General features: G+C 56.2%; 107 protein-coding genes and 1 pseudogene (1 of these 108 cut by a window edge). 57 read left to right on the top strand and 51 right to left on the bottom strand.

Features of this window, described 5'->3' with window-relative positions; translation table 11 throughout:
• Positions 1-568: the 5' end (the start) of a maltose/glucose-specific PTS transporter subunit IIBC gene (malX, locus tag RTN40_RS10260; RefSeq protein WP_312228366.1), read on the bottom strand. Its footprint begins 1025 nt before the window's first position; only the first 568 of its 1593 coding nucleotides appear in the window; its start codon is at positions 566-568; its stop codon lies beyond the left edge, outside the window.
• Between the two features lie 176 nt (positions 569-744).
• On the opposite strand from malX, the gene RTN40_RS10255 reads away from it, so the two are divergent.
• Complete coding sequence (locus RTN40_RS10255) at positions 745-1773, top strand: Mal regulon transcriptional regulator MalI (RefSeq protein WP_312228365.1); 1029 nt, start codon at positions 745-747, stop codon at positions 1771-1773.
• Between the two features lie 24 nt (positions 1774-1797).
• Here the strand turns inward: RTN40_RS10255 and RTN40_RS10250 are convergent, their stop codons facing one another.
• On the bottom strand, positions 1798-3381 hold the full coding sequence (locus RTN40_RS10250) for a YdgA family protein (protein ID WP_312228364.1): 1584 nt from the start codon (positions 3379-3381) through the stop codon (positions 1798-1800).
• 97 nt (positions 3382-3478) lie between these two features.
• Entirely contained in the window at positions 3479-4657 is a 1179-nt protein-coding gene (gene manA, locus RTN40_RS10245; RefSeq protein ID WP_312228363.1) for a mannose-6-phosphate isomerase, read from the bottom strand.
• Between the two features lie 198 nt (positions 4658-4855).
• On the opposite strand from manA, the gene fumA reads away from it, so the two are divergent.
• Positions 4856-6502, top strand: a complete 1647-nt coding sequence (fumA, locus tag RTN40_RS10240; protein WP_312228362.1) for a class I fumarate hydratase FumA — start codon at positions 4856-4858, stop codon at positions 6500-6502.
• Positions 6503-6625: 123 nt separating this feature from the next.
• A complete protein-coding gene (gene fumC, locus RTN40_RS10235) occupies positions 6626-8029 on the top strand; it encodes a class II fumarate hydratase (RefSeq protein ID WP_312228361.1) in 1404 nt (467 codons plus the stop codon).
• Between the two features lie 7 nt (positions 8030-8036).
• On the opposite strand, the gene tus is transcribed toward fumC, so the two are convergent.
• The 3 genes from tus to rstA form a co-directional block, all read right to left on the bottom strand.
• Positions 8037-8966, bottom strand: coding sequence for a DNA replication terminus site-binding protein (gene tus, locus RTN40_RS10230; protein ID WP_312228360.1), 930 nt, complete (start codon positions 8964-8966; stop codon positions 8037-8039).
• Positions 8967-9087: 121 nt separating this feature from the next.
• Positions 9088-10365: a two-component system sensor histidine kinase RstB gene (rstB, locus tag RTN40_RS10225; RefSeq protein ID WP_312228359.1), complete on the bottom strand. Its 1278-nt coding sequence runs from the start codon at positions 10363-10365 to the stop codon at positions 9088-9090.
• The gene (gene rstA, locus RTN40_RS10220; protein ID WP_312228358.1) at positions 10362-11081 is read right to left on the bottom strand and encodes a two-component system response regulator RstA; all 720 of its coding nucleotides are present in this window, start codon (positions 11079-11081) and stop codon (positions 10362-10364) included. The genes rstB and rstA overlap by 4 nt, the downstream gene beginning before the upstream one ends.
• Before the next feature lie 126 nt (positions 11082-11207).
• Between rstA and RTN40_RS10215 the strand changes: the two genes are divergently transcribed.
• On the top strand, positions 11208-11543 hold the full coding sequence (locus tag RTN40_RS10215; RefSeq protein WP_312228357.1) for a GlpM family protein: 336 nt from the start codon (positions 11208-11210) through the stop codon (positions 11541-11543).
• Here RTN40_RS10215 and folM read toward each other — a convergent pair.
• From folM to ydgH, 3 genes are all read right to left on the bottom strand, one after another.
• Positions 11540-12262: a dihydromonapterin reductase gene (folM, locus tag RTN40_RS10210; protein WP_312228356.1), complete on the bottom strand. Its 723-nt coding sequence runs from the start codon at positions 12260-12262 to the stop codon at positions 11540-11542. The two genes, RTN40_RS10215 and folM, sit on opposite strands and share 4 nt — an antisense overlap.
• Before the next feature lie 33 nt (positions 12263-12295).
• Complete coding sequence (locus tag RTN40_RS10205; protein WP_312228355.1) at positions 12296-13681, bottom strand: amino acid permease; 1386 nt, start codon at positions 13679-13681, stop codon at positions 12296-12298.
• Positions 13682-13857: 176 nt separating this feature from the next.
• Complete coding sequence (gene ydgH / locus RTN40_RS10200; protein WP_312228354.1) at positions 13858-14802, bottom strand: DUF1471 family protein YdgH; 945 nt, start codon at positions 14800-14802, stop codon at positions 13858-13860.
• Between the two features lie 491 nt (positions 14803-15293).
• Between ydgH and pntA the strand changes: the two genes are divergently transcribed.
• A complete protein-coding gene (gene pntA / locus RTN40_RS10195) occupies positions 15294-16823 on the top strand; it encodes a Re/Si-specific NAD(P)(+) transhydrogenase subunit alpha (protein ID WP_312228353.1) in 1530 nt (509 codons plus the stop codon).
• A 10-nt stretch (positions 16824-16833) separates the two neighbouring features.
• The gene (pntB, locus tag RTN40_RS10190) at positions 16834-18222 is read left to right on the top strand and encodes a Re/Si-specific NAD(P)(+) transhydrogenase subunit beta (RefSeq protein ID WP_312228352.1); all 1389 of its coding nucleotides are present in this window, start codon (positions 16834-16836) and stop codon (positions 18220-18222) included.
• A 56-nt stretch (positions 18223-18278) separates the two neighbouring features.
• On the opposite strand, the gene uspE is transcribed toward pntB, so the two are convergent.
• From uspE to ogt, 3 genes are all read right to left on the bottom strand, one after another.
• Positions 18279-19229, bottom strand: a complete 951-nt coding sequence (uspE, locus tag RTN40_RS10185; RefSeq protein ID WP_312228351.1) for a universal stress protein UspE — start codon at positions 19227-19229, stop codon at positions 18279-18281.
• 143 nt (positions 19230-19372) lie between these two features.
• Positions 19373-20125, bottom strand: a complete 753-nt coding sequence (gene fnr, locus RTN40_RS10180; RefSeq protein WP_131406021.1) for a fumarate/nitrate reduction transcriptional regulator Fnr — start codon at positions 20123-20125, stop codon at positions 19373-19375.
• Between the two features lie 194 nt (positions 20126-20319).
• The gene (gene ogt / locus RTN40_RS10175; protein ID WP_312228350.1) at positions 20320-20835 is read right to left on the bottom strand and encodes a methylated-DNA--[protein]-cysteine S-methyltransferase; all 516 of its coding nucleotides are present in this window, start codon (positions 20833-20835) and stop codon (positions 20320-20322) included.
• Between the two features lie 410 nt (positions 20836-21245).
• Here ogt and smrA point away from each other — a divergent pair, with 410 nt between their 5' ends.
• Positions 21246-21809, top strand: coding sequence for a DNA endonuclease SmrA (gene smrA / locus RTN40_RS10170; protein WP_312228349.1), 564 nt, complete (start codon positions 21246-21248; stop codon positions 21807-21809).
• Between the two features lie 193 nt (positions 21810-22002).
• Here smrA and RTN40_RS10165 read toward each other — a convergent pair whose 3' ends face one another.
• The 3 genes from RTN40_RS10165 to RTN40_RS10155 all read right to left on the bottom strand — a co-directional run bounded on the left by RTN40_RS10165 (position 22003) and on the right by RTN40_RS10155 (position 25383).
• Positions 22003-22515 (bottom strand): DUF892 family protein, encoded by a 513-nt coding sequence (locus tag RTN40_RS10165; RefSeq protein WP_312228348.1) that lies wholly within the window; start codon positions 22513-22515, stop codon positions 22003-22005.
• 99 nt (positions 22516-22614) lie between these two features.
• Positions 22615-24450, bottom strand: coding sequence for a glycoside hydrolase family 15 protein (locus RTN40_RS10160; RefSeq protein WP_312228347.1), 1836 nt, complete (start codon positions 24448-24450; stop codon positions 22615-22617).
• Positions 24451-24498: 48 nt separating this feature from the next.
• Positions 24499-25383, bottom strand: coding sequence for an SDR family oxidoreductase (locus RTN40_RS10155; protein ID WP_312228346.1), 885 nt, complete (start codon positions 25381-25383; stop codon positions 24499-24501).
• 428 nt (positions 25384-25811) lie between these two features.
• Here RTN40_RS10155 and RTN40_RS10150 point away from each other — a divergent pair, with 428 nt between their 5' ends.
• The 4 genes from RTN40_RS10150 to RTN40_RS10135 all read left to right on the top strand — a co-directional run bounded on the left by RTN40_RS10150 (position 25812) and on the right by RTN40_RS10135 (position 29162).
• The gene (locus RTN40_RS10150; RefSeq protein ID WP_312228345.1) at positions 25812-26051 is read left to right on the top strand and encodes a hypothetical protein; all 240 of its coding nucleotides are present in this window, start codon (positions 25812-25814) and stop codon (positions 26049-26051) included.
• A 156-nt stretch (positions 26052-26207) separates the two neighbouring features.
• Positions 26208-26639 carry a hypothetical protein gene (locus RTN40_RS10145; RefSeq protein ID WP_312228344.1) on the top strand — a complete coding sequence of 144 codons (432 nt, stop codon included), beginning with the start codon at positions 26208-26210 and terminating at the stop codon, positions 26637-26639.
• 64 nt (positions 26640-26703) lie between these two features.
• Positions 26704-26841, top strand: a complete 138-nt coding sequence (locus RTN40_RS10140; RefSeq protein ID WP_312228343.1) for a hypothetical protein — start codon at positions 26704-26706, stop codon at positions 26839-26841.
• Positions 26842-26999: 158 nt separating this feature from the next.
• Positions 27000-29162, top strand: coding sequence for a bifunctional diguanylate cyclase/phosphodiesterase (locus tag RTN40_RS10135; RefSeq protein ID WP_312228342.1), 2163 nt, complete (start codon positions 27000-27002; stop codon positions 29160-29162).
• Here the strand turns inward: RTN40_RS10135 and RTN40_RS10130 are convergent, their stop codons facing one another.
• From RTN40_RS10130 to RTN40_RS10120, 3 genes are all read right to left on the bottom strand, one after another.
• Positions 29163-29978 carry a serine protease gene (locus RTN40_RS10130; RefSeq protein WP_312228341.1) on the bottom strand — a complete coding sequence of 272 codons (816 nt, stop codon included), beginning with the start codon at positions 29976-29978 and terminating at the stop codon, positions 29163-29165.
• Positions 29979-30209: 231 nt separating this feature from the next.
• Positions 30210-30464, bottom strand: a complete 255-nt coding sequence (gene asr / locus RTN40_RS10125) for an acid resistance repetitive basic protein Asr (RefSeq protein WP_312228340.1) — start codon at positions 30462-30464, stop codon at positions 30210-30212.
• 156 nt (positions 30465-30620) lie between these two features.
• Positions 30621-32105 carry a carboxypeptidase M32 gene (locus tag RTN40_RS10120; protein ID WP_312228339.1) on the bottom strand — a complete coding sequence of 495 codons (1485 nt, stop codon included), beginning with the start codon at positions 32103-32105 and terminating at the stop codon, positions 30621-30623.
• Between the two features lie 181 nt (positions 32106-32286).
• On the opposite strand from RTN40_RS10120, the gene RTN40_RS20995 reads away from it, so the two are divergent.
• Positions 32287-32379 carry a KPN_01571 family protein gene (locus RTN40_RS20995; RefSeq protein WP_409418522.1) on the top strand — a complete coding sequence of 31 codons (93 nt, stop codon included), beginning with the start codon at positions 32287-32289 and terminating at the stop codon, positions 32377-32379.
• 1 nt (position 32380) lies between these two features.
• Here RTN40_RS20995 and RTN40_RS10115 read toward each other — a convergent pair whose 3' ends face one another.
• A complete protein-coding gene (locus RTN40_RS10115; RefSeq protein ID WP_312228338.1) occupies positions 32381-33634 on the bottom strand; it encodes an MFS transporter in 1254 nt (417 codons plus the stop codon).
• 109 nt (positions 33635-33743) lie between these two features.
• Between RTN40_RS10115 and RTN40_RS10110 the strand changes: the two genes are divergently transcribed.
• From RTN40_RS10110 to bioD, 3 genes are all read left to right on the top strand, one after another.
• A complete protein-coding gene (locus RTN40_RS10110; RefSeq protein WP_312228337.1) occupies positions 33744-34664 on the top strand; it encodes a LysR family transcriptional regulator in 921 nt (306 codons plus the stop codon).
• Positions 34665-34771: 107 nt separating this feature from the next.
• Positions 34772-35992 carry a sugar metabolism global transcriptional regulator Mlc gene (gene mlc, locus RTN40_RS10105; RefSeq protein WP_312228336.1) on the top strand — a complete coding sequence of 407 codons (1221 nt, stop codon included), beginning with the start codon at positions 34772-34774 and terminating at the stop codon, positions 35990-35992.
• Between the two features lie 125 nt (positions 35993-36117).
• Complete coding sequence (gene bioD / locus RTN40_RS10100) at positions 36118-36813, top strand: dethiobiotin synthase (protein ID WP_312213547.1); 696 nt, start codon at positions 36118-36120, stop codon at positions 36811-36813.
• A 4-nt stretch (positions 36814-36817) separates the two neighbouring features.
• Here the strand turns inward: bioD and RTN40_RS10095 are convergent, their stop codons facing one another.
• From RTN40_RS10095 to atzF, 9 genes are read right to left on the bottom strand one after another with little or no spacing between them, the layout of a single operon-like run.
• Entirely contained in the window at positions 36818-37117 is a 300-nt protein-coding gene (locus tag RTN40_RS10095; protein ID WP_312228335.1) for a DUF1161 domain-containing protein, read from the bottom strand.
• Positions 37118-37164: 47 nt separating this feature from the next.
• On the bottom strand, positions 37165-37863 hold the full coding sequence (gene urtE, locus RTN40_RS10090) for an urea ABC transporter ATP-binding subunit UrtE (protein WP_312228608.1): 699 nt from the start codon (positions 37861-37863) through the stop codon (positions 37165-37167).
• Between the two features lies 1 nt (position 37864).
• Positions 37865-38656: an urea ABC transporter ATP-binding protein UrtD gene (gene urtD, locus RTN40_RS10085; protein ID WP_312228334.1), complete on the bottom strand. Its 792-nt coding sequence runs from the start codon at positions 38654-38656 to the stop codon at positions 37865-37867.
• Positions 38649-39725 (bottom strand): urea ABC transporter permease subunit UrtC, encoded by a 1077-nt coding sequence (urtC, locus tag RTN40_RS10080; RefSeq protein WP_312228333.1) that lies wholly within the window; start codon positions 39723-39725, stop codon positions 38649-38651. The genes urtD and urtC overlap by 8 nt, the downstream gene beginning before the upstream one ends.
• Positions 39725-41299, bottom strand: coding sequence for an urea ABC transporter permease subunit UrtB (gene urtB / locus RTN40_RS10075; protein WP_312228332.1), 1575 nt, complete (start codon positions 41297-41299; stop codon positions 39725-39727). The genes urtC and urtB overlap by 1 nt, the downstream gene beginning before the upstream one ends.
• A gap of 59 nt (positions 41300-41358) precedes the next feature.
• Entirely contained in the window at positions 41359-42630 is a 1272-nt protein-coding gene (gene urtA / locus RTN40_RS10070) for an urea ABC transporter substrate-binding protein (protein WP_312228607.1), read from the bottom strand.
• Positions 42631-42664: 34 nt separating this feature from the next.
• The gene (locus tag RTN40_RS10065) at positions 42665-43351 is read right to left on the bottom strand and encodes a GntR family transcriptional regulator (protein WP_312228331.1); all 687 of its coding nucleotides are present in this window, start codon (positions 43349-43351) and stop codon (positions 42665-42667) included.
• A 2-nt stretch (positions 43352-43353) separates the two neighbouring features.
• A complete protein-coding gene (gene uca / locus RTN40_RS10060; protein ID WP_312228330.1) occupies positions 43354-46974 on the bottom strand; it encodes an urea carboxylase in 3621 nt (1206 codons plus the stop codon).
• Entirely contained in the window at positions 46967-48769 is a 1803-nt protein-coding gene (gene atzF, locus RTN40_RS10055) for an allophanate hydrolase (protein ID WP_312228329.1), read from the bottom strand. The genes uca and atzF overlap by 8 nt, the downstream gene beginning before the upstream one ends.
• A gap of 258 nt (positions 48770-49027) precedes the next feature.
• On the opposite strand from atzF, the gene RTN40_RS10050 reads away from it, so the two are divergent.
• Positions 49028-49738 (top strand): YnfC family lipoprotein, encoded by a 711-nt coding sequence (locus tag RTN40_RS10050; RefSeq protein ID WP_312228328.1) that lies wholly within the window; start codon positions 49028-49030, stop codon positions 49736-49738.
• 2 nt (positions 49739-49740) lie between these two features.
• On the opposite strand, the gene RTN40_RS10045 is transcribed toward RTN40_RS10050, so the two are convergent.
• Positions 49741-50082: a DUF1283 family protein gene (locus RTN40_RS10045; protein ID WP_312228327.1), complete on the bottom strand. Its 342-nt coding sequence runs from the start codon at positions 50080-50082 to the stop codon at positions 49741-49743.
• Positions 50083-50172: 90 nt separating this feature from the next.
• On the opposite strand from RTN40_RS10045, the gene RTN40_RS10040 reads away from it, so the two are divergent.
• The 5 genes from RTN40_RS10040 to RTN40_RS10020 all read left to right on the top strand — a co-directional run bounded on the left by RTN40_RS10040 (position 50173) and on the right by RTN40_RS10020 (position 55940).
• Positions 50173-50514 carry a YnfA family protein gene (locus tag RTN40_RS10040; RefSeq protein ID WP_312228326.1) on the top strand — a complete coding sequence of 114 codons (342 nt, stop codon included), beginning with the start codon at positions 50173-50175 and terminating at the stop codon, positions 50512-50514.
• A 108-nt stretch (positions 50515-50622) separates the two neighbouring features.
• Positions 50623-51837, top strand: coding sequence for a starvation-sensing protein RspA (rspA, locus tag RTN40_RS10035; protein WP_312228325.1), 1215 nt, complete (start codon positions 50623-50625; stop codon positions 51835-51837).
• A 13-nt stretch (positions 51838-51850) separates the two neighbouring features.
• Positions 51851-52870, top strand: coding sequence for a Zn-dependent oxidoreductase (locus RTN40_RS10030; protein WP_312228324.1), 1020 nt, complete (start codon positions 51851-51853; stop codon positions 52868-52870).
• 48 nt (positions 52871-52918) lie between these two features.
• Entirely contained in the window at positions 52919-54316 is a 1398-nt protein-coding gene (locus RTN40_RS10025) for an MFS transporter (protein WP_312228323.1), read from the top strand.
• Between the two features lie 163 nt (positions 54317-54479).
• A complete protein-coding gene (locus tag RTN40_RS10020) occupies positions 54480-55940 on the top strand; it encodes a mannitol dehydrogenase family protein (protein ID WP_312228322.1) in 1461 nt (486 codons plus the stop codon).
• Positions 55941-56047: 107 nt separating this feature from the next.
• On the opposite strand, the gene RTN40_RS10015 is transcribed toward RTN40_RS10020, so the two are convergent.
• Both RTN40_RS10015 and ydfG read right to left on the bottom strand, forming a co-directional pair.
• Entirely contained in the window at positions 56048-56734 is a 687-nt protein-coding gene (locus RTN40_RS10015) for a GntR family transcriptional regulator (RefSeq protein ID WP_312228321.1), read from the bottom strand.
• Between the two features lie 90 nt (positions 56735-56824).
• Positions 56825-57571, bottom strand: a complete 747-nt coding sequence (gene ydfG / locus RTN40_RS10010; protein ID WP_312228606.1) for a bifunctional NADP-dependent 3-hydroxy acid dehydrogenase/3-hydroxypropionate dehydrogenase YdfG — start codon at positions 57569-57571, stop codon at positions 56825-56827.
• Positions 57572-57657: 86 nt separating this feature from the next.
• On the opposite strand from ydfG, the gene dcp reads away from it, so the two are divergent.
• From dcp to RTN40_RS09995, 3 genes are all read left to right on the top strand, one after another.
• Positions 57658-59703, top strand: coding sequence for a peptidyl-dipeptidase Dcp (gene dcp, locus RTN40_RS10005; RefSeq protein WP_312228320.1), 2046 nt, complete (start codon positions 57658-57660; stop codon positions 59701-59703).
• Between the two features lie 240 nt (positions 59704-59943).
• Positions 59944-60417 (top strand): hypothetical protein, encoded by a 474-nt coding sequence (locus RTN40_RS10000; RefSeq protein ID WP_312210081.1) that lies wholly within the window; start codon positions 59944-59946, stop codon positions 60415-60417.
• A 180-nt stretch (positions 60418-60597) separates the two neighbouring features.
• Positions 60598-61041 (top strand): acetyltransferase, encoded by a 444-nt coding sequence (locus RTN40_RS09995; RefSeq protein WP_312228319.1) that lies wholly within the window; start codon positions 60598-60600, stop codon positions 61039-61041.
• Between the two features lie 89 nt (positions 61042-61130).
• On the opposite strand, the gene RTN40_RS09990 is transcribed toward RTN40_RS09995, so the two are convergent.
• Positions 61131-61493, bottom strand: a complete 363-nt coding sequence (locus RTN40_RS09990) for a hypothetical protein (RefSeq protein WP_312228318.1) — start codon at positions 61491-61493, stop codon at positions 61131-61133.
• Between the two features lie 280 nt (positions 61494-61773).
• Between RTN40_RS09990 and RTN40_RS09985 the strand changes: the two genes are divergently transcribed.
• A complete protein-coding gene (locus RTN40_RS09985; RefSeq protein WP_312210075.1) occupies positions 61774-61950 on the top strand; it encodes a hypothetical protein in 177 nt (58 codons plus the stop codon).
• A 121-nt stretch (positions 61951-62071) separates the two neighbouring features.
• Complete coding sequence (locus RTN40_RS09980) at positions 62072-62479, top strand: hypothetical protein (protein WP_312228317.1); 408 nt, start codon at positions 62072-62074, stop codon at positions 62477-62479.
• Positions 62480-62626: 147 nt separating this feature from the next.
• Here the strand turns inward: RTN40_RS09980 and ftrA are convergent, their stop codons facing one another.
• Positions 62627-63613 carry a transcriptional regulator FtrA gene (gene ftrA, locus RTN40_RS09975; RefSeq protein WP_312228316.1) on the bottom strand — a complete coding sequence of 329 codons (987 nt, stop codon included), beginning with the start codon at positions 63611-63613 and terminating at the stop codon, positions 62627-62629.
• A gap of 67 nt (positions 63614-63680) precedes the next feature.
• Here ftrA and RTN40_RS09970 point away from each other — a divergent pair, with 67 nt between their 5' ends.
• Together RTN40_RS09970 and RTN40_RS09965 are read left to right on the top strand one after the other, a co-directional pair.
• Positions 63681-64079, top strand: coding sequence for a rhodanese-like domain-containing protein (locus RTN40_RS09970; protein WP_312228315.1), 399 nt, complete (start codon positions 63681-63683; stop codon positions 64077-64079).
• A gap of 162 nt (positions 64080-64241) precedes the next feature.
• Positions 64242-65345, top strand: coding sequence for a cobalamin-independent methionine synthase II family protein (locus tag RTN40_RS09965; protein WP_312228314.1), 1104 nt, complete (start codon positions 64242-64244; stop codon positions 65343-65345).
• Between the two features lie 33 nt (positions 65346-65378).
• Here RTN40_RS09965 and ydeE read toward each other — a convergent pair whose 3' ends face one another.
• Complete coding sequence (gene ydeE / locus RTN40_RS09960) at positions 65379-66575, bottom strand: efflux MFS transporter YdeE (RefSeq protein WP_312228313.1); 1197 nt, start codon at positions 66573-66575, stop codon at positions 65379-65381.
• A 189-nt stretch (positions 66576-66764) separates the two neighbouring features.
• Here ydeE and eamA point away from each other — a divergent pair, with 189 nt between their 5' ends.
• Positions 66765-67661, top strand: a complete 897-nt coding sequence (eamA, locus tag RTN40_RS09955) for an O-acetylserine/cysteine exporter (protein WP_312228312.1) — start codon at positions 66765-66767, stop codon at positions 67659-67661.
• A 44-nt stretch (positions 67662-67705) separates the two neighbouring features.
• On the opposite strand, the gene marB is transcribed toward eamA, so the two are convergent.
• Genes marB through marR form a run of 3 tightly spaced genes read right to left on the bottom strand, consistent with a single transcriptional unit; the run spans position 67706 to position 68775 of the window.
• The gene (gene marB / locus RTN40_RS09950; RefSeq protein ID WP_312228311.1) at positions 67706-67909 is read right to left on the bottom strand and encodes a multiple antibiotic resistance protein MarB; all 204 of its coding nucleotides are present in this window, start codon (positions 67907-67909) and stop codon (positions 67706-67708) included.
• Between the two features lie 30 nt (positions 67910-67939).
• Positions 67940-68323 (bottom strand): MDR efflux pump AcrAB transcriptional activator MarA, encoded by a 384-nt coding sequence (gene marA / locus RTN40_RS09945; RefSeq protein WP_312228605.1) that lies wholly within the window; start codon positions 68321-68323, stop codon positions 67940-67942.
• Between the two features lie 17 nt (positions 68324-68340).
• Positions 68341-68775: a multiple antibiotic resistance transcriptional regulator MarR gene (gene marR, locus RTN40_RS09940; protein WP_103820981.1), complete on the bottom strand. Its 435-nt coding sequence runs from the start codon at positions 68773-68775 to the stop codon at positions 68341-68343.
• 242 nt (positions 68776-69017) lie between these two features.
• On the opposite strand from marR, the gene RTN40_RS09935 reads away from it, so the two are divergent.
• Positions 69018-69686, top strand: coding sequence for a MarC family NAAT transporter (locus RTN40_RS09935; protein ID WP_312228310.1), 669 nt, complete (start codon positions 69018-69020; stop codon positions 69684-69686).
• Positions 69687-69688: 2 nt separating this feature from the next.
• Here the strand turns inward: RTN40_RS09935 and RTN40_RS09930 are convergent, their stop codons facing one another.
• Positions 69689-70879: a sugar transporter gene (locus RTN40_RS09930; RefSeq protein WP_312228309.1), complete on the bottom strand. Its 1191-nt coding sequence runs from the start codon at positions 70877-70879 to the stop codon at positions 69689-69691.
• A gap of 139 nt (positions 70880-71018) precedes the next feature.
• On the opposite strand from RTN40_RS09930, the gene RTN40_RS09925 reads away from it, so the two are divergent.
• Entirely contained in the window at positions 71019-71732 is a 714-nt protein-coding gene (locus RTN40_RS09925; protein WP_312228308.1) for a GntR family transcriptional regulator, read from the top strand.
• Here RTN40_RS09925 and RTN40_RS09920 read toward each other — a convergent pair.
• A complete protein-coding gene (locus RTN40_RS09920; RefSeq protein WP_312228307.1) occupies positions 71729-72928 on the bottom strand; it encodes an enolase C-terminal domain-like protein in 1200 nt (399 codons plus the stop codon). The two genes, RTN40_RS09925 and RTN40_RS09920, sit on opposite strands and share 4 nt — an antisense overlap.
• Positions 72929-73197: 269 nt before the next feature.
• Between RTN40_RS09920 and RTN40_RS09915 the strand changes: the two genes are divergently transcribed.
• The gene (locus tag RTN40_RS09915) at positions 73198-74565 is read left to right on the top strand and encodes a PTS transporter subunit EIIC (protein ID WP_312228306.1); all 1368 of its coding nucleotides are present in this window, start codon (positions 73198-73200) and stop codon (positions 74563-74565) included.
• Between the two features lie 10 nt (positions 74566-74575).
• On the opposite strand, the gene RTN40_RS09910 is transcribed toward RTN40_RS09915, so the two are convergent.
• Both RTN40_RS09910 and ptrR read right to left on the bottom strand, forming a co-directional pair.
• Positions 74576-75520: an L-lactate dehydrogenase gene (locus tag RTN40_RS09910; RefSeq protein WP_312228305.1), complete on the bottom strand. Its 945-nt coding sequence runs from the start codon at positions 75518-75520 to the stop codon at positions 74576-74578.
• An 89-nt stretch (positions 75521-75609) separates the two neighbouring features.
• A complete protein-coding gene (gene ptrR / locus RTN40_RS09905) occupies positions 75610-76479 on the bottom strand; it encodes a putrescine utilization regulator PtrR (RefSeq protein ID WP_312228304.1) in 870 nt (289 codons plus the stop codon).
• 104 nt (positions 76480-76583) lie between these two features.
• Here ptrR and sad point away from each other — a divergent pair, with 104 nt between their 5' ends.
• From sad to RTN40_RS09865, 8 genes are all read left to right on the top strand, one after another.
• Complete coding sequence (sad, locus tag RTN40_RS09900; protein WP_312228303.1) at positions 76584-77972, top strand: succinate-semialdehyde dehydrogenase; 1389 nt, start codon at positions 76584-76586, stop codon at positions 77970-77972.
• 128 nt (positions 77973-78100) lie between these two features.
• Complete coding sequence (locus tag RTN40_RS09895; protein WP_312228302.1) at positions 78101-79690, top strand: methyl-accepting chemotaxis protein; 1590 nt, start codon at positions 78101-78103, stop codon at positions 79688-79690.
• A 63-nt stretch (positions 79691-79753) separates the two neighbouring features.
• Complete coding sequence (gene glsB / locus RTN40_RS09890; protein ID WP_312228301.1) at positions 79754-80680, top strand: glutaminase B; 927 nt, start codon at positions 79754-79756, stop codon at positions 80678-80680.
• Between the two features lie 43 nt (positions 80681-80723).
• Positions 80724-82184: a diguanylate cyclase gene (locus tag RTN40_RS09885; protein ID WP_312228300.1), complete on the top strand. Its 1461-nt coding sequence runs from the start codon at positions 80724-80726 to the stop codon at positions 82182-82184.
• Positions 82185-82368: 184 nt separating this feature from the next.
• Positions 82369-83361, top strand: coding sequence for a diguanylate cyclase (locus RTN40_RS09880; protein WP_312228604.1), 993 nt, complete (start codon positions 82369-82371; stop codon positions 83359-83361).
• 54 nt (positions 83362-83415) lie between these two features.
• Positions 83416-84387: a sensor domain-containing diguanylate cyclase gene (locus RTN40_RS09875; protein WP_312228299.1), complete on the top strand. Its 972-nt coding sequence runs from the start codon at positions 83416-83418 to the stop codon at positions 84385-84387.
• A 179-nt stretch (positions 84388-84566) separates the two neighbouring features.
• On the top strand, positions 84567-86018 hold the full coding sequence (locus RTN40_RS09870; protein ID WP_312228298.1) for a tagaturonate reductase: 1452 nt from the start codon (positions 84567-84569) through the stop codon (positions 86016-86018).
• 225 nt (positions 86019-86243) lie between these two features.
• Positions 86244-87158: a bestrophin family protein gene (locus RTN40_RS09865; protein ID WP_312228297.1), complete on the top strand. Its 915-nt coding sequence runs from the start codon at positions 86244-86246 to the stop codon at positions 87156-87158.
• Positions 87159-87390: 232 nt separating this feature from the next.
• Here the strand turns inward: RTN40_RS09865 and RTN40_RS09860 are convergent, their stop codons facing one another.
• Positions 87391-88959: a methyl-accepting chemotaxis protein gene (locus RTN40_RS09860; RefSeq protein ID WP_312228296.1), complete on the bottom strand. Its 1569-nt coding sequence runs from the start codon at positions 88957-88959 to the stop codon at positions 87391-87393.
• Positions 88960-89213: 254 nt separating this feature from the next.
• On the opposite strand from RTN40_RS09860, the gene RTN40_RS09855 reads away from it, so the two are divergent.
• Entirely contained in the window at positions 89214-90767 is a 1554-nt protein-coding gene (locus RTN40_RS09855; protein ID WP_312228295.1) for a diguanylate cyclase, read from the top strand.
• 16 nt (positions 90768-90783) lie between these two features.
• Here the strand turns inward: RTN40_RS09855 and RTN40_RS09850 are convergent, their stop codons facing one another.
• Entirely contained in the window at positions 90784-91302 is a 519-nt protein-coding gene (locus tag RTN40_RS09850; protein WP_312228294.1) for a phosphoribosyltransferase family protein, read from the bottom strand.
• An 82-nt stretch (positions 91303-91384) separates the two neighbouring features.
• On the opposite strand from RTN40_RS09850, the gene RTN40_RS09845 reads away from it, so the two are divergent.
• Positions 91385-91795: an ASCH domain-containing protein gene (locus RTN40_RS09845; protein ID WP_312228293.1), complete on the top strand. Its 411-nt coding sequence runs from the start codon at positions 91385-91387 to the stop codon at positions 91793-91795.
• A gap of 46 nt (positions 91796-91841) precedes the next feature.
• On the opposite strand, the gene RTN40_RS09840 is transcribed toward RTN40_RS09845, so the two are convergent.
• The 3 genes from RTN40_RS09840 to RTN40_RS09830 form a co-directional block, all read right to left on the bottom strand.
• Positions 91842-92639, bottom strand: coding sequence for an SDR family NAD(P)-dependent oxidoreductase (locus RTN40_RS09840; RefSeq protein ID WP_312228292.1), 798 nt, complete (start codon positions 92637-92639; stop codon positions 91842-91844).
• A 99-nt stretch (positions 92640-92738) separates the two neighbouring features.
• Positions 92739-93686, bottom strand: coding sequence for a LysR family transcriptional regulator (locus tag RTN40_RS09835; RefSeq protein ID WP_312228291.1), 948 nt, complete (start codon positions 93684-93686; stop codon positions 92739-92741).
• 1 nt (position 93687) lies between these two features.
• A complete protein-coding gene (locus RTN40_RS09830; RefSeq protein ID WP_312228290.1) occupies positions 93688-94218 on the bottom strand; it encodes a TetR/AcrR family transcriptional regulator in 531 nt (176 codons plus the stop codon).
• 114 nt (positions 94219-94332) lie between these two features.
• Between RTN40_RS09830 and RTN40_RS09825 the strand changes: the two genes are divergently transcribed.
• The gene (locus tag RTN40_RS09825) at positions 94333-94764 is read left to right on the top strand and encodes a PACE efflux transporter (protein ID WP_312228289.1); all 432 of its coding nucleotides are present in this window, start codon (positions 94333-94335) and stop codon (positions 94762-94764) included.
• On the opposite strand, the gene RTN40_RS09820 is transcribed toward RTN40_RS09825, so the two are convergent.
• The gene (locus RTN40_RS09820; RefSeq protein WP_312228288.1) at positions 94761-95384 is read right to left on the bottom strand and encodes a GNAT family N-acetyltransferase; all 624 of its coding nucleotides are present in this window, start codon (positions 95382-95384) and stop codon (positions 94761-94763) included. The two genes, RTN40_RS09825 and RTN40_RS09820, sit on opposite strands and share 4 nt — an antisense overlap.
• A 144-nt stretch (positions 95385-95528) precedes the next feature.
• On the opposite strand from RTN40_RS09820, the gene RTN40_RS09815 reads away from it, so the two are divergent.
• Positions 95529-95984 carry a GNAT family N-acetyltransferase gene (locus tag RTN40_RS09815; RefSeq protein ID WP_312228287.1) on the top strand — a complete coding sequence of 152 codons (456 nt, stop codon included), beginning with the start codon at positions 95529-95531 and terminating at the stop codon, positions 95982-95984.
• Here the strand turns inward: RTN40_RS09815 and RTN40_RS09810 are convergent.
• Positions 95979-96563: an NUDIX domain-containing protein gene (locus RTN40_RS09810; RefSeq protein WP_312228603.1), complete on the bottom strand. Its 585-nt coding sequence runs from the start codon at positions 96561-96563 to the stop codon at positions 95979-95981. The genes RTN40_RS09815 and RTN40_RS09810 overlap by 6 nt on opposite strands.
• A gap of 84 nt (positions 96564-96647) precedes the next feature.
• Between RTN40_RS09810 and RTN40_RS09805 the strand changes: the two genes are divergently transcribed.
• Entirely contained in the window at positions 96648-97403 is a 756-nt protein-coding gene (locus RTN40_RS09805; protein ID WP_312228286.1) for a DeoR/GlpR family DNA-binding transcription regulator, read from the top strand.
• Positions 97404-97481: 78 nt separating this feature from the next.
• On the top strand, positions 97482-97781 hold the full coding sequence (locus RTN40_RS09800) for a hypothetical protein (RefSeq protein ID WP_312228285.1): 300 nt from the start codon (positions 97482-97484) through the stop codon (positions 97779-97781).
• 37 nt (positions 97782-97818) lie between these two features.
• Here RTN40_RS09800 and RTN40_RS09795 read toward each other — a convergent pair whose 3' ends face one another.
• Positions 97819-98703: an AraC family transcriptional regulator gene (locus tag RTN40_RS09795; protein WP_312228284.1), complete on the bottom strand. Its 885-nt coding sequence runs from the start codon at positions 98701-98703 to the stop codon at positions 97819-97821.
• A 153-nt stretch (positions 98704-98856) separates the two neighbouring features.
• Here RTN40_RS09795 and RTN40_RS09790 point away from each other — a divergent pair, with 153 nt between their 5' ends.
• Positions 98857-99924, top strand: coding sequence for an aldo/keto reductase (locus RTN40_RS09790; RefSeq protein WP_312228283.1), 1068 nt, complete (start codon positions 98857-98859; stop codon positions 99922-99924).
• Here RTN40_RS09790 and RTN40_RS09785 read toward each other — a convergent pair.
• Both RTN40_RS09785 and RTN40_RS09780 read right to left on the bottom strand, forming a co-directional pair.
• Positions 99921-100442, bottom strand: coding sequence for a GNAT family N-acetyltransferase (locus tag RTN40_RS09785; RefSeq protein ID WP_312228602.1), 522 nt, complete (start codon positions 100440-100442; stop codon positions 99921-99923). The two genes, RTN40_RS09790 and RTN40_RS09785, sit on opposite strands and share 4 nt — an antisense overlap.
• On the bottom strand, positions 100439-101002 hold the full coding sequence (locus RTN40_RS09780; protein ID WP_312228282.1) for an XRE family transcriptional regulator: 564 nt from the start codon (positions 101000-101002) through the stop codon (positions 100439-100441). The genes RTN40_RS09785 and RTN40_RS09780 overlap by 4 nt, the downstream gene beginning before the upstream one ends.
• 147 nt (positions 101003-101149) lie before the next feature.
• On the opposite strand from RTN40_RS09780, the gene RTN40_RS09775 reads away from it, so the two are divergent.
• The 10 genes and pseudogenes from RTN40_RS09775 to RTN40_RS09730 all read left to right on the top strand — a co-directional run.
• A complete protein-coding gene (locus tag RTN40_RS09775; protein WP_312228281.1) occupies positions 101150-101800 on the top strand; it encodes a YrbL family protein in 651 nt (216 codons plus the stop codon).
• Between the two features lie 378 nt (positions 101801-102178).
• A complete protein-coding gene (gene tssB, locus RTN40_RS09770; RefSeq protein ID WP_312228280.1) occupies positions 102179-102676 on the top strand; it encodes a type VI secretion system contractile sheath small subunit in 498 nt (165 codons plus the stop codon).
• Between the two features lie 36 nt (positions 102677-102712).
• Positions 102713-104263 (top strand): type VI secretion system contractile sheath large subunit, encoded by a 1551-nt coding sequence (tssC, locus tag RTN40_RS09765; protein WP_312228279.1) that lies wholly within the window; start codon positions 102713-102715, stop codon positions 104261-104263.
• A gap of 16 nt (positions 104264-104279) precedes the next feature.
• The gene (gene tssK / locus RTN40_RS09760) at positions 104280-105629 is read left to right on the top strand and encodes a type VI secretion system baseplate subunit TssK (RefSeq protein WP_312228278.1); all 1350 of its coding nucleotides are present in this window, start codon (positions 104280-104282) and stop codon (positions 105627-105629) included.
• A complete protein-coding gene (tssL, locus tag RTN40_RS09755; protein WP_312228277.1) occupies positions 105626-106363 on the top strand; it encodes a type VI secretion system protein TssL, short form in 738 nt (245 codons plus the stop codon). The genes tssK and tssL overlap by 4 nt, the downstream gene beginning before the upstream one ends.
• Positions 106363-108030, top strand: coding sequence for an OmpA family protein (locus tag RTN40_RS09750; RefSeq protein WP_312228276.1), 1668 nt, complete (start codon positions 106363-106365; stop codon positions 108028-108030). The genes tssL and RTN40_RS09750 overlap by 1 nt, the downstream gene beginning before the upstream one ends.
• A gap of 14 nt (positions 108031-108044) precedes the next feature.
• A complete protein-coding gene (locus tag RTN40_RS09745) occupies positions 108045-108536 on the top strand; it encodes an Hcp family type VI secretion system effector (RefSeq protein WP_312228275.1) in 492 nt (163 codons plus the stop codon).
• A gap of 176 nt (positions 108537-108712) precedes the next feature.
• Entirely contained in the window at positions 108713-111373 is a 2661-nt protein-coding gene (gene tssH / locus RTN40_RS09740) for a type VI secretion system ATPase TssH (protein WP_312228274.1), read from the top strand.
• Between the two features lie 5 nt (positions 111374-111378).
• On the top strand, positions 111379-113736 hold the full coding sequence (locus RTN40_RS09735; protein WP_312228273.1) for a type VI secretion system tip protein VgrG: 2358 nt from the start codon (positions 111379-111381) through the stop codon (positions 113734-113736).
• 11 nt (positions 113737-113747) lie between these two features.
• Positions 113748-114637, top strand: a pseudogene (locus RTN40_RS09730) (hypothetical protein); the annotation flags it as partial.

Below are 114637 nucleotides of genomic sequence, written 5' to 3'. Positions count from 1 at the left end.
CCACGGTGGTGACAATGGGAACGAAGCGGGTACCGCCAAAAAAGGCGAGTGCGTCCGGCAGTCTGATGGTATGAAAACGTTCATGCAGCAGCCAAACGATAACCCCGGCGATGACCGCCCCGAGGATGCCGGTATCGATAGACTGAATACCCAGCACGCTTTGAATGTTATACGCCTTTAGCAGAGCGGCATCGGTGCTCGGCAGGATGCCTTTGGCCGTCAGCCAGAAATTAACCGCCAGGTTCATTACCGCGTAGCCAACGAAGCCGGCAAAGGCGGCAATGCCTTTATTCTCGCGCGCCAGCCCCAGCGGAATGGCAATGCAGAACATTACAGGTAAGAAACTAAAGGCAAAGGAGCCGATTTTGCTCATCCAGATAAAGATAGCCTGCAGCACCGGATTGCCCAGCACTGGGATCAGCGTCATGACATCGCGACTGCTTAACGAACTGCCGATGCCGAGCATAATCCCGCAAAAAGAGAGCAGCGCGACGGGCAGCATAAAGGTTTTGCCCAGCTGCTGAAAAAATTCCCACAGCGTGATTTTCTGTACGGTTTTCGTCGTCATAAACGACTCCTTGTCGAAAAAGAGGTGCAGATGAGATTGTTGTGGGGATGAAAGATAAAACGTTTTACCTAATTTTTATGCGCTATAAATCACACAACTGAGCAATAAAAAAGCGTATAAAATAGTCCTATAGATAAAACGTTTTATCTACGCCAGTACCGGGGACTACTGTTTTTATGACCACTCTAAAAAAAATAACCATTAACGATGTCGCGGTGGCGGCGGGGGTTTCGGTTAGCACCGTTTCGCTGGTGCTTAGCGGGAAGGGACGTATCTCTACGGCGACTGGCGAGCGCGTCAACCAGGCAATCGAGCGGCTCGGCTTTGTTCGTAACCGCCAGGCGTCTGCTCTGCGCGGTGGGCAGAGCGGCGTAATTGGCCTGATTGTGCGTAACCTCTCTTCTCCATTTTATGCTGAACTCACGGCCGGACTGACGGAAGCGCTTGAAGCCCAGGGGCGGATGGTATTTCTTCTGCACGGTGGCGACGGCGGGGAGCAACTTCTTCAGCGTTTTAACACCCTGCTGGCACAAGGGGTAGATGGCGTCGTGATAGCCGGAGGCGCAGGGGTAAGCGGTGAACTTCAGGCTTATGCCGCAGAGCAGAGCACGCCATTGGTGTTTGCCTCCCGCGCCAGCTACCTTGACGATGCCGACTGTGTCAGGCCGGACAATATGCAGGCGGCCCAGATGCTCACCGAGTATCTGATTCAGCGTGGCCATCAGCGTATTGCCTGGCTGGGGGGCAACAGCGCCTCGCTAACGCGGGCGGAGAGAGTAGGCGGCTATTGTGCCACCCTGTTGAAATATGGTTTACCCTTTCACAGCGAATGGGTCGTTGAATGCGATACCAGTCAGAAGCAGAGCGCGGAAGCGGTTGCCGCGCTGCTACGGCGTAATCCCACCATCAGCGCGGTAGTGTGTTACAACGATGTTATTGCCCGTGGGGCCTGGTTTGGTTTGATGCGGGCGGGACGACAGAGCGGTGAGGCAGGGATGGATAGCTACTTTGAGCAGCAGGTGACCCTTGCCGCCTTTGCAGATGTCACTGAGAGCGCGCTAGATGAACTGCCGATTATCTGGGTAACGACGCCCGCAAGGGAGATAGGCTATACCCTGGCGGAAAGGATCATGCAGCGTATTGCGAAGGAAGATAGCCCGGCCCGCAGCCAAACGTTGCATGCCCGGTTAATCGTCAAAAAATAGCCCCTCCGGAGAGGGGCTGGCAGATTACTGCTGAGGCACTGCTGCTGGAGGCGTCGCTTCCGGCACGGCCTGCGGGGCTGGCACTGGAGCCGGTGCTGGCGCTGGTACTGGTTCGGCTTGTGGAACCCCCAGCTCAGGCATACCAAACATGCCGACAAACTCGTCGAGGCTCATTTTCTGCCCGTTAAGGACAATCTGGCCGTTGGCGTACTGCAGGCTGGTGCTAATGTTGTTATCCGCTACCGTGGTGATGCGGAACATCTGGCCCATCGCCGCCAGGCCTTTCACCTGCTGGTTTGCCAGCTTTTCAGCATCCGCCTGCTGGTAGCCCTGTAGCTTAGCTACCTGAGTCATAAACTCGGTTGCCATATCCATTGGGATAGTCAGCTTACTCTCCAGCGACTTCACGCTGCGATCGACCTCCTGCGCCAGGGTTTGTGGTGCAGGAGCGGCAGGGGTAGCTGCCGGATCCTTCATAAACAGCGACAGGTTAAACGTCGTTTCGCCCTTGCTGTTTTTCCAGCTCAGAGGAGCAACGGTGATCACCGGCTCGCCTTTTAACAGTATTGGCAGCGCGCCGAAGAACGCCTCGGTGGATTTTTGCTGATAGATGGCCGGATCTTTCATCACCTCCGGCTGAGAGAGCAGGGCCTGGTTTTGCGCATTGTACTGCTGGCGGAACTGATGCCACGCCTGGCCGTCAATCTGGCCGATTTTCATCGTCAGCTTGCCGCTGCCCATATCCTGGTTCTGCACCTTCACGCTGTTGACCGTGTAGTCGATCTGGCTATTGATATTTTTGCCGTCGTTGACGAGATCGTTTTTGATAGCCAGGTCCGTACCTTCCATCACCGCGATCTCTTTGTTTTCCACGGCGATAGCCAGCTTCTCAACGCTCAGCTTCTGGTTGCCCAGATGCTCATCAAACTGCGCGCGCTTACTGTCACCGTCGGTTTTCAGATTGTTGAAGGTGACCTGAACATGCTGACCATATTCGTTAACGGTATTGACCAGTCCGCTCTGGGCCTCGCCCTTCAGGGAGATAGCGTTGCCGTCTTTATCGGCATCAAGCTGGAACTCACCGCCGCTGAAGGCGACTTTTTCACCCTCGTTCTCATAGCTCAACGGTTTAAACTGAATGTGGGAACCGGTATCACCGCCGTAGCCAATGCGGGTATTGACCTCAACCGGCGACTCACCTTTGGCCATATCGAACAGCGGCTTAGAGACATCGTTATTAACCAGCGTGGTTTTAACGGATGCCATGGCCGGGATCAGGTTAAAGGATTTAAGCTGGGCAAACGGGAACGGACCGTGATCCACCGTCTCGTTCAGCACCACGCTCTGACCAGGCTTCAGCCAGGCGTTCTCGCCACCTTCGACCGGTTTGACCAGCAGCTGCAGATGGCTTTTAAAGATGCCACGCTCGTAGTTCTGCGAGGCCACTTCCAGGTTTGCTCCCGGCGCGCTGCGCTTAAGCTCGGCGTTGGCCTGCCCAATCATGTCGGCAAGGTGTTTTTCCAGCTGTTTACCCGTGTACCAGGCGGTTCCCGTCCAGACGACGCCCAGTGCAACAATAATGCCCGCAGCGACAAGCGTTTTCTTCATAGCGATTATCCCTAAAAATGAAACCAGGCGGAAAAGGCCGCCTGGAGAGTCGTAAGGTCTTGCTAAGCTTAGCAATAAGGTGCAAAAAGGTCAGTACTTAGTTCACTTTATTGTACACACGGGCCAGGCGGCCAACGCCGCTTGCTTCCACCGGAGATTCCCCGGCGCTGATAAAGGCTGACTCGCCCGGCTTGAGCACCAGCCGCTGTTCGCCCTTGCTCAATACGGCCTCTCCCTCGACACAGAAGAGGATCGCCGCGCTCTGCTGGGCAAGCATTGAGACCTGCGTAGAAAGTTCATGCAGGGAGAAGGCAAAGTCGGCAACCGGAATAGGAAAATCCAGCTCCGCACCGTGTTGCTCGGGCGTGGTCAACAGATCTGCGGCTGGCTTCGGCACAAATTTAACGTTGGCAACCAGCTCGGGAATGTCGATGTATTTTGGCGTCAGGCCCGCGCGCAGAACGTTATCAGAGTTAGCCATCACCTCTAGCGCCACGCCTTTAAGGTAGGCGTGCGGCGTCTCAGCGAACAGGAACATCGCCTCGCCTGGGTTAAGCTTGACCACGTTAAGCAGCAGCGGCGAGAAGAGACCGCTGTCGTCCGGGTAGAACTCAGAGATAAAGCGGATCGTCTCCCACGGCTCCCCCTGCTGGCTGGCCAGGGTGGCCTTCAGTACCGCCAGCGCGTGTGATTTTTCTTCACCCTGCATATTGAGCAGGCTGGCAAAGAGGTGGCTTAAGCTGTCGGCATCCGGCTGCGCCAGGAAGTGGGCGATAGCCTGATGCGCGCCCGCTACCGGTTGTAGCAGGGAGATGATATCGCTAAATTCGCGAAAGGCGTTCATTGCCAGGAACGGCGTCAGGGCAAATACCAGCTCAGGCTTATGGTTAGGATCTTTATAGTTGCGCTCGGCCGCATCCAGCGGAATGCCTGCCGCGTTCTCTTTGGCAAAGCCGATTTCCGAGGCCTGCTTGTTAGGGTGAACCTGAATAGAGAGCGGCTGGTCGGCGCACAGCACTTTAAACAGGAAGGGCAGTTCGCCGAAGCGGTCTGCTACCGCCTGGCCCAGCAAAGCCGTTTTATCCTGTTCAATGACCTCTCGCAGCGACTGCGGCTGGCCAGATGCATTATCGACTTTTGAGCTGCTCTTCGGGTGCGCCCCCATCCACAGCTCTGCCATCGGCAGTCCGTCGGGGTTGGCGATCCCATAGAGTTCCGTTAACGCACTTTTACTTCCCCAGGCATAGTTCTGCACTGAGTTGATGAGTTTTTGCATTATCAAGCCCTGTATTACGTTGAGGATTATGTGGCTATTAAACCAATAAACCCATGGTAAGTAATTACCTGACTTAAAAAGTCGTCCTTATCTCAGTTTTTGTTAAAAAATTGTGTAGGATAAGCAGACTCGCTTTTTAGCAGGGCAACGGAACGTTTGCCCAGACAATAACCAGACCGGGCAGTAAGTGAGAGAATAATGTCGACAAAACCTTTTCACTATCAGGATCCTTTCCCCCTCAAAAAGGATGAAACCGAATACTATCTGCTTACCCGTGATCACGTCTCCGTAGCGGAGTTTGACGGTCATGAGATCCTTAAGGTTGAACCCCAGGCGCTGACCCTGCTGGCGCAGCAGGCGTTTCACGATGCGTCGTTTATGCTGCGTCCTGCGCACCAGCAGCAGGTGGCAGATATTCTCGCCGATCCCGAGGCCAGTGAGAACGATCGCTACGTGGCGCTGCAATTTTTACGCAACTCTGACATCGCAGCGAAGGGCATCCTGCCCACTTGTCAGGATACCGGCACCGCTATCATCAGCGGCAAGAAGGGACAACGCGTCTGGACCGGCGGCGGTGATGAAGCCGCTCTGGCACGCGGCGTCTACAACACCTATATCGAAGATAACCTGCGCTATTCGCAAAACGCGGCGCTGGATATGTACCGTGAGGTCAACACCGGTACCAACCTGCCGGCACAGATCGATCTCTACAGCGTGGACGGCGATGAGTATAAGTTTCTCTGCATTGCCAAAGGCGGCGGCTCGGCCAATAAAACCTATCTCTATCAGGAGACCAAGGCGCTGTTGACCCCAGGCAAGCTGAAGGATTACCTGGTCGACAAGATGCGCACCCTGGGTACGGCGGCGTGTCCGCCATACCATATTGCCTTTGTCATCGGTGGAACCTCGGCGGAAGCGACCCTGAAAACGGTCAAGCTCGCCTCAACCAAGTATTACGATGGCCTGCCTACCGAAGGTAACGAACACGGCCAGGCGTTTCGCGACGTGGCCCTGGAGAACGAGCTGCTGCGTGCTGCGCAGGATCTCGGCCTCGGGGCGCAGTTTGGCGGCAAATACTTTGCTCACGACGTGCGGGTGATCCGTCTGCCGCGCCACGGCGCATCCTGCCCGGTGGGCATGGGCGTCTCCTGCTCGGCGGACCGCAATATCAAAGCCAAAATCAACCGCGACGGGATCTGGATTGAGAAGCTGGAGCAGAATCCGGGCAAATACATTCCTGAATCGCTGCGCCAGGCGGGCGAGGGCGAAGCGGTGCGTATCGATCTCAACCGTCCGATGCGTGACATCTTACAGCAGCTCTCGCAGTATCCAGTGTCGACCCGTCTGTCCCTGAGCGGCACCATTATCGTCGCCCGCGACATCGCCCACGCCAAGCTGAAAGAGCGTATGGACCGTGGCGAAGGCCTGCCGCAGTACGTCAAAGATCATCCGATCTACTACGCCGGACCGGCGAAAACCCCCGAAGGCTATGCCTCCGGCTCTCTTGGGCCGACAACGGCAGGGCGGATGGACTCCTACGTCGATCAGCTCCAGTCTGAAGGCGGAAGTATGATCATGTTGGCGAAGGGCAACCGCAGCCAGCAGGTGACCGATGCCTGCCACAAGCACGGCGGTTTCTATCTCGGCAGCATTGGCGGCCCGGCGGCGGTGCTGGCCCAGGGCAGTATCCGCAGCCTGGAGTGCGTCGAGTACCCGGAGCTGGGTATGGAAGCCATCTGGAAAATTGAAGTAGTCGATTTCCCGGCCTTTATCCTGGTTGATGATAAGGGCAACGACTTCTTCCAGCAGATCCACGCGTCGGCCTGCGCCCGCTGCGTGAAATAAATCTGGACCGCCCGAAAGGGCGGTTTTTTTTACCGCTGGCGTTTGAAAATCATCAATACTAATAACTCTTTGGGCAGGTGAGCAGTGCTGTAACCCACATCGCAACGTATTCAAGGAGCGTATATGACTTCGCATCGCAGTGAGAAAGATTCGATGGGCGCAATCGACGTCCCGGCAGACAAGCTCTGGGGCGCGCAAACCCAGCGATCGCTCGAGCATTTTCGTATCTCGACCGAGAAAATGCCGGTCTCGCTACTCCGTGCGCTGGCCTTAACCAAGCGGGCGGCGGCTAAGGTTAATCAGGATCTGGGCCTGCTGGCTACCGAGAAAGCGCAGGCCATCATCAGCGCAGCGGATGAGGTGCTCAACGGCGATCATCCGGATGAGTTCCCGCTGGCGATCTGGCAGACCGGCTCCGGCACCCAAAGCAATATGAACATGAACGAGGTGCTGGCGAACCGCGCCAGCGAGCTGCTGGGCGGTGAACGGGGGATGGCGCGTAAGGTGCATCCCAACGACGACGTTAACAAAAGCCAAAGCTCCAACGATGTCTTTCCTACAGCCATGCACGTGGCGTCAGTTATCGCCGTGCGGGAGGATCTCATTCCCTCTCTGCTGGAGCTTACCCGCACTCTTGCGCAAAAATCCCGCGCCTACGCCGACATCGTAAAAATAGGCCGTACCCATCTGCAGGACGCTACGCCCCTGACCCTCGGCCAGGAGATCTCTGGCTGGGTGGCTATGCTGGAGCATAACCTCAAGCATATCGAAAATAGCCTGCCGCATCTGTCGGAGCTTGCCCTTGGCGGAACGGCGGTGGGCACCGGCCTGAATACCCACCCGGAATATGCTCACCGCGTGGCTGACGAGCTGGCGGCCATCACCGGTCAGGGGTTTATCACTGCGCCGAATAAGTTTGAAGCACTGGCAACCTGTGACGCACTGGTGCACGCCCACGGCGCGCTGAAGGGACTGGCGGCCTCGCTGATGAAGATCGCCAACGATGTACGCTGGCTGGCCTCCGGCCCGCGCTGCGGCATTGGTGAAATCACCATTCCAGAAAACGAGCCGGGAAGCTCCATTATGCCGGGCAAGGTTAACCCGACCCAATGCGAGGCCCTGACCATGCTCTGCTGTCAGGTGATGGGTAACGATGTGGCGATCAACATGGGCGGTGCCTCGGGCAACTTTGAGTTGAACGTCTTCCGTCCGATGATTATTCACAACTTCCTGCAATCGGTTCGGCTGCTGGCAGACGGAATGGAGAGCTTCAACGAGCACTGTGCCATCGGCATTGAACCGAACAGATCGCGTATCGATCAGCTTCTCAACGAGTCGCTGATGCTGGTGACGGCCCTGAACACGCACATTGGCTATGACAAAGCCGCCGAAATCGCCAAGAAAGCGCATAAAGAGGGGCTGACTCTGAAGGACTCGGCGCTGGCGCTGGGCTACCTGACAGAGGAGCAGTTTGACACATGGGTACGTCCGGAGACCATGGTAGGCAGCATGCCATCCGGCAGCTAATTACCCGTTAGTTTGCAACGTAGAGGTGCAGCCGGGGAATAATTAACGTCAGCGGCTGCGCCTCTGGCTTATAGCGATGCTGAACGTTGTCAGCATCGTAGTTCAATAGCTCGCCAATGTCGGGCACCCGGCCACCGCTCTCCTCAGCGATTAGCGCAATAATCGGCGTTGGGCAGGCGTGTTGCACCTGCTTTTGCGAGCCAGCGTACCAGACACGGGCAATGGGCTGCACCTTAACCGGACGTTTGATCTTCAGCCGGGCCTTCTGCGGCAGGGCGGCAATATCGTTGTACTCCTGCTCCAGCCGGGCCTGCCACTGCTCCCGTGTCCAGCCGCCTACCGCGCGCGGCGCTTTTAAACTCTTCTCCAGCTGAGCCAGCACCTCATCGCGGGTGAAATTCTTGATGATATGTTTGTTTGCCCAGCCAAAGCGGAGGGTCGCCGGATCGCGCAGAGCGGTAAGCGTCCGGTAGGCATTCAGGGTAATCAAACCCGGCAGATGGTGATGCACCCAGTCAAAGCGGGCCGCGGAAGGCAGGCCAGATTCGACGGTCACAATATGCTCAAAGGTCGTTTTCAGGCTGTTAATTAGCCCAATGCGCGCCTCCAGACTGTCGCGCGTCGCCAGCGTGGTCTGGTAGCAGAGCACGCCTGGCAGGCGAACTGCCGCCTTGCTGCTGCGGTTCTCCGACTGCTGCTGGATGAAAAGGTGAGAGAAGTGGTGCAGGGCGTGCTCGGCAGCACGCTTGCCGACGTGCTGCTTGACCTGAATAGTGGTCAGCGGCTCATGCTCGGCCTCTTTGGTCACTTCCGGCAGCTCAAATACGCGTCCGGCCAGCAGCCGACATTCGCTCAGCTCGCTCTTTAGCTCCGCAAGCTCGCGCTCAATCTGGCGGAAGGTACTATTTAAACGCTCGATCAGGTCGTAGCTGGCCATGATTCACCTCATTAGTTACAACATGCTTTTAATTTTAGCACAAATCCAGACATCAGGCTACGGTGCTGAAATGGCACGTGGTCTTGTAGGCAGGATAAGGCGTAGCCGCCATCCGGCGTTTTTACGTCAAGATCGGCCAGCGAAAGGTAAAGCGTGCCCCGCCTGATTCACCGGCATCACACACCACCTCTCCGCCCATGGCCTGCGCGATAGAACGTACAATCGCCAATCCCAGGCCGCAGCCGCCGGTGGCGCGATCCCGGCTCGGGTCGAGCCGGACGAAAGGTTCAAATATGCGTTCCCGCGCCTCCGGCTCAATGCCAGGACCGTCATCTTCCACTATCAGACATGCCTGTTTACCTTCATGCAGCAGGGCAATCCGCACGGTGCTGTCACAATAGCGCAGGGCATTATTGACCAGGTTATCAACAACGCGCTCCATCAGCCGCATATCCAGCGCGCCGTAGTCACCTTCAGCGTCAGCTTCCAGCATCAGCGTACGGGCAGGCGTGATGCTCTGCACATCATCTATGTAGCTCGCGACCCAGCGGGGCAGATCTGGCTGGGAGAGCTGCAGCTCGTTTTGCGGACGGTCGAGGCGGGCGTAGGTCAGCAGCTCCTCAATGAGCGCCTCCAGCTGTCCAATGTCACGGTTAAGCGCCAGCCGCTCGGCCTCGGTTAAATTATCACTCATCTCAAGCCGGTAGCGCAGGCGTACCAGCGGCGTACGCAGCTCGTGAGCAATGCCGTCGATCAGCTGCTTTTTGCTGGCAATCAGGGCATTAATATTGTCCGCCATCTGGTTAAACGCGACGCCAAGGCGTTCAAAGCTCGAGCCGTTGGCAAAATGGATCCGTTCATTCAGGTGCCCGCTACCAAAACGTTGGGCGGCGGACTCCAGCCGGAGCATCTCCTGCCAGTGGGGGCGCATCCAGATAAAGACCGGGAAGGCGAGAGAGATTGCAATAAACACCATCAGGATGATGTCAAACAGACGCATCTCATGCAGATAGAAGAGATAGGGGATCGGCCCTACAGCCAGTACGTAGTGGCTGCGGGGAATACGTTGAATAAACGTATACTCCTCGTCCAGCGCCACAATATCTCCCTCACGCAGACGCTGGGTGGTGGCTGCACTGAGGTGAAACTTATTCAGCGGCTCGATGCGCATATCAAAGGAGAGGTTGAGATCCATCTCCTTAAGCGTTTTGCTCCACTCGTGGGGCGGGATCTCCCGTAGCTCGCTCCTGATCAGGTAGAGGGAGCTTTTCATCAGATCGTCCAGCGACTGTCTGCCTGCGCGTTCGGCGGTGAATTTGTAAACCAGACCGACCAGCATCGTCATCACCAGAAAGCAGACGAACAGCAGCAGGTAGAACTGGACGAATAGCTTCTTCATTGCGGGTTGTCCCATGCGTGCGGGGCAAACAGATAGCCCTTGTTACGCACGGTCTTGATCCGGTATGGCTCGGTGGCGCTATCCAGCAGCTTTTTGCGCAGGCGCGAGATGGCCACATCAACGCTGCGATCCAGCCCGTCGTAGCTTACTCCGCGCAGGTTTTTCAGCAGCGCATCGCGATCCATAATCTGCCCGGCGTGGGTTGCCAGCTCCCAGAGCAGGTCAAAATCGGCGGTGGAGAGGGTTACCGGCTCGTTGGCTAACAGCACTTGGCGGTTGACAGGGTCGATAGATAAAGTGCCAAAGCGCAGCGCGTTGTGTGGAGTCAGCGATGCGGCCGCAGGGCGGGTAGCACTGCTGCTCTGGCGCAAATGGAGGCGCAGGCGAGCCAGCAGCACGGCAGGCGGGGTAGTTTTGAGTATGTAGTCGCTGGCTCCCATCTCAAGAGAGAGAATGTGGTTCATATCGCTATCAAGGGAGGTCAGGAGCACTATAGGGCCTTGCCACTGGCCGCGTAGATCGCGACAGAGCGTCATACCATCTTTTCCGGGGAGCATAATATCAAGCAGCACCAGCTCAGGGTTTACGCGCAGGATCGTCTCTTCGGCGCGATCGCCACGCGTCTCCAGCACAACCTCGATATCGTGCCTGCCGAGATAGGCGGCAATCAGCGCACCCACTTCCGGGTCGTCTTCTACAAAAACGATCTTGTTCATAGGTCATCATAAGGGGCAAAAACGCCAACATACACCGCCTTGCCGGTTGCTTCCATTAATCTTTCATAAACGGCAGCGCTTCCGTTATGCTGGTCGCTTCAATTTATAAAGAGTCAGGGATAAATCATGGGGTTAGTGGTTAAAGCGGCGATTGGCGCACTGGTGGTTTTGCTGATTGGCGTGTTAGCAAAAACAAAAAATTACTATATTGCCGGGCTGATCCCGCTGTTTCCCACCTTTGCGCTGATAGCGCACTATATCGTTGCTTCCGAGCGCGGAATCGAGGCGCTGCGCACTACCATTATCTTTGGCATGTGGGCGATCATTCCCTACTTCTTATATCTGCTGTCGCTCTGGTACTTCACCGCCTCTATGCGGCTGCCACTGGCGCTGGGTGCGGCGGTACTCTGCTGGAGCCTCAGCGCCTGGCTGCTTATCTTCTGCTGGAGCCGCTTTCACTAGCGTAGCGGGCGACCGCCGTCGAGGGCAAAGCTGCGGCCGGTCACGAACCGGCTGGTAAACAGGTAGTCGATGAGGTCGATTACCTCTTTCTCACCCGGCGCGATTTTCATTAGCGATTTGTTCAGGGCTTTCTGCCGATATTCGGCATCGTCCCCTTCGTTGAACAGGATCAGCGAGGGGGCGATGGCGTTCACTTTAATTTCCGGGGCCAGTTTGCGGGCAAAGGAGCGGGTCATGTTATCCAGCGCCGCCTTGCTGGCCGCATAGGCGATGTGCTTATCGCTGCCGCGCTCAACCACATAGTCGGTGAAGTGGATAATGTCTCCCCCGGCGTGGCCGTGGCCACGCAGCAGGCTTTCAAGAGCATGGTTCAGCAGATAGGGGGCGTGAACGTGGATCTGCATCATTGCGCAGAGCACTTCGGTGATAGGCGTCCCTGGCTTCTCTGGCACCCAGGATCCGGCATTATGGATAATGCCTCGCAGTCCGCGCGTGATGGATTTCACCTGCTCGGCAAAGGCGAGGATACCCTCATCGTGACAGAAATCCGCCTGAATGCAGACTGCGCCGGCCTCCTGTAAAACGTCAATCGCCGGGTAGGGCGTGCGGTAGCTCACGATAACCGGCTGCTGCTGGTTGAGAAAATGGTGGGCAATGGCTAGGCCAATACGGCGGCCGCCGCCGGTGATCAGAATCGGGCAGGGGTCGTTTTTTCCCATCGTAATCTCCTTGGTTTACAGCGTGGGGCAGCGTTACTGCCCCATCAATATCCAGGTCGCCGGAAGAGCAGCAATGAGCAGCAGACCCATCAGCACCTTTTCGTGACGTTGTAACAAATCGTGCTGCTGATGGGTGCGGCGTGCATAGAGAAAGACCAGCAGGCCTGGTGCGTAGAGCACGACCGACAGCAGCAGATGCATAGGCCCGGATGCATAGAGTAACCATAAGCCGTAGATGCAGGCACCAATACCTGTTGCCTGATGCAGCGGACGCTGGGCCACTTTTAACAGATAGGCACCCACCAGAAAGTAAGGTACCAGAATCATCTCGGATGCGATGGTTAAAAGCGTATTGTAATCTGAACCTGTGAGCCAGATCAAAATCAGGCAGATCTGCACGCTGGCATTGGTAAGCCAAAGCGACGCCGATGGGGCGTTGTTCTCATTCTGACGGGCAAAGATACGCGGGAAGGCTTTGTATTTGGCCGCCAGCAGAGGCACCTCCGCCGCCATAATAGTCCAGCTCAGGTATGCCCCGCAGACGGAGACAATCAGCCCGGCGGCGATGATCACCTCACCCCAGGAACCCATCATGTCAACCATCAATCCGGCCATAGAGGGGTTGCGCATCTCTGCCAGCTGCGGACGAGGCACGACCCCCAGCGACAGCAGGGTCACCAGCAGATAGACCGTCAGAGCAGCGATCACCGCCATCAGCGTGGCCCGGCCCACGTCCTGCTTGTTGCGCGCCCTGGCCGACACCACCACCGCGCCCTCGACGCCGATGAAGACCCACAAGGTAATGAGCATGGTATTTTTTACCTGCTCCCACACCGGGACGCTAAGCTCTACCCCGGTAAAATCGAGGCTGAACCTGTCGGCATTAAATGCCAGCCCGGCCAGAACAACAAACAGGCCCAGCGGCACCAGCTTTGCCAGCGTCGCCGCCAGGTTGATGCTCGCTGCGGTTTGCACGCCGCGCAGCACCAGCCAGTGCACAATCCACAGCAGGCAGGACGCGCCAACGATAGATTGCCAGGTATTGCCGTCGCCAAACAGGCGCAGCGCTGGCGTGTCGGTGAAGAAGCTCAGCGCCGAGAAGACGATAACCAAATAGGAGACGTTGGCGATCACCGCGCACAGCCAGTAACCCCAGGCAGAGCAGAAACCAATTAGCTCGCCGAAGCCCTCACGGGCGTAGGTAAATATGCCACCGTCAAGATCGGGGCGCAGGCGGGTGAGCAGCAGCATGGCAAAGGCCAGCAGTAGAATGCCGACCCCGGTAATGGCCCAGCCGATCATTAACGCGGCAGGGCTGGCGACGGCCGCCATGTTTTGCGGCAAGCTGAATACGCCTGCACCCAGCATTGAACTTAAAACAAGCGCAGTGAGCGCGCTCAGGCCAAGCTTCTTTTCCATTGGCATCCTGTTAAAAAAACAACAAATCCAGAATAATTATTTCGCCGGAGCGCATAAATAGCGTGGATCATACTAAGGCGCGGGATTTTACGTAGTGGAAGATGCGCATGCAATAATGTATGGCAGAAATTTGCAGAAATGGGAGAAAAAGGCGGCCTGAGCCGCCTTTTGGAGAATTATCTGTAGAGGTCAGCGCTGATGGTAAGGTTGTTGCCGCGCTCCTGCCACTGGCGCGTAATGTGATAATATTTCGCACCTTTTTTAGCGGCCCGTTTTGCCACCTGGTAAGAGACTTCGGTCCCATTGCCGTAGTTGCCAGTGAACTTAATGCTATCGAACGGCACCATCTGTGCAGCGGTAATTTTATTCACCTCTTCAACTTTAGTACCGTCCGGCAGGGTGACAGTGTAACGTCCACCTTTCGAGGTCTGCGTCTCAAAGAAGCGGCCCACTTCCGCGCTTGGTGCAGCACTGGTGGCAATACCTGGGATCTCCACTTTCTTCGCTTCTTCGCCGCCTTTCGCCAGTGCGGCGCGGCCTGCCTCAGAATCAGCCGGGATCGCGTCCGGGCTTTGCAGCACACGTTTCTTCGCATCGGCTTTATAGATATAAGCGGTAATACGCTGGTTACCACCGTCGTTAGCATCTACCTGGCGCACAATAAAGAACGAGTCCGCGCCTTTTGCTTTCGCAGCTTTAGTGATAGCGGCGTTAACGTCAGGCTGGCTGCGGTAGAAGCCCTGTACGGTCACAGTGTCATACGGCTCCAGCAGAATGGCCTGGTCTTTTGGAAGTTCAGTCACGCCGTTGATCACCCGGTTCTGCGGTGCATCTGCTTTGGGCGCATCATTTTTATAGATATCGGCCGTCACGCGCCAGTTGCCGCTGTTGCCTACGTCTGAGGTATCAACCACGAAGAATGCGTCTGCGCCCTCTTTATCAGCGCGGTTGGAGACAGCGGTGACAGCGTCACCGATTGCGGTAAAGCGGCCGGTAACCACGATGCGGTCGTAAGGTTTCACCGCTTCCGCTTGCTCCGGCGTCAACTCGGTTGCGGCATGAGCCGACAGGGCGGTTGCCGACAGGAGTGCGGATGCCAGGAGGGTGTTCTTAAGCTTCATAAAAATAGTCCTTCGCCTTGCGCAAACCAGATACTGGTATTAGAGATGTCTTGAAAACGTGGGTGATTATTGCATTTTAATCTTGTGACTGTCTGCGAGATTTTTCACCAAGAGGGTCAGCGAGGCGATGGGCAGGCATAACAAAACACGATATGTTGAAAAAACAGGCGCTTGACCAGGAAAAGTAATTAAGCATATGACTTTTTTAAGTTAATACCTTGTTAAAATACGGATCCGGTGCGGCGATAAATCATGTTTTGCCGCCTCGTATAAGCGGAATATTGGGCTGTTGCGGGTATTTAAAGTTAAATTGGACTGTTTATACCCATGCTGGCTCAGTTTTCCCTAATAAAACCTTAATTTCTGAATTGTTGCGGTAGATCACAAGCGTTATTTTCAGTAGGTTATAGAAAGTTTGTTACGGTTTTATTTTTTGATACCTGTGAAAAAAACTGACAAACCCTTATTCAAAACCGATGGAAGGGAAAACTATGCGTATTGGTATACCAAAAGAGCGGTTGGCCAATGAGACCCGCGTGGCAGCGACACCGAAAACGGTAGAGCAGCTGCTTAAACTGGGTTTCACCGTCGCGGTCGAAAGCGGCGCGGGCAAGTTAGCAAGCTTCGACGATCGCGCATTCACCGAGGCGGGAGCTGAGGTTGTTGATGGCAATGCAATCTGGCAATCAGACATCATCCTCAAGGTAAACGCGCCTGGCGACGATGAAATTGAACACCTTAACCCGGGTACTACGCTGGTGAGCTTTATCTGGCCTGCGCAAAACCCGCAGCTGCTTGAGAAGCTGGCCGCGCGTAACGTAACGGTAATGGCGATGGATTCCGTGCCGCGTATCTCACGCGCTCAGTCCCTTGATGCCCTCAGCTCGATGGCTAACATTGCTGGCTATCGTGCCATTGTTGAGGCCGCCCACGAGTTTGGCCGCTTCTTTACCGGACAGATCACTGCCGCAGGGAAAGTGCCGCCGGCAACGGTGATGGTGATTGGTGCAGGCGTTGCTGGCCTTGCCGCCATCGGCGCAGCCAACAGCCTGGGAGCGATTGTACGCGCCTTCGATACCCGTCCGGAAGTAAAAGAGCAGGTCCAGAGCATGGGGGCCGAGTTCCTCGAGCTGGATTTCAAAGAGGAAGCGGGCAGTGGCGATGGCTATGCCAAAGTGATGTCCGAGGCGTTTATCAAAGCCGAGATGGCCCTTTTCGCCGCCCAGGCCAAAGAGGTGGACATCATTGTGACCACCGCCCTGATCCCTGGCAAACCGGCACCGACGCTGATCACCCGGGAGATGGTTGACTCCATGAAGCCGGGCAGCGTAATTGTCGATCTGGCGGCGCAAAACGGCGGCAACTGCGAATACACCGTACCAAACGAAGTCTTCACCACCGCCAACGGCGTGAAGGTAATCGGTTATACCGATCTGCCGGGTCGTCTGCCGACTCAGTCCTCCCAGCTCTACGGCACCAACCTGGTTAACCTGCTGAAGCTGCTGTGCAAAGAGAAAGATGGCAACGTTACCGTCGATTTTGACGATGTAGTGGTGCGCGGCGTCACGGTGATCCGCGACGGCGAAACCACCTGGCCTGCGCCGCCCATTCAGGTCTCTGCTCAGCCGCAGGCGGCCGCGAAAGCCGCGCCGATCCCTGAAACACCAAAGGCGCCAGTCTCACCGTGGCGCAAGTACGCGCTGATGGCGCTGGTGATTATTCTCTTCGGCTGGCTGGCGGATGTCGCACCGAAAGAGTTCCTCGGCCACTTCACCGTATTCGCCCTGGCGTGCGTGGTGGGTTACTACGTGGTGTGGAACGTCTCTCATGCGCTGCATACCCCGCTGATGTCGGTGACTAACGCCATCTCCGGCATCATCGTTGTCGGTGCGCTGTTGCAGATTGGTCATGGCGGCTGGATAAGCTTCCTGAGCTTTATTGCCGTTCTGATTGCCAGTATCAATATTTTCGGTGGTTTCACCGTCACTCAGCGCATGCTGAAAATGTTCCGGAAGAACTAAGGGGTAACACATGTCTGGAGGATTAGTTACAGCTGCATACATTGTTGCCGCGATCCTGTTTATTTTCAGCCTGGCCGGGCTGTCAAAGCATGAGACCTCTCAGCAGGGCAACCGCTTTGGCATGGCCGGGATGGCGATTGCGCTGATCGCCACCATCTTTGGGCCGGATACCGGCAACGTCGCCTGGATCATCGTCGCGATGATTATCGGTGGCGCGATTGGTATTCATCTGGCGAAAAAAGTTGAGATGACCGAGATGCCGGAGCTGGTGGCGATCCTGCACAGCTTCGTAGGTCTGGCGGCGGTGCTGGTAGGCTTTAACAGCTACCTGTATCACGAGCCGGGACTTGAGCCGATCCTGGTCAATATTCACCTGACTGAGGTGTTCCTCGGTATCTTTATCGGTGCGGTGACTTTCACCGGATCCATCGTGGCGTTCGGCAAGCTGCGGGGCAAAATCTCCTCTAAGCCGCTGATGCTGCCGAACCGTCACAAGATGAACCTTGCGGCGCTGGTGGTCTCATTCCTGCTGCTGCTGGTGTTTGTTCGCACCGAAAGCGTAGGGCTGCAGGTGCTGGCGCTGCTGGTGATGACCATTATTGCGCTGGCCTTTGGCTGGCACCTGGTGGCGTCGATCGGCGGGGCAGATATGCCGGTTGTGGTCTCGATGCTCAACTCCTACTCCGGCTGGGCAGCGGCGGCGGCGGGCTTTATGCTCAGCAACGACCTGCTGATCGTCACCGGTGCGCTGGTCGGCTCGTCCGGTGCGATCCTTTCCTACATTATGTGTAAGGCGATGAACCGTTCGTTTGTCAGCGTGATCGCCGGTGGCTTTGGTACCGACGGCTCGTCAACCGGTGAGGATGACGAGGTAGGGGAGCATCGTGAAATCAGCGCGGAAGATACCGCAGACCTGCTGAAAAATTCACACTCGGTCATCATTACTCCAGGCTACGGCATGGCGGTGGCGCAGGCGCAGTATCCGGTTGCGGAGATCACTGAGAAGCTGCGTGCCCGTGGCATCAAGGTGCGCTTCGGTATTCACCCGGTTGCCGGACGTCTGCCGGGCCACATGAACGTGCTGCTGGCGGAGGCGAAGGTGCCGTACGACATCGTTCTGGAGATGGATGAGATCAACGACGATTTCAGCGACACCGATACGGTGTTAGTCATTGGTGCGAACGATACCGTCAACCCGGCGGCGCTCGACGATCCGCGCAGCCCGATTGCCGGGATGCCAGTTCTGGAAGTGTGGAAGGCGCAGAACGTCATTGTCTTTAAGCGCTCGATGAATACTGGCTACGCAGGTGTGCAGAACCCGCTGTTCTTTAAAGAGAACACCCAAATGCTGTTTGGCGATGCCAAGCAGAGCGTGGATGCGATCCTCAAGGCGTTGTAAAAGAGGCCTTAAATAAAAAACCGCCTTAACGGCGGTTTTTTTATGACATCAACGATTCAATCATCTTCGTCATCGTCAATTTCAATGGGCGATTGATAGTCATCGGGTTTGATCACCAGCAGGTCGCAGCGCAAGTGGTCGATGACCTGCTCGGCGGTATTGCCCAAAAACGCGGCGGATAGGCCGGTACGTCCGACTGTACCCAGTACGACAATGCCCGCCTGCAGATGCTCCGTCAGGTCAGGGATCACCTCTTCAGGCAGGCCTTTTTCCACGTGGGTCAGCTTCTCAGAGATGCCAAACTTCTGGCGCAGGGCTTTCATTGCCAGCAGATGCTGACCCCGAATAGCATCGTTGTAGACGGTAGGATCGAACTCAGGAAGCTCAATAGCAATATTGATAGGGGTGACAGGATAAGCACCAATCAGATGCACTTCCGTGTGGTTGACCTGCTCGGCCAGCTGGATGGTTTCACGCACCAGTTTCTCATTCAGCGCGTTATGGTATGCCTCTTCGCTGGCCAGATTGACCGCCACCAGCGCCTTGCCGCCCTCTGGCCACGGCTGGTCTTTCACCATCCATACCGGGCAAGGGCACTTGCGCAGCAGATGCCAGTCGGTGGGGGTGAAGATCACCGACTCCAGCTTGTCATGCTGATGGGTCATCTTCAGCACCAGGTCATGATGTCCGGTTAACACTTCCTGAATGATGGCTTCGAAAGGGCGATTGTGCCAGATCACCTTGATATCAATGGGCACCCCGGCATCGAGGTAGAATTTTGCCTGTTCACGGATCCAGGCGGTCCGCTGGCTGATGACGCCCTGACGCATGGCAGTACGCTCGTCGGGCGACAGAAGGGTGGTCATCTCGTAAGAGAAGTCATAGATCGGCAGAAAGGCTTTGATGCGGCCGCCAATCTTCTGATGCAAATAAACAGCACGTCGTAGTGCTGGCTGGTCATCCTGATTGGGATCGATGGCAACCAGCATATTTTGATACATGGCCATACAGGGTCTCCTTACATCTGTCACCGCAGTTTGTAATTAAAAGAGTAACCTATATGAGCTAAATGAAACAGAGTAGAACCTTTGCCAGATCAACAAATCGGACTATTTTGCTGTCTGGCAAGAGGTTATCTCAGAGCGGGAGGTCAGGCGACGTTACGCGCGTGGCCGGCAAGCTCAGCGAGAATGTCGCCGTTTTCGATAGTGATGTACTTACCCTTCACCGCCAGCATGCCGCTTTTCTGGAAACGTCCCAGCAGACGACTGATGGTTTCTACCGTCAGACCGAGGTAGTTACCGATATCGCCACGGGTCATCGTCAGCCGGAACTCACGGGGTGAGAAACCGCGCTGGGCAAAACGGCGGGAGAGGTTATAGATAAAGGCCGCCAGGCGCTCTTCCGCGTTCTTCTTGGACAGCAGCAGGATCATATCCTGATCGCCTTTAATTTCGCCGCTCATCAGACGCATCATCTGCTGGCGCAGGTTTGGCATCTTGCCGGAGAGATCGTCTAGCGTCTCAAACGGAATTTCGCAGACCATAGAGGTCTCCAGCGCCTGCGCAAAGCTCGGGTGATGGCCGGTACCAATAGCGTCGAAGCCCACCAGGTCGCCGGCCAGATGAAAACCAGTGATCTGTTCATCGCCCTGTTCGGTAATGGTGTAGCTCTTAATGGTACCGGAGCGGATCGCATAAAGGGATTTCAGCTCGTCGCCCGCTTTAAATAGCGTTTGTCCTTTCTGAATCGGCTTTTTGCGCTCAATGATGTTATCAAGCTGGTCCAGCTCGTGTTCATTAAGGGTGAACGGGATACAAAGCTGGCTAATGCTGCAATCCTGGCAATGGATAGCACAACCGCCAGATTGAATGCGTCGTATAATTCGCTTTTCCGGGATCATAAGTCTGCTCAGGCCGTAATTGATATTGGTCAATTTTAACATCTTTTTACGGAGCACGTAAGCCTGGTTAAACGTCAATCAGCGATTATTGGAACCTTTGGAAAATCAATAAGTTTAACTCATTGAAATTCCTTGCTTTGATTAAGGGTTTATCGATTAAAGGCGCGTAAAAAGGCACAAAACGACCTCTTTTTTCACAGTAAAAGATAGCCTTCGTGGCGTAAAAGCCACTCTTTACGTTCTACGCCACCGGCGTATCCGGTAAGGGTGCCGTTGCGCCCGATCACCCGATGACAGGGAACAACGATGCTAACGGGATTAGAACCATTTGCTGCACCCACTGCCCGTGCCGCCCCGGCCCGACCCAGCTGCTCGGCCAGCTGGCCATAGTGGAGCACCTGGCCACAGGGGATCTCCCGTAGCGCTTTCCATACGTCGCGCTGGAAAGGGGTGCCTGCGGTTTCGGTAGGCAGGTCGTCAATCACGGCAAGATTGCCGGCAAAGTATTCGTGCAGTTTGTCGCTGAGTCCACCCGGGTTACTGGCCATAACCCGGCGGTAGCCTGGCTTCCGGTAGTGGACGTTGAGCAACAGCTCCATGCGGTTGGCATGCTCTTCCCACTCGACGGCGCGCAGGCGATATTGTTCATCGCAGATCACCCACAACGGGCCAAGGGGAGTATCAATTTTGTCTTCCAGCAGGGTTAACATGGGGGGATCCTGAACATGCAGCATGGCAATATAGGATATTATCTTACCGATTTTGACGCAAAAAAATAGAGCCTGCCGACATCCGCCAGACTCTACAGTACACACAGCAGTGCATCCATACCTTATTTTAACGCAACCATTCCTTGTGCGGGTTTATTTTAGTATAGACATCTTTAATACTAATTCCAGTAAAAATGAGTAAGGAGTTTGTCAGCGCTTTAACTTAAATGAATTAGTGTACTGTAATTGTGGTATTAGTTAAGTGGCGGTTAACGTACTTATACCTGAGTACATTTTAATGATTTGAAGACTTTCAGGAATGTTCAGGAAATTAATCAACATCGTTGAGACCTGCTGCTCAGATGGCTATAGTAGCGCCTGAGCTGTCAAACGTTACACGAGGAGCGATCATGAACCTTGACGACAAATCGCTATTTCTTGACGCCATGGAAGATGTCCAACCCCTGAAACGCTGTGCCGACGTACACTGGCATCCCAGCCGTAATACGCGCACGCCGCCGCGTATCGATCTGTTACAGCAAGAAAATTTTCTGACAACCGATTTTCTCGAGGTGCTGCCGCTGGCAACGCCGCTGGAGTTTCGGCGCGAGGGGTTACAGAGCGGGGTCATTGATAAACTGCGCCTCGGCAAGTATAGCCAGCAGGCAAGCCTGAACCTCCTGAAGCAGCCGGTAGAGCAGTGCCGGCAGATGCTGTTTAGTTTCCTGCATCAGGCCCGGCAGGATAACCTGCGTAATTTACTTATTATTCATGGCAAAGGACGTGAAGATAAATCGCACGCCAATATTGTGCGTAGTTATCTTGCCCGCTGGCTACCCGAGTTTGAAGATGTGCAGGCATTTTGTCAGGCGCTGCCGCATCATGGGGGAAGCGGGGCATGTTATATTGCGCTACGAAAATCTGCTCAGGCAAAACAGGATAATTGGGAACGGCATGCTAAGCGTAGTCGTTAAGCCACGGTAAATATTAATGTAGCTATTTTTACGTATATTTACCGATAATAAAATATAAGCGATTTAATTAATTACGCTGCTTAACTAATACGAGTATATTATATTTTCCGTGCTCGTTTAGGGTTAAAGTGGGCGAACTGGATCGTAGAAAAAACTGCCCGCTTCGGGTGAAGCGGGCAGGGAGCCTGGAGAATTAGCGTTTAGCTTCGGTATGCGGCTGAGCAGAGCGTGACAGGAACTGTTCGGTCACGTCAGGCAGGTGCGTCTGGCACCAGTCGGCCATGGCAATTTCCTGCTCACGGATCTGGCTGAAGATTGCCGCACCTTCATGGTCACCGGCCAGCTCAGCGGCGCTGATCAGCGAGGTGTAACAGGCAATTTCGAAATGTTCAAAGACATAGCCGCTAATTGCGCCCTTAACCACTTCATCCGGCGTCATCATGCCGCCGATGGCCTGACCCATTGCAGAGAGTTTACCCATCGCATCTTTCAGCGTTGAGGTAGAGATGTTATTACGGGCAAGAACCTGATCGAGCAGCTTCTGCTGCTGACGCGTTTCTTCAATATGCTGCACAATACGCGCACGCAGATCGGGATAGTGCTCCAGACGGCCCGCCATCTTCTCCAGCATGGACTCGGCCTGTTTCTCCATCGCATGAGCGTCGCGTAACCAGTCATGATAGTGTTCGGTATAGTTAGTCGCCATCGTTAATCACTCCTCGTAAGATCTAGTAATTTATTGCTCTCTTCTGTGGATTTAACAGAGCACTTACGCTCTGAAGTATAGAAGCCCTGGGTTGATTCGTCAGACGTGCCACTGTTTTTCGCCGTCGCGGAATCGTGATAGCGCGTCGGCAGCGCAGATCAGTGACAGATGGCTTAGCCCTTGCGGGACATTGCCGCGCCACTCGCCGGTGCGCACGTCAAACATCTCGTTAAAGTTCTCGACGTTGCCTTTGTCGCACAGGCTGTCGAGGATGGTATCCATATACTCTGCGGCCTTAGCTGTGTTGCCCAGCCGCGCCCACGCCTCAACCAGCCAGAACGAGCAGGCCACAAAAGTGCTCTCCTCTTTCTCAACTTCGCTGTAGCGATAGAGCATCGGTGAGTGGTGCCCCAGCTCTTCGTATATGGCCTCATAGGTCGATTTCATCCGCTCGGGGTCAACTTTCTTCCCGTAGTACCATGTCAGGCACATGGCTGCGTCCAGATGATCGCAACCTGCATAGAAGGTGTAGGCCTGCTTCTCTTCAGACCAGCACTGGGTTTCAATCCAGTCGCTGATCCGGTCTCGCTCCCGGGACCAGCGGTTGACCCAGGTTTTTTCGATATGACCGTCTTCTGCCAGCCGGACGGCAATGTCCAGCGTTACCCAACACGCCATTTTGGAATGGGTATAGTGACGCCGTTCGGGCAGCTCCCAGATACCGCAGTCATCCTGTCGCCAGGTATCAGCGCACTCATTGGCCAGCGAGGCCAGCAGCCGGGCGGTAGTGAGATCCAGAATATGGCCAGCATGAACAAAGAGCAGGGCGGTATCGAGCATGTCGCCATACATACTGAGCTGCTGCTGGCTCTGGGCGTTATTACCTACTCGCACCGGTTTTGAACCCTTATAGCCGTCAAGTGGCAAATAGGTCTCATTCGGAACGACGTCGCCGTCGAGGGTATAGCAGGCGCGCAGCTTGCCTTCGTGACGCACAATGGTATGGGTCAGCCACGAGAAGGCCGCTTTACACTCCTCAAGCGCACCGATAAAGGCAAAGGCACGAATGATCAGGCAGGCATCGCGGATCCACGCGTAGCGGTAATCGTAGTTCTTTTCACCGCCAATGCCCTCCGGGAGCGAAGTGGTTGGGGCCGCAGCCAGCGCGCCGGTTGGCGAGTAGAGCAGAAACTTAAGCGCTAGCGCAGATCGTACAACGTGCTGCTTATGCACCCCTTCATAGCTCAGATGTTCCGCCCATGACACCCAGTTTTTGTCGCTGACGTCGATACGTTCGTCAATTCTCTCCAGCGGGGGCACCGCCAGCGGCTCCTTGTCGCTAACCAGCAGGGCCACCAGCGAACGTGATCCTGCTTTAACGGTAAAGGTGCCTTCAATCATCTTGTCATCGACAAGGGTGATTTCAATATCAGACGTAGTGCGCAGCATGGCCATCAGATCGCCCACGTGAACAATCTGGCCTTTAGCTGAATCACTTATCCAGGAGGAGCGGGTATAGGCGGCGGTGCCGGGTACAAAGACCAGCTTCAGAGTGACTTCGCCCTCTAAGCCTTCAACGCGCCGTGCCAGCTCGCACCATGGCAGACGGCCTGCATTGTTACTGTTAAGGGATTCAGTAAATCTGACCTTACCCTTTTCTGTGGTGTAACAGGTCTCCAGCACGTTGCTGTTTTCCCGATACTGGCGCTGCATGCAATAGTCATCGATCGGTTCGATCTGAAAATAACCCCCGAATTGCGTATCCAGGATGCGATCGAAAAGCGGAGGCGAATCCATGTTAGGCGCACACCACCAGTCGATAGCACCATCAGGCGCAATCAGCGCTACCGACCGGCCATCGCCAATGGCGGCATAGTCGCCAAGGCCTGCATAGCCATCGATACGCTCGGTTCGGGATAAAGGTTGATTCTTCATTAATGCTTATCCTGCAAAATCGATAAGGCAGGCGGAGCCTGCCTGTCATTACACCGTGCCGGTGCCGCCGTCAGAGCACCATACCTGGCCAGACGAGAACGAGCTTTCATCAGAGGCAAACAGAACATAGAGCGGGGCGATCTCTACTGGCTGGCCGGGGCGAGCAAGCGGGGCAGACTCACCAAAAGCTTTTACTTTCTCCTGCGGCTGACCGCCACAGACCTGCAGCGGCGTCCAGTATGGACCAGGCGCAACGGCGTTCACGCGGATGCCCTTAGGACCTAGCTGTTTGGCCAGCGCTTTAGTAAACGCCACGTTACAGGCTTTGGTCTGGGCGTAGTCCAGCAGAATGTCACTCGGCTGGAAAGCCTGCACGGAAGAGGTATTGATGATCACCGCGCCCTCTTTCAGATGCGGCACGGCTGCCTTGGTGATCCAGAACGGCGCATAGACGTTGGTCTTAAAAGTCTCATCAAAGGCTTCGGTGGTGAGTGTTTCGATCGATTCACAGAACTGCTGGTGGCCCGCGTTATTCACCAGGATATCCAGCCCGCCAAGCTTATTGATGGCCTCAACCACCAGCTGCTGGCAGAAGGTTTCTGAGCGGATATCGCCCGGCAGCGCAACGGCGTTACGCCCTTCAGCCTTAATTAATGCAATCACCGCTTCGGCGTCAGATTCCTCTTCCGGCAGATAGTTGATCGCGACATCGGCACCTTCCCGGGCATAGGCGATAGCGACGGCACGCCCGATACCGGAATCACCACCGGTAATCAGCGCTTTTTTCCCTGCCAGCCGACCCGAACCGGTATAGCTGGTTTCACCATGATCGGGGATCGGCTTCATTTCTGACGCAAGCCCCGGCACTTTCTGAGTTTGCTCTACAAAAGGAGGGCGTGGATAGTGTGGGAGGTTGTTATCTTGGGTCGTCATAATTATCCGTCTCGTTTGAATGAACCAGTAATAAACGTAGTCAGCAATACGCCGATCCGCTATTTTTTTTAAAAATTATGCTAATACTTTAAAAAATTTACGTGGAAGTTATTTTTACGTTGGAATTATGCTACGTCGTTAAAATGTAAGCTTTTGACGTAATTTTCTGGCATTCAGTAAAACCTGTGCTAAATAAAATGCGCGAAAGAGAAAATCATACGAAAGTACTGTTAACGTAACGTAAGAAATGGTTCAGAATGCTCCTGGTTACAATGTTATAGCCCCTAATTCATTGGGTCGGCTTGTGTCTGCCTGACGGTAAGCTAAACTGAAAATTCCGCTGGTGAGTTTAAGATGAATCTTAAGCCCCGCTAACGAGATTGGCTGCAAAGATTTCATTATGCATCATGTTTATAAGGAGATTTAGGATGAGCAAAGAGCCCGTATTTCCTGCGTTTCCAGTCATTGGCTGGCAGGTAGGCCCGGTGGAGGATCATAACGGCGTTGTGGTTCAGTTTGGCTTCAGTACGTCTCCCCATACCGCGGGAGCCAGCACTTTCGATTCTCAGTTTTTCCAGTTATCCCCGGAAATGGTCAAAAGTCTGATTTACGATCTGCAGCTCAGCCTGCGTCAGTGTGAAACTCCCGTAGCGGATAAAGTTGCCTGAGCATGTCTTGTTTCTAGCCGCAGTAGCGCCTATTCCTTTTGCTGCTGCGGAAGATCCCGCCCGATTGTCTCTACTTCGACAAAAAAGAGTTATGGCTGCGTTTTCATTGCTAATCTTATTTTGATGCAGTAGAAAACTGCGGTTGTAGAGGCATACATGAATTTTGTCTATTTTAAGGCGGAATATCCCACCTATGAGGGATCCCATTCCGTTAGTCTGGTTCTAAAAGGGCTGAAGCTGCTTCGTGACGGCGAAATTATCGCCGACTTTGGTGATTTAAAAATAACCAGCCTGCCGTTTTATCTTTTTACCACAGCCACCACCGGTTTTCGCAAAATTGAATATGCAGTGGAAGCGCCGCCAATGCGTAGAATAACTTACTCCTGTGGTTACTTACCGAGCGGAAAATATATTGTTAATACGCCGGATGGCGAGATACAGCTGGCATTTAATGCCCTGACGGCGCTATGGCAGAGGGATAAGCAGGGCGCCAGGGCTATAGATAACCGTGAGTTTATCGAGTCAGGCTACTCGCTAATTCGTCCGGCTCGCGGGACAGGCCGAAAGCGACCGGCATGGCGGCCTTAGATTCTGTTACCCGGATGATGAATCGTTGACTAAACTTCAGGTGAGGTAACAACAGGAGAATACAATGACGGATAAACATGCTTCCCCCTTAAAAGCAGAAGAGACCAAGCCGGTTAAGGACAATCCCGCTAAGCAGGGCGAACTGCCCCGCAAACGGGATGACAGTCAGGACGATCATAAGGATCCGTTCAAAGCCAGCTAGCTTTACGCCAAACATCTGCACCCAAGCCCTTTCGCTGCCGCTGTGATCGCTATCAGTTTTCACGATTAACGGGCAGCGAAATCGGCTTCCTGTATTACGATTAAATAAGAAAACCAACGAAAAGATGATGGCCGTTCAGACGGATAAGAGGGCGGTGAATGTTTAAACCGTTAAGCTGGCATAATATCCCTACTGCAAAAACACTCTCTGTAATGATCGTTATTGCCGGCATTGGATTGATTGTTTCCGTGGTGGCACTGCTCTATCTCTCCCTGCACCTTGTTAGCAGTAAAACTAACGAAATAGATGAACACCGTTCGGCGCTGTCGGTACAGGGGGCAATACAGACTTCGGTTAATCGCGTCTGGTCGCTGGTGATTGATAACGCCGTCTGGGACGACGCGGTTCGTGAAGTGTATCGCCCACAGCTCGATAGCCAGTGGCTTAATAATACCTGGGGCGCGGGATATAAGATTAATAACCTTTATGACGGTACCTTTATTCTGGACGAGCACTATTCCGTGCTGTGGGGATCCTTTCGTAGTAAACCCTTTAACGAGCGGGATCTTGAGTTTTTTGGCGCGGGTTTTAAAGCGCTCATTAATCAGCATCACCATGCGCTGCCTGGTGAGCAACATATCTATGCTGGGATCACCCGCACCCGCCACGGCGTCGCTTTTATTGGTATAGGCCTGATCCGGCCTGTTGTTGGCTCACCGCCAGCGGAGGGCGATACGCGCCGATATCTGGTCATTACCCGCCACATTGATACCCAAAATCTTAAAACGTTGGGGGATACCTTTCAGATTGATAATCTGCGTTTTAGCCTCAACAGAACCCATGACTCCAGCGTGCCGCTAATAAGTTCGGCGGGAGATCTGCTGGGCTATCTAAGCTGGGAGCCACAGCTACCCGGCGCAAAAGCAGCCCACGCGGCGGCATGGGAGATCCGCCAGATTACTGCCCTCGTCGCCGGTCTGATATTGCTGTTTATCATACTAAGCAGCGCTGGACTCTATAAGCTGGCCAAAGGGGAGAAGCTGGCCCGCAGCACCGCGATGACCGACTGGCTGAGCCACCTGCCGAACCGCCGGGCGCTACTGGCGCGGCTGGAGGCGCTGAGCCTGGAGGATCCCAATGAGGCCATCTGCGTAGTGTTAATCGATCTCGACGGATTCAAAGACGTCAACGATATTTACGGGCACAACGTAGGGGATCGCCTTATTGTCGAGATTGCCAAAAACCTGCGCGATAAGGTTCCCCCCAGCGGCATGCTGGCGCGGATGGGCGGGGATGAGTTTGCCATGATGATCGGTGGCAGCCAGGCCAGCGAGAAAGCCAGCCGCTTTGCAGAGCAGGTGCTGGCGGGATTGAACCTGCCGGTTCGCCTTGGCGAACGCACAATCTATATTGGTGCCAGCATTGGCATTGCCAGCGGCACGCTGCTGGAATGTACAAGCACGGAGCTGTTCCGCCGGGCAGATATCGCTATGTACCACTCGAAAATGAATGGTAAAGGGCAGGTTACCCACTACGATGCAGAGCTGAACAGCACGCGTGAACGCCAGCTTGCCATCGAAAACGATATTCGCGATGGCCTGATGCGCAACGAATTTGACGTCTGGTATCAGCCGATTGTGGATGCGCGCAGCCAGCAGACGGTGGGTGTTGAGGCGCTGGTGCGCTGGCCGGGGCGGCCTGCGGGCGCTTTGCCGCCGGACGCATTTATTACCATTGCCGAGACCAGCGGTCTTATCCACCCCCTCGGGCAGTTTGTTCTGCGCCGTGCCTGCATGGACCTGCAACCCTTTAGCGATCTCAAACTGTCGGTAAATATCTCCCCGGCGCAGTTTCGCGATCCTGAATTTGAAAACAAGGTAGCAAGCGTCCTGCGGGATAGTCGTTTCCCCGCGCACCGCCTGCAGCTTGAGGTTACAGAGACCTATGTTCTTGAGAACCCGGAGCGCGCCTGTGCGGCGATCCGTAACCTTAAAGCGCTAGGCACCGCTATTGCGCTGGACGACTTTGGTACCGGCTACTCCAGCATTGGCTATCTCCGTCGTTTCAATTTCGACACCATCAAAATTGATAAGTCGCTGGCCGGGCTGGTCGATGATGACGAACAGGCGGCGGCGTTGGTGGGTGGTACGATCCGCATTGCCAGCGCGCTCGGTATGGCGGTGATTGCTGAAGGGGTAGAGAACGAAAAACAGATGAAACTGCTGCGCCTGGCGGGCTGCGATCGGCTTCAGGGCTATTTCTTTAGCCAGCCAATGCCCATTGACGCGCTGCGGCAACACCGTCAACGCCGCCAGGGTTAATTATTGCGTCTGCGCCAGCGCGTCGAGCCGATCGCGAAAGCCGGTGATGGCAATGGCCCGATTATCGGCGCGCCAGCGATCTTTCGCGCCCGGTGCGGAGCTTTGCACGGCGATCAGCCGCCAGCCGTCCTCGGTCTTAAGCATCAGCGGCGAGCCGCTATCCCCAGGCAGGGTATCGCACTGATGAGAGAGCACGCTCTCCTGCGCCCAGCCGGTTACCACGCAGTTTTGATGGCTATAGAGGTTGTCCAGATGATCCTGTGGATAGCCGGACTGCGTTACCTTACGATCGGTAGCCTTTAACGCGGCGGTGAGCGCGTCGCGATCGCCCTCAAAAAGCGGTAGGGGCGTAATGCCCGACGGCGGATAGCGCAGCACGATCAGGCCAAAATCCCACGGCGCGGCGGCAGGCGGTACGATCCAGCCCTCACCGTCTGGCTTCAGGCGCTTGCCAAGCGTTGGCTCCACTCGCCCTTCGATACCATGAATTTCGTAGCGCCAGCTGCCGTTCTGCGCCACAAAGCGCAGCGCCACGGCTTTATCAGCCTTTCCACGGGGCGGCGTCAGCAGACAGTGCCCGGCGGTTAGTGCCAGGTGCGGGGAGATCAGCGTCGCGGTGCAAAGATTGCCGCTGGCGGTCTCCAGCTGGCCGATAGCGTCCCACGGCGACTGCGTTGGATTGCTTATCCGCACCCGGTCGTCATGGTTAAAAAACAGCGTCTTGATCTCAGCGGCTGCAGTGGCATCATCATCGGCATGGCTGGAAAAAGAAAATAAGCAAAACGAACCCAATAGCAGAATACCGAATTTATGCATATCACACTCTGGTGGGGCATTAATGATTATTCAAACCCTAAGCAACAACTATAGACGGGACGGGAGGAAAGGGGGAGTAAAATCAGCGTACTACATTCAGGAAAGAGAGAGGCGGAGGGTTATCAGCGCACAGGCGATCAGCACCAGCAAAATCAGCTCGAAGCGGTAGCGTTGCAGCATGGTTCCTCCTGAAACAGCGCCCGGGGGCGGGCGCTGTGGTAAGCGTCAAACTTAGGCAGCTGGCTGGGCAGCCGGTTTAGCAGCGGTGTGTTTTACTGCTTTTTTATGGTGTTTCTTTGCAGCCTGTGCTTTCTGGGCAGCAGCTTTGTGGTGTTTTTTGTGGTGCGTGGTTTTGGCAGCCGGCGCAGCGCTCTGGGTCTGAGCGGTGGCCGCTGGCGCAGCGGTAGTCGCCGTGGTATCAGCTGCGAACGCAGCAGTAGAGAGACCCATAGCAGCGGCAACAACCAGAGCTAATACTTTTTTCATTCTGATATCCTCGAATTGGTTTCATCATTCAACCCCACTGCGGGGCCGGTGAAGAGACTATATGCTTCTCATTGCGAGGCTTCCGTGAGTGATTGGTATCGCTGTGTAACGCTTTGTACAAACCCAGAGAGAGGCCGGGTTACCCGGCCAGATACGTTACAGATAACGTGCGGTAAGATGCTGGCGGAAGTAGCGGCTGTTCAGCGCTTCGCCGGTGGCGGATTCAATCAGCTGGGCAGTGGTAAAGCGGCTGCCGTGCTGCCAGATATTCTGTCGCAGCCATTCGAACAGGGCGCTGAAATCACCTTCGGCAATGGAAGCATCAAGGTTAGGCAGCGCGGTGCGTGCGGCATGGAACAGTTGCGCAGCGTACATCGCGCCAAGGGTGTAGGACGGGAAGTAGCCAAAGCCGCCGTCGGTCCAGTGAATATCCTGCATACAGCCGTCGCGGTAGTTGCCCACGGTTGAGATGCCCAGCCAGTGCTGCATCTTCTCATCCCACAGGGCCGGAATATCCTCTACCTCGATTTCACCGTTAATTAGCGCCCGCTCAATCTCATAGCGCAGGATAACATGCGCGGGATAGCTTACCTCGTCAGCATCCACGCGAATGAGGCCAGGCTGCACCTGCTGGTTCCAGGCGATGAAATTCTCTTCGGTAAACGCGGGCTGCGCGCCGAAACGCTCAATGACCGCAGGCAGTAAACGCTGTAAAAATGCCTTGCTGCGGCCAAGCTGCATCTCAAAGAACAGGCTTTGCGATTCGTGTACGGCCATTGAGCGGGCCTCGGCTACCGGCTGTCCCAGCCAGTTGCGGGGCAGGTTCTGCTCGTAGCGGGCGTGTCCGGTTTCATGCACAACGCCAAAGAGCGCGCCCAGCAGATCGTTCTCGTCATAGCGAGTGGTGATGCGCACATCCTCCGGCACGCCGCCGCAGAAGGGGTGGGCGCTGATGTCCAGACGACCCGCATCAAAATTAAAGCCGAGGGTGTGCATTGCCGCCAGGCCCAGCTCGCGCTGCTTCTCTACCGGGAACGGGCCGACTGGCGCGATAAGCTGGCGCTGTGCCTGCTTTGCTACCGCCTGATTGAGCAGGTCCGGCAGCCAGGATTTCAGATCGGCAAAGAGAACGTCAAGCTTCGCCGCGGTCATATCTGGCTCATAGAGATCCAGCAGCGCGTCGTAGGCGGTACAGCCTTTTGCCGCCGCACGCAGCGTTGCCTCTTCACGGCTCAGCTTAACCACCTCTTTCAAATTGGCGGAAAAACCGTCCCAGTCATTCGCAGGGCGCTGGGTACGCCAGGCGTGCTCGCAGCGGCTGCCCGCCAGCGACTTCGCCTCTACCAGCGCCTCCGGCAGCACTGCCGCCTGCTGATAGTGACGGGTCATCTCGCGCAGGTTGGCCTGCTCAACGTCGTTCAGATCTTCCTGCGCTGCTGCTTCCAGCCACTGAGCCACTTTTTTATCCGTCAGGATCTGGTGTTTCAGGACGCTAATCTCCGCCAACGCTTCGCCCCGGGCAGCGCTCCCGGCGGCGGGCATCATGGTCATCATGTCCCAGCCAGCGATGGAAGAGAGGTGCGAGAAACGGTATAGACGCTGAAAGGTGCGGGTCAGCTGCTGGTAGTTGCTGTTATCCATTGTGCCTCGGTTATTGTCGGTATGGGTCAATCCCATTATTCATGACGTAAGGTAAATTACGACCGGTTTTGTTGATTGCCATCAAACGAAAGGCTTAATTTTGCACATCTTTTCGGATTTATGTAATACTCCTGCATCAATATTCATTGATGTTATTTAATAATCAAGGCAGGTAGCCACGATGAATCCGTTTATTTGGATAATAGCTGCACTAATGGCATTCGATGCCGTTCGGGAAATGATGGGTGCAGCGTCAATCATGAGCATGTTATAACTCAATGCAGCCGCTGGTGAAGGCTGCGGCCCACCAGCAGCGCGGCCAGCAGCATCACGGCAATAAAACCGCCGACGCCGTTCCAGCCATAGCTGTGCCAGAACAGACCGCCAGCCGTTCCCGCCAGGCTCGATCCCAGATAGTAACTAAAAAGATAGAGCGATGAGGCCTGGCCTTTTGCCCGACGCGCCCTTGGCCCGATCCAGCTACTGGCGACCGAATGGGCAGCAAAGAAGCCAGCCGAGAAGAGCAGCATCCCGGCAAAGATCAGCCCCAGCGACGAGAAGAGCGTCAGCAGCACTCCCCCCAGCATCACTCCCGTCGAGACCAGCATCACCGGCCCGCGTCCAAAGCGGGCAGTCATCGCCCCGGCCTTTGGCGAACTCCAGGTCCCCGTTAGATAGGCCACGGAGAGCAGACCCACCACCGCCTGGCTCAGCTGCCACGGCGACTGCATCAGGCGGTAACCGATGTAGTTAAACAGGGTCACGAACGACCCCATCAGCAGAAAGCCAGTCAGAAACAGCAGCGGCAGGCCACGATCGCGCCAGTGCAGGCGGAAGTTAATCATCAGCGATCGGGGCCGCAGCGAGGCGGGGCGAAAATGGCGCGACTCCGGGAGGATTTTCCAGAACATCAGCGCCGAGGCGAGGGCAAAGCAGCCGATAACCGCCAGGGCGATGCGCCAGCTAAAGAAGTCGGTAAACACGCCGCTAAGCAGGCGTCCGCTCATGCCGCCGATAGAGTTACCGCTGATGTAGAGACCCATCGAAAAAGCCACTACGCTGGGGTGGATCTCTTCGCTTAGATAGGTCATCCCTACCGCCGCCACGCCGCTCAGCGACAGCCCCACCAGCGCCCGCATAATCAAAATCCCGTGCCAGCTGGTCATCATTGTGGAGAGCAGCGTACAGCACGAGGCCAGCAGCAGAGCGGTGACCATCACCGGTTTGCGCCCGATGGCATCCGAGAGCGGGCCGGTAAAAAGCAGCCCAATGGCCAGCATGGCGGTAGAGATCGACAGCGAAATACTGCTGCTGGCCGGTGAGATGCCAAACTCGTGGGAGAGTACCGGCAAAATCGGCTGCACGCAGTAGAGCAGGGCAAAGGTGGCGAGTCCGGCAGAGAAGAGCGCCAGGGTAACGCGCATAAACTGGGGCGTGCCGCGTTTGATATAGGGCGTGGCGGGAATAGCGGTGGTCTGCACGTCGGCATCGCTCGCCGGGGCGATGTCAACGACGGTAGTACGGCTCACAGAGGATCCTTAGTGGTGTGTTACTGCTATAAAGCGATTACCGATAAGGGTAGGAAAATGTAAATATTCTGTCTAATATATTAATAATCTCAAATAATACATTAAAAATATGAATATCGAGCTGCGTCACCTGCGCTACTTTATTGCCGTGGCAGAAGAGCTGCACTTTGGTCATGCGGCGGCCCGGCTGAATATCTCTCAGCCGCCGCTAAGCCAGCAGATCCAGCTGCTGGAGCAGCAGGTGGGTGCCAGGCTGCTGGCCCGTACCAACCGCAGCGTGGCGCTGACCCCGGCGGGAAAACAGTTTCTACTCGATAGCCGCCAGATCCTTACCCAGGTAGATGATGCCGCCGCCCGTGCCGCTCGCCTGCATCTGGGACAGACCGGGGAGCTGCGGGTTGGCTTTACCTCCTCCGCGCCCTTTATTAAAGCGGTCTCGGATACCCTTTCGACCTTCCGGCGGCGCTACCCCGACGTGCATCTGCAAACCCGGGAGATCAATACCCGCGAGCAAATTGCTCCTCTTCATGATGGGACGCTGGATCTAGGCCTGATGCGCAATACCGCGCTGCCGGAGACGCTGGCGTGGGAGGTGATCCTGCGTGAACCGCTGCTGGCGATGGTGCCATGCGATCACCCCCTGGCGGGGCAGCCTATGGTGACGCTGGGCCAGCTGGCGCAAGAGCCGTTTGTCTTTTTCGATCCCCATGTCGGGACGGGACTGTATGACGATATCCTTGGACTGCTGCGCCGCTACGGGCTGGTACCGCATATCGCTCAGGAGGTGGGCGAGGCGATGACTATAATTGGTCTGGTGGCGGCGGGACTGGGGGTATCCATTCTGCCCGCCTCCTTTTGTCGGGTGCAGCTTAGCGAGATGCGTTGGCTACCCATTGCCGAAGCCGATGCAGTCTCCCAGATGTGGCTGGTCTGGTCGAGGCATCATGAGCAGGGCGCTGCCGCGCTGCACTTCAAGCAGCAGCTGCTGGAGAGCGTTAAAAGCGACCAGAATTTGCCCCGTAAAGGGTGAAATTGTGCGGTAAATCACAAGGCTAATCAAAAATTTGACGGCCTTAAGGAAGTGCTTCACCATAGCCAGAAGTTTATTTCGAAGCGCGAAAATAAAGGGAGCATGAGGTGGTTGCTGATAGTACCCCCGGCCATATTGATCAGATTAAGCAGACCAATGCAGGAGCCGTTTACCGGCTTATCGATCAGCTAGGCCCGGTTTCACGTATCGATCTGTCGCGTCTGGCACAGCTTGCCCCCGCCAGCATTACTAAGATTGTCCGTGAAATGCTCGAGGCGCACCTGGTGCAGGAGACCGAGATCCAGGAGCCAGGCAGCCGTGGGCGACCTGCCGTTGGGCTGATGGTAGAGACCGAAGCCTGGCATTATCTCTCACTGCGCATCAGCCGGGGCGAGATCCATCTTGCCCTGCGCGACCTCAGCAGCAAGCTGGTGGTTGAAGATCTGTGCGAGCTGCCGTTACAGTCCCATGCGCCTTTCATCAGCCGCGTTATTCATCATATTGACCAGTTCTTTATCCGCCACCAGAGCAAGCTCGAACGCTTAACCGCCATCGCCATCACCCTGCCGGGCATCATCGATACGGAGAACGGCATCGTGCACCGGATGCCATTCTATGAGGATGTTAAAGATATGGCGCTGGGAGAAGCCCTTGAACGCCATACCGGCGTGCCGGTCTATATTCAACACGACATTAGCGCGTGGACCATGGCGGAAGCGCTGTTTGGCGCATCTCGTGGCGCGCGGGACGTTATTCAGGTGGTGATCGACCACAACGTTGGGGCTGGAGTGATCACCGACGGGCGTCTGCTGCACGCGGGCAGCAGCAGCCTGGTTGAGATAGGCCACACCCAGGTCGATCCCTACGGCAAGCGCTGCTATTGCGGCAACCACGGTTGCCTGGAGACCATTGCCAGCGTGGAGAGCGTGTTGGAGCTGGCGCAGCAGCGCATGAACCAGTCGATGAGTTCGCAGCTGCACGGCCAGCCGCTCACCGTTGCCTCCCTCTGCCAGGCGGCGCGGGAGGGGGATCGGCTGGCGACAGATATTATCGCTGGCGTCGGCACCAACGTCGGACGCATCCTGGCGATCATGGTAAACCTGTTCAACCCGCAAAAAATTCTGATCGGTTCCCCCCTGAGCCAGGCCGCAGATATTCTCTTCCCGGCTATCAGCAACTGCATTCGCCAGCAGTCGCTACCTGCCTACAGCCGACACATCATCGTGGAGAGCACGCAGTTCTCAAACCAGGGCACGATGGCGGGTGCGGCGCTGGTAAAAGACGCGATGTATAACGGTTCGTTGCTGATTCGTCTGTTGCAAGGGTGATAAATTCGCACAGTTGTAGGAAAAATTGCGCTACCTCAAATTGGCCCCTGGCGACTTAACTTAGACTTTCTCCTCTGAATTATTTTCCTGGTGTATATTTTCGCGGCAAAACGGTGGAGTAAGTGATGCTTAAGCGTTTCTTTATTACGGGTACCGATACGGCTGTCGGGAAGACAGTGGTCTCCCGCGCACTTCTGCAGGCGCTGGCGGCCAGCGGCAGAAGCGTAGCTGGCTACAAGCCAGTGGCGAAGGGGAGTAAAGAGACGCCTGAGGGCCTGCGCAACCGAGATGCGCTGGTACTGCAAAGCGTCTCAACGCTGGCGCTGCCCTACGAGGCGGTAAATCCTATTGCCCTGAGCGAAGAGGAGAGCAGCGTTGCTCACAGCTGCCCCATCAACTATGGTCTGCTCTCGAAGGGCCTGGCGCACCTTAACGACTGCGTCGATCATGTGGTGGTTGAAGGCACCGGCGGCTGGCGCGGCCTGATGAACGATCTGCGTCCGCTCTCGGAGTGGGTGGTGCAGGAGCAGCTTCCGGTGATTATGGTGGTGGGGATCCAGGAGGGGTGTATCAACCACGCCCTGCTGACCGCCCAGGCCATTGCCAGCGACGGCCTGCCGTTGATCGGCTGGGTGGCAAACCGCATCAACCCTGGCCTTGCCCATTATGCCGAGATCATTAACGTACTGGGCAAAAAGATCCCCGCGCCGCTGATTGGCGAGCTACCCTATCTGCCCCGCGCCGAGCAGCGCGACCTGGCGCACTATATCGACATCACCCTGCTGACCCGGACGCTGATCGCCGATCGGGTACTGGCCTAGGCGTCTACTGCGGCTCGGTACGGGAGCCGTCCGGCGCAGCGCCGGCGGCAGGCACGTTGCCGCTGCTGGTGCGGGTGTAGAGGATCTTGTAGGTATCGTTGGCGCAGTGGCCGACCACGTGGGTATCGGGCTTGTCCGCCTGGCCCGCCGGAACGATATTGAGCGTAAACGCCGACTCCGGTAGGCCATTGGCCATGATGCGCTGCTTGATCTCGCGTCTGACTTTTTCGCAATACTCCGGCGCAGCAAACGCCGGGGCGGCGGCAAACAGAACCAGGGCAATGAGCAAACGGGACGTTTTCATATGCGGCTCCTGTTTTCAGGGGTATAGCTCTAGTCTAGCAGCCGCGGCTAAATCGCTACCAGATTGCGCACGCCGTGACTCTCCATCTCTTCCCCTCTGCCGCGCTGAACGATCGCTCCCCGGGACATCACCAGGTAGCTGTCCGCCAGCTCGGCGGCAAAATCATAAAACTGCTCCACCAGCAGGATCGCCATATCCCCCCGTGCAGCAAGCGTTTTGATCACCACGCCAATCTCTTTGATCACCGAGGGCTGAATGCCCTCCGTTGGCTCATCAAGGATCAGCAGCTGTGGCTGGCAGGCCAGCGCCCGGCCAATGGCCAGCTGCTGCTGTTGACCGCCGGAGAGATCGCCCCCGCGCCGCTGCTTCATCTCCCGCAGCACCGGAAACAGGTCGTAGATCTCCTCGGGAACCCGCTTTGCCTGCGAACCGGCAAAGCGCGACAGCCCCATCAGCAGGTTCTCCTCTACCGTCAGCCGGGGAAAGATCTCTCGACCCTGCGGCACGTAAGCCATGCCGCTGCGCACCCGCTGATGTGGCTTCTGCTGGTTGATGGTCTTTCCCTGCCAGCTAATGGTGCCGGACCTGGCCGGGATCAGCCCCATCAGGCACTTCAGCAGGGTGGTTTTCCCCACACCGTTACGCCCCAGCAGGCAGGTCACCTCGCCAGGACAGGTTGCAAACGAGAGGCCGCGCAGGATATGGCTCCCGCCGTAATATTGATGTAGTTCATTCACTTCCAGCATCTTAACGCCCCAGATAAACGTCAATAACCTGTTCATTCGCCTGCACCTCGCGCAGGGAACCCTCGGCCAGCACCTGGCCCTGGTGCAGCACCGTCACGTGGTCGGCAATGGTATCGACAAAACCCATATCATGCTCCACCACCATCAGGGAGTGTTTACCGGCCAGGGTACGAAATAGCTCGGCGATATACTCGGTCTCGGCGTCCGTCAGTCCGGCGGCAGGCTCGTCCAGTAGCAGCAGGTGTGGCTCCTGCACCAGCAGCATGCCGATCTCAAGGAACTGCTTCTGGCCGTGGGAGAGTAGCCCCGCCTGGCGTTGGCTCTGGTTTCCCAGCCGCAGCAGCTGAAGGGTTTCATCGATGCGATCCCGCTGCTCGCCGCTGAGCTTCGCCCGCAGGCTGGCCCAGACTGACTTATCGGTTTTCAGGGCAAGCTCAAGGTTTTCGGCCACGGTCAGCGCCTCAAACACCGTCGGCTTCTGAAATTTACGCCCGATGCCCGCCCGCGCAATCTCCACCGGAGAGAGCTGGGTCAGGTCGATATTCTGGTCATAAACCACGCTGCCACTGTCCGGGCGGGTCTTGCCGGTGATCACATCCATCAGCGTGGTTTTGCCCGCGCCGTTGGGACCGATGATGCAGCGTAGCTCGCCCACGCCAATCGCCAGCGTCAGGTCGGTGAGGGCGCGGAAGCTGTCGAAGGAGACGTTGATCTTCTCCAGCAGCAGTACCGGATCGGTGGTCTCCCGGTAGCGATCCTGCGGCAGCGGCTGGGTAAAAAGGGTATCAGTCATGTTTTCTCCGCCTCAGCAGGCCAATGACGCCGCGCGGTAAAAACAACGTGACGAGAATAAACATCAGGCCCAGGAAAAAGAGCCAGTACTCCGGGAAGGCGACGGTGAAAAAGCTCTTCGCCCCGTTGACGATGCCCGCCCCCAGCAGCGGCCCGATCAGGGTTCCGCGCCCGCCCAGCGCCACCCAGATGGCGGCCTCGATGGAGTTGGTGGGTGACATCTCGCTCGGGTTGATAATCCCCACCTGCGGGACATAGAGCGCTCCGGCGAGTCCGCAGAGCACGGCGGAGAGCGTCCAGACAAACAGCTTAAACCCCTGTGGATCGTAGCCGCAAAACATCAGCCTGTTCTCTGCATCGCGTACTGCCGTCAGCACCCGGCCAAACTTGCTGCGCGCCAGCGCTATACCGATACCCAGCGCGGCGACCAGCAGCAGAACGGTGGCGATAAACAGGCCGATCCGTGTTCCGGTAGCGGTAACGGGGAAACCGAGCAGGGTCGTAAAGCCGGTAAAACCGTTATTGCCACCAAAGCCGGTTTCGTTACGAAAGAAAAGCAGCATCCCGGCATAGGTCAGCGCCTGGGTCATGATCGAGAAATAGACGTCTTTGATGCGCGAGCGGAAGGCGAAATAGCCAAACAACAGCGCCAGCAGGCCCGGCAGCAGTACGATCAAACACAGCGCCCACGCAAAGTGCTGCGTACCTGTCCAAAACCACGGCATCTCGCTCCAGGAGAGAAAGGTCATAAACGCTGGCAGGCCGTCTCCCGCCGCCTGGCGCATCAGGTACATGCCCATCGCGTAGCCGCCGAGGGCAAAGAACAGCCCGTGCCCCAGCGACAACAGGCCAGCGTAGCCCCAGACCAGATCCAGCGCCACGGCGACAATGGCGTAGCAGAGGATCTTACCCACCAGGGTCAGGGTGTAGGCGGACATCGCCAGGGGGTGATCCTGCGGCAGCAGGGCGAGAAAAGGCAGGGCCAGCAGCAGGACAATAATGCCCAGCGTCAGGGTGCGCGTCAGACGGGGCGCACGCTGCGCCAGCGTCAGGGTTATGGGTTGGCTCATCAGTCGATCACTCGCCCCTTAAATGCAAACAGCCCCTGTGGCCGTTTCTGGATAAACAGCACGATCAGTATCAGGATGGCGATTTTGCCCAGCACCGCGCCAATTTGCGGCTCCAGCAGCTTGTTGATGATGCCGAGGCTAAAGGCCGCCACCACCGTGCCTGCCAGCTGGCCGACGCCACCCAGTACCACCACTAAAAATGAGTCGATGATATAGCCCTGGCCCAGCTCGGGGCCGACGTTGCCCAGCTGCGACAGCGCCACGCCCCCCAGCCCGGCGATACCGGATCCCAGACCGAAGGCCAGCATATCTACGCGCCCGGTGGGCACGCCGCAGCAGTCGGCCATCCGCCGGTTTTGGGTCACTGCCCGCACGTTCATCCCCAGCCGGGTTTTGTTGAGCAGCAGCCAGGTCAGCGCCAGTACCAGCAGCACAAAGACGATAACCGCGATGCGGTTGTAAGGCAGGATCAGATTAGGCAGTACCGCCCAGCCGCCGGAGAGCCAGCCTGGGTTAGCCACCTCCAGGTTCTGCGCGCCAAAGAGCAGGCGCACCAGCTGGATCAGCATCAGGCTGATGCCCCAGGTCGCCAGCAGGGTCTCCAGCGGGCGGCCATAGAGATGGCGAATGATCAGCCGCTCCAGCGCCATCCCCATCGCGGCGGTAATGAAAAAGGCTACCGGCAGGGCGACGATGGGATAGAGTGCCAGCCACTGCGGGGCGAGGCGCACAAAGAGATCCTGCACCAGCCAGGTGGCGTACGCTCCCAGCATCAGCATCTCGCCGTGGGCCATATTGATCACCCCCAGCAGGCCGTAAGTGATCGCCAGGCCAAGAGCAGCCAGCAGCAGAATCGATCCCAGCGACAGCCCGCTGAAGGCCTGACCCAGCCAGTCACCCCAGCGCAGTCGCTGCTGGATCTGCTTCAGGCTGTCAGCGGCGGCGGCCCGCACGCTGGCGTCCGGCTCGTTTTGCGATTGAGTAAGACGCTGGAGGCTGGCCTGGATCTGCGGGGCGCTGCTTTCGCTCAGCGCCTTCACCGCCTGCAGGCGCACCTGTGGGTTTGCATCCCCGAGCTGTAAATTGGCGAGGGCCAGCTGCAGGGCCGTTTTCACCTCGCTATCCTGCTCCAGGGCCAGACGCTGCTGAATAAGGGGAAGCTGCTCCGCCGTGGCGTCGTTTTGCAAATTATGCGCGGCGGCGAGACGCAGCGTGCGATCGTTGCTGACCAGCTGGTGGGCGGCAAGGGCATTCGCTACCAGGGTGCGGATGCGGTTGTTCATAAAGATCCGGCGTGGGTTTCCCTCTGGGGCTGCGTTGCCCTCCAGCGGCGTCAGGGTCTCTCCGGACTGAGTAAAGAGCTGGCCGCGCTTATCGACGACCACGTTCTCCTGGCGTAGCGCCTGAAGCAGGGGTAGGCGCGATGCATCCGGCGCGGCGGACCAGGTTTGTAACAGCTGCGCCTGCTGAGTGCGGCTGGCAGCGCCGTACTCGCTCGCCGGTCCGGCAGCGGCCGGGCCGATGAACAGCAGGCAGCAGGCAAAGAAGAGGCCGAAGCGCGTAACTATTTTCATGGTCGCTCGATCTGCTGGTGGAGATATTGCCCGGCAGCCCATGCCGCCGGGCGCTCGACTTACTGCCCGGTAGATTTCACCGGCGTATCCGGTTTCTTATCGTTACCGGCGATAAACGGACTCCACGGCTGGGCGCGGACCGGCTGTTCGGTCTGCCAGACGACGTTGAACTGGCCGTTATCTTCGATCTCACCGATCATCACCGGCTTGTGCAGGTGGTGGTTGGTTTGATCCATGGTCAGGGTGAAGCCGTCCGGTGCCTTGAAAGTCTGTCCGGCCATCGCGGCGCGTACCTTATCGGCGTCGGTGGTGCCCGCTTTCTCTACCGCCTGGGCCCACATGTGCAGCCCGACGTAGGTGGCCTCCATCGGATCGTTGGTCACTACGGTATCGGCGTTCGGCAGGTTATGTGCTTTGGCATAGGCCTTGTAGTCGGCCACAAATTTAGCGTTGGTTGAGTTATCTACGGACTGGAAGTAGTTCCACGCCGCCAGATGGCCTACCAGCGGCTTGGTGTCGATGCCGCGCAGCTCCTCCTCGCCCACCGAGAAGGCCACTACCGGCACGTCGGTAGCTTTGATGCTCTGGTTGGCCAGCTCCTTATAGAACGGCACGTTGGAGTCGCCGTTAATGGTAGAGACCACGGCGGTCTTGCCGCCCGCGGCGAATTTCTTGATGTTGGCAACGATGGTCTGGTAATCGCTGTGGCCGAACGGGGTATAGACCTCTTCGATATCTTTATCCTGTACGCCTTTGCTGTGCAGGAAGGCACGCAGGATCTTATTGGTGGTGCGCGGGTAGACGTAGTCAGTGCCGAGCAGGAAGAAGCGTTTGGCGCTGCCGCCGTCCTCGCTCATCAGATACTCTACCGCCGGGATCGCCTGCTGGTTAGGCGCTGCACCGGTGTAGAAGACGTTCGGTGACATCTCTTCCCCCTCATACTGCACCGGGTAGAAGAGCAGGCCGTTCAGCTCCTCAAACACCGGCAGCACGGATTTGCGCGAAACCGAGGTCCAGCAGCCAAACACCGCCGCGACCTTATCCTGAGAGATAAGCTGGCGGGCTTTCTCAGCGAACAGCGGCCAGTTAGAGGCCGGATCGACCACCACCGGCTCCAGCTTTTTCCCGAGCACGCCGCCGTTGGCGTTGATCTCATCAATGGTCATCAGCGCGACGTTTTTCAGCGGCGTCTCGGAGATCGCCATGGTGCCGGAGAGCGAGTGCATAATGCCCACCTTAATGGTGTCGGCAGCCCACGCCTGCCAGGAGATCCCCATTCCGACCATAGTTGCGGAGAGGGCAAAGGCTTTCATTAACGAACGTCTTTTCATCATTAACCCCTAAAAGTGTAAGAAAATTATTACGTTATACCTGCGATGAAACCGGCGGTAGCCGCGATTGCTGAAGCCTGTGTAGTGTGATTTTTCTGACCACCGCCTTGCTCTGTAATATGTGGTCGGTCAGGATCCGCTGCGCCTCCTCTGTCTGCTGGGTCAAAATGGCGCGTAGCACACGCCCGTGTTCGCTATAGGTAGCCGCCACCCGATCGTCCCGCGTAAAGTCGAGGTGCCGAATAATACGTATCTTCTCCGTCAGGTCGATGTGCACCCTTGCCATCTCGCCGTTGCCCGTCGCCGCCACCAGCGCGGTGTGGAACTGCTCGTCATAGGGTGATACCGCCAGCCCGTCCGCCAGCGGCGGGGCATCCACCCAAAATGCAATCAGCGGGGCGAGATGCTCGGCGCAGGTGCCGGGCGGCATCCCGCACAGGCGACGTACCGCCTCGCGCTCCAGTACAATCCGCAGGTCGTATAGCGCCTCAAACCAGGCGAAGTCGAACGGCTTTACCTGCCAGCCGCTGCGCGAGGCCACCTCTACATAGCCCTCATGCTCCAGCCAGTAGAGGGCCTGGCGCACCGGTGTCCGGCTGGCGGCCATTCGTCCGGCAATCTCGCTTTCGCTAAAGCGATCTCCCGGCATCAGCTGAAACGTGAAAATTTCATTCTTCAGCGCACGATAGATGCGCTCCGCCAACCCCGGCTTGCCGCCCATACTCACTGCTCAAGCCACAGGAGCGCGTCGCCAGGACTTACCGGGCGGCCCGGCTGGCAGCCGATACGCTTAATGCGGCCCGCCTGCGGCGCGTGGATCGCCAGCTCCATCTTCATCGCCTCAACAATTACCAGCGGCTGGCCTGCAATAACCTCGTCTCCGGGCTGAACCAGCACCTTCCAGATGTTGCCGTTCATGTCGGCATTCACCGCCAGCGCGCCGTCGTCCACCGCGTCTGTTGCGGGCAGTACGATCTCCTCGGGCTGGGCCTGATCGTCGAGCTGCCAGCGGGTAACCTCTTCACTAAAGGCAGTGGCCTGGCGTTCGCGGAACTGGGCAATCTCCGCTGCGTTCTCATTAAGGAAGCGCAGATGCCCGGCGTAGTCGAATACCATCTCCTCGATGCGGATGGTGGCCCGCCCTTCGCGGAAATCATCCCGCAGGCGATCCAGCTCCTTCTCGCTGACCGGATAGAAGCGGACCTGGTCAAAGAAGCGCAATAGCCACGGCTCGTCCTGTTTAAACTGGCTGTTTTTCAGAAATTTGTTCCAGATAGGCAGGGTGCGGCCCACCAGCTGGTAGCCACCGGGGGAGTCCATGCCGTAGATGCACATATACATCCCGCCAATACCCACCGTGCCCTCAGCGGTGAAAGTCCGCGCCGGGTTGTATTTCGAACTCAGCAGGCGGTGGCGCGGATCCACCGGTACGGCGCAGGGCGCCCCCAGATAGACGTCGCCGAGGCCGAGGATCAGGTAGCTGGCGTCGAAAATCGTGTCGCGAACCGCGTTACGATCTGCCAGGCCATTAATGCGCTGAATAAAATCGACGTTGTTCGGCAGCCAGGGGGCGTTGGCCCGCACCGTATCCTGGTAGCGGCTGACCGCCCCGAGGGTGGCGCTATCCTCAAAGGCCATCGGCATCCAGACGATGCGCGACGGCACCTTCATCTCGCTGACGTCGCCCAGGCGGCCTTCTATTTCCAGCAGCATCTTCACCAACAATGACTGGCTGATAACGAGGCTGTCGTAGCGGATCTGTAGCGAGCGCACGCCAGGGGAAAGCTCTTTAATGCCAGGGTGGGCCAGCGCCTGAAGCTGCTCCATCAGCAGGCTGACGCGCAGTCGCAGGGCAAGATCGAGGACGTTCTCGCCATACTCAATCAGGATGTAGTTATCACCCGCCTGGCGATAGCAGATAGCGGGCGTTGTGCCGCTGGCCGGAATAGAGACCAGCGCGGCGGCGGATATCCCGTCGCGATCCGCCAGCGATGGGGTAGCAAACGCCGGCAGCGTCTGGGCAGGCTCCAGCGTCTCAATGATGCGGTGCTGGGCCTTCTCCAGGGCTACCGCCTCCTCAACGCTAATCGGGTAGAAGCGCAGGCGATCCCCTGGCTTCACCTGGCCCACCTTCCACAGCTCCGCTTTGGCGATGGTCACCGGGCAGACAAAGCCGCCGAGGCTGGGACCGTCGCGAGTGAGGATCACCGGGAAGTCGCCAGTAAAGTTGATCGCGCCGATGGCGTACTCGCAGTCGTGAACGTTAGACGGATGCAGGCCTGCTTCGCCGCCATCAGGGCGTGTCCATGAGGGTTTCGGCCCGGTCAGGCGTACGCCGAGACGGTTAGAGTTGTAGTGCACCTGCCATTCGCTGGCGAAGAACTCGTCGATGGATCCCTGGGTAAAGAAATCCGGCGCGCCGTGCGGCCCGTAGAGCACGCCGATGTGCCAGCTCTCCCCATACTCCGGGATCAGCCCGGCGGCCAGCGGCTGCGGATCGCGCTCCGGCGCGGGCGTAGTGCAGGCGGCCAGCTCGGGACGGGAGATAGGCAGCAGATCGGCCACCTTCAGCGTACGTCCGGCGTGGCCGCCAAACTGGCCGAGGGCGAAGGTCGCCCGGCTACCGAGGTAGCAGGGCACGTCGATACCGTTGCGCACGGCGAGATAGGTGCGACAGCCGGAGTGGGCGCGGCCCAGCACCAACGTCTGCCCGGCCTGCACCGCGACCGGCTGCCAGTACGCGACCGGCTGGCCGTCAAGATGCGCCTGACAGTCGGCTCCGGTCAGGGCGATAGTGGCGTCGCTGTGGAACAGCAGCGTCGGGCCTTGCAGGGTAAACTCCAGCCCGGCGGCGGAGGCGTGGTTACCCACAATGCGGTTAGCCAGGCGGAAGGCAAAATCGTCCATTGGGCCGGAGGGCGGCACGCCGACGTCCCAGTAGCCAGGACGACCGGGGTAGTCCTGAACGCTGCTCCATGTACCTGGCTGCACGACCTCAATGGCCGCCATGGCGGGGGTAAAGGTGTCGAGCATCCGCGTCCAGACGCTGCCCTGGACAAAGGCCTCACTGGCAACGATCTGCCGCAGGTAATCAAGGTTGGTAGCGATGCCGTGTAGCTGGGTGGCGTCCAGTGCCTCACGCAGCGTGAGCAGGGCCGCCTCGCGCGTATCCGCATGAACGATCAGCTTGGCGATCATCGGATCGTAGAAGGCGGAGACCTCGCTGCCGGTGGTCACGCCGCTGTCGATGCGTACGTTCTCCGGGAAGCTGACGTGGGTCAATACGCCGGGGCTTGGCTGGAAATTCTTTAGCGGGTTTTCGGCATACAGACGCACCTCAATCGCCGCGCCCTGCGGCGCGCGCTGGAGCCGTTCCCAGTCGATATCATCGCCTGCCGCAACGCGCAGCATGCACTCCACCAGATCGAGACCGGTAACGGACTCGGTGACCGGATGCTCCACCTGGAGGCGCGTGTTGACCTCCAGGAAGTAGAACGCATCCTGCCCGGCGTCGTAGATATACTCCACCGTGCCTGCGCTGCGGTAGTTCACCAGCTCGCCCAGCTTAACGGCGGAGGCGAGAAGCGCGGCACGGGTGGAACCCGGTAATCCCGGCGCGGGCGTCTCTTCTACGACCTTCTGATTGCGGCGTTGCAGAGAGCAGTCGCGCTCGCCGAGCGCCACCACGTTACCCTGACCGTCGCCAAAAATCTGCACCTCAACGTGACGGGCGCGATCGATGCAGCGTTCTATAAACACCCCCGCATCGCTGAAAAACTGCTCGCCCAGACGGCGGACGCTCTCCCACGCCTGCTGTAACGCCTCATCGTTGGCGCAGCGGGTCAAGCCGATCCCACCCCCGCCGGCGGTGCTTTTCAACATCACCGGGTAGCCAATCTCCTGTGCGGCCAGCAGCGCCTCGTCGAGTGTGTTCAGCAGGCCGGTGCCCGGCGTCATCGGCACGCCCGCCTGGGCGGCCAGCTCGCGCGCCCGGTGCTTAAGGCCGAACTCGCCAATTTGCTGTGCCGTCGGGCCAACAAAGACAATACCTGCCCGCTCGCAGGCGTCGGCAAAGGCCAGGCTCTCAGAGAGAAAGCCGTAGCCGGGCCAGATCGCCTGGGCGCCGCTTTGCTTAGCGGCGTCGATAATGCTGTCGATGCGCAGATAGCTGTCGCTGGCCTTCTCTCCACCCAGCGGCAGGGCGATATCCGCCGCCTTAACGTGCTCGGCGTTTTTATCCGCGTCGGAGTAGACGGCGATGCTCACAATCCCCAGACGACGCAGGGTGCGGATGGCGCGGCAGGCGATTTCGCCCCGGTTGGCAATCAGTACGCGATCAAACATGCTGGGTCTCCTTGCTGGCGAGCCAGTGCCGCCAGCCTTTGTAAGCCGTAATGTCCTGCGCGTCGCCAAGCGCCGCACCCTCACAGATAAAACCTTTCACCCAGCGGCCATCTGCCAGCTCCAGAGAGCCGATCCCCAGCGGAGCCGGGATTTCAGCAACAAATTCACCGAAGCGCGCCAGCGGGATATCCCACAGTTCGACCTGAATGGATGCGCCGCTGCTGGCCCGGGCCAGACCCGGTTTCGCCGGCTGGGTATTGGCAAGGGCGTAGAGGCGGTAGCAGGCGGCGGTTTCGCTGGTCTCGACAAACACCGCCTTGCGGTTAATCAGCTGGTGGTTAAGCGGCATGCCGCGCAGATGCGCCCCGACGACTGCGACACGCACGTGATCCTGGGAGAGGGGCAGCGTCGTTTCGCCTGTGGGGAGCCGGGTGTCGGTTGCCCCCAGAGGCAGACCGCTCTGCTGCTGCCAGCGAATGCCGAAGCTGGCGAGAGCACGATCGTGCCAGGCGGGAGCAAGCAGGGTGATCCCGGCAGGCAGGCCGTCGGCGCGGAACGGTGCGGGCAGGGCCAGGGCGCTGAGATCCGCCAGGTTGGTAAAGTTGGTGTAAGTGCCAAACTCAGAGTTGTAGCGGATCGGCTCCTGCTGCATCTCCTCTTTGGTGCGGATGGTTGGCGAGGTAGGCACCACCAGCGCATCGACCTCGGCCAGCGTCTGCTGAATTTTACGGGCCAGCTCGGCACGCAGGTACTCGGCCTTGTACGCCTCTACCGCGCTGTAGCGAGTGCCTCCGGCGACGATCTGATATACCGTCGGATCCATCTCCTGAGGGCGGTCGATTATCTCGCCCACGGCAGCGGTGCGCTCGGCAACCCATGGTCCCTGATAGAGCTGGGCGGCCAGTTCCGCAAACGGCGTAAAGTCGATGGTTTTCAGCGTTACGCCACAAATACGCAGCTGCTCGAGGGCGCGCTCCCATGCCTCTTCGGCCTGGGCGTCGCCGAAGAATTGCAGCGTGTCGGGAATGGCAAATACCGGACGCTCCGGCAGCGCGGCGGGGGCAGTGGTCGGTACGTGGCGGGAGTAGGCGTCACGGGCATCGTAGCCTGCCGCCGCTCCGGCGATGGTCCAGGCATCGCTAACGGTCAGGGCAAACACCGACACGGTATCATTCAGGCGGCAGGCCGGAACCACGCCGCTGGCGGAGAACCAGCCTTTGGTGGGTTTCAGCCCGACGATGTTATTAAATCCGGCGGGCACCCGGCCGGAGCCAGCGGTGTCGGTGCCGAGGGAGAAGGGCACCAGGCCGCGCGCCACCACTGACGCCGAACCGGAGCTGGAGCCACCGCTGACGTAGTCCGGGTTGAAGCTGTTGCTCACCGCTCCCCACGGAGAGCGGGTTCCCACCAGACCGGTAGCGAATTGATCGAGGTTGGTCTTGCCAATAACAATCGCCCCGGCGGCTTTAAGCTGGGCTACGGTAGTGGCATCCTGTTCGGCAATGTAGCGGAAAGCCGGGCAGGCCGCGGTGGTGGGAAACCCGGCCGCATCGATATTGTCTTTAACGGCAAAGGGGATGCCATACAGCGGCAGCGCCGCCGGGTTTTGCCGGTAGCGGGGTGTTAATGTCTCCAGCTGGGCGGCGATCTGCTCGGGGGTGGCAAGGGTAATCCATGCATTGTCATCGGCAGAGAGGGTCGTCAGATGCGCCGTCAGCAGGGATAAAACGTCGCTGCTCTGCTGCTGGATCTGCTGCTGCCACCCGCTCAGGGTCTGGCCGGTCATTGTTATCATAGTGGGCAATTCCATCTGGTATACAAGTTGGAATTCAAATAGCAAGCGCCGTGCCAATTTTTAATCTATTGTTTAATAAGAATATTTTAATAATGTGCGGTGGGAGACAACGTATGGCTGCACCTGGGCTGCGCAGCGTTGAGCAAAAAAGGTGCGCCTCGTCACAGCTCAACTAGCAAGCTAATGCGAAGGGATGATGTTTCATAAATCACTGAATTTGCTAAGATGCTTTAATACGGTGCAATGCGTGGGGTATGTATGAAAAAGCTAATAATGCTGGCGGCAGTAGCGGCAGCGCTTGCCGGGTGCGATGACGGCAAAGCGCCGGTTTCGTTTACGCCAGAGATGGCCAGCTTCTCTAATGAGTTTGACTTTGACCCGCTGCGTGGCCCGGTGAAAGATTTTAGCCAGACGCTGCTGAATGATAAGGGTGAAGTATCCAAGCGCGTCACCGGCACGCTCTCGCAGGAGGGGTGCTTTGACACCCTGGAGCTTCACGATGTAGATAACAACACCGGACTGGCGCTGGTGCTGAACGCCAACTTCTATGTCGATGCCGTAACCCATGAGAAGCGCCTGCGTTTGCAGGGTAAGTGCCAGTTGGCGGAGTTTCCTTCGGCGGGCGTGACATGGGATACGGATGAGAAGGGCTTTGTCGTGCTCGCACGCGGCAAGGAGTTGCAGATTAACTACCAGTACGATGCGGAGGGCTACCCGCTCGGCAAGTCGACCACCAGTAAGGAGATGCATCTGTCCGTGGAATCAACGCCCTCATCGGACAGACGCAAGAAGCTCGACTATACCGGCGTCAGCACGCTTAACGATAAGCCTATCGGCAGCGTGAAGCAGGCCTGTGAATACGATCGCCACGACAACCCGGTAAGTTGCACGCTGACCATCGTTGATGAAAGCGTGACCCCAGCCGTTGAGCATCAATACGCGATCAAAAACACCATCGCCTACTACTAAGCTTATTGCCCGATCGGCCGCCCGGTACGGCGGTCGAGACAGCGCAGGGTATTCTCTTCCCAGTAGGCGTTGACGTTAGCGCTCTTCTGGCAGTTATCACGAGCATCAAAGGCCACATCAGTCTTATCAAACTCTTTTTCCACGCGCGTGTTCACCTTGTGGCGCAGGCTACGGGTATCGTTCCACTGCTCTTTATCCATTGCGGCCTGCTGGCGGCTCTGGGCGCTGTCGCCGGACTCAATGATAAGCTTACTCGTATCAGCGTTGGCTGCGGTACTCATCATGCCTGCACCCAGCGTCAGCATAGCCGCCAGGCAGAGGCGTTTACTCAAGATCGTGTTCATTGTTATTCCTCGGTTCGCCAGGAAGACGTGGCTCTTTTCTAAGGCTATTCTACACCATTCTTCTTAGCCGATATAAGGCCGTCATCTTTAATGTTTAATATCGCCGTTCTCAATACCACGCTGCTCTTTTTCATTACCGCGCTGTGCGAAATCCTCGGCTGCTTCCTGCCCTGGCTGTGGTTAAAGCGGGGAGCCAGCCCGCTGCTGCTGATCCCGGCCGGCCTCGCGTTGGCGGCTTTTGTCTGGCTGTTAACCCTGCATCCGGCGGCCAGCGGGCGCGTTTACGCCGCCTACGGTGGGGTCTATGTTTGCACCGCGCTGATCTGGCTGCGGGTGGTGGATGGCGTCAAACTTAGCATTTACGACTGGCTCGGGGCGCTGGTGGCACTCTGCGGAATGCTGATTATCGTGGCTGGATGGGGGCGCGCATAGCGCCTTTTTTTGTGATCAAGCGAAGGTTTTTAGATCATCATACTTGTATGGTAGTAGCTCAGTTGCGTAGATTCTCTGCATCACAACCGAGATGTAAAGGATCAGAAGATGAAGATTGTAGGGGCTGAAGTATTTGTTACCTGTCCGGGGCGCAATTTTGTCACCCTCAAAATTACCACCGACGAGGGGATTGTCGGTCTGGGCGATGCCACGCTGAACGGACGCGAGCTGTCCGTGGCCTCCTATCTGAAGGATCACCTCTGTCCGCAGCTGATTGGCCGCGATGCGCACCGCATCGAGGATATCTGGCAGTTCTTCTATAAGGGTGCTTACTGGCGTCGTGGCCCGGTCACCATGTCCGCTATCTCGGCTATCGACATGGCGCTGTGGGACATCAAAGCCAAAGCGGCCAACATGCCGCTCTATCAGCTGCTGGGGGGCGCCTCCCGTGAAGGAGTGATGGTCTACTGCCACACCACCGGCCACAGCATTGACGACGTGCTGGAGGATTACGCCCGCCATAAAGAGATGGGTTTCAAAGCCATCCGCGTTCAGTGCGGCGTGCCGGGAATGAAAACCACCTACGGCATGTCTAAAGGTAAAGGGCTGGCCTACGAGCCTGCCACCAAAGGCCAGTGGCCGGAAGAGCAGCTCTGGTCAACGGAGAAGTACCTCGACTTCACGCCGAAGCTGTTTGACGCGGTGCGCAGCAAATTTGGCTTCAACGAGCATCTGCTGCACGACATGCACCATCGCCTGACACCTATCGAAGCGGCGCGCTTTGGCAAAAGCATTGAAGAGTTCCGCATGTTCTGGATGGAGGATCCGACGCCAGCTGAGAACCAGGCGTGCTTCCGCCTGATCCGCCAGCACACGGTGACGCCGATTGCCGTGGGCGAGGTCTTTAACAGCATCTGGGACTGCAAGCAGCTGATCGAAGAGCAGCTGATTGACTATATCCGCACCACCATTACCCACGCGGGCGGCATCACCGGCATGCGCCGTATTGCCGACTTCGCTTCGCTTTATCAGGTGCGTACCGGCTCTCACGGCCCGTCGGATCTTTCGCCAATCTGCCACGCGGCGGCACTGCATTTCGACCTGTGGGTGCCGAACTTTGGCGTGCAGGAGTATATGGGCTACTCCGAGCAGATGCTGGAAGTCTTCCCGAACAGCTGGACCTTCGACAACGGTTATATGCACCCTGGCGAGAAGCCTGGCCTCGGCATTGAGTTTGACGAGAAGCTGGCGGCGAAATACCCCTACGATCCTGCCTATCTGCCGGTCGCCCGCCTCGAAGACGGCACCCTGTGGAACTGGTAAAGAGGAGCTGATGATGAAAAGCATTGTTATCCAGAAACCGAACGAGCTGGTCATTGAAGAGCGTCCAGTACCCATGCCAGCGGCAGGGGAAGTGCGGGTCAAAATCAAACTTGCCGGGATCTGCGGCTCTGATAGCCATATCTATCGCGGGCATAATCCGTTTGCCAAATATCCACGGGTGATAGGCCATGAATTTTTCGGCGTCGTTGACGCCGTTGGCGAAGGCGTTGACGAGGCGCGTCTTGGCGAGCGAGTCTCCGTCGATCCGGTGATTAGCTGCGGTCACTGCTACCCGTGCTCCGTTGGTAAACCCAACGTCTGTACCTCGCTGGTAGTCTTGGGCGTGCATCGTGACGGCGGTTTTAGCGAATACGCGGCAGTACCGGCAAAAAATGCCTGGGTTATTCCAGACGCCATTCCCGATAAGCATGCCGTGATGGTCGAGCCGTTCACTATCGCCGCCCAGGTCACCGGGCATGTCAGCCCCACAGAGCAGGACGTGGCGCTGGTTTATGGCGCAGGGCCGATGGGGCTGACCACTGTTCAGGCGCTAAAGGGCGTATACAACGTTAAGCAGGTTATTGTCACCGATCGCATTGAGGAGCGACTGGCGATGGCGGAAAAAAGCGGCGCGGATTGGGTAATCAACAACGGTAAAGCATCGCTGCAGGAGGCGCTGGAAGAGAAGGGCGTTAAGCCGACGCTGATTATCGATGCTGCCTGTCACCCGTCGATATTGCAGGAGGCCGTGAGCCTGGCGTCACCTGCGGCGCGCATCGTGATGATGGGCTTCTCAAGCGAGCCGAGCCAGATTGTTCAGCAGGGGATCACCGGCAAAGAGTTGTCGATCTTCTCCTCGCGCCTGAATGCGAATAAATTCCCGGTCGTCATCGGCTGGCTGGAGAAGGGGCTAATCGATCCAGATAAATTGATTACCCACGCTTTTGACTATCACCACGTCACAGACGCAATCGAACTGTTTGAGAAGGACCAGCGGCAGTGCTGCAAGGTTCTGCTCACGTTCGGGGAATAAAAATACTGCGATACGTGGTCCACATCTTACCCTGTAGAGATAGCCATTATGACTCAAGCACAACATGAAAGATCGACCTCAGACCTGGTGAAAGCGGCCGTATCCGGCTGGCTCGGCACCGCGCTGGAATTTATGGACTTCCAGCTCTACTCCCTGGGGGCGGCGTTAGTATTCCATGAGATCTTCTTCCCGGAGCAGTCCGCCGCCATGGCGCTGATTCTGGCGATGGGGACCTATGGCGCAGGCTATATTGCCCGCATCGTCGGCGCATTTATCTTCGGTAAAATGGGTGACCGGGTTGGGCGTAAAAAGGTGTTGTTTATCACCATTACCATGATGGGGATCTGCACCACCTTAATCGGCGTTCTGCCGACCTACGCGCAGATCGGTATCTTTGCTCCGATCCTACTGGTTACCCTGCGTATCGTTCAGGGGCTGGGTGCGGGGGCTGAGATCTCCGGCGCGGGCACCATGCTGGCTGAGTACGCCCCGAAAGGGAAACGCGGCATTATCTCGTCGCTGGTAGCGATGGGCACTAACTGCGGCACGCTAAGCGCCACGGCTATCTGGGCAGTGATGTTCTTCTTCCTCGATCGGGAAGAGCTGGTAGCCTGGGGCTGGCGTATTCCGTTCCTCGCGAGCGTGGTGGTGATGATCTTCGCTATCTGGCTGCGTATGAACCTGAAGGAGAGCCCGGTATTTGAAAAGGTCAGCGAAGGGGAAGCTCCTGCGCAAGCCAATCCGCAGGAGAGCTCTCTGGGCGCGATGTTCAAGAGCAAATCCTTCTGGCTGGCAACCGGTCTGCGCTTCGGCCAGGCAGGCAACTCTGGCCTGATCCAGACGTTCCTCGCCGGTTACCTGGTGCAGACCCTGATGTTCAATAAGAGCATCCCCACCGATGCGCTGATGATCAGCTCTATCCTTGGGTTTATTACTATCCCGCTGCTGGGCTGGCTGTCGGATAAGTTTGGGCGTCGTCTGCCATATATCCTGCTGAACATCTCGGCCATTATCCTCGCTTACCCGATGCTGTCGATTATCGTGGATAACAGCTACACCCCAGGCGTGATTATGCTGTCGATCATCATCATCCATAACTTTGCCGTGCTGGGTCTGTTCGCCCTGGAAAATATCACCATGGCGGAGATGTTTGGCTCCCGTAACCGCTTTACGCGAATGGCGATTTCGAAAGAGGCGGGCGGTCTGGTCGCGGTCGGCTTTGGCCCGGTGCTGGCAGGTATCTTCTGTAACATGACCGGCTCCTGGTGGCCAATCGTGGCGATGATGATCTGCTACTCCCTGATCGGTCTGGTCTCGGCATTCCTGATGCCAGAAGTGCGCGACCGCGATCTGAGCACCTTGGAAGACGCCGCTGAGCCGCAGGGTAAACAGGGTTCGCTGGGCAATCACAGCGCCTATGCTGCAGCATCCTCTCGCCGTCATTAACAGGTAGTTTGGTCTGATAGCTTTTAAAGTTATCAGACCAATTAAGCAAAAGTTAATACAAATCAATATAAATGCCGTCGCTTGACGTATCTTTCTTGCAGACGGCATCTTTTCTCTACTGCCATTCTAGTCAGTGTAGTCAACCAATTAACGAGTCTTAATCATGGAAAACCGGCTATTAGAAGCAAAAGCAACACTTCCTCAGTACGATCGTTCCAAACTCATTCCGCGTATTGTTCATTTAGGTTTTGGTGCATTTCACCGCGCCCATCAGGGCGTCTACACCGACATCCTGGCGGCAGAGCACAACAGCGACTGGGGATACTGCGAGGTCAACCTGATTGGCGGCGAGCAGCAGATTGCCGATCTTAAACAGCAGGATAACCTCTACACCGTGGCGGAGATGTCCGCTGACGCCTGGACAGCGCGCGTCGTAGGGGTAGTGAAACGCGCGCTGCACGCTCAGGTCGATGGTCTGGAAACCGTCTTTGCCGCGCTGTGTGAGCCGCAGGTGGCGATTGTCTCTCTGACCATCACCGAGAAGGGCTACTGCCATGCACCGGCCACCGGCGAGCTGATGCTCGATCACCCGCTAATCGTCGCCGATCTGCAAAACCCACAGCAGCCGAAATCCGCGCCGGGCGTCATCGTTGAAGCGCTGGCCCGCCGTAAAGCCGCTGGCCTACCAGCCTTTACCGTGATGTCCTGCGATAACATGCCGGAAAATGGCCACGTGGTGCGCAACGTGGTCTGCGCCTACGCCCGGGCGGTGAATGCGGAACTGGGTGAGTGGATCGCGCAGAACGTCACCTTCCCGTCAACCATGGTGGATCGTATCGTTCCGGCCGTCACGGCCGATACGCTCGATAAAATCGAGCAGCTGACCGGCGTGCGCGATCCGGCCGGCGTAGCCTGCGAGCCGTTCCGTCAGTGGGTAATCGAAGATAACTTCGTGGCCGGTCGCCCGGCGTGGGAGAAGGCGGGCGCGGAGCTGGTTGCTGACGTGGTGCCGTTCGAAGAGATGAAGCTGCGAATGCTCAACGGTAGCCACTCATTCCTCGCCTATCTTGGCTATCTGGCGGGTTATCAGCACATCAACGACTGCATGGAGGACGAAAACTACCGCCGCGCAGCCCATGCGCTGATGTTAAATGAGCAGGCACCGACGCTGAAGGTGCAGGGCGTCGATCTGGCCCACTATGCGGATCTGCTGATTGCCCGCTACAGCAACCCGGCGCTGCGCCACCGCACCTGGCAGATTGCTATGGACGGCAGCCAGAAGCTGCCCCAACGTATGCTGGACTCCGTGCGCTGGCATCTGGTGCACAAAAGTGACTTCTCCCTGTTGGCGTTGGGCGTGGCGGGTTGGATGCGCTACGTCGGCGGCGTAGATGAGCAAGGGCAGGCGATTGAGGTCAGCGATCCGCTGCTATCGACCATTCAACAGGTGGTCAACGGCAGTGAAGAGGGTGAATCCCGCGTCTTAGCGCTGCTGGGGATTGAAGCGATCTTCGGCAAAGAGCTGCCGCAGGAGCGTGCTTTTGTGGATCAAGTGCAACAGGCCTATCAGCAGCTGCTGGCGCAGGGGGCGAAAGCTACCGTGGCGCAGTACGCTCAGCGTTAAATTGTAGGTCGGGCAAGCGAAGCGCCGCTCGACATAGCCGCATCAGCCCGTTACGCCGGGTGGCGGCTTAACGCCTTACCCGGCCTACATCTCACCACAGCCGATGACTACTCTTCGCTAAACCAGTCGCTGTTCTCCTGGCGGATCAGCTGTACCGTCTCGCCAATCTCTTCCAGATGCGCGGTCATTGCTTTATCCACGCCCTCGACATCACGCTTCGCCAGCGCGTCAAAGATAGCCTGATGCTGGCGCAGCAGCTTCTCCGGAGGTGATACGTGATCGAGACTCATATAGCGTACCCGGTCAATGGTCGCCTTGATATTCTCAACCGTATCCCACGCCAGCTGACAGTCGGCAATCAGGGCCAGCTTCTGGTGAAACTCGTCGTCGAGCTGGAAAAAGTCATCGAGCTGCTTGTGGTCGATAGCGATCCGCTGCTGGTGCAGGTTCTGTTCAAGCTGATAGCGTTGGCTATCGGTGATCAGCGTCGCGGCCCGGCGGGCCACGGCGCACTCTATCGCCTGGCGAACGAAGCAGCCGTTGCGGACCTGGGTCATGGAGATCTTGTTTACATAGCTGCCGCGCTGGGGGCGGATCTGAATCAGGCCGTTTTCCGCCAGTTTTATAAAGGCTTCACGAACCGGCTGGCGCGAGACGTCAAACCGCACCGACACCTCTTTCTCCGACAGCGGCGTGCCGGGGGGGATCAGGCAGTGCACAATATCCTGACGCAGGATACGGTAAATTTGCTGATTGACGGGCAATACAGGATTAAGGTGGGTTTCGACGGCCATGCGCTCATGCTTAATAAAATAGTAACTGGCCTACCATACCATCTATTTGATCTGCATCCCATACCCGGCCCGCAGGCCGGGAGGGAAATATCAGCCGCGATGAACGCTTAGGCCAGCCCATGTCTGGCTAACCGGCATCATCTCAAGGGTATTGATGTTAACGTGCTTCGGCAGAGTCGCTACCCACCAGACGGCTTCGCACACATCCTCTGCGCTTAACGCGTTGGTATTTTCGTAGGTTTTGCCCGCTTTATCGTCGTCGCCTTTGAAACGGACGTTAGAGAACTCGGTTCCGCCTACCAGACCCGGCTCGATGTTGGTCACGCGCACTGCTGTACCGTGCAGGTCGGTACGCAGGTTGAGGCTGAACTGCTGCACAAATGCCTTAGTTGCGCCATAGACGTTACCGCCCGCATAGGGCCAGCTGCCTGCTGCGGATCCGATATTAATAATGTGGCCGCGGTTGCGCTCCACCATGCCCGGCAGCACGGCGCGGGTCATATAGACCAGCCCCTTGTTGTTGGTATCGATCATCGTCTCCCAGTCTTCCACGCTGGCCTTGTGGGCAGGCTCAAGACCCAGCGCCAGACCGGCGTTGTTGACCAGTACGTCAATATCGCGCCATTCGGCAGGCAAGGAGGTTAGCGCCTGTTCAATAGCGGCGCGGTTGCGCACGTCTAATTGCAGGGTCAGAACGCTATCGCCCAGCTCATCCTTCAGGGTCTGCAGACGCTCCTGACGACGGCCAGTAGCAATCACTTTATGACCGTTCTCAACGAAACGGCGGGTGATGCTTTCGCCAAACCCTGCCGTTGCCCCGGTTACTAAAATAATCATCATTCTGTTCCTCAACGCTTTTTGTGTGTTATTACGATAGCATGGGTTAAGAGCCTGCGGTAAACGACAATGTTTAAGGAGTTGAAATGTCGCTGACAAATCCTTTATTAAGTGAAAGCACGCTGCCCTATCTGGCTCCGCGCTTTGATCTGATTGAACAAAGCCACTATCGCCCCGCCTTTGATGAAGGGGTACGGCAAAAGCGCGCAGAGGTCAAAGCCATCTCCCAGGCAACGACGCCAGCGGATTTTAATAACACCATTCTGGCCCTCGAGCAGAGCGGGCAGCTTCTGACTCGGGTCACCAGCCTCTTTTTTGCCATGACTTCCGCCCATACCAATGACTTCCTCCAGCAGCTTGATGAAGCTTTCTCAACGGAGCTGGCTGAGCTGGCGAACGATCTCTACCTGGACGAGGCGCTCTTCTCACGTATCGATGCCGTCTGGCAGCAGCGCCACGCTCTCGGGCTGGACGCAGAGTCCGTCCGGCTGACTGATGTCATTCACCAGCGCTTTATTCTGGCGGGAGCAACGCTGGGTACCGCCGAGAAGCAGGCGCTAAAAAGCCTGAATACCGAGGCAGCGACGCTGGTCAGCCAGTTTAACCAGCATCTGCTGGCGGCGGGCAAGGCGGGCGGGCTGATCGTTGAGAGCGAGCAACAGCTGGATGGTCTGAGCGAGGGGGAGAAAGCCCAGGCGCGAGCGGCCGCTGAGGAGCGGGGCCTGTCGGGGCGCTGGCTTATCCCGCTGCTGAACACGACCCAACAGCCGGCCCTGGCAGCGTTACGCGATCGCCAGACCCGAGAGCAGCTTTTCAAAGCGGGCTGGTCGCGCACGGAAAAAGGTGATGAAAATGATACCCGCGCTATCGTACTTCGCCTGGCTAAAATCCGGGCCGAGCAGGCCGCACTGCTGGGGTTCCCTGACTACGCGGCATGGAAAACCGCCGATCAGATGGCTCAAAACCCTGCCGCAGCGCTGACGTTCATGCGCAATATTGTTCCGGCGGCGCACGCACGGGCTGAGCAGGAGCTGGCGGACATTCAGCAGGTCATTGACGAGCAGCAGGGCGGGTTTAGCGCTGAAGCCTGGGACTGGGCGTGGTACGCCGAGCAGGTGCGCCGGGATAAGTTTGCCCTCGATGACGCGCAGATTAAACCCTACTTTGTCCTCAATACCGTGCTGGTTGAAGGGGTGTTCTGGACGGCAAGCCAGCTGTTTGGCCTGACTTTTGTCGAGCGTTTCGATCTGCCGGTCTATCACCCGGACGTGCGTGTCTGGGAGATCGTCGACGCTGACGGCACCGGCATGGCGCTCTTCTACGGTGATTTTTACGCCCGTGACAGCAAAAGCGGCGGGGCATGGATGGGTAACTTCGTTGAGCAGTCCACGCTACAGGGGACCCGGCCGGTTATCTATAACGTCTGCAACTACCAGAAGCCCACCGCAGGCGGCCCGGCACTGATCTCCTGGGATGATGTCATCACGCTATTCCATGAGTTCGGCCACACCCTGCACGGTCTTTTTGCCAGCCAGCGTTACGCCACGCTCTCCGGCACCAATACGCCGCGCGATTTTGTCGAATTTCCATCGCAGATCAACGAGCACTGGGCCAGCCATCCAGATGTTTTCGCCCGCTATGCCCGCCACTATCAGACTGGAGAGCCAATGCCGACGGCGTTACAGGAGAAGATGCATCGGGCTGCGCTGTTCAACAAAGGCTACGACATGACGGAGCTATTAAGCGCCGCGCTGCTGGATATGAACTGGCACAGCCTGACATCCCCAACGGCGGTGAGTGATGTCGCCGTTTTTGAAACGGAGGTGCTTAAGCGAGAAAACCTTGATCTTGCTGCCGTGCCGCCGCGCTATCGCAGCAGCTACTTCGCGCATATTTTCGGTGGGGGATACGCTGCGGGCTACTACGCCTATATCTGGACGCAGATGTTGGCCGATGACGGTTACCAGTGGTTTGTAGAGCAGGGCGGATTGACCCGCGAAAACGGGCAAAAATTCCGCGAGGCGATTTTATCACGCGGGAATAGCACTGATTTAGCTGAACTTTATCGCCAGTGGCGCGGACAAGATCCAGTGATTGAACCGATGCTGGTAAATCGCGGGTTGAGCGCGTAGGGCGTATTTAGGCTGGAGACAGAGCCGGGCGCGATGCCCGGTATCCAGTCGAGACCGCGAGCTCAGGCCGTTCATCTATACTGACTATTGCCGTTGAAATTTGCACAGGAAGCCGCACCAAGAGGAAAAGCGTTTAAATAACGTGACCATGTAGATGCTTTAGTTAAGCCGGGAGTTCCTGCCTTACACCCCAGTAAAACGTAAGAAATAATAAAATTCTGTTTATCCGGGAGATAAGTAATGAAAATAACTAAGTTTATTTATTCCGCCTTAATTGGCGTTGTCGCCAGCTGCCGGTCTATGACGCCGATGGCGGTCCTCGCTGGAGCACGCCTTGCCAGGCGCGACACACCGGGCAGCCTCATGCTACTGGACCGTCCGTTATTCAAATATGGCGCGTTAGCGATGGGTGTAGGTGAGCTGTTTGGCGACAAGATGAAGTCAGCGCCAGACCGCACCGTGTTTTTGGGCTTGTCAGCACGTGTGGCCAGTGCAGGGATTGCGGGCGCCGCATTGGCACCCGCAGGAGAAGAAAAAACCGGCGCAACGATCGCTATCTCTGCCGCTGTGCCACTTGCCTATGTCACACTTGCGGCACGTAAAAAAGCCATGGCAGAAATTGGGCAGACCAGAAGTGGCATAATTGAAGATACGCTCATCGTCGCTATCGGAGCTGCAGTTGTCTTCTTCGCAACACGGCCAAAACGTATTTAAACGTTTTCAGCCTTAAAAGGATGATCCCGGCAGGTCATAATGAAGAGGCTCAAATTAACCAGAGTGTTAGCACTTTTTCTGAACAATTATTAAACATGAAAATTAAATCACTATAGTGAATTTGAGTGGGCTGATTTTGTATGTAAATATACAAAGTAAAATCCATTTCAAGGTAGAAAAATGTTAAAAATCAGAATGTCACGACCGGCTGAAGCGTCAGAGATTATACAAATTTGGAAGGGTTCAGTAGATGCAACACACGACTTTCTGACAGCATATGACCGACAAGAGATCGAAAAAGAAGTTGTCGGCTTTTTTTCAGAAACCCCTGTATGGGTAGCAACAAATCAGGATGACCAACCACTAGGATTTATGTTTTTGCATGATGGTCATCTGGAAGCACTTTTTGTAGATGCTTCTGCTCGTGGACTTGGCGTCGGCAAACGGTTGATCTCACATGCACTAGCCCTACATCCTGATCTAAGCGTCGATGTAAATGAACAAAACCAGCAAGCTGTAGGGTTTTATCAGCATATGGGCTTTCAGATTTCAGGTCGTTCCGAGCAGGATAATCAGGGGAGACCATATCCCCTGTTGCACCTAAGCAAAGCTAATGGGATGTAGCCATTGCGGTAGCATAATATCATTGATTTTTCCGCTAAAACGACGATGTAAGAACAACCCTGCTCACTATTTACATGAGGCATTGGTCATTATTTCCATTCAAATCTTGTCGTTTGAGGGTTGAAAATAATCGCTGCATAGGTCCATTTTTTACCAGTAAGGATCTGTTCAATGCAGTTAGTCGCATAGAGATCGTCTGGCGGGGAAAATCTAGCGTACTCTGACTCTTCAGTAAGCTTAAACTCGTGAGAGATATTTACCGTCTGGTGACCTCCATCATTTACGCTGCATTCACACTTAACCCTGGCCTCATAAAACTCATCCGGAAGCCCCTCCAGCATGCAGCCTGTAGCCCATTGCAAAAGCTGTTCATTTGAATATTTTGGCTGAACGGTGGTAGCTTGTTGCTGATTGCCTGTCAGCCGCTTTAATGTGTTGAGAAAGGAAAACATCTCACCTCCTTGTTTTTTCCAAGCATAGCATAGTCCGGTTACTGAACCACCGCGTTGCCGCCTCGCTGGTGGTATCGAAGAAGCTTACCTATACTCCAGGTGCAGCAAAAGCTGTCACCTTACCTGGAGTTACCCATGAAAAGCGTCAACTTGAACGTTTCTAAAGACCAGCCTAAAAATTCTGATAAGCGGTCTGGGTCTGACAACAAAAAGCCAAAACAGGATAAAAAGTAGCGGTTCGCTAACATCATTTACTGCAGTTTATCGTGCTGGAGGTCCTATGTCCGAACGCCCCGATATTGTTGACCCGTTACCTTCTGACAGACCGGACCGGGACGATCCCGACCGTTATCCGCCAGATGATATTGACCCCATTGACCCTGACGATCCTGATTTTGACGATCCTGATATCGATAACCCTGATATCGACGATCCCGATCGTACAAGGCCTCTCTGATAATAGCCGCCTGCGGGCGGCTTTTTACTGCTCTGAAGCGTCACGCGGCTGTCACAATAGATGTCTATTCTAAGAACCGCTAATTAAGGTAGTTACATTCTCTGTTAATAAGGAGAATACTATGCGGCGCGTGTTTCTGTTAGAAAATAGGCTTTTCAAAATGAAAAGAAAAATGCTGTTATCGTTACCGCTCATTGTGGCAGCGGGCGCGGTGTGTACCGGTTTTATGTACAATAATAAACCGGCCTACATTACGAAAGCTGAATCCCGCGTTGACTCTTATCTTTCGAACAGCTTCGGTCCGGGGCAGTGTGGCATTGCGCCAGCAGAGCAGGGCCGGTGGGATATGGAGTGCCAGCGTCGCGGTGGCCAGTTAGTATTTAAATATGCAGTTTATCCTGCTGATAAAGCGCCTTATGCGGTTGCGACAGATTACTATCTGGTGGCCGCTAATGAAGAAGCGAAAAAAGCCGCGACCGTGGGGCTGATGCGTTATCTGAAGATCGATACCCGTATTCAAAAAGGTTAACCGCCTCGTTTAAGCTTTGTTAAGAAACAATATGCGAGGATGGTGAAGATCCGCTATCCCAACGAATAAACCTCGGGGTAACGTACAGACCAAAATAGATCTATCCATGCAAGCAAGCATTTGCCGCCAGTATTACTGGCGGTTTTTTTATGCCTGATTTTTACGGTAGTCGCGAGGAGAGAGAGCGAAACGCTGGCGAAAATGGTGGCGCAACGAGGCGGTGGTGGCAAAGCCCGCCTGCGCAGCGACCTCTTCCATACTGAGATCGGCGTTAGCTAAAAGCGTTCTTGCCCGCGTCAGCCGCTCCTGTAAAATCCAACGCGCGGGCGTGGTTCCCGTCGCCTCATCAAAACGGCGTAAAAAGGTTCTTGGACTCATTCCAGCAAGCTTCGCCAGCGATGCCACAGAGTGCTGCTCCGCAAGCTGACTGTGAAGGTAATCGAACACCTTCCCGAGCCGCTGGCTCTCGCGTGGTCGGGCGACGGGCCGGGCAATCTGCTGGCTTTGCGAGCCATCACGATGCGGCTGTACCACCAGCCGTCGGGCAACGTTATTGGCGATATTGGTACCGTAATCCAGACGAACCAGATGCAGGCAAAGATCTATCCCGGCCGCGCTGCCTGCCGACGTCAGCACGTTACCTTCATGATAGTAGAGCGCGTCCTCAAGCACCTCGATAGCGGGATAACGCTCCTGCAGCAACGGCGTATAACGCCAGTGCGTGGTGGCTTGCTTTCCATCAAGCAGTCCGGCTGCGGCCAGGACAAACACCCCCGAACAGATAGACAGGATCCGGCAGCCGCGCGTATGGGCCTCGCGCAGCGCCTGGCACAATGACTCTGGTATCGGGCTATCAACACCGCGCCAGCCGGGAATAATGATGGTATTGGCCTGAGTCAGCAGCTCCAATCCCCCGTCAGCCACCAGCCGAATGCCGCCAGTGGCGCGCAGTTCACCCTCTTCCACGGCTGCCACGGCAAACCGATACCAGTTCTCGCCCAACTCTGGGCGCGGCAGACCAAAGATCTCCACAGCAATGCCAAATTCAAAGGTGCAAAGACCATCGTAAGCAACGGCCACCACTAGCGGGCGGGGGGAAGGTAAAGTTGTCATTATCCTGATGTTTTCTGGCATGGCGGTAGGCGGTGAGCCAATACATTTTACGTTAGCTTAGTGTTAACACAACCAAGGAGAAAGTACCATGAGCTACGTAAGCGAATATTCCGCCGCCCCCGCAGAGCAGGCCGCCCGCCATTTTCTGAAGCGCCTGAGCGTTGAGACCGACTGCGCCGATGTTCATCACTCACTTACGCATCAGCAGCAGGATTTTGCTCTGCTGCACGTTGTGGGCAGCCCTGAAGCCTATGCTAAACGTCATCTGCCTGGCGCGGTGCATCTTCCCCATAGCCAAATAACTGAGGAGAAGATGCGCGAATGGCCCGCTGGAACGCTGTTTGTTGTCTATTGTGCCGGCCCACACTGTAACGGCGCCGATCGTGCCGCGCTCAAACTGGCGACGCTGGGCTTGCCGGTAAAGATCATGATCGGCGGCATTACCGGCTGGGAAGATGAAGGATTTGCATTCGCCAGCGGGGATTAACATGGGCGCATGAAAATTTTTCATGTGCCGTGAATTATTCTCCGTTGCGTCGGGCGGGAGAGTGTGACATATTTTTAGACATATAGCCGTCCAGAAGGCTAAAAAGTTTAAATCATGAACTATCACGTCAGGTTATCATTACCTGACGGCAAGGAGATTACCATGCAGCGTCACCACTCCCCGTTCCGCGCCGATGTTGTCGGCAGCTTCCTGCGCCCGGATGCTATCAAGCAGGCTCGTATTCAGTTTGCCGCAGGCGAAATCGATGCGGGCCAGCTGCGCGCGGTTGAAGACAGCGCGATCCGCCAGGTGGTAGAGCAGCAGTGCGCCTGCGGCCTGCATGTTGTTACCGACGGTGAATTTCGCCGCGCCTGGTGGCACTTTGACTTCTTTGATGGCCTGCAGGGTGTAGAGCGTTACGATTCTGATAAAGGCATTCAGTTCAACGGTGTACAGACCAAAGCGCACGGCGTACGCGTGACCGGCAAGCTGGCCTTTGGCGATCACCCGATGCTGGAAGATTTTCGCTTCCTGCAAAGCATCAGCGGCAGCGCCCAGCCGAAGATGACCATTCCCAGCCCGAGCGTGCTGCATTTCCGTGGTGGCCGTAAGGATATCGACAGCACGGTCTACCCGGAGCTGGATGCCTATTTTGACGACCTGGCAACGACCTGGCGCGACGCAATCCACGCTTTCTACGAAGCGGGCTGCCGATACCTGCAGCTTGACGATACGGTCTGGGCCTACCTGTGTTCAGACGATCAGCGTCGCCAGGTGCGTGAACGCGGCGAAGATCCAGACGAGCTGGCGCGCATCTACGCCCGGGTTCTGAACAAGGCGCTGGAGGGCAAACCGGAGGATTTAACTATCGGCCTGCACGTCTGCCGCGGTAACTTCCGTTCGACCTGGATCTCTGAAGGCGGCTACGAGCCGGTGGCGGAAGTGCTGTTTGGCCAGGTCAACATCGATGCCTTCTTCCTGGAGTATGACAATGACCGCTCCGGCGACTTTGCGCCGCTGCGCTTTATCCGTCCGGGCAAACAGCAGGTTGTACTGGGTCTGGTCACGACCAAAAACGGTGAGCTGGAGAACCCCGAAGGGATCAAGGCGCGCATTCAGGAAGCCGCGCAGTATGTGGATATCAATCAGATTTGCCTTAGCCCGCAGTGCGGTTTTGCCTCTACGGAGGAGGGCAACAGCCTGACCGAAGCCCAGCAGTGGGATAAGGTTCGCCTGGTAACGGCCGTTGCGGAGCAGGTCTGGTAATGACGGAAAAGGGCAGAATATTCTGCCCTTTTTTTATGCTTTTGCTGCACTGAGTCCGCTGTCCCAGGGTCTGACCTGCATCCCGCGCAGCATCATCAGCCAGGCCATGACAATCGTCGCCGCCAGGATTGCAAATAGCGCCCAGCCCGGGAGCGTGGTCAGAATGATGCCGGTAGCGAGTGGATTCATCGCCGCGCCTAGCCAGCCGAGGGCTTGAGCAGAGAAATAGCTGGCTTTCATCCCCGGCGGGGCGATGTTATCGATCAGCATGTATTCACCCGGCGCGTAAATGATCTCCCCAATAGTAAATACCGCAGCGGAGAGTCCCCACAGCCAGAGCTGGCTACCGGAGCTCATAAAGCCCAGCAGCCCGAGCACGAAGCAGAGCGTACCGATGGCCATCATTGGGCGAATATTACTGGCACGCAGAGAGCGACCGATAACGTACTGGAACATCACCACGATAACTGCATTGACCGGCAGCACCAGCGCAACCACCTTCTGCGCAAAGGCATTATCGGCCACGGCCATCACGTACTGCGAAATGCAGGAGGCAAAGGAACCGCTGACGAACGAGGCCAGCAGGCCGGAGAGGGTGAACCATAGCAGGGCTTTATCGTGCAGAAGAACCGACGGTGACCAGGGCTGGCTAATCTCGCCCTCGCTCTTCACCCTGACACGCTGAACCCAGAGCTGGATAAACACCAGCGGGAAGGCCGCACAACCCGCAGCCAGCCAGAACGGCAGCTGGCTGCTCTGCATGACCAGTAGGGTGCCCAGCGGCGGGCCGACCGTCCAGCCGATATTTAGAAACGAGTAGTTAAGAGAAAATACTTTTGATTTCGCGGTCGGTGCCAGCGTATCGGAGAAGTAGGCTTTAACAACGGTGGCAAAAACCGAGTAGGCGCAGTTGATAATCGAGAAGAAGATAACCACCAGCACCGCATCATGGCTGAGGGGAATGCCGATAAAGCTCAGCACAAAGATGGCGATGGCAATCAGCATGTAACGTTTTTTGTCGAACCTGTCGGCCAGAATACCGAAGCCAAGGCTAAAGAAGACGCCGACGGTCATAGCCACGCTCAGGGCGAAACCGACCTCATCTACCGCCATGCCATACTGGCTATTGAGATAGATCGTCATGAAGGGCAGCGTAGCGCCGCGCCCGATAGTTAACAGCAGTGATGAAGCAAGCAGTGCGATGATGGAACGTTGCTGAGATGTGATCATGTGGTATCCGACAGTGCGTAGTTTTTATTTTTGCTTTCGCTATCAGCAATACCACGGCTAAAGCGCACTGTATAGCGACCAGATCTATGACATCGCACAGGCTGACCTACCGAATATTGTGATCTGTCTCTCGACAGGCTTTTACGATAACGTAATATTTTTACAAAAATTTAAACTTCAGGGGCAGGTATGACGCGGAAAGACGGGCTGCTGGCATTGCTGGTAGTAATTGTATGGGGACTTAATTTCGTTGTTATTAAGGTCGGGCTGCACAATATGCCCCCCCTAATGTTGGCAGGTCTGCGCTTTGTGCTGGTAGCCTTTCCGGCACTGCTGTTTGTCGCCAGGCCAAAGGTACCGCTGCGCCTGCTGCTGGGCTACGGCCTGACCATCAGCTTTGGCCAGTTTGCCTTTCTGTTTAGCGCCATCAAGTTTGGCATGCCCGCCGGGCTGGCGTCACTGGTATTGCAGGCGCAGGCTTTCTTTACGATCGTCCTTGGGGCAGTCGCCTTTGGTGAGCGGCTGCAGCTCAAGCAGGTGCTGGGAATTACCCTCGCCGTTTTTGGCGTACTGGTGCTGGCCGAATCCAGCCTGAACGGGCAGGACGTTACTCTGCTCGGCTTTATGCTCACCCTGGCGGCAGCCTTGAGCTGGGCCTGCGGCAATATCTTTAATAAGAAGATTATGCAGCACCCATCGCGACCGGGCGTCATGTCGCTGGTGGTCTGGAGCGCACTGATTCCCATAGTTCCCTTTATGGTCGCATCGCTGATCTTTGATGGCCCGGCGGTGATGGTGCAAAGTCTGGTACAGATCGATATCACCACTGTGCTGTCACTGATCTACCTGGCGTTTGTCGCCACTATCATTGGCTACGGGATCTGGGGAACGCTGCTTGGCCGCTACGAGACCTGGCGCGTAGCGCCGCTCTCGCTGCTGGTGCCGGTGGTAGGCATGGCCAGCGCCGCGCTGCTGTTGGATGAGACGCTGAACGGTTTACAGCTGCTGGGGGCCATGCTGATTATGGCTGGTCTCTATATCAATATTTTTGGTTTTCGTCTGCGCCCGTCGATCGCGGCACGCTAAAAAAAAGCCCCGCACGTGGCGGGGCAAGAACGTATTAGCCGTGCTTAGTTATAGTAAGGCACGCCTAACTCGTCGGATTTATCACTTCCGGAACCCATGTGGTTAAAGTCAAAGGGTGACTGATCATGGGCGGAAGGCATAATCATCGCATCGCGCTGTTTTTGATCGGTAGGGCGCGACTGCTCCGCAAAGCTGTTGCCAGAGAACAGCACCAGCAGAGTAAGGGCGGCGGAGACGGTAAACTTCATGATTTCCTCGATACGTCTTAAAACAGGCGTTTAGCAATTACAGTGGTTTATAGGCATAAGATAACGGGCTTCGCCGTGCATATTGGTCATGCGATACTTATGCGGCGGCACGTCGAAATAGTTTTTAAAGGTTCGGGTCAGCGTCTGCTGTGACTCAAAGCCGTAGCGCTCTGCCAGATAGAGAATCGGCTCGTTACTCTGCTTAAGCTTCTGTGCGATTTCAGTCAGCTTGCGGCTACGGATATAGTGACCTAAAGAGTGCCCGGTCTCTTTCTTAAACATTCTTTGCAGGTGCCATTTTGAGTAACCTGAACGCTCGGAAACCTTCTCCAGCGACAGCGGTGATTCCAGGTTATCCTCGATCCAGTCCAATATGCTATGAATAGTAATGGCGTCATTATTGCGTCTGGACATCATTATACCTCTTCTGTTTACGGCAGTATTTTCTTGAGTAGGTACTCAAGGGTTGCCACTTCATCTGCCGTTAAGTTTTTTGTTAGTTCCTGATGCAGGTCTTGCCCCACTAATTTATGGCCTTGCTCACAAAGCGCTGCGCCGTCGGCGGTAAGCTGAATCAATACGCCGCGCTTGTCATGCGGGTTAGGCTGGCGTTCAATCCAGCCTTTACATACCAGTCGATCCAGCATCCGGGTCAACGCCCCGAGATCGACAGACAGCACTTTTTTCAGCTCCACCGGCGTGATACAGCTTGCGCAGCGGATAGAGCAGAGCACCTTAAATTGCGTCGCCGTTATATCCAGCGGCGAAAGGTAATCGTTTAATAAGCGATCTTTTTTCTGGTTGACCATGTGGATCAAGCGGCCCAGTGGGATGATTTCATTGAACAAGTCACTGGTGCTTTTCACAATGGTTGCCCCGGCAAGTAGATTAGTCACGGCAGATATTATTGCCGGGGCAACTATAAGTCAACTGAATGCATTAACTTATTCCACAATTTGCTAAAACGTTTCATGTACTAATTTTTTAGCAATAACTAATAAATTAATAACTTCAAGTTATACATGGAGTTAGCACAATGCCCGCTGCGCAAAAAGGGTCTTTGCAGGTATAATGCGCGCAGACTATTCCACGTCGAGGAGTGAAGCTTATGCAAGATCTGTTAAGGGCTATTGGATTGGGGCTGGTGGTGTTGCTGCCGCTGGCTAACCCCTTAACCACCGTCGCGCTGTTTCTTGGCCTGGCGGGTAACATGAACAAAGCCGAACGCGATCGCCAGTCGCTGATGGCATCGGTCTACGTATTTGCCATTATGATGGTTGCCTGGTATGCCGGGCAGGTGGTGATGAATACTTTCGGCATCTCCATTCCCGGACTGCGTATTGCCGGCGGGCTGATTGTTGCCTTTATCGGTTTCCGGATGCTCTTTCCCCAGCAGAAAGCACATGAGTCGCCCGAGGCCCACACAAAATCAGCAGAGCTGATTGAAGAGCCGGATACCAATATCGCCTTCGTCCCGCTGGCCATGCCCAGCACCGCCGGGCCGGGAACCATCGCGATGATCATCAGTTCAGCTTCCACGCTGCGTCATAGCTCTACTTTTCCGGAGTGGGTTATCCTCGTCGCGCCGCCGCTCATCTTCTTTATCGTGGCGGTGATCCTCTGGGGCTGTCTGCGCAGCTCGGGGGCGGTAATGCGGCTGGTGGGAAAAAGCGGTATTGAAGCCATCTCCAGGCTGATGGGCTTTCTGCTGGTCTGTATGGGCGTGCAGTTTATTATTAATGGGGTGCTGGAAATTATCTCCAGCTACCCTGCATAATTTTACTGCGTCTGTTCTTCTAACACCGTGGGCCAGCGGCGGAAAATCACCACCGACCAGACCAGCGCCGCCAGCGCGGGTACCGCGCCCACGTAGCCTACGTTGGCCATCGACCAGTGCAGGCTCACCTGGTTGCCCACCAGCGCGCCCGCGCCGATGCCCAGGTTAAAGATGCCGGAGAAGAGCGACATCGCCACGTCGGTGGCGTCCGGGGCTAGCGACAGGACTTTCACCTGCATGCCAAGCCCGATAATCATAATCGCTACGCCCCAGAAAACGCCGAGCACGGCCAGGTACGTCGTGCTGTGCGAGGCGGGGAGCATCAGCACCAGCGAGAGCGTCAGCACGGCAATTGCGCCGCTCACCAGCGTGGAGGCGTGCAGGTTGCCCAGCTTGCCAAACAGGACGCTGCCAATTATACCCGCACCGCCCAGGATTAGCAGCAGCACGGTAGCGAAGCTGGCGCTCAGTCCTGCCACGTGCTGTACAAATGGCTCGATATAGCTGTAGGCGGTGTAATGTGCGGTCACCACCACGACCGTGAGCAGGTAGATGCTCATCAGTGCCGGGCGGCGAACCAGCAGCGGCAGGCTTTTCAGCGAGCCGGAGTGTTCGCTCGGCAGCTTCGGCAGCAGCTTCACCAGGCAGAGCAGGGTGATCAGCGCCCCAAGACCGATGATAAAGAAGGTGGTACGCCAGCCAAAATATTGCCCGACGATACGGCCAATTGGCAGCCCGAGCACCATTGCCAGCGCCGTGCCGGTGGCCAACAGGCTTAGCGCCTGAGCGCGCTTGCCCGGCGGCGCTACGCGGATCGCCAGCGAGGCGGTAATCGACCAGAAGATTGCGTGGGCAAAGGCGATGCCGATCCGGCTTATGACCAGCACGGTAAAGTTCCATGCCAGGAAAGAGAGCACATGGCTGGCAATAAACAGCACAAACAGCAAAATCAGCAGCTTACGCCGCTCCACCTGGCTGGTGAGCAGCATAAACGGCAGGGACATCAGCGCCACCACCCATGCATAAATGGTGAGCATAATGCCCACTTCCGGCGTCTGCATGCCGAAGCTCTCGGCAATGTCAGAGAGCAGGCCGACGGGAACAAATTCAGTGGTATTGAAGATAAAGGCCGCAATGGCCAGCGTCACGACGCGCAGCCACGCAACTTTGCGTGAAACGGTGTTCGTTGTCATAAGGTTATAGTAGTGTTGATGACGGGAAAAGATATGGCGATCTTAAAACGTTCACTGGCGAAAATACAATCGTTTTGTGATTTAGATCTCATTTTAAGCCCGTAATAAGCCCTCTCTTTCCTCAACGTTGATGGACACCATGAAAAAACGGGAATTTATCACTCAGGACTTGCTCAGTAAGATCTTTCAAACCGCCAGCGAGCCGTTACATAAATTACCCGCCGAGCGCGAACTTGCTGAAGAGTATGGCGTCTCGCGCTATACCGTGCGTGAAGCATTAAAAAAGCTGGTCAGTATCGGCGTAATTCGCATCGTACAAGGTTCAGGCATTTACGTTAGTGAAAATGCGCGCAGCAATCCGCTGGTCTACAACTCCATTACCGAAAAACGCTTCGACCAAATGCGCTATCGTCTGCTTAGCCTGCATAAACGGCTGCCGGGCAAAGAGCAGCAACAGGTATTTGGCATCGGTGAAAATGATTGGCTGTGGCATTTCTGTCGCCTGCGCTACGTGGACGAGCGCTGCACGCAGATCGAAACGTCCAGTCTGCCGCTGGCACGCTTTCCCGACCTCAATCAGCAAGCGATCGAAAGTTCACTACAGCGCTATGCGATCGGCAAAGGCCTCACGCTTTCCCACTTCCTCACCCACTACCAGGCAGTGGCAGCAGACAAAACTCAGGCCGCGCTGCTTGGCTGCAAACGCGGCACGCCCGCCATGAAAATTACCAATCGCGGCATTCTTTCCGGCGGCGAAGTATGGGTGCTGAGTGAAGTGATCGACATTCATTACGAATGTACCTACATCACGCCATTCAACGCCGACAATCTGCGCTTTCGCAGCGGCAGTTAGGGCGTGTGCATCGCGCCGTTCGGCAGACGGCTTTGTGTCCATTCATGCGGACGATAGACCACTGGAAAACGCGCCAGCGCTGTTTCATCTACCTGCAGCCCGATGCCAGGACGATCGATCGGGTACATATAGCCGCCCTCGGCCTGTGGCGCGTTGGGAAACACAGCCAGAGTATTCACCAGCGGCGGGATAAATTCCTGAATCGCTGCGTTATGCAGGTGAATATTAAGGTGCGTATTCACCGCCACGCCAATGGGCGTCATATCTGGCGGCCCATGCCACGCCAGACGCACGCCAAATGCCTGACACAGTACCGCTAATTTAAGTGCTGGCGTAATACCGCCAATCTGTGACACATGGCAACGGATAAAATCGATCTGCCGATTGACGATCAAATCGTGCCACTCGGCCGGATTGTTAAATAGCTCACCCAGCGCCAACGGCACGCTGCTGTGCGTCCGCACCTGCGACAGCCAACCGCTCTGCTGTGGCGAGACGATATCTTCCAGAAACCACGGTTGATAAGGCTCCAGTGCTTTCGCCAGCTGGATCGCCTGCTGGGGAAACAGTCGCTCGTGCACATCATGCAGAATATGAAAACGCTGACCATACTTCTCGCGCAGCGCTTTAAACATGGCGATAGTATTCGCCATATACTCATCCTGATCGTAGTAGGTGCCCGCCGTCGGCTCGCGGGTGGCATGTAAGTCCTGCGGCGTGCCGCCGTAAAAACCGAGCTGGCAGCGAATGTAGCGATAACCTTGCTCAAGCAGCGCATCCACCTGGGTATAAAGTTCATCCATGCTTTCGCCGGCAGCATGGCTGTAAACCGCTATCGCGTCTTTCGATTTACCCCCAAGCAGTTGATAGAGCGGCATTCCCGCCAGTTGGCCTTTGATATCCCACAGCGCCATATCCACACCCGCAATGGCGTTGTTCATTACTGGACCATTTCGCCAGTAGGCATTTACCTGCATCATCTGCCACAGATCTTCAATGTGATTGCCGTCGCGCCCTATCAGCAGTGGTTTCAGATATTCATCCACCATCGTTTTCACCGCCAGCGGACGCTGCTGAAACGTGGCGCAGCCATAACCGACAATATTTTTATCGGTAGTGACCTTGACCAGCACCAGATTGTGACGATCCGGGCGGGTGATGAAGCATTCAACGTTAGTGATTAGCGTGGGTGTCATGGTCGCTCCTGACGGCTGACTAAAAGCAGATTCCGGCGACTATTATTCCTGCTCTTTTTTACTGATTACCAGCACTTTATTTTGGTCTGCCCAGAGACATTAAAGAATATAAAAACCAGACCAATTCTTTAGAATGCCCGTTAAGACACCTTCTTAGGCCTGCTTTTGTGAGCATAATCACTTTTTATTGGTTTGTTTATCGCGGCAGCCTTCCCGTAGACTTCTTCAGCATTGGACATGCCGTCATCAAGGCAGACGAGGAGCAGGAAATGAGTAATCCAGCCATCATCAACGCGCTGATCCAGGGCGTTGGCGGTCGAGAAAATATCAATAAAGTCTGGCATTGCATGACGCGTCTGCGCTTCGATCTGGTCGATGAGGCGAAGATCAATCAGCAAGCCGTGGCACAGTTACCTGGTGTATTAGGTGCGCAGCTACAAAGCGAGCAGTTTCAGGTGATCATCGGCCCGCAGGTTAACCATTGGTATCAGCAGATCGGCGGCGACGTTGCTGCTGAGCCAGCCAGCGCACCACCAGCCAAAGCGAAGAGGGGGCTGGTGTCGCTGTTTATGGACACAGTGTCCGGCGTTTTCGGTCCCATCGTACCGGCTATTGCGGGTGCAGGCATGATCAAAGGCTTGCTGGCCGGTTTTATTGCTATGAATCTGCTGTCGGCAAAAAGTGACACTGTAATGGTGATCGATATGATTGCCAGCGGCGTGTTCTGGTTCCTGCCCTTTTTCCTGGCGGTTTCCGCCGCGAAGATGTTTAAAACTAACGAGTATTTAGCGGCGGCCGTAGTTGCCTGCTTAATGTATCCCTCCCTGATTGAGGCGGCTAAGCAGCTGGCGAGCGGCGCACCGGGGGCGGTGCAGGCTTACTGGTTTGCCGGCGTACTGCCGGTATCGGTATTCAACTATGCCTCCAGCGTGATCCCGGTGATCTTCTCCGTGCTGGCGCTGAGCTATATTCACCGCGCCGTCGATCGCATCATGCCGCAGGTCTTAAGAACCGTGTTTACGCCAACCCTGACGCTGTTTATTGCCGCGCTGGTGGCGTTAGTGGTGATTGGCCCAGTAGGTATCTGGCTGGGCAAGGGTCTGGCGTGGTGTATTCAGGGCCTGTTTGATACGTCGGCGGTGCTGGCGGGTTTGATTGTCGGTGCGATCCGTCCGGTGGCCATTCTTACCGGCATGCACCACGCCATGACGCCTATCGCCCTGCAAAACTTCAGTGAACACGGCTACGACATGCTGATGCCGATGATGTGCATGGCAAACATGGCGATTGCCGGGGCGACCTTTGCCATCTGGTTTCAGAACCGTCATCGCGACGATCGCACCGTGACGCTGTCGGCGGCGATCTCCGCGCTGCTGGGCATCACCGAACCGGCGCTGTTTGGTGTGCTGACCAAAGAGAAGCGGGCATTTATTGCCGCGACAATTGCCAGCAGCGTAGCGTCTGCGTTTATCGCTTTCTTTGGCGTGCGGCTGTTTGGCTACATTCTCTCCAGCATCTTCAGCCTGCCAGCCTATATTGGCCCATGGTTCCCGTACGCCATTTCCGGCGTGCTGATCTCGCTGGTGCTGTCGTTTAGTTTGACGCTGCTGTTAGTGCGGCGTAGAGCCGCACATTAATGCTTAGCTATCAGGGCAGGCGGGCGATGTTTGCGGCAATTACGCTGGCCGAGTGCCGGAACTTCGCCTGCTCATCTTCCGCCAGCTGCAACTCAATGATCTGCTGCACGCCGCTCTGGGCCAGCACTGCCGGCACGCCGATGGCGATGTTCTCCGCGCCATACTCTCCGTCCAGTACGCAGGAGATCGCCAGCGCACGGTGACTGCCGGTAAAGATATTGCGGCAGATCTCGGCGATGGTCCCGGCAATGCCATACTCGGTACAGCCTTTGCGGGCGTAGATATCAAAACCCTGACGGCGAACCTGCTCTGCCAGACGCTCACGATCCAGCTCTTGACCCGTCTTGCGCCGATAGACCTCGGCGATGGGTGAACCGTAGACCGAAGAGTGGGACCAGACCGGGAATTGGGTATCGCCATGCTCGCCGAGAATAAAGGCATCGATACTCTGTGCACCAATATCCAGCGTCTGGGCGAGGGAGCGGCGCAGGCGAGTGGTATCCAGCCAGACGCCGGTGCCAATAACCTGGTTACGCGGCAGTCCGGAAAGCTTCCACACCTGCCAGGTGATAATGTCACACGGATTGGTGGCGATCAGAAAGATGCCGTTGAAGCCGTTAGCCATCATCTGCGGCACAATCTTCTTGACGATTTTTGCCGTGTTGGTCAACTCGTCCAGCCGGGTCTGGCCGGGCTGAAGCGGGCCGCCGGAGACGGTGATCACCGCGATATCGACATCCGCACACTCACTGGCCTCACGGGTAGAGATGGTCATCATCCCCGGCATATAGGCCGCAGCGTCTGCCAGATCCTGGGCGTGTCCCTCGACGCGATCGCGGTTGAGATCGACCAGGATCAGCTCTTCACAAATGTTCTGGTTTAGCAGAGCGTACGCTGCCGATGCTCCGACGTTGCCGGTACCAATAATCATGACTTTACGGGCTTTAGTATTCATTCTTTTTCCGTTAACCGTTAATGGCGACCGCTTAAAAGTATCCCTTGCGGGTCATCGACGCAACATCCTGAAACATCTATTGTATTATCCTATGACGTCTGCGGGCGCTCTTGCAGCAGGGCAATAAACGCCTCCAGCGGGCGGCTCTTTGCGTCCCTGCGCCATACCAGCCAGGTGGTCAGCCAGCGCCACTCCTCCGCCAGCGGCCAGGCAGAGACCTGATGATGACCGGGCATACTCTCCAGCATGGAGCGCGGCATCAGCGCCAGCCCGGCTCCGGCTATCACGCAGGCCAGCATCCCATGGTAGGACTCCATTTCATGGATTTTGCCGGGCATTGCGCCCGCCGCCTTAAACCAGCTCTCAAAGTGGCGACGGTAGGAGCAGTTGGCGCGAAAAGCATAGATGCTGATGCCATTTACCCGCATGGCATCAGCAATGGGAGAGTGTCCGCCGGGGGCGACGATCATCATCTCTTCCCGGTAAACCGGGATCCCCTCCAGACCGGGATGCATCAGCGGCCCGTCAACAAATGCTGCGCTCAGCCGACCCTCAATCACCCCGTCGATCATGGTCCCGGACGGCCCGGTGGCGAGGTCAAACTGAATGCGTGGATAGCGCTGGTTGAAATCGGCCAGGGTCGCGGGAATGCGTACGGCGGCCGTGCTCTCCAGTGAACCGAGGGAAAACAGCCCCTGCGGTTCGTCACCGGCGACGACGTTGCGCGCCTCTGCCACCAGATCGAGGATCTGCTGGCTATAGCGTAAAAAGCTGTGTCCGGCGGGAGAGAGACGCAGCCGCTGATTTTCACGGATAAAGAGATCCACACCAAGATCGGCCTCCAGCTGGCGGATACGCGTCGTCAGGTTCGAGGGTACCCGATGCACCCGCTGTGCGGCCTGGGTAATGCTGCCGGTCTGCGCCACGGCGTTAAACATCTCAAGCTGGGTTAAATCCATGCTGTTCTCAATTCGTGAATAGGTGGGTTAATATTATTCAGTTTTCAGAAATAGCAGAGTGGGGCAGGATAAAGCAAGTTCCTTATTTAGAAGAGAGATAAATAATGTCCATTTCCGCAAAAACACACGCACTATCTATTAACCCAGCGACGGGCGAGCAGCTCTCTGCCCGTCCGTGGGCGACCTCGGCAGAGGTCGAGACGGCGCTGGCCGCCGCGCAGCAGGGTTTCCGCCAGTGGCGCGAGCAGAGCGTGGATCAACGCGCCCAGGCGCTGCGTAACGTTGGTGCCGTTCTGCGTCAGCACGGCGAGGAGATGGCCCAGTTGATTAGCGCCGAGATGGGCAAACCCATTCTGCAGGCTCGGGCTGAGGTAGCAAAATCAGCCAACCTCTGCGACTGGTATGCCGAACATGGTCCGGCCATGCTGGCGAGCGAGCCGACCCAGGTAGAAAATAATCAGGCGGTGATTGAGTACCGTCCGCTAGGGGCAATCCTGGCAGTCATGCCGTGGAACTTCCCGGTCTGGCAGGTGCTGCGTGGTGCGGTGCCGATCCTGCTGGCGGGCAACAGCTACTTACTGAAGCATGCGCCTAACGTGCTGGGCTGCGCCGAACTGCTGGGCGATATCTTTCGCGAGGCGGGTCTACCGACGGGCGTCTTTGGCTGGGTGAACGCCACTAACGAAGGCGTAAGCCAGGCGATTAACGATCCGCGCATTGCCGCCGTGACCGTTACCGGCAGCGTGCGTGCCGGGGCGGCAATTGGTGCCCAGGCGGGTGCGGCACTGAAAAAATGCGTGCTGGAACTGGGCGGGTCCGATCCCTTTATCGTGCTTAATGACGCCTCGCTCGATCTGGCCGTTAAGGCGGCGGTTGCCGGACGTTATCAGAATACCGGGCAGGTCTGTGCCGCGGCGAAGCGCTTTATCGTTGAGGCGGGCGTAGCAGAAGCCTTTACTGAAAAATTTATTGCCGCAGCGGCAGAGCTGAAGCTGGGCGCGCCGAACGTTGAAGAGAACTATCTTGGGCCAATGGCGCGTTACGATCTGCGCGACGAGCTGCATGCTCAGGTTGAGGCCACCCTGAATGAAGGCGCGACGCTGCGCCTTGGCGGGGAGAAGATCAGCGGGAAGGGCAATTACTATCCGGCAACGGTGCTCACCGGCGTGACGCCGGAGATGACCGCGTTCCGTCAGGAGCTGTTTGGCCCGGTAGCCACAATTACCATCGCCGATGATGCTGAGCACGCTTTATCCCTGGCAAACGACAGTGACTTTGGTCTCTCCGCAACGATTTTTAGCGCTGACGAGGCGCGGGCGAAAGCGCTGGCGGCGCGTCTTGAGTGCGGCGGCGTGTTTATCAATGGTTACAGCGCCAGTGATGCCCGGGTGGCGTTTGGGGGCGTGAAGAAGAGCGGCTTTGGTCGCGAGCTGTCACATTTCGGCCTGCATGAGTTCTGCAACGTGCAGACGGTGTGGAAAGATCGTCTGTAATCGCTAGCGTTATCCTGCGCGGCACCGGGGTTAATTCAGCGGTGCCGTGCTGTCATGGTTCTGTCATTTTTCTTTCGTAGACTCACGCGCAGTGTGTAGTTACCGAAGATGAGTTACAGAAGAATATCATGAACTTAACTAAAATTTTTCCGTCTGTTTTTCGGCTGGCTAAGCCACGACAGTTTGGCCTGCTGGCCGGGATATTGTGCATTATCGGGTTGTTCTCCGCGCTTCAGATCTCCTCGTCTCTTCTCCTCTCCCGTTCTCTACATGATGCTCAGCACCATGAGCGACTTAATCAACAGGCTATCCTGCAACAGGCAAAGGTTGATGAAGCGCGTGTTGCGCTGCTGGCGGCAAGCGATCTGCTCAACCGTGCAGGGGTCTACTTTATGCAGGATCAGGCTACCGGCTCGGAAGGAAGCTGGCATAGCCTGATGGATGAGGCCCAGCAGGCGCTGGAAAGCTCGCAAAAAAGCTGGCAGGCGTGGCAGGCGCTCAATCCCCCGCAGGACGAGGGGCTGATTAACAGCTATCAGCTCTTCTACGGGGCAATCAAAGAGCAGGCGGATGCCCTGACCCGCAGCCAGTCCATCGACGCCTTTTTTGCCGTACCGGCTCAGGCTTTCCAGTCCGACTTTAATGATAAGTTCGCCCGCTTCCGCGCTGCCAGCGACGCGCGGGCGGAGGAGGGCAGGCAGACGTTGATGGCCCGCCTGGGGGATCTGCAATACCTCTTTATTCTGGGACCGGCACTGCTGCTGGTGATCGCCATCGCCGTCTGGTTTGGCATGTCGCGCTGGGTGATCGCTCCCCTCAAACGGCTGATCACCCATATCGACCTTCTGGCCGCAGGAGACCTCTCCGTAGCGCCGCCGCCGGTGACCAGTTTTAACCGGGAGATCGGCCAGCTCAGCATCAGCATTGAGGCTATGCAGCGGGGACTACAGCAGCTGGTGACCCAGGTTAGCGATGCCACCGCCTCGATGGTGAGCAATATCGACAGCCTGGCGCAGGGCAACCAGAAGCTTTATCAACAGTCGGCTCGTCAGGCGAAAGAGCTGGACGAGGTAACGGCGAATATTGCTGAGCTTGAGTCCCACGTAGAGGGCAATACGGGCTATGCAAAGCTTGCCAGCCAGCGCGCCGAGGAGGCCCGTCAGGCTGCCGCCGGCGGGGACAAAATGATGGATACAGTCAATGAGTCAATGCGGGCCATTGTAACGCGTTCCGATGAGATGCGCGGCATAGTGGCGCTAATTGATAACGTCGCGTTCCAGACTAATATTCTGGCCCTTAATGCTGCGATTGAAGCCGCCCATGCGGGCAACCATGGACGCGGCTTTGCCGTGGTGGCAAAAGAGGTGGGCCTGCTGGCGCGTAAAAGCAGCCACTCAACGCAGACGATTCAGGCTCTTATCCAACACTCACTTCAGGGGATAAAGGCAGGCTCGCAGGCGGTGAACCGGCTGGAAGATAACCTTCAGCAGGTGACGGGCCTGGTGGGGCATCTCAGCGGCCTGCTCAATGACATCTCCCTGGCGACGCTAAACCAGGGCGAAAATATCCATCAGATGACGCGCCAGCTTCACGGTTTGAACCAGGTCGCCCGCCGCACCGGTGAGCTGGTGAGCACCGCCGCCGAGGCGTCACAGCAGCTGCACGATAACTCCCGACAACTTATGCAGGCGGTCACGCGTTTTCGACTTCCAGCCTGACGCTCGCTGCCTGGCTCTGGTATACTCGCAGCCCCTGTAAAGCCTGTGAGCAAGGAGTGTTGTGTGGCGACGGTCATGGATAATGACATGCTGGAGTCTATTCTGACTCAGGTGCGGCCTCTGGTAGGCCAGGGGAAGGTGGCCGATTACATTCCGGCGCTGGCGTCGGTAGAGGCGAATAAGCTGGCGATTGCGGTCAGCACCATCGATGGCCGCCACTTTCAGGCCGGCGATGCCGATGAACGCTTCTCCATTCAGTCTATCTCAAAGGTGCTGAGCCTGGTGGTGGCGATGGATCACTACCGGGAGGAGGAGATCTGGCAGCGCGTGGGCAAAGATCCCTCCGGCCATCCCTTCAACTCGCTGCTCCAGCTTGAGATTGAGCAAGGGAAGCCGCGCAATCCGTTTATCAATGCCGGGGCGCTGGTCGTGTGCGATATGCTACAAAGCCGCCTCAGCGCGCCGCGCCAGCGAATGCTGGAGGTGGTGCGCCAGCTTAGCGACGTCAGCGATATCACCTACGACAGCAGAGTAGCGCGGTCCGAGTTCGATCACTCCGCGCGCAATGCGGCTATCGCCTGGCTCATGAAATCCTTTGGTAATTTCCATAATGATGTGGCGACGGTGCTGCAAAACTACTTCCACTACTGTGCCCTGAAGATGAGCTGCGTCGAGTTGGCTAAGACCTTCCTGTTTCTGGCGGACGAGGGGCGCGCATCGCATCTCACCCGACCGGTCATCTCCCCGTTGCAGTCGCGACAGGTTAATGCTCTGATGGCTACCAGCGGCATGTATCAGAGCGCAGGAGAGTTTGCCTGGCGCGTAGGCCTGCCGGCGAAGTCCGGCGTGGGGGGCGGAATTGTGGCGATCGTACCCCATGAGATGGCTATCTGCGTCTGGAGTCCAGAGCTGGATGAGGCGGGCAACTCGCTGGCGGGTATTGCTATGCTTGAAGCACTCAGCCATCAGCTGGGGCGTTCGGTTTACTGATGATTAGCCGCATCGTTACCCTTATCTGCCGGGACAGGATCCTATGCTTTCACAACTGAACATCGCGTTACATCCGTTCCATAAAGAGAGACCATGGCGTAACGCGGTTCTGATCTTTCTGCTGACCACGCTGTTCTATTTTATTGGCGCAATGCTCAGGCTGGTGGAGGAACTTTCTCTGTTCTGGCCGTTGAATGCGGTGATGGCCGGTATTTTTGCACGCTATACGTGGCTGAACCGATTGCACAACTATGCCATCTGCTACATAGCGATGCTGGCCTACGACGCGATGACCACCACCTGGGGAGCGACCTCGCTGGTGATTAACCTGTCGAATATGGTGTTTATTCTCACCGTGGCGCAGCTTATCGTGCGAGATAAACGACGGCCCGAGAAGCGCACGCTGCCGGTTAGCGCCCTGCGAATTTTCAACTACTGCCTGCTAGGGGCGCTGGGCTGTGCGCTGGTCGGTGCCTTTGCCTCGGTAGGTATTGATAATCTGACCTTCTGGCCGCTATTTGCTGACTGGTTCAGCGAGCAGTTCTCTACCGGGGTGCTGATTTTGCCCTGTGTACTCACCCTGACGTGGCCGCGTTGGGTTGGGCCGTTTCGCGTTGAGCACCTGCTACCGATTGCAGCCCTGATCGTTTCACTCACTGCTTCGGTGGCGATCGGCGGGGCGGGAAGTCTCCTCTTTCCGCTGCCAGCGCTAATCTGGTGTGCGGTACGCTATTCGCTGCTGACCACTGCATTTTTGACCTTTCTGACCGGGGCGCTGGAAATTATTCTGGTCGCTAACGGGGCGATCAACATCTTTGTTGCCAGCCCGCTGGAAATGCCGCGGATGTTTTCGGTGAGGCTAGGGATCGCCACCATGGCCATCTGCCCGATCATCGTCTGCGTCAGCGTAAATGCCATCAATGCGCTAATGAAACAGGTCTCGCTGCGCGCTGACTTTGACTTTCTCACCCGGGTTTATTCCCGCTCCGGCCTGTATGAAGCTCTGGCTCGCGAACGGAATAGCGGGGCGCGACACCTGTCAATCATGCTGCTGGACATCGACTATTTCAAAACCATCAACGACAGCTTTGGGCATGAGTGCGGCGACAGAGTGCTGGTCACGTTCGCGCAAAAGGTACAGGAGATCGTGGGCGACAGCGGCATTGTGGCGCGAATGGGAGGCGAAGAGTTTGCCGTCGTGGCCGCAACCCAGGATCCCCGTCAGGGATTCATGCTGGCAGAACGCATCCGGCTCGCCGTGGAAGCGCATTCGTTTCGCTGGCGGCAACAGACGCTTTTTTTGACCGTCAGCATTGGTCTTAGCAGCGGCACGGCTCAGTCCTGGGAGCTAACGGAGCGGTTTAACAAACTGCTGGCTGAGGCGGATGATTATCTCTACCGGTCGAAAAAAGGCGGACGCAACCGCACCAGCGCGCGGGATGAAGAGACGCTGGCTGAATCGGTGTCAGTCGAGGGAAACGGTGGCAACCCGGAGAGTGCGTGACACTGTCACTTATTGCTGACCAGTATGTTGGGAATTGATTGAAATAACGTATTAAATTGCTTGCTACCCATTTTTAACGCCAATACTATAGCCGAGTATACGTATCGGATAACATTGCGCGATGACTGGATCGGATAAGCTAAAAATAAGTGAACGGATCACCGGCAAGCGTTTTGTAAGACGGATGTATCTGATGCGTATGCTCGGGACGCTACTCTGCTTCTTCCCGATCCTCTCCGTGCTGCTGGAGCATCATGAGCCTGTGTGGCTTGTGTTGCTGCTAGCCATAAACGCTTTCATCTGGCCGACTATCGCCTTTCTGCGAGCCAGTAAGGCACAAAAGCCGCTAACCTGTGAACATCATAATCTGGTGTTTGACGCAGCGGCGGGAGGCTTCTGGATTGCCATGATGGCAGTCAATCCTCTGCCTTCCGTGGTCATCGCCACTATTCTTCTTGCCGATCGTCTGTCAGCGGGCGGCCATGAGCTGGTGCGGAAAGCAGGGGCAACTATGCTGGCGGTATTTTCTGCCGCGTGGCTGGCAAAGGGCATGCCGTTTGATCCCATTGTCACCCAACGCACCCTGTATGCCACGCTGCCGCTAATTGCGATCTATCTGCTGGCCCTGAGCGTGTTAACGGACAACATTGCCAAAAAGCTGCGGCAGAAAAGCCGCGAGCTGGAGCGGATTGCGATGATGGATCCGCTGCTGGACATTGCCAACCGCCGCCTGCTGGAGAAGCGCATAAATCATGAGCTTGCAAAGCTACGCGAGTCCGCTCACTGTTCATCCCTGATGTTTATCGATATCGATAACTTCAAGGAGGTAAACGATCGGTTCGGCCATAAGGTGGGGGATACGCTGCTGGTGACGGTCTCTAAAATTTTGCACGTCGCCACCCGTAAAACCGACACCCCGGCGCGGCTGGGGGGTGACGAGTTTGTTATTTTACTCCCGGATACCTCTCCGGAAGAGGCGCTGGTGGTTGCCACGCGCATTATGGATGCCACTGCCGTGATGATGGTAGCCCAGGATCCTACGTTTCGCTGTACCCTCAGCATCGGCATTGCCAACGCTACTCAAGATATGGAGACCGTCACCGACTGGTTAAAAGCGGCTGACGATGCGCTCTACCGAGCGAAACGTGCGGGCAAGAACCGGATCTATGCCCACTGACCAAACGGGCTAAATGCGCTAAGCTTAGGTTTTACTTAGTGAAAAAGGCCCAGTATGAAGACTCCTCAACTTCCTGAAAACGAGCAACAGCGTCTGGCGTCGCTAAATGAGTCCGGGCTGCTGGACTCTGGGACACATGAACGTTTTGACAGGCTCACGCGGTTGGCCAAACGGATGTTCGATGTGCCCATTGCGCTGATAAGCCTTGTTGACAGCCATATGCTGCACTTCAAGTCCTGTGACGGCATTGCTAATGGACAGGTGCTGCGTGATATCTCCTTTTGCGGTCATGCCATCCTCAGCACTCATCCGCTGGTGGTCGAGGATGCGCAGCAGGACGAACGCTTTTTTGATAATCCGCTGGTGGTTGGCCCACCGCATATTCGTTTCTATGCGGGCTATCCGCTACGGCTGCCCGACGGCGCAACGGTAGGCTCGTTTTGCCTAATTGCGCCGGAGCCGCGCGGATTTACCGAGGACAACGTCTCGGTGCTAAAAGATTTTGCCGCCATCGTTGAAGATGAATTTGCTGCTATCAGTGCAGCTACCACCGATGAGCTGACTGGTTTGTTCAACCGGCGCGGTTTTTATAACCTCGGTAAATACGCGATCACCAGCGCTCGCCGCCGCGCGGAGCCGTTAACACTGGCATGGCTGGATCTCGATAAGTTTAAATACATCAACGATACCTTTGGTCATGAAGAGGGCGACAACGCCTTGCGGGCCATGGCATCCCTGCTGCGTGAAAGCTTTCGTGAGGCCGATCTGCTGGTCCGTTATGGCGGTGATGAGTTTGCCATTCTCTTTTCGGATACTGATGAGAAGGGCGCATGGGTAGCGATGCAGCATCTGGCTGAGCAGGCCCAGATGTTTAATCAGACTACCGATAAACCCTGGCAGCTGAACTTCTCATGGGGAGTAAGCGAGTACGATCACGATACCAATCCAGACATGGCTAGCTGGATTAGGTCAGCCGATGAAAAGATGTATGCCATGAAAGAGAAAAACGAGCAGAAAAACCGCTAGTTGCTCAGCGCGCTTCCGTAGCGAAATGTGACGCCTTCCACAAATTTTTATTCGTTTCACTTATTGACGCGAATAAGGCGTCCCATTTTGATCAAAACAGGGTTTCATGGTCGTAAAGTCTGGTAAGTTATTGGACCAATCTTCCCAGGTTGTATGACTAATCATAAAAGGAACCCATTGTGAACACGATAAACCGTCGCGATTTTCCCGGTGCCACCTATCCGGAACGTATCATTCAGTTTGGCGAAGGGAACTTCCTGCGCGCATTTGTCGACTGGCAGATCGATCTGCTTAATGAGCATACCGATCTTAACGCCGGTGTGGTTATCGTTCGCCCGATTAAAAGTGATTTTCCGCCGTCCCTGAGCACGCAGGACGGCCTCTATACCACCATTATTCGCGGCCTCAACGAGCAGGGCGAAGCGGTGAGCGACGCGCGTCTTATCCGCTCGGTAAATCGTGAGATCAGCGTCTATGACCACTACGATGAGTTCCTTAAGCTGGCGCAGAACCCTGACATCCGTTTTGTGTTCTCGAACACTACCGAGGCAGGCATCAGCTACCACGCGGGCGATAAATTTGAAGATGCGCCAGCCGTTAGCTATCCGGCGAAGCTGACCCGTCTGCTGTTTGAACGCTATACCCACTTCAACGGCGCGGCAGACAAAGGCTGGATCATCATTCCTTGTGAGCTGATTGATTACAACGGCGACGCCCTGCGTGAGCTGGTACTGCGCTATGCCAATGAGTGGGCGCTGCCGACCGCGTTCGTGCAGTGGCTGAACGACGCCAATGCCTTCTGCTCAACCCTGGTTGACCGCATTGTAACGGGCTACCCGCGTGACGAAGTGGCAAAAATCGAAGCCGAACTGGGTTACCACGACGGTTTCCTCGATACCGCTGAGCACTTCTACCTGTTTGTTATTCAGGGGCCAAAATCGCTGGCTTCCGAGCTGCGCCTTGATAAATATCCACTTAACGTGCTGATCGTTGATGACATCAAGCCGTATAAAGAGCGCAAGGTGGCCATCCTCAATGGGGCGCACACCGCGCTGGTACCGGTGGCCTTCCAGGCGGGTCTCGACACCGTGGGCGAGGCGATGAACGACAGTGAAATCTGCGCCTTTGTTGAGAAAGCGATCTACGAAGAGATCATCCCGGTGCTGGATCTTCCTCGCGATGAGCTGGAGTCCTTTGCCAGCGCCGTAACGGGGCGTTTCCGCAACCCCTACATCAAGCATCAGCTGCTCTCCATCGCTCTCAACGGCATGACCAAATTCCGCACCCGTATCCTGCCGCAGCTGCTGGCAGGGCAGAAGGCCAACGGTAAGCTGCCGGCGCGTCTGACCTTTGCACTTGCCGCTCTGATTGCGTTTTATCGTGGCGAGCGTAACGGCGAAACCTTCCCGGTACAGGACGATGCCCACTGGATCGAACGCTTCCAGCAGCTGTGGAGCCAGCATCGCGATCGGCAGATTAGCACCAGTGAGCTGGTAAAAGCCGTGCTTTCCGTTAGCGACCACTGGGAGCAGGATCTGACCCAGGTGAGCGGCCTGGTAGAGCAGGTCTCCCTGGATCTCGATGCCATTCTGCTGCAAGGCATGCGCGAGGCCGTCAAGCCGCTCTGCTAAGGGGTATGTCTATGTAAAAGCCGGGCAGCGCTGCGCTTGCCCGGCTTTCATTTGAGCCATAAATAGTTACAACATACATATATTCGTTTAAATTATACAACTTCAGCATCTGCACCTGATTCGTCAAGCAGCTATAAATTTCCACTACATTTTTGCAGCAAACTTGCAACCGTGAGGGCGATCACGTTTAATAATCGCGACTCTCCTTTATGCCTGAATATAACCATGATTGTTCGTCCTCATCAGCACTGGCTTGCGCGTATCTTCGTCTGGCATGGCTCAGTGTTACCCAAAATCTACTCCCGTCTGCTGCTTAACTTTATCCTCTCGGTAGCCGTGATTTTAATGCTGCCCTGGTATAGCTCGCTGGGCTTTAAGCTTACCGTAGCGCCCTTTAGCATCCTGGGTATCGCCGTCGCTATCTTCCTGGGCTTTCGTAATAACGCCTGCTACAGCCGCTATACCGAAGCGCGGGTGCTGTGGGGACAGCTAATGATTGCCTCTCGATCGCTGCTGCGGGAGGTCAAAACGACGCTGCCGGCGGGGGAAGGGCGTCATCACTTTGTGCTGCTGCTGATTGCCTTCGCTCACTGCCTGCGCCTGACCCTGCGGCGTAAACCGCTGGAGGGGACGCTGGCTAACTATCTCTCAGTGAGTGAACTGAACCGGGTAATGAAAGCCCATTCGCCGGCAAACCAGCTTCTGTTAATGATGGGCGAGTGGCTGGCCGCCCAGCGCGGGCCGAACGGGCTGTCTGATATTCTCTACCACAGCATGAACAACCGGCTGAATGACATTTCAGCGGTGCTCTCCGGCTGTGAACGTATCGCCTTCACGCCGGTGCCTTTTGCCTATTCGCTCATTTTGCACCGCACGGTCTACATGTTCTGTATTATGCTGCCCTTTGCGCTGGTTGTAGATTTGCACTACATGACGCCTTTCGTCTCAGTACTTATCTCCTATACTTTTATAGCTCTCGATACCCTAGCCGAAGAGCTTGAAGATCCGTTTGGCGTGGAAGATAACGATTTGCCGCTGGATGCCATCTGTAACGCGCTTGAGATAGATCTGCTGCAGATGAATGATGAAAACGTTGTGCCCGCGAAGATGCTGCCTGATAAGTATTACCAGCTAACGTAACGCAAGCCGGATGCGCCCGTTACAGGCTGGTTAAACCGCCAGGAGGGAAACCCGATGGAAAGAGTAATTCAAATGGTTGTTGTGCTGATTGCCTGCGTTGCGCTGTTTGCAACCGCCTACGATCTCTCGTTTGTGAGCGAGCTTCCGTAACCCCTATTCGTAACGACGGCCTGCTGCAAACCAGAGTCAACTCAGGGGCCTGTCGCCCCTGAGGGTGAGGGATCCGAAGCCGTTAACTCACACGTAGCTGAAAGAATCGCACTGAGTCGCGCAGATGTTCGCTCTGCTCGGTCATTGAGTTCGCCGCAACCGCAGCCTGTTCTACCAGGGCCGCATTCTGCTGGGTAACCTGATCCATTTGCTCAATAGCGACGCTGATTTCCCGGATACCCTGGTGCTGCTCGTTGGAGGCGGTGGAGATATCTGCCACGATAGCGGTCACTTTATTTACCGAGCTAACAATCTCCTCCATTGCCCGGCTGGCGGTATCGGCGTAGCGGGACCCTTCGGTAATTTTATCCACCGTACCGTCGATCAACGTTTTGATCTCTTTCGCTGCATCAGCGCTTTTCTGCGCCAGGTTACGCACTTCTCCCGCAACGACGGCAAAGCCTTTACCCTGCTCCCCGGCACGTGCTGCTTCCACCGCCGCATTTAGCGCCAGAATATTAGTCTGGAAGGCGATACCTTCAATCACGGCAATGATATCGACTATTTTTTGCGAGCTGTCGGAAATTTCGTGCATCCGCTTGAGCATATCGTGTACCTCTTTACCGCCTTTCACCGCCGTTTGCGAGGTCTGGCGTGCCAGCTCGCTGGCCTTATGCGCATTATCGGCATTGCTCTTCACGTTCTCCGTGATCTGCTGCATATTGGCAGAGGTCTGTACCAGCGAGGCAGCCTGCTCTTCGGTACGCTGGGAGAGATCGCTATTACCCATCGCAATTTCATTGGCCGCCAGAGAAATAGACTCGCTGCCGTGAATAATGCCGGTAATGATCTCGGCCAGCCTGCCGTTCATAAACTTGATGGTGGCCAGCAGGCTGTTATGGTCGTTGGCGTTGAGCGCAATGTCGGTATGCAGTTTACCAGCGGCAATTTGCTGCATAATATTCACCGCATACGCCGGCTCGCCCCCCAGCTGGCGGGCAAGATTGCGTGAAATAAGCAGGGCAATGATCCCGGTTGCAACCAGCGCCAGCACCAGCAGGCCAGAGAGCAGGTATAACGCCTGCTGATATCCCCGGGCAGAGGCCTCACCCGCACGGTCCCCGATGGCCACTTCCATATCCACCAGCGTAGCGAGATCTTTCATCAGCTGGGTGCGGTATTTCGCGGAGACTGCACCACTGATTTTGGCTGCCTCACCAAGCCGCTCATCGTTTACCGCGTCGATGACTTTGCCGTTAACGTCAACAAAGTGAGTAAAGTTTTCCACTACCTGGCCGAAAAGTTCTTGCATCTCTTTCGGCAGATCACCGGCAATAGCGGCGTAGTGTTTCTGCGCATTGAGGAAAATATCCTGGTTCTGCAACAGCTCCAGACGGTGTTTCTCACGCTCCTGCATAGTTGGCGAATTGATGTATTGGATCTGCTGCAGGCGCATTTCGGAAAGCACACCGCGCATCTCCAGCGAATAACGCACGCCGGGCAGGCGGTTTTCACGATATTTATCAATGTGCTGGTCACTGATGCTGAGCTGATAGATAGCGACGACGCCCAGCAGCAGCATCATGGCGATAAGAATAGAGAAGCCGGTTAAGAGTTTGGTTAAAACCGTAGACTGCGCGAATTTTTTCATAGTGAAGACTTAAAAAAGAAAGGTATGACTAATAACGGCAGCTGTCGGGAAAGTATTGATCTAAATAGTTGATCTGTATCACATAAGAGAATGTTTTATCTGATTTGAAATGGTTTTTTAATTTTCTTTTGCAGCGTTATTAATGGGGTGTTGAAGTAACGTAAACAGTTTGCAATAGGGCATCCGTCTTAATTTGATCTTAAATCACATTGTTCTGTGCTTTACTGAAGTAAAGGAATCGAGGAGGAGTGACAATGGCAGTCGGGAAACGCATCTCAAACGCGCTGGCGTTAAGCTCCTCCCTTGGTCGCAGTATCTCCCTTTTTATGGCGGGTCTACTGATTGCAGGCGTGGCCACCAGCGCATGGACCTTAAACCGTTCCTGGGAGCGCACCGTTGAGGAGAGCGAACGCAACGCCATCAACCTCTCCGTCTCCCAGGCTCGCCAGGCGGAAGATACCTTTCTCCAGTCCGAGCTGGCGTTAAGAGATATTCGGCGGAATGTGCCGCAGGAAGGTATCTCAGCCATCGATGAGACCAGATTCAATCTCTATCTGAGTGAAATCCAGGATCGCCTCCCGCAGCTGCACGGCCTGTTTGTCTATGACTCGCAAGGAAATATGAAGGCGACGTCATTTGGCCGTCAGCCTGCTATCACCAATAATGTTGACCGGGAATATTTCGTCTATCACCGTAAAAACGGCCACGGCAGCGTCCATATTGGTCACGTGATCCGCAGCCGTTCTACCGGCGACCTTATTATTCCTGTGTCGCTGCGCCTGAATGATGCCGCTGGCGGCTTTGATGGCGTAGCCCTGGCGACGGTGAAAGTTGATTATTTCCGCCACTTCTACAACTACTTTGAGCTGGGTAGCCGGGATCTGCTGGCGATTTTGAGCACCGATGCGACGGTACTCTATGCCCGGCCGTTTAACGATGATGTTATCAACCGTAACCTCTCGCGCAGCCCGCTATTCACCCAGGCGCTGATCCGCCAGGATCGTGGTAATGCTACCTGGAAATCGAGTATCGATCGCGTTGAGCGCATATTTGGTTTTGCCCGCCTTGAGCGCTATCCGCTGGTTGTGGCGGCTGGCTATGATAAGCCTGCGCTCTGGCAAAGCTGGCTACGCGAGAGCCTGCCAGATATCGTGCTTAACGCCATGCTCCTGTTAGGGACCCTGGTAATGGGCGCACTGATCTTTAGGGTAGTGAGGGTGAACGTCAGGGACCAGACAGAATTAACCATGCTGCGAGATGAGCTGACCAGTATCAACCATACCCTACAGACCATGGCGCTGGCCGATGGGCTGACGGGGCTAGCGAACCGTCGGCAGTTTGATCTTTTCCTCTCACAGTCGCTTAAAACCGCTTCGCTGACCGGCAGGCCGGTATCGTTGATTATGCTGGATATCGATTACTTCAAGCGCTACAACGATGCCTACGGCCACGTGGCAGGTGATAACTGCCTGCGTCATGTCGGTGAGGCGTTACAGAAGCTCAACCTACGGCAGTCCGATCTTATTGCCCGCTACGGTGGCGAGGAGTTTGCCATTATTCTTCCCGATACCGATCGCGACGCGGCATTTAATATAGCTCAGCGTGCGGTCGCCGCCGTGCGTGCCATTCAGTTGCCGCACAGCGAGTCGCTGACCGGGACAAAAGTGGTGACGCTTAGCGCAGGTTGCTTCAGCCTGATCCCCCGCGGCAGCGACGAGGATGCGCGCATGCTGAAGGAGGGGGCCGATGCCGCACTCTACAGTGCGAAAATAGCGGGGCGCGATCGCGCCATTGTTTCCGAGAGCTAATGTTTCCGAGAGCTAATTAACGCTTTAATTTTGAGATAAAGGGAATATTACGGAATTTGTTTTCCCACGGCAGGCCGTAGCCAATGAGCAGATCGTCATTTTCCATCTCCCAGGCGTAGAATTGCGGGAAGGGAATATCAACTCTGCCGGGCTTAACGAATAGTGTGGCAATAGCTAACGATTTCGGCGAATAAGTGGTGCTAAGATATTCCACCAGCCGCTTCATGGTGCCGCCGGACTCAATCGCATCATCGACAACAATTACATCCTTGCCGGTAATATCGATATTATGGTGAAACACGATCGTTGACTGGTTGCTGCGATCGCCAGGAGTATGCGGACAGGAGATGGTGTCCATCGCGATAGTAAAGTTCAGCTTTCTGACCAGATCGGCAGTAAACAAAATGCCCCCCGGCACCACGGTAACGATCACGGCATCCTGATAGCTATCGTTAAGTAATGCTGCCACGCGTGCAACGCCCGTGGCGATGGCGGCCTCATCAAGTACAAGCTCACCTATGTAGCGATTATCCATTGAATTTCATCCATAAACAGAAAGTATTGATACACTCTACAGCAGGATCCAAAACCATTTGGTTAATCATAAAGGACACAATGTGACTTCAGTAGAAAATTTAAAAGTAAAATACCCGCGGGCGCAAGCATGGTCCATAGGAGACAGTGCCGAGCTGGCAAACGCGCTGGCCGATCTGGTTGTTAAGGGGAAAAAGACCGCATCGTGCGGCTCGTTAGCGGCCTACGAGGCGGAAAGCGTACCGCCTGGAGTAGGCAGCTACCATATTATTCTTGATGGACAGCAGGAGCCGGTATGCGTTATTCGCATTACGTCGCTGCGCCTGGTCCGGTTCTGCGACGTCGATGAAGCTTTTGCCCGTAAAGAGGGGGAAGGTGACCTGAGCCTTGAGTACTGGCGTACCGAGCATCAGCGCTTTTTTACGCAGGCGGGCAACTTTTCGGAAGAGATGGAGCTGGTTGCCGAAGAGTTTGAAGTGGTTGAGGTGGTTTGATCACTGATTGCCCGACACGACGTAAAGTAGTGCCGGGCAGAATAAATTATTTATTTGCTGACTCCGGCTCCGATATCAGGCGATGGCGCTGAGCTTTCTGCGCTTCACTCTGCATACGGTTGAGAATATCCCCTTCAAATTCTGCCTGTTCATCACCATAAACATACTCGTGGCCGCTGCGCAATGCATACCATGCGCGCTCCGCTACCTCCTGCGGCTCAGCCTTTTTACCTGCCCCTACAGCCGTGTTGGCCTGACCCGCATTTTTGAAGAAGTTTGTCTCGGTTGCACCAGGCATAAGCAGCGTCATGTTCAGACCGCTACCTTTAAGCTCGTTACGGATAGCCCAAAAGAAAGAGTTAACAAAAGCCTTAGACGCTCCGTAGATAGCTTCAAAAGGAATAGGGGCCGTGCCAGAAACCGACGAGGTCATCAGCACGTCTCCACTGCCGCGTTTGATCAGGTCAGGGATAAAAAGTTTAGAGAGATGAACATAAGAATCGACATTAAGTCGGATCAGGGATAACTCTTTCTCAAGCGCTGTCCCCCCGATAAACCTGCCGCCTAACCCTTGTCCGGCATTAATAACGAGAGCGCTAATATCAAAACCTTCGGCATCCGTCTGCTTTTTCAATGCTTCAATCTGCGTGTAATCGCTTAAATCGACGGAGTAGGGGTAGATTTTTGCGCCCAGCTTCTGCAACTCTTCCCCCGCTCTGGAAAGCTTATTTTCATCTCGGGCGACAGTTATCAGGTCATAACCATTTTTGGCAAATACCTTCGCCAGTTCGAATCCAATACCGTTTGACGCACCTGTAATAAGTGCAATAGGGTTAGCTGCCATGATTGTCTCCTGTTATTGTTTGCAACAAGTTGACAGCATGGCACAGTTATAACGATGTTTCGTTGAATCTCACTCAACGGTTTGGTGAGCATTGTTCAACTAAATTTCATGGCTGCGGGCCTGTTGCTCTTCCAGCATACCTTCACGCAACACGTCGCAAAGCTCACGAAGACCCTGAGGAACTGTCCGGTATCCGGGATAGTAGAGATACATTGCGGGTTCTACTGGCGACCATTCTGCCAGCACAACCCGCAACTCACCGCTGCGTAAATACTGCGCTACTCTTTTTTCCGGACAATAGGTTATGCCGACATCCGCAAGCGCCAGCTCAATACCCATTACGGTATCGCCTACACACACCTGGCCCGGCACATCTATTGCGTAATACTCATCTTCCTTGCGAAACTCCCACTTATAGACCGTTCCTTGACCGGTGCGGATCTGAATACATGAGTGAGACAACAAATCCTGAGGGAAGGCAGGCGCTTGATGATGGTAAAGGTAACGCGGGGAGGCGACCGCTACCCATTTGATGTCGCTACCAAGCTTTACCGCAACAAAATCTTCAGGAATGGTTCCGCCATAGCGGATGCCAGCATCAAAGCCTTCGCCAACAATATCAACCATGCGATCGTCAATAGTGATATCTACCTGAACTTCCGGATAGCGTTTAAGGAAACGGGGAAGGAGTGGAGCCAAAACCAGGCGTGCTCCATCTCTGAGCACGTTCAAACGAATGCGGCCAACAGGCCGTTCGCGAAAGGCGTTAAGTTCATCAAGTGCCTCACTAATCTCAGCGAAGCCAATGTTCAACCTGCGCGCCAGGGTGATCCCTGCATCAGTGGGTGCCACCGTTCGGCTTGTCCGGTTAAGCAGCCTGACGCCAAGACGCGTTTCAAGGTTTCGCACTGCATGGCTAAGTGCGGACGTAGTGATCCCTAACTCAACGGCGGCCTGAGTGAAGCTACGCAGGCGTTCTACGCTACGGAAAGCATTAAGATCGGCCAGATCTGAACGAGAGAGGCGAGTAATTGGACGAACAGGCATATCAGTCCGCAAACTCCTTCAGGTCGTTAAACACCTCGTCCCAGAACGCCGATTCGCTTTCATAACCGACCATGTTGCGCATCATGAACGCCCCTTCGGTAGCCAGATAGACGATCCTGCGCCTTCTGGACACCTCATCGTTTGCGGTGAGGTCGCCGAACCGCTCCCTATACCAGTTAACCATGCTTTCACTTTGTGTCCCGGCCTGGGCAGCCAGCAGGGTCAGCGTTCTGATCCCGGCCTCGGAGGTCTCTTCCTCGGTGGCGATGATGTGGGTCAGAAGGCGGGCTTTGGCGTCGGCGTTTGCGGGAAGCAGCGTGCGGTAGCGCTCCTGCTCTTTATTAAGCCAGCGGTCCAGCAGGGCATCCAGCACTTTTTCTCGGGAGCCAAAAACCGACTGTACGCTGGCCTTAGCGATACCAGATTCCGTTGCTATAGCGCCAAACGACAGGGCGGCAGCACCCTCGCGGCCCAGCACGTTCTCCGCTGCATCCAGCAGGCTTTCCCGGTCTATGGTTTTTGGTCGTGCCATGGGCATCTCCCCAACATTGATTTAAATACGGTCGTATGTTAACTTGCCAGCCAGTCAATTACCAGGTCTGGGATCAACGCAATCTCAGCCATATCATCGCACATGAGGTTCACCGTGTTCTATCTCAATCCGGTTCCACGCCGACTCACCTATGTCGCTCTTTTTGAGCTGATTGCTATCTTCTTCTCCTCGCTGCTGCTGTCAGGCATGAGCGACGGTAACATGGCAAGCTCTCTGCCAGTGGCGGTGACCACCTCCGTTGTCGCCGTCGTCTGGAACTACATCTACAACACCCTGTTTGAGCGCTGGGAAAGGAAGAACAACATCCAGAAACGAACGCTACTCATCAGGATCGTGCACACCACGCTTTTCGAAGCGATGTTTATTATTCTGATCGTGCCGTTCTTTATGTGGTTCTATAACGTCGGCATTGTTAAGGCTTTCATGATGGAAGTTGGCCTGCTGACCTTCTTCTTTGTATATGCCTTTGTTTTTACTTGGGTTTTTGACCGGGTATTTCTGCGCGAGCCGGTCCCGGCTACCTAAACCTTAGGGGCAGGGATGATCGGCACATGTGGCGCTGCGTCCAGCGGCAGATGGCCGCTGAGGCGCGGATCGGCCTGAACCTCTACTCGTCGTTCGTAGGGGATAAAACCAGAGCGAATATAGAACCCAAGCGCGGAAGGGTGATCGAAGGTGCAGGTATGTACCCAGAAACGCTTAACAGGCTTCGCCCATGCCAGCTCTGTTGCCGCGCTCATCACCGCCCGGCCAATGCCCTTGCCGGTGACGTCCGACGTTAGTCCGAGAAAGGCTAGCTCAACTTCGCCGGGTTCACTGAAGTCCAGCTCCAGCAATCCCACGTCCTGGTTATTATGGCGGATGACGTAGATCTCTCGCCCGGGATTGTGCAGAACGCTAATAAGTTTCTCATCGCTCATGATAAGACGTGAAAACCAGAGCCAGTTCGCACCCACCTTACGAAAGAGAGTACGGTAAGCGTCAGGATCGCGATCCGTTAACGGCTGCAGCAAAAAGCCCTCTGGCAGAGGGCATGGCGCACCGGTTGGCTTCTCGCACATTTCAAGGCAGGTGACGACCGAGGCGAGATAGCCTGGTGCGATCTTAGAGTACCCGGCAGGGATGGTGTGCGCGTTGTCTTTCATTCTCTCTCCATAGCGTTTAAGAATTATTATTAAAACCATCATCCCAAAAGGGCGACGTGCTTTCAAAGTTAATATGGCTTTATTTTTCAGAAAAAGGAGTGATATAACTACATAAAATTCAAAGAAAAAGAGGTCATAAGAGAAATGTTTGACGTTATTGAAATTGAAAAGGATTCAGAAGAATTAGCTATATTAGTCGGTGAGCTGGATGCATTTCAAAGTACGCTTTATCCTGCTGAGAGTAATCACTGCCTCGATTTCTCAACGGTCAAGGAGGAGGATATTCGTTGCATTGTTGTCCGTGACGCTAAAGGAGACGCTATTGGCTGTGGAGCTATCTTTCTCCAGGGTGATAACGCTGCGGAGATCAAGCGCGTCTACATTCGCCCACAATACCGTGGCAACAAAATAGGTGAGAAAATTGTGGCCAACCTGGAGAAGCTTGCTGCTGAATCTGCCTGCCATGTTCTTCGGCTTGAGACGGGCATTCATCAGCAGCCTGCCATTACGCTATATCAACGCTGCGGATATCAGCGGTGCGATCCGTTTCCTCCGTATAGTGAGGATCCGCTGAGCGTATTTATGTATAAGGCTTTATAAAAGGCCTTTCAGGGCAACGTGATACAGCAGCATAATGGTTTTGCCATCAACGATAAGGCCGCTTTCAATAGCGGCTAATGCCTCATCCAGCGTCATTTCCAGCACCTCAATATCCTCGCCTTCAGCTTCGATACCGCCACCCGCGCCTGTTCGATCGTCGGCCTGATACTCGGCAATATAGAAGTAGAGTTTCTCCGTCACCGAGCCGGGACTCATATAGGCTTCGAATACTTTCTCAAGGTGTGACACATGGAATCCTGTCTCTTCTTCCGCTTCAGCTTTAATGCGGCTTTCCGGATCCATATTATCCAGCAGGCCCGCCGCCGTTTCGATCAGCAGGCCGTTATGACCATTCACATAGACGGGAAAGCGAAACTGACGCGTAAGGATCACCGTCCGCCTTTGCCGGTTATAGAGCAGGATTGTAGCGCCGTTTCCCCGATCGTAGACCTCACGGTTTTGCTGCTGCCAGTCGCCGTTCTGACGCTGTAGCGCGAAGGTATATTTTTTTAACGTGTACCAGTCATCGGAAAGGATCTGGCTGTTGATAATGCGTACTTCTGCATGTTTTGATTGCATCATAGCACTCCGATAGATAGAGTAGCCATCATAAACAGCACTATCGTGCATATTCAAGATATTTCGTGCAATCACGGGAACCTTATGCTCACCAGTCAACGTAAACAGCTGATACTTGAAAAACTCGCCGCCGAGGGGCAGGTCCTGTCAAAAGAGTTAAGCACACTTTTTGACGTGTCAGAGGATACGATCCGCCGTGACTTACGCGAGCTTGCGGCAGAAGGGCATTTGCAACGGGTGCACGGCGGCGCGCTGCCATCGTCATCGGCTGTCGCCACATTTTCAGAGCGTAAATCGCTAAAAATAGATGAAAAACAGCGGGTTGCTCGCAAAGGCGTCGAGCTGATTTCTGACGGGCAGGTAGTGATTATTGATGGCGGGACCACAACGTCGGAACTTATTACGCTGCTGCCGCCGGAGCTGAGCATTACCGTGGTCACGCACAGTCCAGGCATCGCCCTTGGCCTGGTTGAACATCCCACTATTGACGTTATTCTCATCGGCGGGCGTCTCTATAAACACTCCATTGTGACCGTTGGCGCTGCCGCTATTGAAGGCATAGGCCACATCCATGCTGACCTTTTCTTTATGGGCGTAACCGGCATTCATCCGGAAGCGGGTCTAACCACCGGCGATTATGAAGAAGCATGCATCAAACGTGCATTTTCCGGCAGAGCGGCTGAAACGGTGGTGCTGGCTTCCCCGGAGAAGGTCAACGCGGCGTCGCCATTTGTAATTGGCGATCTGTCCCTAATCAATACGCTGGTGATAGAGGAAGAGACCAATGCTGACTGGATCCGGTTGGTAGAAGAGCAGGGCGTATCCGTGATTAAGGCTTAAACCCGACAGCCCATAGGGCAAATTCACAGCGTCGCCATTTATAAGCTAACCTTACTCCTTAACAAAGAGGAGAAAACGATGGCTGATTCAACCCTGATCGATACCCTGCAGTTTGGTCCTGAAGGTGCACCAACGCAAAAATATGAGATTTATGGCGACGATGAGCAGACGCCAACCTATGCGTTGATTTACCAGCAGCGGGATGGCAGCTGGCAAAAGCTGGATGAAACCCTCAGCTTCGCCGTAAAAGAGGAGCAGGAAGAGGCGACCAATACGCTGGACTATGGCTCTGGCGATCCCCTCCCTGATTTGCGCGACCTGGTTACCGAAGCGAAAGAGCGCTGCGAGCAGCACTGGCACAACAGCCCCCGCAGCTAATGACTATAGCGCCGGGATCGACCCCGGCGTGATCTTTTCACGATAGCTTACGTAACTGGCTGGCGTGCCTGGCGGGGGACATACCGAAAATGCGCACATAGTCACGGCTAAACTGGGAAGGACTCTCATAGCCGACGTGAAAACCCGCACTCGCGGCATCTATAGCATCACTCACCATAAGCCGCCTTGCCTCCTGCATGCGCAGATGCGTCCGAAATTCAATAGGACTCATGGTCGTAACGACTTTGAAATGGTGATGAAACGCTGAGCGGCTCATACCGGCAACGCTGGCTGCCTGCTCAATACGGCACGCTTCACGGAAGTTCGTCCTGATCCAGACGATAGCCCGAGCAATCTGATTAAGCCTGCTCTCGGCCTGAGCCATATGCCGGATAATGTCGCCTTGTGGTCCCGTCAGCAAACGATAAAGAATTTCGCGCAGCGTCAGCGGGGCGAGGGCGTCAATATCCTGCGGCGTATCCAACAGGCTGGCGAGACGTATCGCAGCATCAAGAAGCTCGGGTGAGGTCTTATTTAACATAATCCCAGGTGGGGAAGCCTGCGCATCGCCCTGCGGGGCAGGATAACGAATGACCAGCTCTGAGAGTTCGGTCATGTCGAAATCAAGCTGCAGGCAGAGGTAAGGCCGCTCCGCCGTTGCCTCAACGACCGATCCCATGACAGGCAGCTCGACCGAGGCGATCAGGTAGTTTGCTGCATCGTAACGATAAGTGGTCTCTCCGAGCCGCGCCTCTTTCGTTCCCTGGGCAACTAGACAGAGCGTTGGCGTATAGATCACCGGCATCGGCATGGTTGGCGATGAGACCCGTATCAGCGTTACGCCGGGCAGCGCGCAAGGATACGTCCCATCCTCCGGCGTGTGGCGATCGATAATGTCCACAAGAGCATTGAGTCTGTTCATGGCAGGCATGTTATCCCTGAATTGTAACCCCGAAAAGAGAGCATCGCTCACGCTGGACGATCGTGCAATCATCGCGGACATCCCCTCTATCGCACCAAGCGCGTTCTGTTAGAGCATGATAGTCGCAATCAACACTACAGGAGATGGAAGATCATGACCACACCACAGGCGCTTGACCACTATCGCTTACTTGGCCGTTCCGGTTTACGTGTTTCTCCCCTTTCGCTGGGCACTATGACCTTTGGCTCAGACTGGGGGTGGGGCGCGGATGACGCCGAGGCGCAACGCATTTTCGATGCCTATGTTGAACGCGGCGGTAACTTTATCGATACCGCAGTCAACTATACCAACGGCAGCGCGGAGAAGATCCTTGGAAGGATGATCAAGGCGAAGCGCGATCGCATCGTACTGGCCACTAAGTTCACCATGTCTCGGGAAGCGGGTAATCCTAATGCGGGGGGCAACCACCGTTACAATCTTGTCCGTTCCGTTGAAACCAGCCTGCGACAGCTTGATACCGACCGCATCGATCTGCTCTATCTGCACGCCTGGGATTTCACCACGTCACCGGAAGAGGTGATGCGCGCGCTCGACGATCTCGTTCGCGATGGCAAAATCCTCTACCTCGGTATCTGTAACGCACCCGCGTGGCGTATTGCCCAGATGCAAACCCTGGCCGATCTGCGTGGCTGGTCGCCTTTTGTCGCATTGCAGATTGAATACAGCCTGGTTGAACGCACGGTAGAGCATGAGCTGATCCCGATGGCCCAGGCGATGGGGCTTGGCGTCCTGCCGTGGTCACCGCTCGGCGGCGGGATCCTGAGCGGAAAGTACAGTCGGGCCGATCTCTCCGATGAAAACGGTGCTGACGTGGCTTCTACGCGTAAGGGAATTATCGCATCGACCGGCCATCTGAACGAGCGGGCGCTGGCCATTGCTGACGTGGTCGGCAGCATCGCCCACGAGACAGGCGTGACAGCGTCACAAATTGCGCTGGCGTGGACGCTGCGTAACCCTGCTGTCGCTTCCACCCTTCTCGGCGCGCGCACGCTCGCTCAGGCTGAGAACAACTTTGCCGCGCTGGAGATTGTGCTCACCGATGATCAACTTCAGCGTCTGGAGCAGGTTAGCGCAGTGGCTCCAATTTTCCCGGCGCGCTTTATTTCCCGGCCAATGGCGCAGCAGCTGATTACCGGCGGGGCGACTATCAGAGCGCGTTAGGCAGGGTTCAGCTTATACATATAGGTTGTGGCATCCAGTCGTCCCTCAATTGACTCTGCGTAAGCGGGTATCTCTCCGGCAATTTGCCAGCCCAGCGAGAGGTACAGCTGGCTTGCCACATCGCCACTGCGCGTATCCAGAACCAGCAGAGTAATACCTTTATCCCACGCGTGTTGCTCCGCCAGTTTCATCAGTTGGCGGGCAACTCCTCGTTGCCGAGCGGCTGGATGTACGAGTAGCTTGGCGATCTCGGCACGATGGCGGCCATTCGGCATGCCGCAGTAGTTAATCATCACTGTGGCGACGACCGTGTCATTCTCGCGTGCAATTAACAGGTCACACTCATTACGGGCAAGGCTATCAGCTTTGGCCTGCCAGAAACTGTCTATAACGATTCGGTCCGCTGGATCGGTAAAACCGACGCTGGCGCCGTCGGCTACGCAGGCCTGAAGAACATTCCCTAAATCCGATAAAACCTGCTGGGCCTGAATTGCACTAAGCTGTTCATAATTAGTCATGATTTGCATATCACCAGTAAATAGTGAGCGCCCAGAGTGTCATGCGCGCTGAAGGTAGTTTTGCCGGATAAATGAAAGCGCAGGCTGTCGCCTTTATTAAGCGTCCACGCTTCTGAATCCATGGTGACGGTCAGCTCACCCGCGTATAACCATATATATTGCTCCAGCCCCTGAACAGGAGGAGAGAGATATTCTATAAAGGCTGCCGGACGAAGCTGCCCCTCGATTAGCTCACACCTGAATTGACTTGCGGGTGGGATTAACATGCGGCGATGAAAGCCGCTGGTCTCATCTTGCCAGACGGATTGTTGCTCCGATCTGAAAAGGCTCTCTGCTTTTTCTTCCACCACGCTAATCAAACTGGACATCGTCATCCGGTAAGCGATACAAAGCTGGTTAAGGACATCTGCAGTTGGGCTGACTTCATTGCGTTCGATGCGCGAAAGAGAGGCTCTACTGATACCCGACGCGCAGGCCAGATCGTCCAGCGACCAGTTATGCTGTATACGAAGTTCGGTTAATCGGGTGGCTAGTTTCTTCCCATAGTCAGGGTTATGCATAGCGATATCTCATATGTGAGAATTATTTCTCATATGTGAGATCTACAGGTTTCTTCTCGTATCGTCAAGCGTGTCGATGTAACAGGCTCTGTAAGCCAGGTTGTTTTTTAAGCGGGCGTGCGACTCGTATACTAACCGTTAATGTAAATGAATCTATTATTTGGGATTGGTTTAGGCGCATCCATTTCTCAAATAATAAGAGTCAAAACTATCATGAAGCCAGAGCTTGTATTGACCGATAACGATTTAATCGCAAAGGGTAACGACCGTTACGTATTCCAGCATCCACACGATAGCCAACTGCTGATCAAAGTTGTGATTCCCGGCATTGCCAAGTACAAAAGCAAGATCCGTGAAATCTATCGTGATGTCAAAGAGTGCAAGCCGAATAATCAAACAGACTCACTCTATATGCAAAAAATGATAGGGCTTGTTGAAACAAATAAAGGGGTAGGGCAAATCATTGTGAAAGAGTGCGATGAGGATAACCACATCGCACAAACGCTTTACCAGCTCGCGCTGAACAAAAAGCTCGATGACAGCAAGCTGCAGAAGCTGAACGTTTTTTTTGCATGGTTTGTCAACACCAGCGTCATTATTAATTCTCTGCACTGTAAAAACATTGTCTACGCTTGGGACAACGTTCGTCAAGAATATCGCTTTAAAGTCATTGATGGTTTCGGGGACAAGACGCTTTTTCAGGTCAGTAAGCTTTCAGAGTCAATTCGCGATAAAAATAAAATCAAATGCCTCAAGCGGATGCTCAGGGATTTGAACCGCTTACTGTCTGAGGCGTGATTTATCAAAAGGTGAGCAGCTATTGCCATATATATGCAGAAAATCAAACGCGCAATAACGTTTCTAATTGTTTCAAATTTTTAATATTTAACGTGACGGCATGTCTGTCGCCTTTCTCGCTCTCATTTCCGGACAAATTCCTAATTTTTAAGTCCTGATCTATTCAGGACTTTTCATTTTTAGACCTCCGGCCCGCGCCAGCCGGGCTATCGCGGGTCATTGTAGTTTTTCTTAAAATTCATTTTCGAACGTTTGCGATGATAAATACATTTTGTGTGCTTTACGTTAAGTGGGATCAGGAGTAGAAATAATAGCGCCCCTTTTCTAGGTTAACACCGTGTCCGACTAATGGATTATTAATTCAGGAGATAAATGCATATGTCTGATTCATTTCAAAATGAAATACCTCGTGCGCGCGTAAATATAAAGCTGGATCTTGTGACTGGGGGGGCGCAGAAAAAAGTTGAGCTGCCGCTAAAGCTCCTGGCCGTCGGTGATTTCAGCAATGGTAAAGCAGGAGGTACGCTAGCCGAGCGTGAAAAGATGAATATTAACAAGAACAATTTCAACGGCGTACTGGCGGAATTGAGTCCTGAAGTCAACTTTGCCGTTAAAAATACGCTCGCAAATGACGGCTCGGAAGAAAACGTACATCTCTCCTTTAAGAATATCAAAGATTTTGAGCCTGAGGCGGTGGCGCGCCAGATCCCCCAGCTGCGTGCCATGCTTTCCATGCGTAATCTGTTGCGTGATTTGAAATCCAATCTGCTTGATAACGTTACGTTCAGAAAAGAACTCGAAGCCATATTAAAAGATCCCGCGCTTTCCGATGAATTGCGCAGTGAACTTAACGCGCTGGCCCCGACCCAGGCTTAATTACTGGAACTTTTTTTAACGGAATAAGACGAGTAAATGCTAATGTCAGTTAATAATGAATCTCAGAATCTGGCGGGCAGCGCCACTGTCGAAAAAATACTGCCACAGGGTGGGGTATATGCCTCACTGTTTGAAAAAATTAATTTAACGCCGGTGGCAGAACTCGGTGATTTAAACGGTTTTGATGACAATACCATAATGGCGGAAACTTCCGCTGATGAACGCGTCACCGCCGCGGTGAAAGTCTTTATGCAGTGTCTGCAAAAATCCGGGCAGATGGTGGAGAAGCTGGATAAAACAATCCTCGACCACCATATTGCAGAGCTGGATTTCCAGATCGGCCGGCAGCTCGATGAGGTCATGCACCATGACGATTTTCAGCGCACGGAGAGCATCTGGCGGGGTCTGAAATCACTGGTGGATAAAACCGACTTTCGCCAGAACGTGAAGCTCGAATTACTCGATTTATCGAAAGAAGAGCTACGTCAGGACTTCGAGGACGCACCCGAAATCATTCAAAGCGGGCTGTACAGGCAGACCTATATCGCGGAGTACGACACCCCGGGTGGGGAGCCTGTTGCTGCGGTTATCTCGGCTTATGAGTTCGATGCCTCCGCGCAGGATGTGGCGCTGATGCGTAACATTTCGAAGGTCGCTGCCGCAGCTCATATGCCGTTTATTGGCTCTGCAGGCCCGGCCTTTTTTTTAAAGGACAATATGGAGCAGGTCGCGGCCATTAAAGATATTGGCAACTATTTCGACCGCGCCGAGTATATCAAATGGAAATCCTTCCGTGATACCGATGACGCCCGTTACCTTGGTCTGGTGATGCCGCGCGTGCTGGGGCGTCTGCCGTACGGCCCGGATACCGTGCCGGTGCGCAGCTTCAACTACATCGAGCAGGTCAAAGGCCCGGATCACGATAAATACCTGTGGACCAACGCCTCGTTTGCGTTCGCTGCCAACATGGTCAGAAGCTTCATCAACAACGGGTGGTGTGTACAGATCCGTGGCCCGCAGGCTGGCGGTGCCGTGCAGGACCTGCCGATTCATCTGTATGACCTCGGCACCGGTAACCAGGTGAAGATCCCGTCAGAAGTCATGATCCCGGAGACCCGCGAGTTTGAGTTCGCTAACCTCGGTTTTATTCCCCTGTCGTACTACAAGAACCGCGACTACGCCTGCTTCTTCTCGGCCAACTCCACCCAGAAACCGGCGCTATATGACACGCCGGATGCCACGGCCAACAGCCGCATCAACGCCCGCCTGCCATACATCTTCCTGCTGTCACGTATTGCACACTACCTGAAGCTGATCCAGCGGGAAAACATCGGCACCACCAAGGATCGCCGCCTGCTTGAGCTGGAGCTGAACACCTGGGTGCGCGGACTGGTGACCGAAATGACCGATCCGGGCGATGCGCTGCAGGCCTCTCATCCGCTGCGCGACGCGAAAGTGGTGGTGGAGGACATCGAGGACAACCCCGGCTTCTTCCGCGTGAAGCTGTATGCCGTGCCGCATTTCCAGGTAGAAGGGATGGACGTCAACCTGTCGCTGGTCTCTCAGATGCCGAAGGCGAAAGCGTAAGACGGGGGTATCAGGGATGAAAATTTATCGTCCGTTATGGAGTGAAGGGACCCTGCTGGCCCCCCAGCAGTTTCAGCAGCAGTCTGAGTGGGAATCATTCTCCCGCGCGGGCTTGTCCCGGTTGTCCAGCCCGTTTGCCTGGGGCGTTGAGCAAGTTGAGCTTAATGACACGCTTCTGGCATCCGGCCGGGTCCAGGCGCAGACACTGCGTCTGTGGCTGCCGGATGGCACATTGATTGATACCAAAAGCAGTGACGTCGCACCGGAGCCGCGGGAAGTGGTACTGCCGTCCTCCGAAAATAGGGACAGCGTGACTGTGCTGGTTGCGCTGCCGGTGATGCAACCCGGTATCGTCAATGTCCAGACAGAGAGAGTGCCTGCAGAGCGTCCGCTTCGTTATCGCGAAGAGTGGGTAACAATTCAGGATGCTTTTGGCCAGGAAGAAGAGCCGATGGCCGTGGCCAGGTTCAATCTCGCCTTCCGCTTCGATCATGAAAGTAACGATGGCTGGGAGACCTGCGCCGTGGCACGCCTGCTGCGTGATGGTCAGGGCGGCTGGCATCAGGATCCTGATTTTGTACCGCCTATGGCCCTGTTTTCAGCAAGCCACGTATTGCGCGAGCGTCTGGTGCTGCTCAACCGTCAGCTACGTTCACGCCGTCAGCGCCTGATGGCCATGCGCCGTGAGAGTAACGATCGGATGGCGGATTTCGCCGTGGCGGATGTGTCGCTGTTCTGGCTGCTGAATGCGCTGAACACCCACGCCCGGGTTCTTACCGAGTTCGAGCGTTTCCCGGCCCGTCATCCGGAGCAGGTATGGGCCGAGCTGGTGCGTCTGGCCGGCAGCATGCTGACCTTTTCACTGGATCGCGACCTCGATGCCATTCCGGGCTATGACCATCAGGTGCCGGAAAACACCTTCCCGCCGCTGTTTGAGCTGATCGGCGAACTGCTGGAAGCCAGCCTGCCATCCCGTGTGGTAGCCATCAATATGACCCGGGTGGATAACGAGACCTGGAAAGCCAGCCTGCATGACATCCGTCTGCGTGAGGAGGCCGACTTCTATCTTTGTGTCCGTTCAAACCAGCCCGCCTGGCAGGTGGCTGAAAAGTTTGCCGGAATGGCCATAGCGGGAACGCCGGACGATGTCGGGGTGATCACCGGCGTGGCGGTAAAAGGTATCGGGCTTATTCCATTAAGCCGTGTGCCGGCCGCGCTGCCGGTTCGTCTTGAGAATCAATATTTTGTGCTGGATATGGAGAGCCAGGCGGCACAGGGCATGCTGGAGCAGGGCGTGTGCCTGTTCTACGTTCCGTCGCTGCTGGGCGAACTGGACCTTGAACTGTTTGCGGTGCTGCGCTCATGAGAAATGATATTGATATCGACAGTCTGATGGCAGATACCTGGCTTACCGTGGCGCAGCTGCGTCACGATGCCAGCGCGCCTGATGGCCAGGTACTCTATAAAAAGTGCTGTGCGCAGGTGGAAAGCGTCAGGGAGGCGCTGGAGCGCGCCGGGTACGACAGTGAGAGCATCACGCATATTTCCTATGCGCAATGCGCCCTGCTGGATGAAGCAGTAATGAACCGCAAACCTGCTGCAGTTTTGCCTGCATCTGATACGTCTGGCCCGGAGCCTGAGCAGGCCTCTGGAACGGCTGCGCCAGAGAAAGTGAACACTGACGAAGGAGCGAAAGCCTGGCGCGCCGCGCCGTTACAGGCGCGATACTTCGGCTCACTGCGTGCCGGTGAGGCCCTGTATGATCGTATCGCTGAGGTCTTACGCCAGCCATCTCCGGTACCGGCAGTCCTGGTCTGTTACCAGCGGGTTCTGGCGCTGGGCTTTCAGGGGCAGTTCATTCTGTCCGGGGTGGGGCAGGCGCAGCGGGAAGAGATCCTGGCTGCCCTGAATGAACGTGTTCCGCCGCTGGAAACCGGCGTGTCTCTGGTGGTTCAGAGGACCGGTAAACGCCGTTACAACCTCCTGCGTTCTGTGTGGTTCTGGATAATTCTGGCGGTGGCGCTGACTGCCGCTGTCTGGATCGGCGGTCACCTCTGGTTACAGAACCTGCTTCACCAGCAACTGTCGGAGCTGCACTGATGCGACGTTCTGCGCTGCTACGGGCGCTGTTACCGGCACTGATTTGTCTGACTGCGCTGCTCTCGCTGATATGGGGCTTTCTGGCTATCTCCGCATGGCTGAAAGGCGGCCTGACGGTTATGGCCTGGATCGCGGCGCTGCTGATAACACGTCGCCGCTACCGGCGTCAGCGCCCGGCGAAAGTGCCGGAAGAACGCGGGATTTACCCGCCGGAGGGGTTTACCGGGCCGGTATTGCTGGCCTGTGGCGATCTCAGCGACAACCTGTTTTCTGACGGGCCGTGTCGCACAACCGCCCAGGGCTGTTATCTGCAGGTGGGCGCACCGGAGAGCCTGACCGCGTTTGCTGACAGGTTACTGGTGCGTGAGCCGCGCATGGCCGGGCAACTTGTCGTCATGTTTCGCGTCCTGCCGGACAGACATGAAGATGAGGGGCTGCTGCGGGCTGCCCTGAAAACGCTTCGTCAGCAGGTCAGGCAACTGAAGAGCCTTTCCGGTTATACCCCACCGGTGGTGCTGGCAGGCGAATTTTCAGGTCCCGAAACACCGTGGATTATAGTCCGGGGTAAAACGTCTCTGGTCTGCCCGGCTGATGAACCCGCCCTGACCCTGGAGGAATGGCGTCGGCTACCGGAGAGCGTCACCCGTCTGCCGTATCTGGCTCAGGCGCTTAGCCTGCTGCAGGCGATTATGGAGGAGCTGTCAAAACCGGATCGGCTCTGCCCGCCGGTGCTGCCGTTCGCGGTGGTGCTGCGCGGCGGGGCAATCAGCACTCTCCCTGAAGCCATGTGGCCGCAGCGGCTGTTCCGCCATTCAGCTTTGCTGCCGCTGCCTCACGTCGTCTCGTATCCCCCGTTGTGGCACTTTGCCGATCCGGTACTGCCGCTGCTGGCCCCTTTTGCCCAGCCGTTGCAGGGAGCAAAAACCGGACGCCGGGTGGTCCTGGCAACAATGCTCTGCATCCTGGCGGCTACCGGTCTCTCCGTGATGCATAACCAGTCTCTTATTGGCCGGATCGGTGCGGATCTGCAGCGCTGGTACGCCATCCCGATGAACCATTATGCCCCTAAAGCCCGGTCGCTGCATGCCCTGCAGCAGGATGCGTTGTTGCTGGAGCGCTGGCAGCGCCAGGGAGAGCCACAGCGTTATGGGTTGGGTCTCTATACGGGTGAGCAGTTATGGCTGCGTGTTCAACAGGCGATAGATACCTGGGTCCCGCCGCCCCCACCGCCAAAACCTAAACCGGTGCCGGTAGCGAAAATTATTCGCCTCGACAGCATGTCGCTGTTTGATTCCGGTAAAGCGGATCTGAAGCCGGGATCGACCAGAGTGCTGGTGAATTCACTGGTGGGTATCAAGGCCAGGCCGGGCTGGCTGATTGTGGTGGCAGGGCACACCGATAACACCGGCAGCCAGCAGATCAACCAGCCGTTGTCCCTGAAGCGTGCCGGGGCGGTACGGGACTGGATGCGGGATACCGGCGACGTGCCGGAAAGCTGCTTTGCGGTGCAGGGCTATGGCGAAAGCCGCCCGGTCGCAACCAATGACACGCCGGAAGGCCGCGCGCTCAACCGCCGTGTCGACATCACTCTGGTGCCGCAGGCGAATGCCTGCCAGGTGCCGGGTAATCACAGCGTTGCCATGACCGGCAACGCCCTTAAAAAGTAAGAAGGAGTTTTGACATGGCAATTCCGGTTTATCTGTGGCTGAAAGACGACGGCGGCGCGGACATCAAAGGATCGGTGGACGTTAAGGACCGCGAAGGCAGTATCGAAGTGGTGGCGCAGGAGCACGATCTGTACATCCCGACCGACAACAACACCGGCAAGCTGACCGGCACGCGTATCCATACGCCGTTCAAATTCACCAAGGAGATCGACTCCTCCAGCCCCTACCTGTACAAGGCGGTGACCACCGGGCAGACCCTGAAGTCTGCGGAGTTTAAGTGGTACAAAATTAACGACGCGGGCCAGGAGGTGGAGTACTTCAACACCAAACTGGAGAACGTCAAGCTGGTGAAGGTCGCGCCGAAAATGCACGACATCAAGGACCCCTCCTACGAGAAGCATAATCACCTCGAGCGGGTTGAACTGCGCTACGAAAAAATCACCTGGACCTATAAAGACGGCAACATCATTCATTCCGACTCCTGGAACGAACGCGCCACCGCGTAAGCCTGCAAGCGGACAGTTCCCCTCTGTCCGCTTTTTTTGCTGAATGCCTGCGAATGCGGACCTTCAGCAAAGAAACTCACAATCTGTCTGCCTGACCTTATGCGCTTTGGTCTCCTGAACACCAGGAAACAGCGATGGGCGGTAGCGTGTCCAGGAACTGATAAAGAGAGAACATCATGGAAAATCCCGCCATTCTGCTGCGTCGTCTCAACCCCTACTGCGCCCGTGCGATGGAGGGGGCCGCCTCCCTGTGCCAGACCCGGGCGCACGCGGAAATCCTGCCTGAGCACTGGCTGCTGAAGCTGCTGGAGCAGGGCGAGGGCGACCTTACGGTGCTGGCGCGGCGCTATGAGTGGGATATGGATGCCCTATGGCAGGATTTGCTTGGCTGGCTGGACGCGTTGCCGCGCTCGGTACGCAGCCGTCCGCAGCTGGCTGAGAGCACGCAGACGCTGATGCAGGATGCCTGGTTGCGGGCCTCGCTGGCAGGGGAAGAGAGCATTCGCAGCATTCATCTGCTGATGGCGCTGGCGGACAAACCGAAGCTGGCACGCTGCGACGGCCTGTGGCCGCTGTTGACCCTGGGCCAGAGCCAGCTGGAGCGCCTGCGTCCGCTGCTCGATGCGCAGTCCGATGAACGCCCGGAGGTCCAGCAGGACGAGGCGCTGATGCAACGACACGGCGGTGAGGTGGAATTTGTTGGCCGTCCGGTCGGGGCCGGGACAAAAGAGGGCGAACCCGACCCGGCGCTACAGAACGCGCTGGACAGATTCACCCTCGACGTCACCGCCAGGGCGCGGGAGGGTAGCATTGACCCGGTGTTTGGGCGTGATACGGAGATCCGCCAGATGGTGGATATCCTCTCCCGGCGACGGAAGAACAACCCGATCCTGGTGGGCGAGCCAGGCGTGGGCAAGACCGCGCTGGTGGAAGGCCTGGCGCTGCGCATCGCTGAAGGCAACGTCCCGGACAGTCTGAAAACCGTCAGCCTGCGCACTCTCGATCTCGGCCTGTTGCAGGCGGGAGCAGGCGTGAAAGGCGAATTTGAGCTACGGCTGAAGAACGTTATTGAGGCGGTGCAGCAGTCGCCCACGCCTGTCCTGCTGTTTATTGACGAGGCGCACACCATTATCGGCGCGGGCAATCAGGCGGGCGGCGCGGATGCCGCTAACCTGCTGAAACCCGCCCTGGCACGGGGCGAGCTGCGGACCATCGCCGCCACCACCTGGAGCGAGTACAAACAGTACTTTGAGCGCGACGCCGCGCTGGAGCGTCGCTTCCAGATGGTAAAGGTGGACGAGCCGGACGACGACACCGCCTGCCTGATGCTCAGGGGCCTGAAAACCCGCTACGCGCAGCACCACGGGGTGCATATTACTGATGACGCCGTGCGCGCCGCCGTCACGCTCTCCCGGCGCTACCTCACCGGACGCCAGCTGCCGGATAAAGCCGTCGATCTGCTGGACACCGCCTCCGCCCGCGTTCGCATGAATCTGGACACCGTGCCGGAGCCGCTGACCCGCATGAAATCCGCCATCACTGCGCTGGAGATGGAAAAGCAGGCGCTGCTGGAAGATGTCGCTGTGGGCAACGGTCCGCACGGCGGGCGGCTGGAGGCTATCGACAGGGAAGAGGTGAGCATCATCCTGCAGCTTGATGCGCTGGAGACGCAGTATGGACAGGAGCTGGCACTCTCCGAACAGCTGCTGGTATGCCGCACGGATATCTCCCGCCAGGCGGAGATGGCTGATTTACAGGCGCAGCTCTGCGCTGCTCAGCAGGGTAATCCTTTGCTGGAGGTGGACGTCAGTGTGCGCACCGTTGCCACGGTGATTGCTGACTGGACCGGCGTGCCGCTCTCTTCATTAATGAAGGATGAGCAGACGGCGCTGCTGCACCTTGAAGCCGCGCTGGAAAAACGCGTGGTCGGCCAGGATGCGGCGCTGAACGCCATCGCGCAGCGCCTGCGTGCCGCCAAAACCGGGCTTGCACCCGAGAACGGACCGCAGGGCGTGTTCCTGCTGGTCGGCCCGAGCGGCACCGGCAAGACCGAGACGGCGCTGGCGCTGGCGGATACGCTGTTTGGCGGCGAAAAGTCGCTTATCACCATCAATCTGTCGGAGTACCAGGAGCCGCACACCGTCTCCCAGCTGAAAGGCTCCCCGCCGGGCTACGTTGGCTACGGCCAGGGCGGCATTCTGACTGAGGCCGTGCGCAAGCGTCCTTACAGCGTGGTGCTGCTCGATGAAGTGGAGAAGGCGCACCGGGACGTAATGAACCTCTTCTACCAGGTCTTCGACCGCGGCTTTATGCGCGACGGCGAAGGGCGCGAAATTGACTTCCGTAACACGGTGATCCTGATGACCGCCAACCTCGGCAGCGACAACATCATGCAGCGGCTGGATGACCAGCCGGACGCCACCGAAGCCGATCTGCATGAACTGCTGCGCCCCATTCTGCGGAACCATTTCCAGCCCGCGCTGCTGGCCCGCTTCCAGACCGTGATCTACCGCCCGCTGGGGCAGCAGGCGATGCGCACTATTGTGCAGATGAAGCTGGAGCAGGTCAGCCAGAGGCTGGCACGCCACTACGGCATGACCACGCAAATTGCAGAGAGCCTGTATGACGCCCTGACCAGCGCCTGCCTGCTGCCGGACACCGGGGCACGCAACATCGACAGCCTGCTCAATCAGCAGATCCTGCCGGTGCTGAGCCAGCAGCTATTAAGCCATATGGCGGCGGGACGGAAACCCCAGTCCCTGCGGCTGGAGTGGGATGACAGTGAGGGCATTGTCCTCACGTTTGATGAGCCGGCGACAACGCCAGTCAGAGGATAAAAGTGATGAGCGATCCCGTAACTGCCCTGACACAGGACAAAATCGATGCGCTGCTGGGGATGTCCCGCTACCGGCTGGATGTTCACGCGTGCCCGCATTTTCTCGATGTGTTCGATTTCATGAGCGAAGAGAAACTCAGTGAACCCTGGCGCTATACCGTAAAAGTGACCTGTACTGCGGAAGATATTGCCAGCAGCACTATGTTGCTTAAGCCGGCGGCGTTCACCTTCCAGCTCCCGTTATATGACGGAACGCCCGCCACACCGCTGCGTACCGTCTATGGCGTGGTGCATACCTTTCAGCGCCTTTCGACCTCAGCGGATGAAACTTACTACACGCTCGATATCGTGCCGCGCATTGCGCTGCTGCAGCATACGAAGCGCAGCGAAATTTATCTCAACCAGTCCGTACCAGAGGTGGTTGAAAAGATCCTGCGCGCCCACGGGCTGGAAGGACCGGATTTTGAGTTTCGTCTGTCGCAGGCCTACCCGGCACGCGAGCTGATCACACAGTGGCGCGAAACCGACCTTGAGTTCATCCAGCGCCTGCTGGCGGAAGTGGGGATCTTCTGGCGCTTTGAAATGGATAACCGCCTCGAACAGGATGTGGTGATATTTCAGGACAGCCCGGAGCAGTATCAGTTTGGCGTCACGCTGCCGATCGTCCCGGTGTCGAAAACCAGCGATAACGGCCAGCTCAGCGTCTGGGATATTGAAACCGTCCAGCAGGTGGTCTCCGGGAGCGTGGCGACCCGGGATTACAACTACCGAGAGGCGTTGACGCCGCAGGACAGCACGGTGTCAGTCAGCAGCGCGGAGGGCATCACGACGGGTGAGGTGTATCACTATGCCGAGCCTTTCCTGAGCGAAGGCGACACGGAGACGCCGGAAAGCGGTGCCTACTACGCGCGCCTGCGCCATGAACGTATTCTGAATGCCCAGCAGGCCGTTACCGGGAAAACGACCAGCCCGTTTCTGGCCCCTGGCGAGGTGCTGGAGCCCGAGGGCAGTCTGCCGGCCAGCCTGAAGGAGGGGATCGTTATCACCAGTGTGCAGAGCAGCGGCTCGCGCAAGCGCAGTTTCCTGATGACCTTTACCGGGATCCCCTACAGCGAAGCGGTGTGCTATCGCCCGCCGCTGCACAAACGCCCGGTGATTGCCGGAACGCTCCCGGCGCGGGTGGAAAGCACCGAAAAAGGGGATACCTATGCCTGGCTAGATAGCCAGGGGCGTTACCGGGTGAAGCTGGATTTTGACCGCAGCGACAGTGAGCAGGGTTACGCCTACCTCTGGCTGCGGATGGCGAAACCCTACGCCGGAGATAAGTACGGCTTCCACGCCCCCTTACTGGACGGAACCGAAGTCTCGGTGATGTTTGATGCAGGCGATCCCGACAGGCCGTTTATCGCCCATGCCCAGCACGATTCAGAACACCCGGATCATGTTACTGACGATAATCACACGCGTAACGTCCTGCGCACACCGGCAAACAACAAGCTTCGTCTGGAGGATAAGCGTCAGGAAGAGCACATCAAACTCGCGACGGAGTACGGCAAGACCCAGCTCAATATCGGTCACCTGGTCGATGCGCAGCGCAAACAGCGCGGTACCGGTTTTGAGCTGCGCACCGATGAGTTTGGTGCCCTGCGTGCGGGCCGCGGCGTCTACCTGACCGCCGACGCACAGGAAAAGGGGCAGGGTCTGGTGCTGGAGATGACGCCCGCCGTCAGCCAGATAACCCGGGCGAACAGCGAGATGCAGGCGCTGAACAGCGCAGCGCAAACGGCTCAGGCTCTGACCTGCGATATCCAGACCCAGAACAGCCTCATTCATGATCGCCTGCAGGGGTTACAGGCGGCGGTCGTGCTGGCCTCAGCGCCGCAGGGGATCGCCCTGACCTCCGGGGAGCATATGCAGCTGACCAGCCAAAAGAACACGATGATCACCGCCGGTCAGCATGTCGATATCGGGGCGATGAAAAATGTCACGGTCAGCGCAGGGCAGTCCCTGGGGCTGTTTGCGGATAAAGCCGGGGCGAAAGTGATAGCCAACCAGGGCAATGTCGACATTCACGCCCAGCACAGCACGCTGGATATGAGCGCGGAACAGCAGTTTACCGTGACCAGCACTCAGGATGAGATAACCATCAGCACCCCGAAAACGCTGACGCTCAGCGGGGGCGGATCATATCTGAAGCTCAGCGCAGGCGGCATAGAGCACGGCACTGACGGGGACTTTATTACTAAGGCGGCGCGCTATCAGGTGCCGATGTCGGCGGCCAGTATGCAAACCGATCCGCCTGTTTACGCTAACACCACCCTCGATCCTCTTTCACCCGTCACTGACGGGACAGTCTCACGCTAAGGAGAGCCATTATGAACACCTGTTTTCCGGCCCGTAAGCAGAACGGGGACAACTACGCCACGCTGGACGAAATGATGCGCCTTATAGGCCGGGAGCCGCACGGCTCGTGGCTGGCGGGCACCAACAACATGTGGCATGGCGGTATCCATATCTCGGAGGTGTCCGCTCCGGGTTCATTGCTGACCCCGGAAACAACCGCGACGGCGGTGCCACTGCCGTGTATGGCTGACGGCGGGGTGGTGGCCTGGCGTCTGGGCAGGGACTACCAGAAAGCCCGCTACCTCAGCCATGCCGTGCAGTATTCAACCACCTTTGTGCTGGTGAAATCTGTCTGTAAACCGGACCCGGACAATGCGCAGACCTGGCTTGAGTTTTACTCGCTGTACATGGGCCTGGCCCCGCTGTCGGCCTTTGAGAAGTGCCGGTGCATGAAGGTTATCGCAGATGGTGGCGTCAGAAAACATCCGCAGGGGCAGTACGAAAGCAGCCAGCCTGACGTGATACCCGACGCGTCTGAGGGCACCCTGGCGAAAGATGCCCGGGTGATTATCCTGAAAGAGGGGCTGTTTACGTACCGGGGACAAAGCGGGCAGCCTTTTGGTCTGGCGCAGGAACTCGATGACGAAGGGCGGGAATGTGGTAAGCCCTTCCGGGTAACCACCTCACCAGTATACATGGCCCCGGACGGCGAACAGTACGCCCGGCTGCCGGTGTGGATGCAGCAGGCGGTGGCGAAGGGGGTGTTTGATGCAGTGGTAAAACCGGATACGCCACTGACAATCAGTGCCGGGGACGCCATCGGTTTTTTAGGCGAGGATATAGCCCCGGCGGGGATGGCAAAAATCAGCCCCAGCGCCTATGCCCATATTGAGGTGCTCAGCACGGACAGCCGGATGCCGGG

It is taken from the genome of Pseudescherichia sp., from assembly GCF_031987975.1.
GTDB lineage: Bacteria > Pseudomonadota > Gammaproteobacteria > Enterobacterales > Enterobacteriaceae > Pseudescherichia.
The sequence above is the reverse complement of the archived record's forward strand: the minus strand, read 5'-3'. Positions and strand labels throughout refer to the sequence as shown.

Bases quoted from the DNA above. Each gene is read 5' to 3' on its own strand.
- RTN40_RS10255 (WP_312228365.1), top strand. From the start codon at position 745: ATGACCACTCTAAAAAAAATAACCATTAACGATGTCGCGGTGGCGGCG.
- RTN40_RS10250 (WP_312228364.1), bottom strand. From the start codon at position 3,381: ATGAAGAAAACGCTTGTCGCTGCGGGCATTATTGTTGCACTGGGCGTC.
- manA (WP_312228363.1), bottom strand. From the start codon at position 4,657: ATGCAAAAACTCATCAACTCAGTGCAGAACTATGCCTGGGGAAGTAAA.
- fumA (WP_312228362.1), top strand. From the start codon at position 4,856: ATGTCGACAAAACCTTTTCACTATCAGGATCCTTTCCCCCTCAAAAAG.
- fumC (WP_312228361.1), top strand. From the start codon at position 6,626: ATGACTTCGCATCGCAGTGAGAAAGATTCGATGGGCGCAATCGACGTC.
- tus (WP_312228360.1), bottom strand. From the start codon at position 8,966: ATGGCCAGCTACGACCTGATCGAGCGTTTAAATAGTACCTTCCGCCAG.
- rstB (WP_312228359.1), bottom strand. From the start codon at position 10,365: ATGAAGAAGCTATTCGTCCAGTTCTACCTGCTGCTGTTCGTCTGCTTT.
- rstA (WP_312228358.1), bottom strand. From the start codon at position 11,081: ATGAACAAGATCGTTTTTGTAGAAGACGACCCGGAAGTGGGTGCGCTG.
- RTN40_RS10215 (WP_312228357.1), top strand. From the start codon at position 11,208: ATGGGGTTAGTGGTTAAAGCGGCGATTGGCGCACTGGTGGTTTTGCTG.
- folM (WP_312228356.1), bottom strand. From the start codon at position 12,262: ATGGGAAAAAACGACCCCTGCCCGATTCTGATCACCGGCGGCGGCCGC.
- RTN40_RS10205 (WP_312228355.1), bottom strand. From the start codon at position 13,681: ATGGAAAAGAAGCTTGGCCTGAGCGCGCTCACTGCGCTTGTTTTAAGT.
- ydgH (WP_312228354.1), bottom strand. From the start codon at position 14,802: ATGAAGCTTAAGAACACCCTCCTGGCATCCGCACTCCTGTCGGCAACC.
- pntA (WP_312228353.1), top strand. From the start codon at position 15,294: ATGCGTATTGGTATACCAAAAGAGCGGTTGGCCAATGAGACCCGCGTG.
- pntB (WP_312228352.1), top strand. From the start codon at position 16,834: ATGTCTGGAGGATTAGTTACAGCTGCATACATTGTTGCCGCGATCCTG.
- uspE (WP_312228351.1), bottom strand. From the start codon at position 19,229: ATGGCCATGTATCAAAATATGCTGGTTGCCATCGATCCCAATCAGGAT.
- fnr (WP_131406021.1), bottom strand. From the start codon at position 20,125: ATGATCCCGGAAAAGCGAATTATACGACGCATTCAATCTGGCGGTTGT.
- ogt (WP_312228350.1), bottom strand. From the start codon at position 20,835: ATGTTAACCCTGCTGGAAGACAAAATTGATACTCCCCTTGGCCCGTTG.
- smrA (WP_312228349.1), top strand. From the start codon at position 21,246: ATGAACCTTGACGACAAATCGCTATTTCTTGACGCCATGGAAGATGTC.
- RTN40_RS10165 (WP_312228348.1), bottom strand. From the start codon at position 22,515: ATGGCGACTAACTATACCGAACACTATCATGACTGGTTACGCGACGCT.
- RTN40_RS10160 (WP_312228347.1), bottom strand. From the start codon at position 24,450: ATGAAGAATCAACCTTTATCCCGAACCGAGCGTATCGATGGCTATGCA.
- RTN40_RS10155 (WP_312228346.1), bottom strand. From the start codon at position 25,383: ATGACGACCCAAGATAACAACCTCCCACACTATCCACGCCCTCCTTTT.
- RTN40_RS10150 (WP_312228345.1), top strand. From the start codon at position 25,812: ATGAGCAAAGAGCCCGTATTTCCTGCGTTTCCAGTCATTGGCTGGCAG.
- RTN40_RS10145 (WP_312228344.1), top strand. From the start codon at position 26,208: ATGAATTTTGTCTATTTTAAGGCGGAATATCCCACCTATGAGGGATCC.
- RTN40_RS10140 (WP_312228343.1), top strand. From the start codon at position 26,704: ATGACGGATAAACATGCTTCCCCCTTAAAAGCAGAAGAGACCAAGCCG.
- RTN40_RS10135 (WP_312228342.1), top strand. From the start codon at position 27,000: ATGTTTAAACCGTTAAGCTGGCATAATATCCCTACTGCAAAAACACTC.
- RTN40_RS10130 (WP_312228341.1), bottom strand. From the start codon at position 29,978: ATGCATAAATTCGGTATTCTGCTATTGGGTTCGTTTTGCTTATTTTCT.
- asr (WP_312228340.1), bottom strand. From the start codon at position 30,464: ATGAAAAAAGTATTAGCTCTGGTTGTTGCCGCTGCTATGGGTCTCTCT.
- RTN40_RS10120 (WP_312228339.1), bottom strand. From the start codon at position 32,105: ATGGATAACAGCAACTACCAGCAGCTGACCCGCACCTTTCAGCGTCTA.
- RTN40_RS20995 (WP_409418522.1), top strand. From the start codon at position 32,287: ATGAATCCGTTTATTTGGATAATAGCTGCACTAATGGCATTCGATGCC.
- RTN40_RS10110 (WP_312228337.1), top strand. From the start codon at position 33,744: ATGAATATCGAGCTGCGTCACCTGCGCTACTTTATTGCCGTGGCAGAA.
- bioD (WP_312213547.1), top strand. From the start codon at position 36,118: ATGCTTAAGCGTTTCTTTATTACGGGTACCGATACGGCTGTCGGGAAG.
- RTN40_RS10095 (WP_312228335.1), bottom strand. From the start codon at position 37,117: ATGAAAACGTCCCGTTTGCTCATTGCCCTGGTTCTGTTTGCCGCCGCC.
- urtE (WP_312228608.1), bottom strand. From the start codon at position 37,863: ATGCTGGAAGTGAATGAACTACATCAATATTACGGCGGGAGCCATATC.
- urtD (WP_312228334.1), bottom strand. From the start codon at position 38,656: ATGACTGATACCCTTTTTACCCAGCCGCTGCCGCAGGATCGCTACCGG.
- urtC (WP_312228333.1), bottom strand. From the start codon at position 39,725: ATGAGCCAACCCATAACCCTGACGCTGGCGCAGCGTGCGCCCCGTCTG.
- urtB (WP_312228332.1), bottom strand. From the start codon at position 41,299: ATGAAAATAGTTACGCGCTTCGGCCTCTTCTTTGCCTGCTGCCTGCTG.
- urtA (WP_312228607.1), bottom strand. From the start codon at position 42,630: ATGAAAAGACGTTCGTTAATGAAAGCCTTTGCCCTCTCCGCAACTATG.
- RTN40_RS10065 (WP_312228331.1), bottom strand. From the start codon at position 43,351: ATGGGCGGCAAGCCGGGGTTGGCGGAGCGCATCTATCGTGCGCTGAAG.
- uca (WP_312228330.1), bottom strand. From the start codon at position 46,974: ATGTTTGATCGCGTACTGATTGCCAACCGGGGCGAAATCGCCTGCCGC.
- atzF (WP_312228329.1), bottom strand. From the start codon at position 48,769: ATGATAACAATGACCGGCCAGACCCTGAGCGGGTGGCAGCAGCAGATC.
- RTN40_RS10050 (WP_312228328.1), top strand. From the start codon at position 49,028: ATGAAAAAGCTAATAATGCTGGCGGCAGTAGCGGCAGCGCTTGCCGGG.
- RTN40_RS10045 (WP_312228327.1), bottom strand. From the start codon at position 50,082: ATGAACACGATCTTGAGTAAACGCCTCTGCCTGGCGGCTATGCTGACG.
- RTN40_RS10040 (WP_312228326.1), top strand. From the start codon at position 50,173: ATGTTTAATATCGCCGTTCTCAATACCACGCTGCTCTTTTTCATTACC.
- rspA (WP_312228325.1), top strand. From the start codon at position 50,623: ATGAAGATTGTAGGGGCTGAAGTATTTGTTACCTGTCCGGGGCGCAAT.
- RTN40_RS10030 (WP_312228324.1), top strand. From the start codon at position 51,851: ATGAAAAGCATTGTTATCCAGAAACCGAACGAGCTGGTCATTGAAGAG.
- RTN40_RS10025 (WP_312228323.1), top strand. From the start codon at position 52,919: ATGACTCAAGCACAACATGAAAGATCGACCTCAGACCTGGTGAAAGCG.
- RTN40_RS10020 (WP_312228322.1), top strand. From the start codon at position 54,480: ATGGAAAACCGGCTATTAGAAGCAAAAGCAACACTTCCTCAGTACGAT.
- RTN40_RS10015 (WP_312228321.1), bottom strand. From the start codon at position 56,734: ATGGCCGTCGAAACCCACCTTAATCCTGTATTGCCCGTCAATCAGCAA.
- ydfG (WP_312228606.1), bottom strand. From the start codon at position 57,571: ATGATTATTTTAGTAACCGGGGCAACGGCAGGGTTTGGCGAAAGCATC.
- dcp (WP_312228320.1), top strand. From the start codon at position 57,658: ATGTCGCTGACAAATCCTTTATTAAGTGAAAGCACGCTGCCCTATCTG.
- RTN40_RS10000 (WP_312210081.1), top strand. From the start codon at position 59,944: ATGAAAATAACTAAGTTTATTTATTCCGCCTTAATTGGCGTTGTCGCC.
- RTN40_RS09995 (WP_312228319.1), top strand. From the start codon at position 60,598: ATGTTAAAAATCAGAATGTCACGACCGGCTGAAGCGTCAGAGATTATA.
- RTN40_RS09990 (WP_312228318.1), bottom strand. From the start codon at position 61,493: ATGTTTTCCTTTCTCAACACATTAAAGCGGCTGACAGGCAATCAGCAA.
- RTN40_RS09985 (WP_312210075.1), top strand. From the start codon at position 61,774: ATGTCCGAACGCCCCGATATTGTTGACCCGTTACCTTCTGACAGACCG.
- RTN40_RS09980 (WP_312228317.1), top strand. From the start codon at position 62,072: ATGCGGCGCGTGTTTCTGTTAGAAAATAGGCTTTTCAAAATGAAAAGA.
- ftrA (WP_312228316.1), bottom strand. From the start codon at position 63,613: ATGCCAGAAAACATCAGGATAATGACAACTTTACCTTCCCCCCGCCCG.
- RTN40_RS09970 (WP_312228315.1), top strand. From the start codon at position 63,681: ATGAGCTACGTAAGCGAATATTCCGCCGCCCCCGCAGAGCAGGCCGCC.
- RTN40_RS09965 (WP_312228314.1), top strand. From the start codon at position 64,242: ATGCAGCGTCACCACTCCCCGTTCCGCGCCGATGTTGTCGGCAGCTTC.
- ydeE (WP_312228313.1), bottom strand. From the start codon at position 66,575: ATGATCACATCTCAGCAACGTTCCATCATCGCACTGCTTGCTTCATCA.
- eamA (WP_312228312.1), top strand. From the start codon at position 66,765: ATGACGCGGAAAGACGGGCTGCTGGCATTGCTGGTAGTAATTGTATGG.
- marB (WP_312228311.1), bottom strand. From the start codon at position 67,909: ATGAAGTTTACCGTCTCCGCCGCCCTTACTCTGCTGGTGCTGTTCTCT.
- marA (WP_312228605.1), bottom strand. From the start codon at position 68,323: ATGTCCAGACGCAATAATGACGCCATTACTATTCATAGCATATTGGAC.
- RTN40_RS09935 (WP_312228310.1), top strand. From the start codon at position 69,018: ATGCAAGATCTGTTAAGGGCTATTGGATTGGGGCTGGTGGTGTTGCTG.
- RTN40_RS09930 (WP_312228309.1), bottom strand. From the start codon at position 70,879: ATGACAACGAACACCGTTTCACGCAAAGTTGCGTGGCTGCGCGTCGTG.
- RTN40_RS09925 (WP_312228308.1), top strand. From the start codon at position 71,019: ATGAAAAAACGGGAATTTATCACTCAGGACTTGCTCAGTAAGATCTTT.
- RTN40_RS09920 (WP_312228307.1), bottom strand. From the start codon at position 72,928: ATGACACCCACGCTAATCACTAACGTTGAATGCTTCATCACCCGCCCG.
- RTN40_RS09915 (WP_312228306.1), top strand. From the start codon at position 73,198: ATGAGTAATCCAGCCATCATCAACGCGCTGATCCAGGGCGTTGGCGGT.
- RTN40_RS09910 (WP_312228305.1), bottom strand. From the start codon at position 75,520: ATGAATACTAAAGCCCGTAAAGTCATGATTATTGGTACCGGCAACGTC.
- ptrR (WP_312228304.1), bottom strand. From the start codon at position 76,479: ATGGATTTAACCCAGCTTGAGATGTTTAACGCCGTGGCGCAGACCGGC.
- sad (WP_312228303.1), top strand. From the start codon at position 76,584: ATGTCCATTTCCGCAAAAACACACGCACTATCTATTAACCCAGCGACG.
- RTN40_RS09895 (WP_312228302.1), top strand. From the start codon at position 78,101: ATGAACTTAACTAAAATTTTTCCGTCTGTTTTTCGGCTGGCTAAGCCA.
- RTN40_RS09885 (WP_312228300.1), top strand. From the start codon at position 80,724: ATGCTTTCACAACTGAACATCGCGTTACATCCGTTCCATAAAGAGAGA.
- RTN40_RS09880 (WP_312228604.1), top strand. From the start codon at position 82,369: ATGTATCTGATGCGTATGCTCGGGACGCTACTCTGCTTCTTCCCGATC.
- RTN40_RS09875 (WP_312228299.1), top strand. From the start codon at position 83,416: ATGAAGACTCCTCAACTTCCTGAAAACGAGCAACAGCGTCTGGCGTCG.
- RTN40_RS09865 (WP_312228297.1), top strand. From the start codon at position 86,244: ATGATTGTTCGTCCTCATCAGCACTGGCTTGCGCGTATCTTCGTCTGG.
- RTN40_RS09860 (WP_312228296.1), bottom strand. From the start codon at position 88,959: ATGAAAAAATTCGCGCAGTCTACGGTTTTAACCAAACTCTTAACCGGC.
- RTN40_RS09855 (WP_312228295.1), top strand. From the start codon at position 89,214: ATGGCAGTCGGGAAACGCATCTCAAACGCGCTGGCGTTAAGCTCCTCC.
- RTN40_RS09850 (WP_312228294.1), bottom strand. From the start codon at position 91,302: ATGGATAATCGCTACATAGGTGAGCTTGTACTTGATGAGGCCGCCATC.
- RTN40_RS09840 (WP_312228292.1), bottom strand. From the start codon at position 92,639: ATGGCAGCTAACCCTATTGCACTTATTACAGGTGCGTCAAACGGTATT.
- RTN40_RS09835 (WP_312228291.1), bottom strand. From the start codon at position 93,686: ATGCCTGTTCGTCCAATTACTCGCCTCTCTCGTTCAGATCTGGCCGAT.
- RTN40_RS09830 (WP_312228290.1), bottom strand. From the start codon at position 94,218: ATGGCACGACCAAAAACCATAGACCGGGAAAGCCTGCTGGATGCAGCG.
- RTN40_RS09820 (WP_312228288.1), bottom strand. From the start codon at position 95,384: ATGAAAGACAACGCGCACACCATCCCTGCCGGGTACTCTAAGATCGCA.
- RTN40_RS09815 (WP_312228287.1), top strand. From the start codon at position 95,529: ATGTTTGACGTTATTGAAATTGAAAAGGATTCAGAAGAATTAGCTATA.
- RTN40_RS09810 (WP_312228603.1), bottom strand. From the start codon at position 96,563: ATGCAATCAAAACATGCAGAAGTACGCATTATCAACAGCCAGATCCTT.
- RTN40_RS09805 (WP_312228286.1), top strand. From the start codon at position 96,648: ATGCTCACCAGTCAACGTAAACAGCTGATACTTGAAAAACTCGCCGCC.
- RTN40_RS09800 (WP_312228285.1), top strand. From the start codon at position 97,482: ATGGCTGATTCAACCCTGATCGATACCCTGCAGTTTGGTCCTGAAGGT.
- RTN40_RS09795 (WP_312228284.1), bottom strand. From the start codon at position 98,703: ATGAACAGACTCAATGCTCTTGTGGACATTATCGATCGCCACACGCCG.
- RTN40_RS09790 (WP_312228283.1), top strand. From the start codon at position 98,857: ATGACCACACCACAGGCGCTTGACCACTATCGCTTACTTGGCCGTTCC.
- RTN40_RS09785 (WP_312228602.1), bottom strand. From the start codon at position 100,442: ATGACTAATTATGAACAGCTTAGTGCAATTCAGGCCCAGCAGGTTTTA.
- RTN40_RS09780 (WP_312228282.1), bottom strand. From the start codon at position 101,002: ATGCATAACCCTGACTATGGGAAGAAACTAGCCACCCGATTAACCGAA.
- RTN40_RS09775 (WP_312228281.1), top strand. From the start codon at position 101,150: ATGAATCTATTATTTGGGATTGGTTTAGGCGCATCCATTTCTCAAATA.
- tssB (WP_312228280.1), top strand. From the start codon at position 102,179: ATGTCTGATTCATTTCAAAATGAAATACCTCGTGCGCGCGTAAATATA.
- tssC (WP_312228279.1), top strand. From the start codon at position 102,713: ATGCTAATGTCAGTTAATAATGAATCTCAGAATCTGGCGGGCAGCGCC.
- tssK (WP_312228278.1), top strand. From the start codon at position 104,280: ATGAAAATTTATCGTCCGTTATGGAGTGAAGGGACCCTGCTGGCCCCC.
- tssL (WP_312228277.1), top strand. From the start codon at position 105,626: ATGAGAAATGATATTGATATCGACAGTCTGATGGCAGATACCTGGCTT.
- RTN40_RS09750 (WP_312228276.1), top strand. From the start codon at position 106,363: ATGCGACGTTCTGCGCTGCTACGGGCGCTGTTACCGGCACTGATTTGT.
- RTN40_RS09745 (WP_312228275.1), top strand. From the start codon at position 108,045: ATGGCAATTCCGGTTTATCTGTGGCTGAAAGACGACGGCGGCGCGGAC.
- tssH (WP_312228274.1), top strand. From the start codon at position 108,713: ATGGAAAATCCCGCCATTCTGCTGCGTCGTCTCAACCCCTACTGCGCC.
- RTN40_RS09735 (WP_312228273.1), top strand. From the start codon at position 111,379: ATGAGCGATCCCGTAACTGCCCTGACACAGGACAAAATCGATGCGCTG.